General features: G+C 54.0%; 124 protein-coding genes, 3 tRNA genes and 1 riboswitch (2 of these 128 only partly in view). Of the genes, 94 read left to right on the top strand and 33 right to left on the bottom strand.

The genetic code is table 11. From position 1 onward, the window contains the following. The 9 genes from ALIPUT_RS05730 to ALIPUT_RS05690 all read right to left on the bottom strand — a co-directional run. Positions 1–393, bottom strand: partial view of an ATPase gene (locus tag ALIPUT_RS05730; protein ID WP_004328819.1) — the 5' portion only. It extends 57 nt beyond the left edge of the window; 393 of the gene's 450 nt are visible here — the first part of the coding sequence; the start codon lies at positions 391–393; the stop codon falls past the left edge of the window. Positions 394–437: 44 nt separating this feature from the next. After that, positions 438–2,255, bottom strand: a complete 1,818-nt coding sequence (locus ALIPUT_RS05725) for a V-type ATP synthase subunit I (protein WP_004328818.1) — start codon at positions 2,253–2,255, stop codon at positions 438–440. Beyond that, positions 2,252–2,860, bottom strand: coding sequence for a V-type ATP synthase subunit D (locus ALIPUT_RS05720; RefSeq protein ID WP_004328817.1), 609 nt, complete (start codon positions 2,858–2,860; stop codon positions 2,252–2,254). The genes ALIPUT_RS05725 and ALIPUT_RS05720 overlap by 4 nt, the downstream gene beginning before the upstream one ends. Positions 2,861–2,880: 20 nt before the next feature. Beyond that, a complete protein-coding gene (locus ALIPUT_RS05715; RefSeq protein WP_004328816.1) occupies positions 2,881–4,206 on the bottom strand; it encodes a V-type ATP synthase subunit B in 1,326 nt (441 codons plus the stop codon). Positions 4,207–4,214: 8 nt separating this feature from the next. Beyond that, on the bottom strand, positions 4,215–5,972 hold the full coding sequence (locus ALIPUT_RS05710; protein ID WP_004328815.1) for a V-type ATP synthase subunit A: 1,758 nt from the start codon (positions 5,970–5,972) through the stop codon (positions 4,215–4,217). An 8-nt stretch (positions 5,973–5,980) separates the two neighbouring features. Then, a complete protein-coding gene (locus ALIPUT_RS05705; protein WP_004328814.1) occupies positions 5,981–6,823 on the bottom strand; it encodes a DUF2764 family protein in 843 nt (280 codons plus the stop codon). A gap of 10 nt (positions 6,824–6,833) precedes the next feature. After that, positions 6,834–7,448 carry a hypothetical protein gene (locus ALIPUT_RS05700; protein ID WP_004328813.1) on the bottom strand — a complete coding sequence of 205 codons (615 nt, stop codon included), beginning with the start codon at positions 7,446–7,448 and terminating at the stop codon, positions 6,834–6,836. A 408-nt stretch (positions 7,449–7,856) separates the two neighbouring features. Beyond that, on the bottom strand, positions 7,857–8,495 hold the full coding sequence (locus ALIPUT_RS05695) for a hypothetical protein (protein ID WP_004328811.1): 639 nt from the start codon (positions 8,493–8,495) through the stop codon (positions 7,857–7,859). 84 nt (positions 8,496–8,579) lie between these two features. Then, the gene (locus ALIPUT_RS05690; RefSeq protein WP_004328810.1) at positions 8,580–10,025 is read right to left on the bottom strand and encodes a DUF4301 family protein; all 1,446 of its coding nucleotides are present in this window, start codon (positions 10,023–10,025) and stop codon (positions 8,580–8,582) included. A gap of 412 nt (positions 10,026–10,437) precedes the next feature. On the opposite strand from ALIPUT_RS05690, the gene murB reads away from it, so the two are divergent. The 13 genes from murB to ALIPUT_RS05620 all read left to right on the top strand — a co-directional run bounded on the left by murB (position 10,438) and on the right by ALIPUT_RS05620 (position 23,833). Continuing rightward, the gene (murB, locus tag ALIPUT_RS05680) at positions 10,438–11,448 is read left to right on the top strand and encodes a UDP-N-acetylmuramate dehydrogenase (RefSeq protein ID WP_004328808.1); all 1,011 of its coding nucleotides are present in this window, start codon (positions 10,438–10,440) and stop codon (positions 11,446–11,448) included. Positions 11,449–11,467: 19 nt separating this feature from the next. Then, on the top strand, positions 11,468–12,814 hold the full coding sequence (gene tilS, locus ALIPUT_RS05675) for a tRNA lysidine(34) synthetase TilS (protein WP_004328807.1): 1,347 nt from the start codon (positions 11,468–11,470) through the stop codon (positions 12,812–12,814). Positions 12,815–12,817: 3 nt separating this feature from the next. After that, entirely contained in the window at positions 12,818–13,888 is a 1,071-nt protein-coding gene (holA, locus tag ALIPUT_RS05670) for a DNA polymerase III subunit delta (RefSeq protein ID WP_004328806.1), read from the top strand. Then, positions 13,888–14,694, top strand: a complete 807-nt coding sequence (locus tag ALIPUT_RS05665; protein WP_004328805.1) for an aminotransferase class IV — start codon at positions 13,888–13,890, stop codon at positions 14,692–14,694. The genes holA and ALIPUT_RS05665 overlap by 1 nt, the downstream gene beginning before the upstream one ends. Positions 14,695–14,909: 215 nt before the next feature. Further along, positions 14,910–15,383: a pantetheine-phosphate adenylyltransferase gene (gene coaD / locus ALIPUT_RS05660; protein ID WP_004328804.1), complete on the top strand. Its 474-nt coding sequence runs from the start codon at positions 14,910–14,912 to the stop codon at positions 15,381–15,383. A gap of 13 nt (positions 15,384–15,396) precedes the next feature. Further along, the gene (lpxD, locus tag ALIPUT_RS05655) at positions 15,397–16,434 is read left to right on the top strand and encodes a UDP-3-O-(3-hydroxymyristoyl)glucosamine N-acyltransferase (protein WP_004328803.1); all 1,038 of its coding nucleotides are present in this window, start codon (positions 15,397–15,399) and stop codon (positions 16,432–16,434) included. Between the two features lie 39 nt (positions 16,435–16,473). Then, a complete protein-coding gene (ruvC, locus tag ALIPUT_RS05650) occupies positions 16,474–17,109 on the top strand; it encodes a crossover junction endodeoxyribonuclease RuvC (RefSeq protein WP_004328802.1) in 636 nt (211 codons plus the stop codon). A gap of 24 nt (positions 17,110–17,133) precedes the next feature. Then, on the top strand, positions 17,134–18,183 hold the full coding sequence (locus ALIPUT_RS05645; protein WP_004328799.1) for a TlpA disulfide reductase family protein: 1,050 nt from the start codon (positions 17,134–17,136) through the stop codon (positions 18,181–18,183). A gap of 313 nt (positions 18,184–18,496) precedes the next feature. Beyond that, positions 18,497–18,570: transfer RNA gene (locus ALIPUT_RS05640), tRNA-Arg, on the top strand. Between the two features lie 116 nt (positions 18,571–18,686). After that, positions 18,687–19,919 carry a site-specific integrase gene (locus ALIPUT_RS05635; protein ID WP_004328796.1) on the top strand — a complete coding sequence of 411 codons (1,233 nt, stop codon included), beginning with the start codon at positions 18,687–18,689 and terminating at the stop codon, positions 19,917–19,919. Between the two features lie 172 nt (positions 19,920–20,091). Next, positions 20,092–21,009: a hypothetical protein gene (locus ALIPUT_RS05630; RefSeq protein ID WP_004328795.1), complete on the top strand. Its 918-nt coding sequence runs from the start codon at positions 20,092–20,094 to the stop codon at positions 21,007–21,009. 397 nt (positions 21,010–21,406) lie between these two features. Beyond that, positions 21,407–21,997, top strand: coding sequence for a hypothetical protein (locus ALIPUT_RS05625; RefSeq protein ID WP_229089941.1), 591 nt, complete (start codon positions 21,407–21,409; stop codon positions 21,995–21,997). Positions 21,998–22,069: 72 nt separating this feature from the next. Next, on the top strand, positions 22,070–23,833 hold the full coding sequence (locus tag ALIPUT_RS05620) for a hypothetical protein (RefSeq protein WP_004328793.1): 1,764 nt from the start codon (positions 22,070–22,072) through the stop codon (positions 23,831–23,833). A gap of 75 nt (positions 23,834–23,908) precedes the next feature. Here the strand turns inward: ALIPUT_RS05620 and ALIPUT_RS05615 are convergent, their stop codons facing one another. After that, complete coding sequence (locus ALIPUT_RS05615; RefSeq protein WP_004328792.1) at positions 23,909–24,841, bottom strand: Fic family protein; 933 nt, start codon at positions 24,839–24,841, stop codon at positions 23,909–23,911. Positions 24,842–25,306: 465 nt separating this feature from the next. Here ALIPUT_RS05615 and ALIPUT_RS05610 point away from each other — a divergent pair, with 465 nt between their 5' ends. From ALIPUT_RS05610 to ALIPUT_RS05590, 5 genes are all read left to right on the top strand, one after another. Beyond that, on the top strand, positions 25,307–25,708 hold the full coding sequence (locus ALIPUT_RS05610; RefSeq protein ID WP_004328790.1) for a DUF6908 domain-containing protein: 402 nt from the start codon (positions 25,307–25,309) through the stop codon (positions 25,706–25,708). Next, positions 25,690–25,968, top strand: coding sequence for a hypothetical protein (locus ALIPUT_RS05605; protein WP_004328789.1), 279 nt, complete (start codon positions 25,690–25,692; stop codon positions 25,966–25,968). Before ALIPUT_RS05610 ends, ALIPUT_RS05605 begins: the two co-directional genes overlap by 19 nt. A 420-nt stretch (positions 25,969–26,388) precedes the next feature. Beyond that, complete coding sequence (locus ALIPUT_RS05600) at positions 26,389–27,078, top strand: PEGA domain-containing protein (RefSeq protein WP_004328788.1); 690 nt, start codon at positions 26,389–26,391, stop codon at positions 27,076–27,078. A gap of 38 nt (positions 27,079–27,116) precedes the next feature. Continuing rightward, on the top strand, positions 27,117–27,731 hold the full coding sequence (locus tag ALIPUT_RS05595; RefSeq protein WP_004328787.1) for a hypothetical protein: 615 nt from the start codon (positions 27,117–27,119) through the stop codon (positions 27,729–27,731). Positions 27,732–28,776: 1,045 nt separating this feature from the next. After that, a tRNA-Arg gene (locus tag ALIPUT_RS05590) sits at positions 28,777–28,850 on the top strand. Here ALIPUT_RS05590 and ALIPUT_RS13015 read toward each other — a convergent pair. Continuing rightward, positions 28,816–29,199, bottom strand: a complete 384-nt coding sequence (locus ALIPUT_RS13015) for a hypothetical protein (protein ID WP_004328785.1) — start codon at positions 29,197–29,199, stop codon at positions 28,816–28,818. The genes ALIPUT_RS05590 and ALIPUT_RS13015 overlap by 35 nt on opposite strands. A gap of 390 nt (positions 29,200–29,589) precedes the next feature. Here ALIPUT_RS13015 and ALIPUT_RS05575 point away from each other — a divergent pair, with 390 nt between their 5' ends. From ALIPUT_RS05575 to ALIPUT_RS05520, 11 genes are all read left to right on the top strand, one after another. Beyond that, a complete protein-coding gene (locus tag ALIPUT_RS05575) occupies positions 29,590–31,740 on the top strand; it encodes a fibronectin type III domain-containing protein (protein WP_004328783.1) in 2,151 nt (716 codons plus the stop codon). Positions 31,741–31,914: 174 nt separating this feature from the next. Further along, positions 31,915–33,564 carry a hypothetical protein gene (locus ALIPUT_RS05570; RefSeq protein WP_004328782.1) on the top strand — a complete coding sequence of 550 codons (1,650 nt, stop codon included), beginning with the start codon at positions 31,915–31,917 and terminating at the stop codon, positions 33,562–33,564. Positions 33,565–34,070: 506 nt separating this feature from the next. Beyond that, positions 34,071–35,669, top strand: a complete 1,599-nt coding sequence (locus ALIPUT_RS05560) for a thiamine pyrophosphate-dependent enzyme (protein WP_040293246.1) — start codon at positions 34,071–34,073, stop codon at positions 35,667–35,669. A 7-nt stretch (positions 35,670–35,676) separates the two neighbouring features. Then, positions 35,677–36,261, top strand: coding sequence for an indolepyruvate oxidoreductase subunit beta (locus tag ALIPUT_RS05555; RefSeq protein WP_004328780.1), 585 nt, complete (start codon positions 35,677–35,679; stop codon positions 36,259–36,261). Beyond that, positions 36,261–37,577 carry a pyridoxal phosphate-dependent aminotransferase gene (locus ALIPUT_RS05550; protein WP_004328779.1) on the top strand — a complete coding sequence of 439 codons (1,317 nt, stop codon included), beginning with the start codon at positions 36,261–36,263 and terminating at the stop codon, positions 37,575–37,577. Before ALIPUT_RS05555 ends, ALIPUT_RS05550 begins: the two co-directional genes overlap by 1 nt. A gap of 242 nt (positions 37,578–37,819) precedes the next feature. After that, complete coding sequence (locus tag ALIPUT_RS05545) at positions 37,820–39,112, top strand: acetyl-CoA hydrolase/transferase family protein (protein ID WP_040293499.1); 1,293 nt, start codon at positions 37,820–37,822, stop codon at positions 39,110–39,112. A 502-nt stretch (positions 39,113–39,614) separates the two neighbouring features. Continuing rightward, positions 39,615–40,292, top strand: a complete 678-nt coding sequence (locus ALIPUT_RS05540) for an ABC transporter ATP-binding protein (RefSeq protein ID WP_004328776.1) — start codon at positions 39,615–39,617, stop codon at positions 40,290–40,292. Beyond that, a complete protein-coding gene (locus ALIPUT_RS05535) occupies positions 40,289–41,548 on the top strand; it encodes an ABC transporter permease (protein WP_004328775.1) in 1,260 nt (419 codons plus the stop codon). The genes ALIPUT_RS05540 and ALIPUT_RS05535 overlap by 4 nt, the downstream gene beginning before the upstream one ends. A 430-nt stretch (positions 41,549–41,978) precedes the next feature. Further along, positions 41,979–43,241 carry an ABC transporter permease gene (locus ALIPUT_RS05530; protein ID WP_004328774.1) on the top strand — a complete coding sequence of 421 codons (1,263 nt, stop codon included), beginning with the start codon at positions 41,979–41,981 and terminating at the stop codon, positions 43,239–43,241. 39 nt (positions 43,242–43,280) lie between these two features. After that, a complete protein-coding gene (locus ALIPUT_RS05525; RefSeq protein ID WP_004328773.1) occupies positions 43,281–44,387 on the top strand; it encodes an efflux RND transporter periplasmic adaptor subunit in 1,107 nt (368 codons plus the stop codon). Between the two features lie 12 nt (positions 44,388–44,399). Continuing rightward, complete coding sequence (locus ALIPUT_RS05520) at positions 44,400–45,755, top strand: TolC family protein (protein ID WP_004328772.1); 1,356 nt, start codon at positions 44,400–44,402, stop codon at positions 45,753–45,755. 185 nt (positions 45,756–45,940) lie between these two features. Here the strand turns inward: ALIPUT_RS05520 and ALIPUT_RS05515 are convergent, their stop codons facing one another. Both ALIPUT_RS05515 and ALIPUT_RS05510 read right to left on the bottom strand, forming a co-directional pair. Next, positions 45,941–47,740 (bottom strand): PKD-like domain-containing protein, encoded by a 1,800-nt coding sequence (locus tag ALIPUT_RS05515; protein ID WP_004328771.1) that lies wholly within the window; start codon positions 47,738–47,740, stop codon positions 45,941–45,943. 179 nt (positions 47,741–47,919) lie between these two features. Continuing rightward, positions 47,920–48,717, bottom strand: a complete 798-nt coding sequence (locus ALIPUT_RS05510; RefSeq protein WP_004328770.1) for a DUF4465 domain-containing protein — start codon at positions 48,715–48,717, stop codon at positions 47,920–47,922. A gap of 170 nt (positions 48,718–48,887) precedes the next feature. Then, positions 48,888–49,099: riboswitch (cobalamin riboswitch) on the bottom strand. A 200-nt stretch (positions 49,100–49,299) separates the two neighbouring features. On the opposite strand from ALIPUT_RS05510, the gene ALIPUT_RS05505 reads away from it, so the two are divergent. Together ALIPUT_RS05505 and ALIPUT_RS05500 are read left to right on the top strand one after the other, a co-directional pair. Continuing rightward, the gene (locus tag ALIPUT_RS05505; RefSeq protein ID WP_022460009.1) at positions 49,300–49,569 is read left to right on the top strand and encodes a hypothetical protein; all 270 of its coding nucleotides are present in this window, start codon (positions 49,300–49,302) and stop codon (positions 49,567–49,569) included. A 140-nt stretch (positions 49,570–49,709) separates the two neighbouring features. Next, positions 49,710–51,371 carry a putative transporter gene (locus tag ALIPUT_RS05500; RefSeq protein ID WP_040293243.1) on the top strand — a complete coding sequence of 554 codons (1,662 nt, stop codon included), beginning with the start codon at positions 49,710–49,712 and terminating at the stop codon, positions 51,369–51,371. Between the two features lie 61 nt (positions 51,372–51,432). Here ALIPUT_RS05500 and ALIPUT_RS05495 read toward each other — a convergent pair whose 3' ends face one another. The 6 genes from ALIPUT_RS05495 to ALIPUT_RS12110 form a co-directional block, all read right to left on the bottom strand. Further along, positions 51,433–51,954 (bottom strand): NUDIX hydrolase, encoded by a 522-nt coding sequence (locus tag ALIPUT_RS05495; RefSeq protein ID WP_004328767.1) that lies wholly within the window; start codon positions 51,952–51,954, stop codon positions 51,433–51,435. Then, a complete protein-coding gene (gene araJ / locus ALIPUT_RS05490; protein ID WP_040293240.1) occupies positions 51,938–53,125 on the bottom strand; it encodes an MFS transporter AraJ in 1,188 nt (395 codons plus the stop codon). The genes ALIPUT_RS05495 and araJ overlap by 17 nt, the downstream gene beginning before the upstream one ends. A gap of 286 nt (positions 53,126–53,411) precedes the next feature. After that, entirely contained in the window at positions 53,412–56,123 is a 2,712-nt protein-coding gene (locus ALIPUT_RS05485) for an OstA-like protein (protein WP_004328764.1), read from the bottom strand. A gap of 10 nt (positions 56,124–56,133) precedes the next feature. Continuing rightward, positions 56,134–57,543, bottom strand: coding sequence for a peptidylprolyl isomerase (locus ALIPUT_RS05480; protein WP_004328763.1), 1,410 nt, complete (start codon positions 57,541–57,543; stop codon positions 56,134–56,136). Beyond that, positions 57,543–58,424, bottom strand: coding sequence for a hypothetical protein (locus ALIPUT_RS05475; protein ID WP_004328762.1), 882 nt, complete (start codon positions 58,422–58,424; stop codon positions 57,543–57,545). Before ALIPUT_RS05475 ends, ALIPUT_RS05480 begins: the two co-directional genes overlap by 1 nt. Positions 58,425–58,707: 283 nt before the next feature. Continuing rightward, positions 58,708–59,646 carry a CPBP family intramembrane glutamic endopeptidase gene (locus ALIPUT_RS12110; protein WP_004328760.1) on the bottom strand — a complete coding sequence of 313 codons (939 nt, stop codon included), beginning with the start codon at positions 59,644–59,646 and terminating at the stop codon, positions 58,708–58,710. 133 nt (positions 59,647–59,779) lie between these two features. Between ALIPUT_RS12110 and ALIPUT_RS05465 the strand changes: the two genes are divergently transcribed. From ALIPUT_RS05465 to ALIPUT_RS05440, 6 genes are all read left to right on the top strand, one after another. Next, complete coding sequence (locus ALIPUT_RS05465) at positions 59,780–60,559, top strand: ParA family protein (RefSeq protein WP_022460001.1); 780 nt, start codon at positions 59,780–59,782, stop codon at positions 60,557–60,559. A 4-nt stretch (positions 60,560–60,563) separates the two neighbouring features. Continuing rightward, positions 60,564–61,460 (top strand): ParB/RepB/Spo0J family partition protein, encoded by an 897-nt coding sequence (locus ALIPUT_RS05460; protein ID WP_004328758.1) that lies wholly within the window; start codon positions 60,564–60,566, stop codon positions 61,458–61,460. After that, positions 61,461–62,705 (top strand): DUF5683 domain-containing protein, encoded by a 1,245-nt coding sequence (locus ALIPUT_RS05455; RefSeq protein WP_004328757.1) that lies wholly within the window; start codon positions 61,461–61,463, stop codon positions 62,703–62,705. It begins immediately after the preceding gene. Positions 62,706–62,712: 7 nt separating this feature from the next. Next, positions 62,713–64,107 carry a lytic transglycosylase domain-containing protein gene (locus ALIPUT_RS05450; protein ID WP_004328756.1) on the top strand — a complete coding sequence of 465 codons (1,395 nt, stop codon included), beginning with the start codon at positions 62,713–62,715 and terminating at the stop codon, positions 64,105–64,107. Between the two features lie 10 nt (positions 64,108–64,117). After that, complete coding sequence (gene mnmE, locus ALIPUT_RS05445; RefSeq protein ID WP_004328755.1) at positions 64,118–65,503, top strand: tRNA uridine-5-carboxymethylaminomethyl(34) synthesis GTPase MnmE; 1,386 nt, start codon at positions 64,118–64,120, stop codon at positions 65,501–65,503. Between the two features lie 217 nt (positions 65,504–65,720). Next, complete coding sequence (locus ALIPUT_RS05440; RefSeq protein ID WP_004328754.1) at positions 65,721–66,860, top strand: site-specific integrase; 1,140 nt, start codon at positions 65,721–65,723, stop codon at positions 66,858–66,860. Positions 66,861–66,891: 31 nt separating this feature from the next. Here ALIPUT_RS05440 and ALIPUT_RS05435 read toward each other — a convergent pair whose 3' ends face one another. Genes ALIPUT_RS05435 through ALIPUT_RS05425 form a run of 3 tightly spaced genes read right to left on the bottom strand, consistent with a single transcriptional unit; the run spans position 66,892 to position 68,341 of the window. Next, a complete protein-coding gene (locus ALIPUT_RS05435) occupies positions 66,892–67,161 on the bottom strand; it encodes a hypothetical protein (RefSeq protein ID WP_004328753.1) in 270 nt (89 codons plus the stop codon). Further along, complete coding sequence (dinD, locus tag ALIPUT_RS05430) at positions 67,158–67,988, bottom strand: DNA damage-inducible protein D (protein ID WP_004328752.1); 831 nt, start codon at positions 67,986–67,988, stop codon at positions 67,158–67,160. Before dinD ends, ALIPUT_RS05435 begins: the two co-directional genes overlap by 4 nt. An 11-nt stretch (positions 67,989–67,999) precedes the next feature. After that, positions 68,000–68,341 (bottom strand): hypothetical protein, encoded by a 342-nt coding sequence (locus ALIPUT_RS05425; RefSeq protein WP_004328751.1) that lies wholly within the window; start codon positions 68,339–68,341, stop codon positions 68,000–68,002. A gap of 218 nt (positions 68,342–68,559) precedes the next feature. Between ALIPUT_RS05425 and ALIPUT_RS05420 the strand changes: the two genes are divergently transcribed. The 41 genes from ALIPUT_RS05420 to ALIPUT_RS05230 all read left to right on the top strand — a co-directional run bounded on the left by ALIPUT_RS05420 (position 68,560) and on the right by ALIPUT_RS05230 (position 95,683). Continuing rightward, positions 68,560–68,805, top strand: coding sequence for a hypothetical protein (locus ALIPUT_RS05420; RefSeq protein ID WP_004328749.1), 246 nt, complete (start codon positions 68,560–68,562; stop codon positions 68,803–68,805). Then, positions 68,802–69,050 carry a hypothetical protein gene (locus ALIPUT_RS05415; RefSeq protein WP_004328748.1) on the top strand — a complete coding sequence of 83 codons (249 nt, stop codon included), beginning with the start codon at positions 68,802–68,804 and terminating at the stop codon, positions 69,048–69,050. Before ALIPUT_RS05420 ends, ALIPUT_RS05415 begins: the two co-directional genes overlap by 4 nt. Then, on the top strand, positions 69,041–69,313 hold the full coding sequence (locus tag ALIPUT_RS05410) for a helix-turn-helix domain-containing protein (protein WP_004328747.1): 273 nt from the start codon (positions 69,041–69,043) through the stop codon (positions 69,311–69,313). The genes ALIPUT_RS05415 and ALIPUT_RS05410 overlap by 10 nt, the downstream gene beginning before the upstream one ends. Positions 69,314–69,320: 7 nt before the next feature. Beyond that, positions 69,321–69,560 carry a helix-turn-helix domain-containing protein gene (locus ALIPUT_RS05405; protein WP_004328746.1) on the top strand — a complete coding sequence of 80 codons (240 nt, stop codon included), beginning with the start codon at positions 69,321–69,323 and terminating at the stop codon, positions 69,558–69,560. Positions 69,561–69,578: 18 nt separating this feature from the next. After that, complete coding sequence (locus ALIPUT_RS05400) at positions 69,579–71,564, top strand: AAA family ATPase (RefSeq protein ID WP_004328745.1); 1,986 nt, start codon at positions 69,579–69,581, stop codon at positions 71,562–71,564. A gap of 29 nt (positions 71,565–71,593) precedes the next feature. After that, the gene (locus ALIPUT_RS05395) at positions 71,594–71,878 is read left to right on the top strand and encodes a hypothetical protein (protein WP_004328744.1); all 285 of its coding nucleotides are present in this window, start codon (positions 71,594–71,596) and stop codon (positions 71,876–71,878) included. 8 nt (positions 71,879–71,886) lie between these two features. Beyond that, complete coding sequence (locus ALIPUT_RS05390; protein ID WP_261794178.1) at positions 71,887–72,828, top strand: recombinase RecT; 942 nt, start codon at positions 71,887–71,889, stop codon at positions 72,826–72,828. Positions 72,829–72,845: 17 nt separating this feature from the next. Next, positions 72,846–73,583 (top strand): MBL fold metallo-hydrolase, encoded by a 738-nt coding sequence (locus ALIPUT_RS05385; protein ID WP_004328741.1) that lies wholly within the window; start codon positions 72,846–72,848, stop codon positions 73,581–73,583. A gap of 390 nt (positions 73,584–73,973) precedes the next feature. Further along, complete coding sequence (locus ALIPUT_RS05380) at positions 73,974–74,756, top strand: SWIB-MDM2 domain-containing protein (RefSeq protein ID WP_004328738.1); 783 nt, start codon at positions 73,974–73,976, stop codon at positions 74,754–74,756. Next, complete coding sequence (locus ALIPUT_RS12105; RefSeq protein WP_004328737.1) at positions 74,757–75,512, top strand: hypothetical protein; 756 nt, start codon at positions 74,757–74,759, stop codon at positions 75,510–75,512. Between the two features lie 7 nt (positions 75,513–75,519). Further along, a complete protein-coding gene (locus ALIPUT_RS05370) occupies positions 75,520–76,095 on the top strand; it encodes a P-loop NTPase family protein (protein WP_004328736.1) in 576 nt (191 codons plus the stop codon). A 110-nt stretch (positions 76,096–76,205) separates the two neighbouring features. After that, complete coding sequence (locus ALIPUT_RS12100; RefSeq protein ID WP_004328735.1) at positions 76,206–76,556, top strand: hypothetical protein; 351 nt, start codon at positions 76,206–76,208, stop codon at positions 76,554–76,556. Positions 76,557–76,758: 202 nt separating this feature from the next. Further along, the gene (locus ALIPUT_RS05360) at positions 76,759–77,046 is read left to right on the top strand and encodes a hypothetical protein (RefSeq protein ID WP_004328734.1); all 288 of its coding nucleotides are present in this window, start codon (positions 76,759–76,761) and stop codon (positions 77,044–77,046) included. Between the two features lie 22 nt (positions 77,047–77,068). Continuing rightward, positions 77,069–77,317 carry a hypothetical protein gene (locus tag ALIPUT_RS05355; protein WP_004328733.1) on the top strand — a complete coding sequence of 83 codons (249 nt, stop codon included), beginning with the start codon at positions 77,069–77,071 and terminating at the stop codon, positions 77,315–77,317. Positions 77,318–77,319: 2 nt separating this feature from the next. After that, positions 77,320–77,580 carry a hypothetical protein gene (locus tag ALIPUT_RS05350; protein ID WP_004328732.1) on the top strand — a complete coding sequence of 87 codons (261 nt, stop codon included), beginning with the start codon at positions 77,320–77,322 and terminating at the stop codon, positions 77,578–77,580. Positions 77,581–77,586: 6 nt separating this feature from the next. Continuing rightward, the gene (locus ALIPUT_RS05345) at positions 77,587–79,074 is read left to right on the top strand and encodes a DNA cytosine methyltransferase (protein WP_004328731.1); all 1,488 of its coding nucleotides are present in this window, start codon (positions 77,587–77,589) and stop codon (positions 79,072–79,074) included. 4 nt (positions 79,075–79,078) lie between these two features. Beyond that, positions 79,079–79,276 (top strand): hypothetical protein, encoded by a 198-nt coding sequence (locus ALIPUT_RS05340; protein WP_004328730.1) that lies wholly within the window; start codon positions 79,079–79,081, stop codon positions 79,274–79,276. Between the two features lie 245 nt (positions 79,277–79,521). Beyond that, complete coding sequence (locus ALIPUT_RS12770) at positions 79,522–79,731, top strand: hypothetical protein (protein ID WP_147554521.1); 210 nt, start codon at positions 79,522–79,524, stop codon at positions 79,729–79,731. A 4-nt stretch (positions 79,732–79,735) separates the two neighbouring features. Next, the gene (locus ALIPUT_RS12765; protein ID WP_004328728.1) at positions 79,736–79,897 is read left to right on the top strand and encodes a hypothetical protein; all 162 of its coding nucleotides are present in this window, start codon (positions 79,736–79,738) and stop codon (positions 79,895–79,897) included. 3 nt (positions 79,898–79,900) lie between these two features. Next, positions 79,901–80,176, top strand: a complete 276-nt coding sequence (locus tag ALIPUT_RS05330) for a hypothetical protein (protein ID WP_004328727.1) — start codon at positions 79,901–79,903, stop codon at positions 80,174–80,176. Then, on the top strand, positions 80,173–80,484 hold the full coding sequence (locus ALIPUT_RS05325; protein ID WP_004328726.1) for a hypothetical protein: 312 nt from the start codon (positions 80,173–80,175) through the stop codon (positions 80,482–80,484). Before ALIPUT_RS05330 ends, ALIPUT_RS05325 begins: the two co-directional genes overlap by 4 nt. 4 nt (positions 80,485–80,488) lie before the next feature. Then, positions 80,489–81,340: a hypothetical protein gene (locus tag ALIPUT_RS05320; RefSeq protein ID WP_004328725.1), complete on the top strand. Its 852-nt coding sequence runs from the start codon at positions 80,489–80,491 to the stop codon at positions 81,338–81,340. Beyond that, positions 81,337–82,125: a DNA-methyltransferase gene (locus ALIPUT_RS05315; RefSeq protein WP_004328724.1), complete on the top strand. Its 789-nt coding sequence runs from the start codon at positions 81,337–81,339 to the stop codon at positions 82,123–82,125. Before ALIPUT_RS05320 ends, ALIPUT_RS05315 begins: the two co-directional genes overlap by 4 nt. Then, positions 82,122–82,610 carry a class I SAM-dependent methyltransferase gene (locus tag ALIPUT_RS05310; RefSeq protein WP_004328723.1) on the top strand — a complete coding sequence of 163 codons (489 nt, stop codon included), beginning with the start codon at positions 82,122–82,124 and terminating at the stop codon, positions 82,608–82,610. The genes ALIPUT_RS05315 and ALIPUT_RS05310 overlap by 4 nt, the downstream gene beginning before the upstream one ends. Further along, on the top strand, positions 82,594–82,770 hold the full coding sequence (locus tag ALIPUT_RS12760) for a hypothetical protein (RefSeq protein ID WP_004328722.1): 177 nt from the start codon (positions 82,594–82,596) through the stop codon (positions 82,768–82,770). Before ALIPUT_RS05310 ends, ALIPUT_RS12760 begins: the two co-directional genes overlap by 17 nt. Before the next feature lie 19 nt (positions 82,771–82,789). Continuing rightward, positions 82,790–83,074, top strand: coding sequence for a hypothetical protein (locus tag ALIPUT_RS05305; protein WP_004328721.1), 285 nt, complete (start codon positions 82,790–82,792; stop codon positions 83,072–83,074). A gap of 18 nt (positions 83,075–83,092) precedes the next feature. Continuing rightward, entirely contained in the window at positions 83,093–83,518 is a 426-nt protein-coding gene (locus ALIPUT_RS05300; RefSeq protein ID WP_004328720.1) for a DUF4494 domain-containing protein, read from the top strand. After that, entirely contained in the window at positions 83,515–83,727 is a 213-nt protein-coding gene (locus ALIPUT_RS05295) for a hypothetical protein (RefSeq protein WP_004328719.1), read from the top strand. Before ALIPUT_RS05300 ends, ALIPUT_RS05295 begins: the two co-directional genes overlap by 4 nt. 242 nt (positions 83,728–83,969) lie before the next feature. Next, positions 83,970–84,641, top strand: coding sequence for a hypothetical protein (locus ALIPUT_RS05290; protein WP_227088820.1), 672 nt, complete (start codon positions 83,970–83,972; stop codon positions 84,639–84,641). Position 84,642: 1 nt separating this feature from the next. After that, entirely contained in the window at positions 84,643–84,990 is a 348-nt protein-coding gene (locus ALIPUT_RS05285; RefSeq protein WP_004328717.1) for a VRR-NUC domain-containing protein, read from the top strand. Positions 84,991–85,071: 81 nt separating this feature from the next. Then, the gene (locus ALIPUT_RS12095) at positions 85,072–85,686 is read left to right on the top strand and encodes a ParB N-terminal domain-containing protein (protein ID WP_004328716.1); all 615 of its coding nucleotides are present in this window, start codon (positions 85,072–85,074) and stop codon (positions 85,684–85,686) included. Between the two features lie 227 nt (positions 85,687–85,913). Continuing rightward, positions 85,914–86,747 carry a hypothetical protein gene (locus tag ALIPUT_RS12410; RefSeq protein ID WP_130064498.1) on the top strand — a complete coding sequence of 278 codons (834 nt, stop codon included), beginning with the start codon at positions 85,914–85,916 and terminating at the stop codon, positions 86,745–86,747. A gap of 31 nt (positions 86,748–86,778) precedes the next feature. Beyond that, positions 86,779–87,435, top strand: coding sequence for a 7-cyano-7-deazaguanine synthase QueC (gene queC, locus ALIPUT_RS05270; RefSeq protein ID WP_004328714.1), 657 nt, complete (start codon positions 86,779–86,781; stop codon positions 87,433–87,435). After that, the gene (locus tag ALIPUT_RS05265) at positions 87,422–88,081 is read left to right on the top strand and encodes a queuosine precursor transporter (RefSeq protein WP_004328713.1); all 660 of its coding nucleotides are present in this window, start codon (positions 87,422–87,424) and stop codon (positions 88,079–88,081) included. Before queC ends, ALIPUT_RS05265 begins: the two co-directional genes overlap by 14 nt. Before the next feature lie 2 nt (positions 88,082–88,083). Continuing rightward, positions 88,084–88,443 carry a 6-pyruvoyl trahydropterin synthase family protein gene (locus ALIPUT_RS05260; protein WP_040293230.1) on the top strand — a complete coding sequence of 120 codons (360 nt, stop codon included), beginning with the start codon at positions 88,084–88,086 and terminating at the stop codon, positions 88,441–88,443. Beyond that, the gene (locus tag ALIPUT_RS05255; protein ID WP_004328711.1) at positions 88,440–89,024 is read left to right on the top strand and encodes a 7-carboxy-7-deazaguanine synthase QueE; all 585 of its coding nucleotides are present in this window, start codon (positions 88,440–88,442) and stop codon (positions 89,022–89,024) included. Before ALIPUT_RS05260 ends, ALIPUT_RS05255 begins: the two co-directional genes overlap by 4 nt. Next, a complete protein-coding gene (folE, locus tag ALIPUT_RS05250; RefSeq protein ID WP_004328710.1) occupies positions 88,979–89,569 on the top strand; it encodes a GTP cyclohydrolase I in 591 nt (196 codons plus the stop codon). The genes ALIPUT_RS05255 and folE overlap by 46 nt, the downstream gene beginning before the upstream one ends. After that, positions 89,562–90,074, top strand: coding sequence for a hypothetical protein (locus ALIPUT_RS05245; protein WP_004328709.1), 513 nt, complete (start codon positions 89,562–89,564; stop codon positions 90,072–90,074). The genes folE and ALIPUT_RS05245 overlap by 8 nt, the downstream gene beginning before the upstream one ends. Continuing rightward, entirely contained in the window at positions 90,074–91,555 is a 1,482-nt protein-coding gene (terL, locus tag ALIPUT_RS05240) for a phage terminase large subunit (RefSeq protein WP_004328708.1), read from the top strand. The genes ALIPUT_RS05245 and terL overlap by 1 nt, the downstream gene beginning before the upstream one ends. 17 nt (positions 91,556–91,572) lie before the next feature. After that, the gene (locus tag ALIPUT_RS05235; RefSeq protein ID WP_004328707.1) at positions 91,573–93,090 is read left to right on the top strand and encodes a phage portal protein; all 1,518 of its coding nucleotides are present in this window, start codon (positions 91,573–91,575) and stop codon (positions 93,088–93,090) included. Between the two features lie 7 nt (positions 93,091–93,097). Continuing rightward, positions 93,098–95,683 (top strand): hypothetical protein, encoded by a 2,586-nt coding sequence (locus tag ALIPUT_RS05230; protein WP_004328703.1) that lies wholly within the window; start codon positions 93,098–93,100, stop codon positions 95,681–95,683. Positions 95,684–95,708: 25 nt separating this feature from the next. Here the strand turns inward: ALIPUT_RS05230 and ALIPUT_RS05225 are convergent, their stop codons facing one another. The 11 genes from ALIPUT_RS05225 to ALIPUT_RS05170 form a co-directional block, all read right to left on the bottom strand. Further along, positions 95,709–96,047: a hypothetical protein gene (locus ALIPUT_RS05225; protein WP_004328702.1), complete on the bottom strand. Its 339-nt coding sequence runs from the start codon at positions 96,045–96,047 to the stop codon at positions 95,709–95,711. After that, the gene (locus ALIPUT_RS05220) at positions 96,044–96,814 is read right to left on the bottom strand and encodes an ADP-ribosylglycohydrolase family protein (protein ID WP_004328701.1); all 771 of its coding nucleotides are present in this window, start codon (positions 96,812–96,814) and stop codon (positions 96,044–96,046) included. Before ALIPUT_RS05220 ends, ALIPUT_RS05225 begins: the two co-directional genes overlap by 4 nt. Before the next feature lies 1 nt (position 96,815). Next, positions 96,816–97,034, bottom strand: a complete 219-nt coding sequence (locus ALIPUT_RS05215; RefSeq protein ID WP_004328700.1) for a hypothetical protein — start codon at positions 97,032–97,034, stop codon at positions 96,816–96,818. After that, positions 97,027–97,275, bottom strand: coding sequence for a hypothetical protein (locus ALIPUT_RS05210; protein WP_040293474.1), 249 nt, complete (start codon positions 97,273–97,275; stop codon positions 97,027–97,029). Before ALIPUT_RS05210 ends, ALIPUT_RS05215 begins: the two co-directional genes overlap by 8 nt. 600 nt (positions 97,276–97,875) lie before the next feature. Further along, on the bottom strand, positions 97,876–98,772 hold the full coding sequence (locus tag ALIPUT_RS05195; RefSeq protein WP_004328695.1) for a hypothetical protein: 897 nt from the start codon (positions 98,770–98,772) through the stop codon (positions 97,876–97,878). Positions 98,773–98,790: 18 nt separating this feature from the next. Beyond that, the gene (locus ALIPUT_RS05190; protein ID WP_004328694.1) at positions 98,791–99,273 is read right to left on the bottom strand and encodes a DUF7659 family protein; all 483 of its coding nucleotides are present in this window, start codon (positions 99,271–99,273) and stop codon (positions 98,791–98,793) included. A gap of 17 nt (positions 99,274–99,290) precedes the next feature. Then, a complete protein-coding gene (locus ALIPUT_RS13010) occupies positions 99,291–99,467 on the bottom strand; it encodes a hypothetical protein (protein WP_004328693.1) in 177 nt (58 codons plus the stop codon). Between the two features lie 4 nt (positions 99,468–99,471). Continuing rightward, entirely contained in the window at positions 99,472–99,681 is a 210-nt protein-coding gene (locus ALIPUT_RS05185; protein WP_004328692.1) for a DUF3873 family protein, read from the bottom strand. 28 nt (positions 99,682–99,709) lie between these two features. Continuing rightward, the gene (locus ALIPUT_RS05180) at positions 99,710–99,928 is read right to left on the bottom strand and encodes a hypothetical protein (protein ID WP_004328691.1); all 219 of its coding nucleotides are present in this window, start codon (positions 99,926–99,928) and stop codon (positions 99,710–99,712) included. A gap of 8 nt (positions 99,929–99,936) precedes the next feature. Beyond that, entirely contained in the window at positions 99,937–100,155 is a 219-nt protein-coding gene (locus tag ALIPUT_RS05175) for a hypothetical protein (RefSeq protein ID WP_004328690.1), read from the bottom strand. 2 nt (positions 100,156–100,157) lie between these two features. Then, a complete protein-coding gene (locus tag ALIPUT_RS05170) occupies positions 100,158–100,526 on the bottom strand; it encodes a hypothetical protein (RefSeq protein WP_004328689.1) in 369 nt (122 codons plus the stop codon). 251 nt (positions 100,527–100,777) lie between these two features. On the opposite strand from ALIPUT_RS05170, the gene ALIPUT_RS05165 reads away from it, so the two are divergent. The 16 genes from ALIPUT_RS05165 to ALIPUT_RS05085 all read left to right on the top strand — a co-directional run. Beyond that, positions 100,778–101,368, top strand: coding sequence for a hypothetical protein (locus ALIPUT_RS05165; protein WP_004328688.1), 591 nt, complete (start codon positions 100,778–100,780; stop codon positions 101,366–101,368). Positions 101,369–101,407: 39 nt separating this feature from the next. Further along, the gene (locus tag ALIPUT_RS05160; protein WP_004328687.1) at positions 101,408–102,040 is read left to right on the top strand and encodes a hypothetical protein; all 633 of its coding nucleotides are present in this window, start codon (positions 101,408–101,410) and stop codon (positions 102,038–102,040) included. A 5-nt stretch (positions 102,041–102,045) separates the two neighbouring features. Next, complete coding sequence (locus ALIPUT_RS05155; RefSeq protein WP_004328686.1) at positions 102,046–103,152, top strand: major capsid protein; 1,107 nt, start codon at positions 102,046–102,048, stop codon at positions 103,150–103,152. Positions 103,153–103,154: 2 nt separating this feature from the next. Further along, positions 103,155–103,490, top strand: coding sequence for a hypothetical protein (locus ALIPUT_RS05150; RefSeq protein WP_004328685.1), 336 nt, complete (start codon positions 103,155–103,157; stop codon positions 103,488–103,490). Position 103,491: 1 nt separating this feature from the next. Further along, positions 103,492–103,803, top strand: coding sequence for a hypothetical protein (locus ALIPUT_RS05145; RefSeq protein WP_004328684.1), 312 nt, complete (start codon positions 103,492–103,494; stop codon positions 103,801–103,803). A 1-nt stretch (position 103,804) separates the two neighbouring features. Continuing rightward, on the top strand, positions 103,805–104,293 hold the full coding sequence (locus ALIPUT_RS05140; protein WP_004328683.1) for a hypothetical protein: 489 nt from the start codon (positions 103,805–103,807) through the stop codon (positions 104,291–104,293). A 4-nt stretch (positions 104,294–104,297) separates the two neighbouring features. Continuing rightward, a complete protein-coding gene (locus tag ALIPUT_RS05135) occupies positions 104,298–104,705 on the top strand; it encodes a hypothetical protein (protein ID WP_004328682.1) in 408 nt (135 codons plus the stop codon). A 4-nt stretch (positions 104,706–104,709) separates the two neighbouring features. Continuing rightward, the gene (locus ALIPUT_RS05130) at positions 104,710–105,237 is read left to right on the top strand and encodes a hypothetical protein (RefSeq protein WP_004328681.1); all 528 of its coding nucleotides are present in this window, start codon (positions 104,710–104,712) and stop codon (positions 105,235–105,237) included. 61 nt (positions 105,238–105,298) lie between these two features. After that, positions 105,299–105,383: transfer RNA gene (locus ALIPUT_RS05125), tRNA-Ser, on the top strand. A 16-nt stretch (positions 105,384–105,399) separates the two neighbouring features. Beyond that, positions 105,400–105,918: a hypothetical protein gene (locus ALIPUT_RS05120; RefSeq protein WP_040293228.1), complete on the top strand. Its 519-nt coding sequence runs from the start codon at positions 105,400–105,402 to the stop codon at positions 105,916–105,918. Between the two features lie 229 nt (positions 105,919–106,147). Then, entirely contained in the window at positions 106,148–110,482 is a 4,335-nt protein-coding gene (locus ALIPUT_RS05110) for a hypothetical protein (RefSeq protein ID WP_004328679.1), read from the top strand. Then, a complete protein-coding gene (locus tag ALIPUT_RS05105; protein ID WP_004328678.1) occupies positions 110,483–110,971 on the top strand; it encodes a hypothetical protein in 489 nt (162 codons plus the stop codon). Further along, the gene (locus ALIPUT_RS05100; protein ID WP_004328677.1) at positions 110,965–111,939 is read left to right on the top strand and encodes a hypothetical protein; all 975 of its coding nucleotides are present in this window, start codon (positions 110,965–110,967) and stop codon (positions 111,937–111,939) included. The genes ALIPUT_RS05105 and ALIPUT_RS05100 overlap by 7 nt, the downstream gene beginning before the upstream one ends. A gap of 12 nt (positions 111,940–111,951) precedes the next feature. Beyond that, complete coding sequence (locus tag ALIPUT_RS05095) at positions 111,952–112,614, top strand: hypothetical protein (RefSeq protein ID WP_004328676.1); 663 nt, start codon at positions 111,952–111,954, stop codon at positions 112,612–112,614. A 15-nt stretch (positions 112,615–112,629) separates the two neighbouring features. Further along, positions 112,630–112,947: a hypothetical protein gene (locus tag ALIPUT_RS05090; RefSeq protein WP_004328675.1), complete on the top strand. Its 318-nt coding sequence runs from the start codon at positions 112,630–112,632 to the stop codon at positions 112,945–112,947. A gap of 151 nt (positions 112,948–113,098) precedes the next feature. Further along, positions 113,099–113,964, top strand: partial view of a hypothetical protein gene (locus ALIPUT_RS05085; RefSeq protein WP_004328674.1) — the 5' portion only. The gene runs 562 nt beyond the window's last position; 866 of the gene's 1,428 nt are visible here — the first part of the coding sequence; its start codon is at positions 113,099–113,101; the stop codon falls past the right edge of the window.

The raw sequence follows: 113,964 nt of genomic DNA, 5'->3' as shown, positions 1-113,964 counted from the left end.
CTCCGGGAAAGCGGCGAGGATCAGGGTTTTGGTACCCACGTCATGACCGTTACCTACGGCAGCGATACCGTTGGCGCAAAGCTGGCCCTGACGATACGACGAGAAAAAGTTCACCAGGCCGACCAAGATACCCAAACCGAAGATAGCGGCCGCCTGCAGCATCGTAACCGAATCGGTCAGGTAATTCATGATAAGGAAGAGCGAGGCAAAGCCGTAAAGACCCTGCGAAGCGGGCAGACCCGACAGGATGATGTAGTTACCGAAGGCATTCGGGTTCTTCTTCATCGCACCGACTGCGGCATTGCCCGCGATAGTAGTACCATAGCAACTGCCTACGGCCGCCAGAGTAAACATGATGGCCATACCGAGATAGCCCAACGTAATAGGTTCCATAAATCGAATTTTGTTTTAGTTGTTAATATTGATTATCATTTAGTTTATTCGTTTTTCAACGGGGTGAAGACGCGCGTTGCGGCCTCGAACCCGGCGTTCTTGTAGAACTCCACGAACGTCAGACGCAGCGGATGCACCACCGACGAGAGAACGCACATGAAGAGGTTGATGCCGTGTCCCAGCAGCAGGATCAGCAACATCACGAGCTGCTTCACGACCGGAATATCGGGACTCATACCAACGGCCAACTGGTTGAAGACCATCGCCAGAATACCACCCGAAAGGCCGATGGCGAACAGACGGATGTACGACAGCAGATCGCCCACCAGCCCCGACACATTATTATAGGTATTCCAGATACCGAGTCCGAAGTTCACGAAGATATTCTTGCCCGGCGTATTGAAGAAGAACATCAGCACCAGGCCGATGCCCAGGATCACCAGATAAGCGACCGAATGGAACGTGAAGCCCACGCTTTCGGGCAGCAGGAACGCAACGGCACTATCGACCAGCACGATGATCCAGCCGATCAGTCCCAGCGCATAGCGCAGGCCGAAGCTGCGGGCCGTGACATAAGCGTTGATCATCATGGCGAAAAGCACCTGCACGGCACCCAGTCCGATCGAAAGCGGGAAGAGGATGTCCGGTGTCAACAGATGATCGCGCAGGCTGCCCAGCCACTCCCATTCGGAGAGCTGCAATCCGAAGAACGAGCCCGACATCAGGCCGAAGACCATGCCCGAGAATCCGCACAGCATCGTCAGCATACCGATCTCCTTCATGGCCGAACTCCCCTTCTTGCGACCCAGCATCACTGCGGCCAAACCGCCCAGCATGATGACCAGTCCATAACCGCCCTCGGCCATACAGAAGCCGAAGAAGATCATATAGAAAGGAGCGAAGAAGCGTGTCAAATCGATCGTGCCGTATTTAGGCAGCGCATACATCGCGCCGATCACCTCGAACAGATGGGCGAAGGGACGGTTGCGCAGCTTCACCGGGGTATTGTCCTCGGGGGTCGGCGTACTCTTCAGGAAAATCAGATTGGGGTATTCGGCCAGCAGAGCATCCACCTTCGCGGAATCGGTCTCCTCGGCCCATCCCTCCAGAATAACCAGCGTACCGTCGGCTTCAGGCTGCGCAGTATTCTTCACGCGAATCTCTTCCAGCTTCCGCTTGAGCTCGATCCCATGCCGGCGGATCGCCTCCACCGAAAGAGCCGCACGGGAAAATTCCCGATCCAGCTCCGCGAGCTTCCTGCGGGCCTCGGCGATCTGCGCTTCGGTCTGACGGCAGTCCATCGTCGGCGCCTTGACCTCCTGCGCATCGAGCACCACCTCCTCGCCCGGCCGGGTCACGACCACGAAGTAATCAAAGGTTTCACCCTCGTGCACCAGAGCGATCGTATAACGCTCCGACCACGCTTCGATATCCTTCTCGTAAGCCGCACGGCTGGTGAAGAAATAGCGTAGCACCACGCCCCTGTCCGCTAACTTGCGAAGCGTATCGACCGAAAAATCGCCCCAGGGACGCAGCTCGTCGGCGGTTTTCTGCAAGCGTGCGATCTCCGAACGGAGCGCCGCTGCCTGCTGCGTAGCGGCCGTATAGCGATCGAAAGCCTCGCCGCCGTCGGCGATGGGCTGCTCGTCCCGAACGAAACGTTCGTCTTCGAGAAACCGCGTCAGGGCATCGACCGCCTTGTGATGGTTGTCGATCGAAAGCAGCAACTGACGGTCTTCGTCCGAAGGCTCCCACCCCGTAGTGGTAATATCGACCAGCCCCAGGCCGCGCAGCTTCTCGATGAAGTCGCTGCTCTGACCCGCATAGAGTACCAGGTCGTATTTCGACATTCTCGCTATCATAACATCGCGCCCTCCCCGGCTTGCTGTTGTTTGGTTTTCACGATCTTCTGGGCCGACTTGGAGAGGTTCTCCTCATCCTCCATGAAGCGTTTGATTTTGCGTATGGCATCCTCGTACCCGGGTATCTGCACCTTTTCGTAGAGGTTTACCTTTTGAGTAGTCTTGCGGCGTGCGAAATCCAGCAACTCCATCTTGCGGTTGAACACCTCGAATTCGATACCCAGACGCGCGAGGCGCTTGAGAATATCGACTCCGTCGGCGAACCACACGGGAGCCGAGAAGAGGTCGTAGTCCTTCTCCTCGAAACGGATGTCCTGCAACACCGGCGTACGCACGCCCGCGATCTTCTGCTCCGCAAGATCGACGTCGGCGATGCGCAGCAGGTCCGCATCGAACTCACCCCACAGGGAAACCATGTAGTCGTACTGCGCCGTGAGCGCGTCCAACTGCCGCTGGAAATCCTGTGCGGTGTCCTTCGCCTTCTTCACTTCGGAACGCAGGGCCGACTCCTTACTCTTGATCGTAGGGAGCGCCTTCTGCCGCATTTTCAGCTGTTTTCCGAGTTCGCCCAGCGAGGTCTTGTTATATTGGAATTTTATAGCCATTCTGTTTGAGTTGAATTGCTCTACTCGGTTTTAGGCCAGTATTTCTCCACCAGTTCGCTCTTGATGGCCACCTCTTCCTTCGAGAAGTATTTGGCGAAGAGCTCCCACGCCGTGTCGAGCATCTGCGTAATTTCGATATTGACGTCGATCGCCAGCAGTTTCTCCGAATAGTCGTAAGCGAACTTGAGCGCACGCTCGTCGTAGTCCGAAAGGTCGAAGCCGTTCTCCAGTTTGGTCTTGGCATTGGCCGCATCGGCGTAGAGACGCACGGCAGCGTTCATCACCTGCGGATGATCCTCGCGGGTCTTCTTGCCGATCACCAACTGTTTCAGACGCGACAGCGAACGGAACGGATCGACGATAACCTTACCCGTGTCCGAATCGTTGCGCAGGAACAACTGACCCTCGGTGATGTAACCCGTATTGTCGGGGATGGCGTGCGTGATGTCGCCGCCCGAAAGGGTCGTCACCGCGATAATGGTGATCGAGCCGCCGTTGGGCAACTGCACGGCCTTCTCATAGATCTTCGCCAGATCGGAGTAGAGCGAACCGGGCATCGAGTCCTTCGAAGGAATCTGATCCATACGGTTCGATACGATGGCCAGCGCATCGGCGTAAAGGGTCATGTCCGTCAGCAGCACCAGCACCTTTTCACCCTTATCGACGGCGAAATATTCGGCGGCGGTCAAGGCCATGTCCGGCACGAGCAGACGCTCCACCGGGGGATTCTCCGTGGTATTGACGAACGAAACGATGCGATCGAGCGCACCGGCGTTTTCGAACACCTGCTTGAAGTAGAGGAAGTCGTCGTTCGAGAGACCCATGCCGCCCAGGATGATCTTGTCGGCCTTGGCACGCAGGGCCACATTGGCCATCACGGCGTTATAGGGCTGATCCGGGTCGGCGAAGAAGGGAATCTTCTGGCCCGTCACGATCGTATTATTGAGGTCGATGCCGGCGATACCCGTGGCGATCAGCTCCGACGGCTGGATGCGGCGGAACGGATTCACCGTCGGACCGCCGATTTCGCGGGCTTCGCCCTCGATCTGCTCGCCGCCCTCGATGGGTTCGCCGTAGGCGTTGAAGAAACGGCCCGCCAGGTTGTCCGAAACGCGCAGCTTCGGGGGTTCGCCGTGGAAAATTACCTCCGAATCGGTGGTAATACCCTCCGTGCCCGCGAAAACCTGCAAAGTCACCTGGTCGCCCATAATCTTCACCACCTGGGCCAACTTGCCGCCTACGGTGGCCAGCTCGTCATTACCCACGCCTTCGGCACGCAGCGTCACGGTCGCCTTGGTAATGTTTTCAATCTTGGTATATATCTTCTGAAATGCTCGTGTTGTCATACCGCGCCTTATTTGGATTCTTTTTCACTCACTGTTTTCTCGATCTGACGGCGGTAGTCCTCGAATTTCTCCGATTTCCACTCCGAATAGTTCATCTGACGGAAGAGGTTGATCAGGCCCTTGAAGAACGAAGCGCACTCCTCGAATCCGGCGAACGCGAACTCCCGGTCGCAGATGTCGAGCACCATCTCGTACATCATCTTCTGGCGTTCGATCGGGCAGTTGGCGTCGATCTCGTCGAAAGCATCCTGCTGCAGGATCACGAAGTCGATCAGCTCCGATTTCCAGAATCGTTCGTGGTACTCCACCGGCACGCCGTCGTCGCCCAGGATGTTGATCTGGTCGTTGGCCTCCTTGCCGCGCTGCACGAGCGTCTTGCCCGCATAGACCTTCTCCACCCAGCCCTTTTCGATACGGCCGTCGAGGTACTCCTCGATTTCGGGATATTCGAGGTATTTCGAGTAGGACTCCAGCGGGTCGATAGCCGGGTAACGCTTCGAGTCGGCGCGGCCCTGCGAAAGGGCGTAGAAACAGCGGGCTGCCTTCTTCGTCGATTCGGTCACCGGCTCCTTGAGGTTACCGCCCGCAGGCGACACCGTACCCAGGAAGGTCACCGAACCCGTCTTACCGTTGTTGAGTTTCACCAGGCCGGCCCGCGCATAGAAGTTCGAAATAATCGCCGAAAGATCGACCGGGAAGGCGTCCTGACCCGGAAGCTCCTCCAGACGGTTGGACATCTCGCGCAGCGCCTGCGCCCAGCGCGAAGTCGAGTCGGCCATAACGAGCACCTTGAGGCCCATCGAACGGTAGTACTCGCCGATGGTCATACCCGTATAAACGGACGCCTCACGCGCCGCGACGGGCATGTTCGAAGTATTGCAGATGATGATGGTACGTTCCATGAGCTTGTGGCCCGTGCGGGGATCGACCAGCTCGGGGAACTCTTTGAAAATCTCGACCACCTCGTTGGCACGCTCGCCGCAGGCCACGATGATAATTACGTCGGCATCGGCCTGCTTCGAAATCGCATGCTGGAGCACCGTCTTGCCCGCACCGAAAGGTCCGGGGATGAAGCCCGTACCGCCCTCGGCCAGCGGGTTGAAAGTGTCGATGGCCCGCACGCCCGTCTCCATGACGCGCGAGGGACGCGGCTTCTCCCGGTAACAGCGCACGGCCTGCTTCACAGGCCACCGCTGCACCATCGTAATATCGTGATCCCGGCCGTCGGCATCGGTGATGACGGCAATCGTGTCCGTAACCTTGTACTCTCCGGCGGGCACGACGCTCTTGACCGTATAGGTTCCCTCCATCGTGAAGGGTACCATGATCTTGTGCTCGACCCACTCCTCCTTGACCTGCCCCAGCCACGACGCGGCCGAAACCTTGTCGCCGGGCTTGGCCAGCGGCTTGAACTCCCACTTCTTCTCGAAGTCGATAGGGTCGGTGATCGAACCGCGCGCGATGAACAGACCGTCCATCTTCTCCAGGTCGTTCTGCAGACCGTCGTAGTTGCGCGAAAGAAGACCGGGAGCGAGCGTCGCTTCCAGCATGTGACCCTCGAATTCGACCTTTTCGCCGATCTTCAGTCCGCGGGTCGAGTCGAAAACCTGCACGTAGGCATTGTCGCCCACGACCTTGATGACCTCGGCCATCATCTTGGTATCCCCGCAGTAAACGTGACAGATTTCGTTCTGGCCGACAGGGCCGTCCGCCTTCACGATCACGATGTTCGAGATGATACCGTTTACTCGTCCTGTTGTTTTCATTATCTGTTTTATTGTTTATTGATCAAATCCTTGCCGTCCAGACTGGTCATCAGGCGATGCAGCATTTCGCGCCCCTGCTTGTCGTCCAAACGGGTCCAGCGCGCCACGATGTTCACCTTCACCAGGTAAGCCAGCAGCGCGTTGATGTCGAAATAATCGAAAGTGGAAAGCTCCTCGGCCTGGTTCCAGCGGATCGCGTCGATCTTGCGCTCCTTCTCCACCAGGTTGGTTTCGTCGTTCACGGCGGCGATCACCGCCTCCAGGTAGGGAACGTCGCCCCGCAAGCCGAAATCGGCGGCCGACGAGCGTTTGAGCTGCTGCGAAGTTTCATCCCCGCCCACGACAGACTGCTCGGCCGAACGTCCCGTAACGCGGGCTACGACGGCGGCAGAGATGTTGCGCAGGTTGCGGTCGAAATCGGCCCACTGGCGCAGGAAACGGCTCTTGGAGTGGGCGCACTCGTCGTAGTAGGCCGAGAAAAGAGCGTTCTCGAACGATCGGTCGGTGTCGATCCCGTCCTCGTTGTCGGCATCTTCATCGACGATGGCCGAATAGGAACGGACCACGGTCGCCATACGCGCCGGAAGCCGGTCGGGGTTCTTGGTCTGCTCCTCGATCTCTTCCCGCGAGAGGTTGCCCAGCGGGTTGTGCGCCGCGCGTCCCTTGCGGAAATTAACCAGGTTCTCGCAGTCGTAGTAACCGTAAAGCAGACGCACGCAACGTGCATCGCGGGCGGAAACCCCTTCGAGAATCTCCTCGATGATCGCCCGGGCATTGAAGCCCTTGGTATCGGCATCGAGCGAATACTCCCGCAATCCGGCTACCAAACAGTAGTAATTCTTGTCGAACATGGCGCCCGGCTTAAGCGTTATACAGCATTTTATAGACCTTGTCGCGCAGGTACTCCTTCAACAGAGCGTCGAAATCCTGGTCCGAAAACGAAATGTAGTAGCCGCCGTCTTTGGCACCCACCTTGAATCCCGTCCTGACCTCCTTCGAATAACCCACCTCGACGCCTGCGGCCAGCAGCTCCTTCGCAGCGGCTTCGAACGTCGCTTCGAACGCCTTCTGTTCCGCCTCCGGCAGCAGGGCCTTCAACTGGTTCTTCGACGAATCGGCGCCGCTCCAGTTCTTGGCGACGGTAAGCAGCATCTGCTTTACGAATTCGGGATCGAGCGTCGCGGCTTTCACGGCGGGAGCGGTGCTCTTGGCGATAATCATGGAGCTGATCTCGGCTTTGATCTTCGAGAGGGCCTGCTTGCCCGCGAGCGAAATTTCGGTCATCGCGTTCTTCTCCACGTCCTGTGCTTTGGTATTGGCTTCGGCGAGGATCTTCGCAGCCTGCGCCTCGGCCTCCTTCACGATCTTGGCCGCATTGGTCTTCGCTTCGGCCACCAGACGTTCCGCCTCGGCACGGCCTTTCTCCAGTCCCTCGTCGTAGAGCTTCTGGGTTAACTGTTGAAGTTTGTTTTCCATAAGAATTTATGTTTATTATATTTGAATTTCTTATTCGTCACTCCATGACCTCGCGTCACGGATTCCGGGATGCAGCCCGGCCCCGCACCGACCCCGCCGACCGAAACGCACGGCATACAGCACCGCTTTCCCCGCCGGCAAATCCGACCGCAGGCATTCGATCCGGGATCACCGGAATCTTTCTCTTCCTCACCTCCATCCGAGACTCGATCGCAAGCGATCTCTCCCCGACTCCGACCGGAAACATCGGAACTGTTCCCGAAATCACACTCCTCCGAATTAGTTCCTACAAATATATAAAATCCATTTTAACCCACGCATATTCGGCGCATTTTTTTTCGGATCGAACCATAAAATATTGTCTTTGAGTTTCGATTTCAACAATCGATCAATCACATTAGTTTTTATCTAATTAGAAAAATCAATAGCATATGGTTCTCCTGATATTTTTTTAAGCACTTTATATATCCACGGATCTTTGTAGTCGCTTGTAAAAATTTCTATTTCTTTCGATGGCAATACAAGCTGTCCATTGTAATATACTTTTACATCGGGAAGGATTTTTAGCATATCAAAAGTGTAATCGTGTTTTGGAGGAAATAATTTTTCCCAACGATATAACGCACCAAACATGCCGATATTGGTAATACAAATAGTATTTGATCGACATGGTAGAATTTCAAGCTCATTTTTATTCCATCCACTCAACCACCCGACACGATTATTTAGATATGTAGCATAATTCGAAGAATCCGGGAGATTGATACGAACTGTGTCCGCACTATTATTACGAACATTTACTTCGTAATTAATCTCGATATCCGAATGTTCGAATTCGGCGTAAAATCGTTTATCGGCCAAGGATAGGGTTATGGACCGAATACTTACGGTATCGCTGTCCTTTGCAAAATCTTCGAAAGAATCGATTACTAAATGGGTTACATTTTGTGTTTGGTAACGATCATCTGAGCAAGCCGCTAATCCGAATAGCAGAAAAATAACACTGAAAATGTTATTCAATTTGTTTTTTATATTTTTCGATTGCATTTTTTCAATCGTTTGGGACAACCAACGTCTTCATCTCGAAAAAAGCTCCCTCCGAATGAAAATCCGAAGGGAGCAATGGCTTATTCAAAATTCATCGCCCTGATGTTCGGGACGCAGCAGATCGGTGACTACCTTTACGGGCGAAAAAGTCGTGATGGGGACTTCGACGAAGACCGTATTCCACCGGGCCATGGCACCGTTCCAAAGACCGGGCAGTTCCTGCGCGAGCAGCTCGCGGCCCCCGTCCGACTTGCGGGAGATAAAACCCGTAGCGGGATCGACGAACTCCCGCAGATCGAAACGACCGCCTTTCGAGGTGCGGAAGCTGCAAACCAGATCCACCGGATTGAAATGAGTCGCCGAGCGCATCAACTCCCGCTTTTCGGGAGCGATCTGGTTCGATTCGGCGATCTGGAGCGTCTCCAGCCCGTCGGCCCCAGCCACCCAGAAGGGGCCGCCGCCCGGCTCGCCTTCGTTGCGCACCATGCCGCACACCCGGATCGGGCGGTCGAGCACCTGCCTCAAAAGAGCCGTGCCGTAGTCCTTGGGCAGTTTCACGCAGAGTTCATTCTCGATGAACGCGGCGATAGGCTCCAATTCGGCACCCGGCACTTCGAGGGCCATGAGGTATTCGAAAATCCGCTCCTGCAATGCGAGCAATACTCCGGCCAGCGCTTTTTTATAAAGCACCGTATCGCTCCGCCGGGCATCGGTAGTAACATTGTCGATATTTTTAACGAAGACTATGTCCGCATCGATCTTTCCGAGGTTCCCGATCAGCGCCCCGTGTCCCGCAGGACGGAAGAGCAGCCGCCCGTCGGCACGTCGGAAAGGCGTACAGTCGGGATTCACGGCCAGCGTGTCGGTCGAAGGGTCCTGCACGGAGAAGGAGATGCGATACTTGACCCCGAAACGGGATTCGTAACCCGGTATCTTTTCGGCCAGCAACGCTTCGAAACGGGTCAGATGCTCGGGCGAGACGGTAAAGTGAATCTTCACCTCGCCCCCGGCGGCGGCGTACTGCGCCCCTTCGACCAGATGCTCTTCGACGGCTTTGCGCACCTCGTCCCCATAGCGGTGGAACGACACCAGTCCCTTCGGGGTTTCCCCGTAACGGAGCCCTTCGGCGACGATATTTTCGACCGTCCGCAGCTCGTCGGCATCGTCACCGATGATCGTCCGCAGCTCGGGCCAGAAGGCGAAGCGGCGGCGGTTGGCCAGCAACTCCCCGACCACAGCCGTACGGCGCCCCTCGCGAACGAACTCGAACAAATCCTTGAACATACGGGTCGCGGCGCCCGAAGCGGGCACGAATTTCACCACCCGCAAAGACTCCTTCGCACGGTCGTAACGGGCCGCCGCCTGCTCGATCCCGGCAGCATCCAGCACCCGAATACCGTCGCCGCACGAAGCGGCCCGCGTCACGGGAAGAAAGGGAAAACCTTCCCGAAAATTTTTCAACTGGGTTTCGAGAGCCGCCGGCGTCAGGCCGTGCTCCTCCATTTGCACAAAATCCTCTTTCGTAAACATATCGGAAACCGTTTATCAGTCACATTCATTCTCTTTCAGCAAGATCGGCGCCACATCGACCGACGCCCGACGAAGCGGGCGATAAAAAACAGCGACTCCGCCCGTTTTTCTCTTCACGCACACGGCGCCCTGCCCGCCTGTTACAAAAAGCTCCCTTCTCACTCGCATAGATCGAAACCGTCGAACGGTCGTTCTCCCTGCCCGACACAACGTCCCGCACCACTCGACCGAAAACGGCGAACTGCGGGCCCCGTTCTCTCCGCCGGGCAAAAAGTCGTCCTCTCCTGCCTCGCTTATCGGAAACATCGAACTGCATTCTCTGTTTTCTCCGTCCGGCAGAGCGAGTGAAGTCGTTCTGCCCTCGCTTGTCGAAAACATTCAAATTAACGAAATAATTCCTAACTTTGCAAATATGATACGAGAATTTAACAATCCCGAACTCGCCCCGCGCAACAGTTTTCACGTGGCGCAGCGGGCGGCACGCCTCATCGAGTTCGACCGGACGGAAGATTTGCAGGAACTCTTCGAGAAAGGAATGCCTGATCCGTGGTACGTCCTCGGAGGAGGCAACAACGTCCTCTTCACGCAAGACTATCCCGGTACGCTGCTGACCCCTGTGGCACAGGGTATCCGCATCGTGGACGAACAGCCGGACTGCGTGACGGTCGAAGCCGACGCGGGCGTCGAGTGGGACGACCTGGTCGAATGGGCCGTACAGCACGAACTGTGGGGATTGGAAAACCTCTCGCTCATCCCCGGCAAAGTCGGGGCCGCTCCGGTTCAGAATATCGGGGCTTACGGCTGCGAGGCCAAGGATGCGATCCGAAGCGTCGAGATGTTCTGCACGGAGACCTTCAACACGCTCGTCCTGAACAGAGAACACTGCGCGTTCGGGTACCGGGACAGCGTCTTCAAACGCTCCCTGCGGGGACGTGTAATCATCACCTCGGTCCGCTTTGCGTTGAGCCGCACGCCCCGGCCCCGACTCGAATACGGGGATTTGGCCGCAGCGGTCGAAGCGCGGGGAGGCATCACGCTGCGCAACATCCGCGAGGCCGTCTGTGCGATCCGCCGGGCCAAGCTGCCCGACCCTGCGGTGACGGGCAACGCCGGGAGCTTCTTCAAGAATCCGGTCGTCGGCCGCGAGGAGGCCGAACGCTTGTCGGCACTTTATCCCGATATGCCGCACTATCCGGCAGCCGACCCTTCGCAAGTCAAGCTGGCCGCAGGCTGGCTGATCGACCGCGCCGGACTGAAAGGCCACAGCGAAGGACGCGTGGGGATCCACCCCCGGCAGGCGCTGGTGATTATCAACCTCGGAGGCGCTACGGGTACGGAGATCGTCGCTTTCGCCCGCAAAGTGCAGGAACAGGTAAAGAAACGCTTCGGCGTGGAGATCGAACCCGAAGTCAATATATTATAAAACCGACAAGGCACTGCCTATGAACCTACTGGACAATTTCCAACGCTACATCCGCCGCAACGAGCTGGCAGCTCCGGAGGATTTCATCCTGCTGACCGTTTCGGGCGGCGTGGACTCGATGGTCATGCTCTCGCTCTTCGTGCGAAGCGGCTATCGCGTCGGCGTGGCCCACTGCAATTTCCAGTTGCGGGGCGTGGAGAGCGAAGAGGACGAGGAACTCGTACGCCGCGAGGCGGAGAAGTACGGCGTGCCCTGGTACAACAAACGCTTCGACACCAAAGGCGAGATGGAGCGCACGGGCGAATCGATGGAAATGGCCGCACGGCGGCTGCGCTACGCCTGGTTCGACGAATTGAGCCGCGAGCACGGTTACACGGTGGTAGCCATCGCCCACCACATCGACGACTCGATCGAAACCTTCTTCATCAACCTGTTGCGCGGCACCGGCCTGCGGGGTCTGACGGGGATCACCACCCATGCCGGGAAGCTGATCCGCCCGCTGATGTTCGCTTCGCGCAAGGACATCCTCGAATACGCCGTAGCACAACACATTCCCTACCGGGAAGATTCGTCGAACCGCTCGACCAAATACCTGCGCAACAAGATCCGCCTGGGACTCGTACCCCGCATCAAGGAGATCAGCCCCAAGTTCACCGACCTGATGCGTCAGAACATCGGCCGTCTGACCGACGCGCAGCTCTTCATCAACCACGGCATCCAGCGCATCCGCGAAGAGGTCATCACCACCGAAAACGGGATCGACACGATCCACATCGACCGTATCGACCGGGCTTTCCCGCTGAATTTCGTAATCTTCGAACTGCTCAACTCGACCTATTCGTTCAAAGGCGACGTGTCGGACGCCCTGGTCAGGGCGCTGGAACAGAACTCCGGCACGGGCAAGCGGTTCTACTCCAAATCCCACGTGGCGTACATCGACCGGGGACGGATTATGGTAACCCCGATCCCGGCGGACGACCCCTGCCAGGTGCAGGTCGAGGCGGGCGCCCCGCGCTGCTACTGCGGCAACTCGGTGCTCTACTTCGAGCTGCGCGACATCGACGATATCCAGGGCTTCGGCGTACCCGAACACATCGCCCAGGTGGATGCCGACAAACTCAAATACCCGCTCACGGTGCGCCGCTGGCAGGAGGGGGACTGGTTCATTCCCTACGGCATGTCCGGCCGCAAGAAGGTCAGCGACTACCTGATCGACCATAAAGTCCCGCTGCCGGAGAAGGCACGGCAGTTCGTACTGCTTTCCGGGGATGAGATCGTCTGGCTCGTCGGGCGGCGCATCGACGACCGCTACCGGCTCACGGCCGAGACCGAAAACGTGCTGCGCATCACCAAAGAGATCATTTAAGCCATGGCGAAAAGCGGCGTAAAATTCAAAGATACGATGGCGGCCTACGACCGTCTCCGAGGCGAAATCGCGGGACGGAAGTTCGCGCCCGTCTATCTGCTCATGGGCGAAGAGGCCTTCTTCATCGACGCTCTCTGCGACCTGCTGGCCTCGACGATCCTCCAGGAGTCCGAACGGGCTTTCAACCAGCTGACCGTCTATGGGCGGGACTCCGACGCGGGACAAGTGGTGAACCTCTGCCGGCAGATGCCGATGATGGGTTCGTACCAGGTGGTGATTCTCAAGGAGGCGCAGCAACTGCGCGGTCTCGACAAACTCTCGCTATACACTTCGAAACCCTCGCCCACGACGATCCTGATCGTCTGCCACAAGGAGAAGAACGTGGACAAGCGTTCGCAGCTCTACAAAAGCATCGCCCAGCACGGTGCGGTGCTCGAATCGGTCCGGCCGCGCGACTACGAGATCGGCCCCTGGCTCGCGCAGTTCGTCGCCTCGAAAGGCTGCACGATCGACGCGAAAGCCCAGGCGATGCTGACCGACCACCTGGGCACCGACCTCGCCAAAATCTCCAACGAACTGGGCAAGCTGCTGCTCTCGCTACCGGAAGGAACGAAGAAAATCACCGACGCACACATCGAACAGAACATCGGCATCTCGAAGGATTTCAATAACTTCGAACTCTGCAAGGCCGTCACGGGACAGAACCTCGAACAGGCCCTGCGCATCGCCGACCATTTCGCCCGCAACCCCAAAGACAACCCCCTGCTGGTAACGATTCTGGCCCTTTTCAATCAGTTCCGCGAAATTTTCCGCATCAACTACCTGCGGTGGCTCAGCCGCCACAAGGGAGTTCCGTTTCCCTCGGACACGGAACTCATAGGCATCCTGCGAATGAACAACGCCTACGCTCTGGGCGAACTGAAGCAGACCTCGGCACGGTGGGACAACCGCCGAGTGTTCCGCATCCTGGGGCTGCTGCGCGAATACGACGCCAAATCGAAGGGCATGAACGCGGGCGGCGCCCCGGACGGGGAGCTGCTCCGCGAGCTGCTTCTCAAAATCTTCCTCCAATAATGGAACGCATCCTGCTGCGCAACGGTATCCCGGAGCCGATGCCCCGCATCGAAGGCACATACCTCTATCAGACGCTTCATGTCCGGGGACGCCGCCCCCTCTGGCTCGACCGCCACACGGAACTGCTGGCTCGCAATATACAAGAGCTTTTCGGGCTGCGCTGGGCCCCCGACCTTCGCCGACTGGAGGCACAGATCGCCACTCTGCTCGACGCCAACCGTCACCCCGTCGCAGGCTCTTCGTTCGTACGCATGGCCTTCACACCGGCGGGCGACCTGCTGCTGATCCCCGGAGCAGTATCCCTCTACGACGGGTATACCCTGCGGTCGCTGCGGCCCGCTGCGGCTGTCGTGAACTACGGCGTTCCCTACCCCGAATACCCCACCTCGGCACGCGAGGCAGCCTGCATGCTGGCTTTGCAGGCAGCGGTGACGGCGGACAACCGGGCGGCGGAAGCGGACATTGAACGGGCGGCAGTCCGGACAGGCGTACAAGCGGTGATCCGCTGCGACGGCGAGGGATTCGTGCACGTATGCGACGAAGCGCCCCTGTTCGCCGTGAAAGGGAAAAAAGTCTATACTCCGCCCGCCCCGCCGAGTGTCGAACGGGAATTGGCGTACCGGGCCGTCGAAGCCGCCCGCCTGCCTCTGCTGGAGCTGGAGATCGGCCGGGAGCAACTCGCCCGTTTCGACGAAATTTTCTATGTCGATCACCGGGGCCTCACCTCGCTATCGGCCTGCGAAGGGCAACTCTACGCCGCAATCATCACCGAACGTATCGCCCGCGTCCTGAACAAATTATACTAACGCATCCTGCCCGATACAAACCGGACAGGTTTCCTTTGTCCCACCCTATTTGCAATACCTTTACAAAAGATCGGAATACACTCGGCATAAAAAACAGTTCGCTCGTTTCATTCTGCACTCATTTTCATTACTTTTGCAGAAAGTCGGATACATTCGGCGACACCCCCGGATCCATTTGTTGGATTCTGTATTCATTTTCATTACCTTTGCTCCCAATGTCACACACCATCGCCATTTTTCCGGGATCGTTCGATCCCTTTACCCGGGGCCATCAGGCACTCGTGGACGATGCCCTGCGAATCTTCGACAAGGTCGTCATCGGCATCGGCAACAATGTTTCCAAGGCAGGACTGCTGCGCATCGAAGCCCGCAAACAACTCATCGAAGACCTCTATGCGGACAACCCCCGGGTCGAAGTGAGAATCTATACCGGTCTGACGGGCGACTTCGCCCGCGACCAGCATGCCTCGGCCATCATCCGCGGCGTGCGCAACACCACCGATTTCGAATACGAACGGACGATGGAGGCGACCAACCACCGCCTGCATCCCGACATCATCACCGTGATGCTCTTCACCCCGGCTCCCGTAGCCGACATCGCCTCGAGCACCGTACGCGAAGTACTGGCTTTCGGCCGCACGGTCGATGAATTCATGCCCGAAGGAATAGACATAAAAAAATACCTCTGATTACTATATTGCTATGATGGAATTTACCGCAGAAATGATCGCCGGTTTTCTCGGCGGCCAAGTCGCAGGCGACAAAGAGGCCAAGGTGCACACCGTCTCCTCGATCGAAGAGGGCGAACCCGGCGCCCTGACCTACCTGACCAACCCCAAATACGAAAAACACCTTTACAAAACCCGTGCGTCGATCGTATTGGTGAACAAGGATTTCACCCCTTCGGAACCCGTGACCGCCACCTTGATTAAAGTCGAAGACACCGGCGCCGCAGTGCTCAAACTGCTGCAAATGTATCAGGCCGCAAAACCCCGCAAACAGGGCATCAGCGAGCGGGCTTCGATCTCGGAGCGGGCGACACTGGGCGAAGATTGTTACGTGGGCGATTTCGCCGTTATCGAGGCGGGAGCCCGCATCGGCGCCGACTGCCAAATCTATCCCCAGGTCTATATCGGTGACGGCGTGACCGTCGGCGACGGAACGATCCTCTACCCGGGTGTCAAGATTTACGAGGGGTGCGTGATCGGCAGCCGCTGCATCCTGCATGCGGGTGCGGTGATCGGCGCCGACGGCTTCGGCTTCATTCCCAATGCCGCAGGCGGCTTCGACAAGATTCCGCAACTGGGCAACGTCGTCGTCGAAGACGACGTGGAAATCGGCGCCAACACCTGCATCGACCGGGCCAAGACCGACTCGACGATCATCCGCCGGGGCGTGAAACTCGACAACCTGATCCAGATCGGCCACAACGTGCAAATCGGCGAGAATACCGTTTCCTCGGCCCAGACAGGCATCGCAGGCACTTCGAAGGTGGGGCACAACTGTTTCCTCGCGGGACAGGTCGGCATCGCGGACCACGTGACCATCGGCGACAGGGTCTGCATCGGCTCCAAAAGCGGTCTCGACAAAGACGTACCTGACGGAGAAGTACGTTTCGGCTATCCGGCGCTGCCCGGCATGCAATATCACCGCGCATCGGCCATCTTCAAGAACCTGCCCGACCTGGCACGCCGCGTGAGTCAGGCGGAAAAGGAGATCGCGGCCCTCAAGGAGAAGTAACGTCCCTGCACCGTGTCCGACCCGACGACATACCGCATCATGGGCATCGACCCCGGCACCAACTACATGGGGTACGGGGTGCTGGAGGTTTGCGGACGGGAGGTCCGATCGGTCGTGCTGGGCGACATCGACCTGCACAGGATGAACGATCCTTACGAAAAGCTGCGCTACATTTTCGAGCGGGTCGGTGCCCTCGTGGACGAATACCGCCCCCGCGAGGTGGCCCTCGAATCGCCCTTCTTCGGCGAGAACGTGCAGTCGATGCTCAAGCTGGGCCGGGCGCAAGGCGTGGCGATGGCTGCGGCGTTGAGCCGCGGACTGCAGGTATTCGAATACGCCCCCACACGCATCAAACAGTGTATCACGGGCCGAGGCTCGGCCCCCAAGGAGCAGGTCGCGGCTCTCGTCAGCAGCATGCTCACGATCGAACGTCCGCCCCGGCGACTGGACGCTACGGACGGTATGGCCGTCGCCCTGTGCCACCATTTCATGAGTTCGAACCCATTGAACGGCGCCCTCGGCGAAGATCGGTTCAAAGGACTCGGCGGAGGCCGCAAGGCTGCCTCGGCAAAGGGCAGTTCGAGCTGGGAACGGTTTTTGAAGGATAATCCCCAGCGCGAAATCCGGCAAACGCCGCGAACACCCCAAAAGACGAATCACAAACCGACCAAATAATCATTTTAATCCTTTCTCAGCACTATGAAAAAAGCGTTAATAGGTCTTCTTGCCGCAGGCACCCTCGTGGGATGCGGAGGCAATACCTACACCATCACCGGCAAACTGGACCCGGGAATCACGGACTCCGTATTCCTGATGCAAGGCAATCCCGAAAATCCGACCATCGCATCGGCAGCCGTCGCTGCGGACGGTACGTTCAAAATCAAAGGCACGATCGACCAGCCGGACCTGGCCATCCTTACCAACCGGCACCGCCAGGGCATCGGATTCATCTTCCTCGAACCGGGAAAAATCGACGTTAAAACTGCGGATCTGGGCCAATTCCAAGTCGGCGGCACCCGCTCGAACGAGATTTTCCAGCCGATAAACGACTCTTTGGGCATGCTTCAGGGACAATTCCTGGTGGCCATGCAAGAAAACGACATGGAGAAATTCGATTCGCTGAACCAGGTAGCCAACGGCATCATGCGCCGCGCTTTGGACAACAACTCCGACAACCTGGTCGGCGTTTACTTCTTCGGAAACCTCTATAACGAAATGGAACCGCAAGAAGCCCGCGAAATCCTGAATAAATTCCCCGAACAGATGCAGAAAACCCAGATCCTGACCGCCATCGCCAAATCGATCGCCGCCCAGGAAAATACCGAAATCGGCAAGCCCTATCTGGAAATCGCGCTGCCCGACTCCCTGGGCGAAACCGTTTCGGTGACACCCCTCATCGGCCCCGGCAAATGGGTGCTGATCGACTTCTGGGCAACCTGGTGCAGTCCCTGCCGCGGCGAATTGCCCTATCTGAAGGAGGCGTTCAAGGAGTTCGGCCCCAAAGGATTCAACATTTACGGCGTATCGCTCGACAACGATGCCGAGAGTTGGAAAGAATTCCTTGTAAAAGAGGAGATGACGTGGCCCAACGTAATCGCCGTCACCGACGGCAAGAGCGCCCCGATCGTCGAAGAGTACGGAATCCGCAGCATCCCGACCAACTTCCTGATCTCGCCCGAAGGCAAGATCGTCGCCAAAGACCTGCGAGGCGAAGGAATCAAGGAGAAGCTCGCCGAACTGGTCAAATAAGCGCATCCGGCAAAATCATCGAATTACCCCTGCGGATTTCAGCCCGCAGGGGTAATTTTTGTATGACAAATCTCCGGTCCCCATAGCCAGTCGGACACGACAAATGCCCTCTTTTCCCGGCAACGATATTTCCACCGACAAACTCCCGGAAAAGAATCCGAACAAAGCACAGATTACCTCAAATCAAACATTATCAATGTATTATATTCAAAATTACCCCTCTTACCAAGATATAAAATAAAAAGACTGGTAAATTTTACGACAAATTATTTGCATAAGAGCAATTTTCACACTACATTTGCATTCGCAATTCGGCGCCGTAGCTTAATTGAATAGAGCATCTGACTACGGATCAGAAGGTTACAGGTTTGAGTCCTGTCGGCGTCACTCTCAAAATCAACCACTTACAGCGATGTAGGTGGTTTTTTCGTGTCTTGTTTTGAGCCCGTTCTCCGTCGGTTTACGCAGTTTGTGTAAACCAATGTGTAAACCGAATTTTCCCGATGAACACAACAATCGAGGCGGTACTCTACACATCCAAAACATTATCCAACGGTCAGCATCCCATTATGTTACGGCTGACGAAGAACCGAAAACGGAAGTACATCAGTCTGCACATTTCCCTCGCTCTGCAATACTGGGATGCAGAAAAGTGTAAACCGCGCCGTAACTGTCCCGACAAAGAGCGCATCGAAGCCCTTATCCAACAGAAAACGCAGGAACTCCAAAGTCAGGTCATGGATTTCAAAACCAGCGATAAGGAGTACACGTTGAACACGCTTGTCGAAAAGGCATCCCGCAAGGTCGTGCGCCAAACCGTCGGCGAATATCTGAACGGCTACATCGACCGCCTGCTGGCCGAGAAACGTGTAGGCAACGCCAAGACCTTTCAGGAACTCCGCACCTCGCTGACGAAATTCTGCCGTTCGCTGGACTTTTATTTTATAGACATCGACGCCGAGTGGCTGAAACGATACGAACAATGGCTGCGGGTGGAACGGCATTATTCCGACAACTCCATCGGCATCCGTTTCCGTTCGTTGCGGGTACTCTACAACAGCGCAATCACCGACGGCCTAATCAAGAAAACGGACTACCCTTTCGACACGTTCAAAGTGAGCCGATTCAAGGAAGCCACGGCCAAACGGTCGCTGACAAAAGAGGATATTCGGCGGATTATGGATTGCGAGGTACGGACGCTGACCAAGTACCCCAAACCGTTCCTGCAACTGGCAAAAGACTTGTTCCTGTTCAGCTATTTATCATGCGGCATCAATCTGACCGACATTCTGCACATCCGCTATGCCGACATCGTGGACGGGCGGCTGGTTTTCAACCGACAGAAAACGGGTAAACTCCTGTCGTTCCAACTCCAACCCGCCGCCCTCGACATCCTCGACAAGTACCGCCAACCGAACGCACATCCGCAGGACTATGTTTTCCCTGTTTTAAGGCGTTCTGTTCACATTACGGCACAACAGCAGTACGGACGGGTGCAACGGACGAACAAGCGGATAAATCGCTATCTGAAACTAATCGGCGAGCATCTGCACCTGCCTATCACGCTCACGACATACGTTGCGCGGCACTCGTTCGCAACTGTTCTGAAAAGGTCGGGAGTTTCGACATCCATCATTTCGGAATCGCTGGGGCACAGTTCGGAAAAGATTACGCAAATCTACCTCGATTCATTCGAGAACTCGCAGATAGATGCGGCCATGCAAAACTTATTGTGAGGTGGTGACAAGGTTTGAAAAAAGGTCTATCTTATAGCCCCCAAAACTAAATTTATCACTACCTTTTAAGGGATTATCCGCTTGCATCGGGTAGTCCCTTTTCTTTTTTCTGCGGTCGTCGGTTGCGGCAGAAAGCGGAATTTTGTAAATTCGTCTTTATAAAGATACTCCTATGCAAGAAGAACAAACCTTTTACCCCGTAACAACCGAATATTTCACCGCTTGCCTGCCCTTACTGGAAAAATATTTCGGCATCACGGCAGGTTATTTCAACAAAGAACTTTCAAATGCCAAATGTCTGATACCTCACCGAGAGGGTAATATCGTAAAGTACAGCATTAAAGAGGATTGCAATCTGGTTTTGCCGTTTCGACACCTCGAATGCCATGATTTGTTGTCGCTTATCAACTCTTACGGGACAATTACCCCGATAATAGAGGAAGCCCTATTGCTGGTGGCCTACTGCATCCGCGAACAGCAGATCGACGAAAACGAATACAATGACCTTGTTCAGTTTCATACTTGGGACATATACCAAAGCGAATGGGCGCACCTATTGCTTTTTATGGAGCAAATGGAGGCACGGACACTTAAAAGCAACAAACAGACCGCCATCACAATTCGCACCAATAATGGGGAAGCGGAACAGATTTCTATTCCAAACAGCAATAACTGGTTATTCCGTCTGATTAAAAAGGAACTTGCAAGCTATTTTCCCGAAGTACAGACAGCCGAGGAAGCACGGCAGGATATTCAACGGCGCAAACCGTCTGCGGGGCGAGAAAAGAAGAATGCCATCTATTCGGCAGTTGCATACGGCATTTACCGAATGCTCCATGAAGAAAACGCAATCCCCAGCCAGCCCAATATGCCGAACGAATTATGCCAACTCATTCACGACTATACACGCGTCACGGGTTGTTATCCCAATAATAAAGGAGAGAGCGGCAAATACGACCCGAAAGTAATCCGCGCCGACCTTGCCGCCTATCTGAAACGAGCGGCTATGAACCAAGCACCACGATTCAGACCGATACCATTGCAAAGACAGGTTATCATGCAGGATTTTGATTTTCCGCTATTGGACTGATCGGACTATATAACCATACCATTTAAGGGAGCCGTTTATCGCGGTTCCCTTTCTTTTTTCTGCCAAAAATCTGCCAGTGTCATGACACCTGCCATTTTGTCATAACGGACAGATTTACAATATTTTCCCTGATATATTTTGCAATATTTTCGACAGCAAAGGTAATGAATAGGTCAGTTTTCGCTGGCTATTATTTATATTTCGCCAAGGCACCAAAGGTCGGATTTATGCAGGTTCAATAGCCAGAATCCGCGAATAAAGCGTACGGTTATTCGAGTGATTCGGGGAGTAGCCGACAGCCCGAAAGAGGCGGCAACAAAACTTAATAAAAAAGATAACGATTATGAAAACGCTTGCAAACATCAACGACAATATTAACATCAAATTTAATAAAACTATGACTACAATTTCAGAAAATGCGGAATCGCAGCAGGTAGCTGGGAACCGCGCAGAGGAGATGATGGCCTCGGCAATCGCACACGAGGCAAAGATGGCGGAAATCAAAGCCGCCGAGGAGCAGGAGGAGAAAATGAATCTTCGCATTATCAAAATCAAACCCGCAGGGAATGCCAAAATGTTCCGCACGCTGGCGAAAGCGATTGCGGCAGGGGCTACCACCCTGATCGTGACCACCCGTGTAGACGTGGCTGGATGCGGCTACGTGTGGTTCGGAATCCGTAAGGGTTACACCGAGTTGGACGGGAAGCTGTTGCTCAATGCCCAAATCTGGAACTACCTGATGGCGTTCCTGATGGGTAAGGAGTTGCCCGAAGTAACGGAGTTTGAACCCGACCGTGAAATCTGCTGTCAGTCCGAGTGGCTGGCAGAGGTGGCCGCCGAGGTGGAGAAACTGACCCCGATCACCTCCGAGGAGTACAATGAGAGCGAGGAGGGAATCGGCTACCTCGCCAAAAAGTACCACTTTCCCAACGGCAAAGTCGTGATGCCTGCCGAAGCGATGGAGGACATCACCGAACTGCTGAACTAAACTGCTGAACGAGGGGAGCGGGTTTCACCGCTCGCTCCCCAAGTTTTTTTTAACTATAAATCAAATTATTAGATGAAGATTGAATATATCACAATAGATGCAGGCCAGCGGTTCGACGCCGTAATGCCCGAAATACCTACCAATTCGATCATCAACAAGACCGTCACGGGATGCGGTGCGACCTATGCCGAAATCAATGCGCCCCGACACTCCGTCATCATCGAGCCGAATGTTCCCGTTATCGAGGGCAAGATGAAAAAGCACCCGCAGATACTCGGCGTGTTCGAGGGCGTAACGACCGAGGACATCATCGACTTTCTGAACACGAACTACAACGACGGCTATCTGAAAATCATGACCACGCCCGAAAGTTTCCCCAAAGTCCGCTCGGCGATGGTGCAGACGCATACGGATATGCACGGTGAATGGTTCATGCTGTTCGACGAGTGCGAACGCACGATACAGGATGCAGGCTACCGCGGCTCTATCACGCTCCCGATGGATGATTTTTTCCGATGCAAGCAAAAGGCGATGGTTTCTGCGACGCCGATCATTCCGTCCGATCCCCGTTTCGAGCAGCAGGGCTTTACGATGAAGATACTCCGCCCGACCTATGACCACAAGCCGAAAATGTTGCTCATACATACGAACAACACCGTCGGCTGGGTGCGTACCCTTATGGGACAGGTAAAAGGCAAAGGGCATCCGCTCTGCATCTTTCTGAACTCGACCGATACGATCCACTGCATGATCTGCACCTATAAGATCGAAAAACGGTGCAAGGTCTTTTGCAGTTACGAGAGTGTGAAGAAACTCCGCAAGCGGGATTTTTCGCGGGCTTACTCCTCGCTCGAAGAACTGGATGAAATCAACTTTTTCACGAGCCGTTTCTTTTCGGCGGTGGACATCGAACTGCCGACAACAGCCTGCGTGCTGATCGTAACCGACCTTTCGTTTGCGACGCACACCGTCATCGACCCCACGACCGAAGCCGTGCAGATCGTCGGACGCTTCCGCAACGGCGTGGAGGATGCCGCGCATATTTTCAGCACCAATAAGGAGATGCCCTGCAAATCGCGGGAGGAAATCGCCATGAGGTTGGAGGAGTGCGAGGCGGTTTACAAACAAGTCCTGCAAATCGAAGCGTCGGGGGCGGGTTGCGATACCCGTGCGCAGGCGTTGGAGGGAATGGACTACAAACGGTTCATGAACGCCGACGGAACGCGCAACTGGTTCATGTGGGACAACGCCTACGACGACGAGCGGATCAAGCGGCACTACACCGACGCCGAACTGGTGCGGGAGGAGTACGCGAAAGCATTTCACACGGATTGCGCCGAACATATCTATCCGTTGTCGGACTGCGACCGACTGCAACGCATAAATCCCCGACTGAAAATGAAAGAGCTGTTCCGCGAAATCGTGCGGCAGTTGGAGATACTGGAACAAAACCGAACGTGGAATGAATACTACTTTCTGCGCGAGGAGATTCAAAGCCAAGTGCCGATAATGGTGGATGCCTACTACGCCCTCGGAGCGGCAGAGATCGAACGGCACAACTACAACATGAACGCAATCGGCAAACAGATACAGGAAAACGAAAGCCAACAACTGCTGACCTCGGAAAAAGTCTGCGGGGAGGTGTACGCCCAACTGAAAACGGGCGACAAGCTACCCGTGTGCGTCGTCAACCGTTTTATGAACGACCTGATTATGCGGCTCGGCATCCCCTACCGCAAAAAAGTGACGGCAAAGATGATCGGAATCTATTTCGAGTACAGGGAGGTGCGCACCAACAAACAACGGTTCATCGAATTGGGAAAGCGGATCATATAGCCCGTAACGGGTGAAAACAGGTCGGTGACAAACTTTTGAAAAGGGTCTATAAAAGTACCTTTTTCGGAATTCCTGTCACCCGATCACCCACTCCCCGCGGCGTGTAGACCCCACCCGTTTGAGCCTGCCCGACTTGGTGAGTTTCTGCAAATGATATTTCACGCCGTCGGGTGAGATTCCGACAACCTCGGCCAACTCCGCCCGTGTAATGCTGGGATTGCGGGCGATGGCTTCCAAAATAATTTCTTGGGTAGTTTTTCGGGTAGTTTCTTGGGTAGTGAGCGTTTCGGCGATTACCCCCAAAACAAACTCGACGAAAGGCGTGCAACCCGCTTTACCGCCGCTTACGGCAATCGCCTTATAATACTCCTTTTGATACTTATATACAATGTTTTCGATCGGCAGGTTTTTGAAGATAGGCCGCCACCTGCTCAAAATCAATGTCTGCCACAATCGCCCCGTGCGACCATTACCGTCCGCGAACGGATGGATAAACTCGAATTCATAATGAAAGACGCAACTTGCGATCAACGGGTGTTCATCCGTGGTGCGCAGCCACTCGAACAGATCGTTTACGAGAAACGGCACACGTTCGGCATCGGGCGCATAATGGATAACCGTTTTTCCCGACACCACACCCGCACCGCCTTTGCGGAAACAACCGATTTCGTCGATCAATCCCGCTTCCATCGTGGCATGCGCCTTTAACAGATCATCGACTTTACAGGGATCGAGCGTGTCGAGCAATTCATACGCTTTAAGGGCGTTGCGCACCTCCTGCACCTCGTTAATAGGAGCAACGACGGGTTTTCCCTCCAATACCGCCGTGACCTGCTCCGTCGAAAGCGTGTTGCCCTCAATAGCCAGCGTCCCGTGAATCGTTTTGATTCGATTGACACGATGCAGACGCAAATTTTCGTGCGCATAATAGCTGCCGATTGCTTCGCTGATTTGTGCAACCAAATTCGTGATCTTCGGCGTAATGGTGTAAGGCGGTTTATAGGACATGATACACTTGCTTTTCGGCAAAGATAACGATTCTTTCTTTTATAGGGTAGTTTTGGGTAAATCTATTTATCATCCATTCCCCATATCGTGCGATTTATACCGAAATTGTCCCGCAACAAAAAGGTGACAAACTTTGTGAAAGGGTCTATAAAATATCCTTTTCTGAAAAGGTTGTCACTTGCAGACAAACAAACCGAGATACCCCGACCGAGCGGACAATCCCTATTTTTCACCCCTCCCCCTTTTCGGATGGAAAATCGAATTTTTTACTTACCATTTAATAGGATTCCACATAAAACAGACCGCTCCCTATTTATGCCCGAAACCATATAACAGCATAGAATTATTTGCATTATATAGAATCGGAAAGCTATTCTTACATGGAGATATGCCGCCTTTTTAGTTGGTTATGAATGGAGTTATCTTTTTACAAGTAATGGGGAATAACTCTAAACTTTACAAACCATGAAAACATTAAATGAAAGGGCGACAGAGATTCTGCAAACCTTGTTGGCCGTGCGGGCTAAAAAACTGAAAATCAAAAATGCAAGCCAGACAATCCATGTGAAACTGACTGACTGCATCGGAAAGTACAACCTTATTTCGCTGACACAGCACATCGAAATAAATGGCGTTCTTTTCCGTGACCCCGAAGTGATTTTTGCTTTTAACACCATTAAACGGCAGTTTATCCCTTACCACTACATCAACGATTTTTTTGAAATCGAGAAATGTTGCGCCACACCGACGGTAGAGGGATTAATACCTCGCAACGAAATAGACCAACACAATTTAACATGTTTCGTAAACCGTTGGCTGTTGCAACTAACCTCAAAACTGGAAATCCAATGGATGCACAACGAATAGTACAGAATTGTGTTTTGAAGAATCAAAGCACGGTTATCGAGGAAATGATACGGGCAAACCTTATTTCCGAAGAATATCTTTATCCGTTCGTGGATGATGTTATGGAATGGTGGCTGATTGATTCTTGGCTGGCCGAACGACTGAAAGAGCAGGGCGAGGTTATCATCGAGGAATACGGTTGCTACTGGTGGGGCAGACAATCCAGCGGGCAGGCGATTTACATGGACGGCGTAATACAAGAAATTTGCGGGATGGATTAACCCAACTTACAACTAACAAAGTTTCGATTCCATACTCCCTGCTATTGGATAGAAACTTTGTTTTTCAGAAATTTGCACAATTAAATACGGCAACAGCACCCGAAAGGGCAAGATGTTTTGCAATTTCCGCCGAATATGCTACTTTTGCAGTAACATATTGAATACACGGAAAGTGTAGCTTGTTCTCAACTTGCGAACGTAGGAAATTCGAAAAGGTAGAGAGAATGGCTAACATCTTGCCGCGTCATATCCACAAGTGGATATAGGCGTGGTGTTGTTGCTTATTTATCTACCACGGTTTCCTACGACCTGCAAGTTTGAATAAGTTTTCAGCACCACGCTTTCTGTTTTTATATGAACCACTATCGAGGTGCGGATAGTAAGATTTGAAACAACTTGTTCAACTTAAATAATCTTACTATGAAAAAAATCTTATTGTTATGCTGTACTCTGTTTGCCGCAACCATTTGTCTGGCAGCAAAAGAAGTGAAAATTACGGTTATTCCATCTGATGCCAAAATCTATATTGACGGGAATTATGCCGCAGATGGAATTACGACGGCTACACTTAAAAAGAAAGACGGCTTTATTGTCGTTAAGTTCGAACGAGAGGGATATGTAACTCTCGAAACAAAAATCTTTACAACGGACAAGCGTAAAGCCGTTTCTTACACGATGCGTCGTGATGCATTCTTTGATGTTTCTGTCGCATCGGGACTTGTCAACAAATATTTCTCAGTAAAAATATCGAAAGACCTTTACACGGTTGATGAAAGCGGAAAACGCAATACCGAACTTGCATGGAAAATGATTCATCAAGTGATTCTCAACTATTTTGATGAAATTCAGACAACGGATATGGCATCGGGGTTTATTCAAACCCCTTGGCTCTATAAGTCATTTCCCGAAGCGGATAAACAAATTCGCACTCGTGTTTCCGTCAAAGAAAGCAATCTTGGTGGCGATCTGACTTTCCAAATAAAAATATCTTCCGAAGTTGCCCCTCTAATTGCATCACAAAGGGATGAATCATTCCAAGAAATTGACCGCATTGTCAAAGATCTTGAACCAATGATTAGTGAATTTCAAGCCCGCTTGGGTAAATTGTAATAATTCTCTTTTTTATTAATTTCAAACAACTTAAACTTATGAAAAAACTTTTAGTTGCGCTTTTTGCGCTGGGAACGCTGACTGCTAATGCACAAACGTTCAAAGACACGTTCGATTCCAACTCGATGGGATGGACCGAAATTTCAGGTAAGGACGGGGAAGCCGTTATTAAAGAAGGTGTCATGCACCTTGAAGGCAAAAAAAGCGGTGGGCTTTCCCTGCTTGGAGGTGTAAAGGACGCTTCTGAAATCATGACGCATTGTTTTACTAACATTGATGTTCAAAAAAACTTTGAAATTAAATGCAAAGCAAATGTTAAAAAAATCAATGAGAACAACATGGTCGGCATCGTTCTGGACTATTTGGATGATAGAAATTTCATGTTGTTTGCAATTGATGATAAGCAAGCATATTTTCTCCAATATAGAGATGGCGATTTGGTTGGTGCGGCAAAAAACTTACTGAAGGTCACGAAAAAGAAAGATACTCGATTTGATTTTTCCATTAAAAGCACTTATAAGAAATTGGAGTTTTTTGTAAACGGGATGCTCGCCCTTGAATTGCGTTACCGTGATTTGATTTCCAATGGTGTAGGCTTCTATACTTATGGTGCACAGGTGGCAGATTTCGATGATTTGGAGTTGATTCAGTAAGGTTTCAAGATTATTAAGGACAAACTTGGACAAAGCGGTTTATTTCATGCCATTTGTCCAAGTTTATCTTTTCTTTCCGAGTGACAGACTTTGTGAAAAGGTTAATCTATAAGACCCTTTTGCAGAGTTTGTCACTTTCTTATTTTGTTCATTCCGCTAATAATCTTATCTTTATAAAGATAAATAACAATTAAATTTTAGCTAAAATGAACAGATACAAACAACCGAAAACAGAATGAAAGACCGACGCATGAGAGGATAAACAAGCTATTTGCAAGTTGGTCGAATGGAGCAAGACAGAGGGAATAGGCTTAATTGCCATAAAGCCCCAAAATGAGATTTATCCCGAAATATTTTACTTTGTTTTCTCGCCCGAAACAGCGGACATAAATAAACCCGTCGAAATCGCACTTGTAAAGAACAAACAATGAATAATCGGGTGGAAAAGCGACCTTGAAGAGATAAACGATATAATAGGAATAATAATCGCCAACGAGATGAAGATGGAGGGCATGAGCGAAACGGTAAATTTATTCGACTGCCTTGTCAGAGCGAACACTATATTATTTCATTACACCACGCCCGACGGACGGGACGAGATGGTGAAATTCCCGTTAGCGGGATTCTGCGAAAACTATCTGATGCAATTTGCAAAGTAGCGGCAGGAACCGTACGGTAGTATGGAACAGACGCACGTATTAGAGGTAAAGAATATTACTCCACAAAAAATGGAGTTATATATACTATATATCTTAAAAGGTTAAGGGCAGGCCGAAAAAATGTGGTTTTCCTTTGACAACGACAAGTGACAGACTAAAAACGAGGGGCTATATAATTGCCCTTTCAACAGAGTTTGTCACTTTTTCTATTTATCAAATAATCAATTAATTCACCTATTGTTTAACCAGCATTGAATTTGCCCTATTGTGTAAACCAACGTGTAAACCGCGCCGAGCAACAGCACGAAAAAGAGAAATTAATCGACAAAATTCACTACCGTAACTATCTGTTAATCAACATTGCCCTACATTTGCATTCGCAATTCGGCGCCGTAGCTTAATTGAATAGAGCATCTGACTACGGATCAGAAGGTTACAGGTTTGAGTCCTGTCGGCGTCACAAAATAATGCAGCGACCTGTTTTTCGACAGGTCGCTTTTTGTTTTCGGCTGCACGACCATAGCGCAGTTGCCGATTCTCTCTTTCTCCGCCTTGTACTCCCGCCGACTTACACCCGGGAAAATTTCCGTCCTCCCATAAAATCCATACGGAATCCGTCCGTACCGACGCCCGATCATAGCAACAACTTTGAGATTCCCGTCAGCGAAAAGCACCTGAAAACGAATCGCCAAAACATCCAAATTCTTCCCAAAAGAAGCACGAAGCCCCTCTCCAACGGCAACTCGACAATGTGCCCCCTCACCCTTCCTGCCATTTATTTTATGCAATCCAAGGTACTTACTCAACAAGCACAATGCGATTCCGGGTTCAATCGATCTAAATACACAATCCCGAAAAAAATCGAACTCGCCTTCTTTTCGAATTTATAAAATTTTACGAATAGACCACAGATTTTACAATTCAAATATTAAAATATACAATTTAACAAATCGGTAAAATTTGCAAAATCAATTCTTTTTATTATATTTGTAATAGTGCGCTCCTCTTTTACTAACTTAAAAATCATGTTATGTTGAATTTCGCCCAACTGAAGTTTCTCCTAACTGGATTAACTTTACTCACCGTACTCGCTGCGTGCAGCGATGACAACACTTCGACGGAAGCTCCTCCTGCAACCATCGAAATCGCAGAGCTCTCCCCGGAAGCAGACAACGTTTCTTTTCGATTAATTCCGACCAATGCTATCTCGATGGCTTACAAGATCGAGATCGAGGGGGGGGGATGACGCCGATTTCGTTTCGATAGAAAGCTCCGAAGAAAAAACGGTCGAAATAACCGACCTGACCCCCGAAACCTCTTATAAGCTGACGGCGATCGCCTATAACGCCGACCAGCGCCCTTCGAATCCGGCCACCGCAACATTCACGACCCCCGAAAAACCGACCACGCCGGATCCCGACAAGGCAACCATCTCCATCGAAGAGGTGAAAGCCACCTATAATTCGGTAACCTTTACCCTGAAAACCGCCAATGCAGCCCGCTTCGGCTACAAGGTCGATGTTCCCGACGGAACGGCCGAACTTACGTTCGTAAACGGCTCCGAAGGCGGCACCTATACAACCGACAACCTGGAGGCGGCGACCGACTATCAAATCACCGCCGTCGCATATGACGAAAACGGGCAGGCCGCCGATCCCGTCACCCACGCATTCAAAACCGAAGCCCTTCCGACCGGCCCCGCCGTCGTTTCGATCGAAGAGGTCGCTACGACCCACAGTTCGATCCGCTTCACCCTGAAACTCGACAATGCGGTCCGGATCGCCTACAAGGTCGATGTCCCCGACGGAACAGCCGAAATGACCGTCGTCGAAAAGCCACAGCAATCGACCTTCCTGGTCGGCAGCCTCCAGGCGGAAACCGACTACGTATTGACAGTCGTAGCCTATAACGGCAAAGACGAACCGTCCGAACCCGCCACGCATTCGTTCACGACCCCCGCCTATACCGCATTCGCACGGATCGACGCCGTGGCGACCGCACACGGAATCTATCTCAAGGCCGACGTGGACACCGGCAAATTCCCGCTCTATTTCCTGAAAATTTTCGACCCGGACCTTACGGAATCCAGCGCCGATTTCGAAGAGCATTTCAAGGTCGATTCCCGGGAGCAGTTCATCCATTACCTCGAAGTCGCCTCACTGACAGCGGGCCTCAAAACCGCCTCGTTCGAAGAGTGGAACAAAACCCTGCTTTCGACCCGGTCGCAGCAAGTCCTTCTCTACGCCGCTCCCGTTGTCCGGCAAGGGGTCGATGTCGTCTGTGAAGACTACGGCGAAATCATCGAAATTCCGCTGACGATCCCCGCCCGCGACGAACTCGGAGCAGGACAGGCCGCTGTCACGCTGGGCGAACCGCAGGTTGCGGGCAAAGAGTTGGAGATCGCCCTGACAAAACAGGACGGCGTCGTTTCCTACTATGCCGGCTATGCGACCAAGTCCGACGTCGAAGCCGCAGGCACCCCGGAACAATTCGTCCAGGCCGGACTGGATGCGAAGACCTATGACTACGACATCACGGCCGACTTCCAAGGCACCTGGAAAACAGACCGGCTTTCGCCGGGCAGCGAATATTACTTCTTCTCGTTCGCATACGATGCCGAAGGCAAGTTGGGTCCCCTGCAATACAAGGAGTTCCACACGGAAGCCGCAGGCACCGACTACGATACGTCGCTCACGGTCGATATTGCCCTGAAGACCGCATCGTTCACCTCAGCGACTTTCTCCGTCAAACGGAACGGCTTCGAAAAAGCTTATTACAACTTCATCACCAAAGCCGATTTCGACCGCAAATACGGCGGCAATGCGGATACATACGTTCAACGAGAGTTGATCGGCAAAGAGAGTGGTTATCCGATAACGCTATACAGCGACAACGACATCAACGGATCCCGTTTGGCATACGATACGCAATACGTACTGATCGCCCTGCCCGAAGCCGACAACGAAGACAGATACGGCGTTCCGACGGTGGTCGAGTTCGAAACCCTCGGCTACGAAGCTACCGGCTCTGCGACGGCGACCATCGCGGTAAATTCGATCACGGACAATTACGGCGTATCTTTCTATGCCTCGGTAACCGTAACCCCCGGAGCCGATTGCGCAGGTTACTATTACGCAATGATCGAAAAAACAGCCTACGATGCAGCAGCCAATCTCGGTGAAACGATCTGCAAACAAAACGGCGTAAAATACCGTGCCGCCACCGAAGACACGACGTTCTCCACCGACTACTATTTCGCAGAAAGCTATCTGGTCCTCATCCCGGTCGATAACAACGGGAAAATGTCGGCTCCGGTCACTTCGGAATTATTGACCACGAGCGCCAAATAAAAAGCAATCAAATAAACAAACACGCAGAACTCCCAACCTGTCCGAAACCTCGCTGCACGGGGTCCCCGTGACGAAGGGAGAGCCGGTTGGAACACGTCGCTTTCAGCGGCAAAGGCACAACCGGAACATCGAGCACATAAATTATCAAAAAAACAACCCTAAAATAATCCGACTATGAAATCTTTGAGTAAAGCAACCTTCCATTTACTGTGTTGCATCCTGCTATTGGGAACTTTCCAGAGTTGTAAAGACGACGAAACGACGCCCCCGCCTCCCGGAGAAAGCGCCACGCTCACCATTTCCGACGTCAAGGCCGAAGCCAATACCGTAACTTTCACCATCACGCCGAAAAATGTAGATGTTTATACCTATACGATCAAATCCGCGACGGTAACGCCTCAAGCGACCGTTCAGGATCCGGCCGAAACCAAAACCTTCACATACAACAGTCTGCTTCCGTCGAGCGACTATACGATCGTGGCAACAGGTTTTACACAAGGCGGTCTGGAACTCACTTCTACCGAATACAAATTCCGAACGCTCGACACGCAGGATCCCGGACTCGAAGTACCTTCCGGAGAGGAGCCGTTCATCGAATACGGCGACCAGCGGATCGCCGCCAAATCGGTCTTCTTCTACAAGGAAACCGATCGGCTCTGGTTCTTCATCTCCCCGCTCGAAGGATACGACAACTACCAGGACATGCTCTATGGCAACGGCGGAAAAAACGATTACATATCCCTCAGCTTCACGCCGAACCAGCTAAATAAATCGATCAACATGAAGAGTGCGTCCGAACGGTATTCGCTGCTCAACTCCATGTCGTTCCAACACCCCATCGCATCGGATATTTCGATGGTGACCATCGACTACCATTCATTAATCACCGACGGCGGCTTCATCGTCACCCGCGACGGGGACAAGATCGAAGGATATGCCGAAATGACCTCGGCCGCAACCGGCAAGAAACTCCGCATCTACGGTACCTGCACCTACGACCAGCAGGACGCCGAGCGGACCAGCTTCATCAGCCTCAACGACCTGAAAACTCCGCTCGGAAGCGCCTATTACCAACCGCTCGAAGAGGAAACGATTTCCGAAATCCATCTCTCGCCGGCCAGCCCCGTCATGGGAGCGCTGATCGACCAGGTGGATGAATACTACGTTCGAATCCGCTTCGACAACGCCCTGGCGACGGCTAAAACTCCGATCGACATCACCCGGATCGACAAGCTGTTCGAACTCGAAATCGTCGATCCTGCCCAACAAAAGTCGGTTACCGTCACCAATACGGACCTTCAAGGCGCGACGGGCACCATCACCCTCTACAAATACGCCCTGCAAGACAACTACCGAATCTCGTTCGATCTGCAGGTTCATGATATGCACCTCGAAGGGTATGCGGACGGGGCGTTCGAACTATACTCCTACTACTCCGGCAACAGTTATACGGTCGGAACGAACGACCCGGTCGAACTCCAATCCGCCGTCATCGACCGCCGCAGCGACGATTACTACACGATCTATCTGGCACCCCAGGCCGGTCTGACCGATTTGGAGCAAATCCGGCAGGCGGAGGGCGTAGTAACCATCAAAGCCGCACCGCAGGCACTGGACGGTCTGCTCGTTTCCTTTGCCAACGAAAAGGATGCCGGACGAATACTGTCCATCGCATATGCAGGCAAAACCTACGACAACCAGGGTGACAACACCAAGAGTACCATCCACGGAGCCACCGCAAAGCAAAAGATCGCGCTGGCCTTCTATGAAGCGACCAACGAAATGAACGGTTATTATTGCGGACCGTTCGTCGATGTGCAATAAACAACCCCGGCAACCGAAGGTCCGATCGCATCTCAAACCCACGATTCGACCGGCAACCGGTTCTCCCGGAATCTTCATCAAGCCCCCTTTTCGAAGGGGGCTTTTTTCCCACGCTTCATCCGGCGAAAGCAAAAAACAGAGCTCGGACCTTTTACTTCCGAATCGTCATCAATTTTGCCGTATTACCGAAAATCCGGAATAAAAACCACCGTCACAGTAGATATTTCAAAAAAAAACGCTAAATTTGTCAGAAACCTAAGTTGCTTCCTTAAGCCGAGCGCAATGAAACCTTCGTTTCGATTGCCGAGGCGAAAAATAGTCGAAAGAAAATCAACGCTTTCGATAAACCGAGCGCAGAATCGGAGGTGTTCGAACTCTGCCAAAGCGGAAAACAACGGCGTAAAAACGAACTGTTTCGTAGAGCCGAGGATATAACCACCAAGCCCGTTCGGTTATACGAGGCGGGAAACGGAACTCAAAACAGCAATGAACCTAAAACAGACACCATGATAAAGAAAGAATTATTACTCGGCGACGAGGCTATCGCATGGGGAGCCCTCAACGCCGGTCTTTCGGGCGTGTACGCTTACCCCGGAACCCCCTCTACGGAGATCACGGAATTTATCCAGATGCACCCCCTAACGCGCGAGCGCGGCATCCACTGCAACTGGTCGGCCAACGAAAAGACCGCACTGGAAGCGGCCCTCGGCATGTCGTTCGTCGGCAAGCGGGCCCTGGTCTGCATGAAGCACGTGGGCATGAACGTCTGCGCCGACGCTTTCGTCAATTCAGCCATGACGGGTGCCAACGGCGGCCTGGTGGTCGTAGCGGCGGACGATCCCTCGATGCACTCCTCGCAGAACGAACAGGACTCCCGCTTCTACGCCAAATTCGCCATGATTCCCTGCTTCGAACCCGCATCGCAACAGGAAGCCTACGAGATGATCGGCGAGGCGTTCGACTTCTCGGAGAAATACCAGATTCCGGTGCTGATGCGCGTGACGACCCGCATGGCCCACTCGCGTGCCGTGGTCGAAATCGGCGAACCCCGCCAGCAAAACACGCTCCACTACCCCGAGCGGCCCCGCCAGTGGATCCTCATGCCGGGCAACTCGCGCGTACGTTACAAAACCCTCATCGAGGAGAACAAACTCTTCGAGCAGGAGGCCGAACATTCGCGCCACAACCGCTACATCGACGGACCGGACAAATCCATGGGCATCATCGCCTGCGGTCTGGCCTACAACTATATTATGGAGAACTTCCCGGAAGGCTGCCCCTTCCCCGTGCTGAAGATCTCGCAATATCCGCTGCCGACGGCACTCGTACAGCGCATGGCTTCGGAGTGCCGTTCGCTGCTGATCGTCGAAGAGGGACAACCTCTGGTGGAGGAGATGATCCGCGGTCTGCTGGGTACTCCGATTCCGGTCAAAGGACGTTTGAGCGGCGAGCTGCCCCGCACGGGCGAACTCACGCCCGACAACGTACGCGGCGCCCTCGGTCTGCCCCGCCGCGAGAGCGAGGCGGCCAGCCAGCTCACCATGCCCCGGCCCCCGGCCCTTTGCCAGGGCTGCGGCCACCGCGACGTATATACGGCACTGAACGACGTGCTGCGCGAGCACTACCCCGACCACAAGGTATTCAGCGACATCGGCTGCTATACGCTCGGTTCGCTGCCCCCGTTCCGGGCGATCGACACCTGCGTGGAGATGGGCGCTTCGGTCACGATGGCCAAGGGCGCTGCCGACGGCGGACAGTTCCCTTCGGTAGCCGTAATCGGCGACTCGACCTTCACCCACTCGGGCATGACCGCCCTGCTGGATGCCGTGAATGAAAAGAGCAACATCACCGTCGTAATCTCGGACAACCTCACTACCGGCATGACCGGCGGCCAGGATTCGGCCGGCACGGGACGCCTCGAGCAGATCTGCGCCGGACTGGGCGTGGAGCCCGAACACATCCGCGTCGTGGTACCCCTGCCCAAGAACATGGAGGAGATCCGCCGCACGATCCGCGAAGAGATCGAATACAAAGGGGTTTCGGTCATCATCCCGCGCCGCGAGTGCATCCAGACCGCCAAACGCCACAACGCAAAAAAACAGTAGTACGACCATGAAACGGGACATCATACTTTCCGGCGTGGGAGGACAAGGCATCCTCTCGATCGCCACCGTCATCGGAGCCGCTGCCCTCAAGGAGGGACTCCACATCAAACAGGCAGAAGTACATGGCATGAGCCAGCGCGGAGGCGACGTACAGTCGAACCTGCGCATCAGTTCGGACGAGATCCTCTCCGACCTGATCCCCCAAGGCGCGGCCGATATCATCATCTCGCTCGAACCGATGGAGGCGCTGCGCTACGTACCCTACCTGAATCCGGAGGGCTGGGTGATCGCCAACACTACGCCGTTCGTAAACATCGACAACTACCCCGAACCGGAGGCCGTATTGGCTGAACTCGGGAAGCGCAAACATGCGATCCTGATCGATGTCGATGCCATCGCCAAGGAGCAATCCTCGCCCCGTGCGGCCAACATCGTGCTGCTGGGCGCCGCCGCTCCTTTCCTGGGGCTCGACGCCGACAAGTTCGAGGCGGGCATCCGCAGCATCTTCGCCCGCAAAGGCGAGCAGATCGTCGAAATGAACCTCAAGGCGTTCCGCGCCGGATACGAATACGCACAAAAACACCGCAAGTAATGGCAGCTCTCATTCCGCAGAAGATGTTCGACGAGCAGCTCGCCGCCATGGACATCGAAAACTTCGCACAGGCCACGATCCGTCAGGTCGGAGCCGTCGGCGGCGCCCTCGAGAAGAACTCGGGCACCGAATTCCTGCACCTCGAAATGGGCGTTCCGGGCCTTCCGCCGGAGACTGTCGGCGTCGAAGCCGAACAGCAGGCCCTCGCCCAGGGACACGCTTCGATCTACCCCAGCATCACGGGCATCGCCCCGCTCAAGAGCGAGGCTTCGCGCTTCGTCAAGGCGTTCCTCGACATCGACGTCGCCCCCGAGGGATGCATCCCGACCGTCGGCTCGATGCAGGGCGGCTTCTGCCTGTTCCAGATCAGCTCGCAGTGCGACCCCAAGAAAGACACCATTCTGTTCATCGACCCGGGCTTCCCGGTGCAGCGCCAGCAGGTGCGCATCCTGGGCATCAAGCACGAATCGTTCGACATCTACGACTTCCGCGCCGAGAAACTCGGTCCCAAGCTGGAGAGCTATCTCAAGCAGGGCAACGTCGCGGCGATCATCTACTCGAACCCCAACAACCCGGCGTGGATCTGCCTCACAGAGAGCGAACTGCGCACCATCGGCGAGTTGGCAAACAAGTACGACACGATCGTTCTCGAAGACTTGGCCTACATGGGCATGGACTTCCGCAAGGAGCTGGGACATCCTTTCCAGGCTCCGTTCCAGGCCACCGCAGCCCGCTATACGGATAACTACGTGCTGATGATTTCCGGCTCGAAGATCTTCAGCTACGCCGGCCAGCGCATCGCCATCGCAGCGATCTCGGACAAACTGCGCAACCGCTTCTATCCGGCTCTCAAGGAGCGTTACGGCATCGGCCGTTTCGCCGAATCCTACGCCCTGACATTCCTCTACGCCGCATCGTCAGGCGCAAGTCACTCGGCTCAATACGCTTTGGCGGCCATGTTCAAAGCGGCGGCGGACGGCAAGCTGGACTTCGTGGGGCACACCCGCGAATACGCACACCGCGCTCACCGCGTCAAGGAACTCTTCGAGCGTCACGGTTTCCACATCGTCTATGACAAAGACCAGGACGAACACGTGAGCGACGGATTCTTCTTCACGGTAGGCTACGGTTCGATGCCGAGTTCCGACCTGGTGGCCGCACTGCTGCGCTACGGTATCTGCGCGATCTCGCTCACCTCGACGGGCAGCCTCCAGAACGGCGTGCGCGTCTGCGTGTCGCAGATGAACCGCGAGGAGCAGTACGACCTGCTCGACCGGCGCCTCCGCGACTTCGCGCAGGACTACGCCCGGAAATAAATCCGGCATTGCAGCTCCGGGTCGCTGTGAAATCGTCCCGGAGTTGCACTCCGGAGAAAAGAATCCGGCACGGACATCCGGGAACGACCATTCGCACCCAACGAAGAGAAGGAGCCGAATAAATTCGGCTCCTTCAAATAACCAACAAAAAAGACAAAACCTACCGTCTCCGGCCGACGACGGGACCGAATTTTCCTTTCACCGACCGACTGCCGGAAACGACTTAGAAAAACAGACCCATGATCAACTACACCACTGCCGCTGAAGCTGCGAAGCTCATCAAATCCAACGACAGCGTTTATATTCAGGGAAGCGTTTCGATCCCGGAAGTGCTCGTGAAAGCGATGGCCGACCGGGGACACGAACTTCGGGGAGTGAAGGTCTATTCAGCCTTCGCCATCGGACGGGAGGAAGCGCCCTACTGCAAGCCCGAATACAAAGACAGTTTCCTCGTATATAGCCTCTTCGTGTCGAACTCCGTGCGCAACTGGATCGCTCAGGGGTACGGACAGGCCATCCCGGCTTTTCTGGGCGAGATCCCGGGGCTTTTCCGCAAGGGGATCATCCCGATCGACGTAGCGCTGCTGAACTGTTCGCGCCCCAATGCGGACGGCTATTGCAGCTTCGGCACCTCGGCCGACCTCGCGGTTTCGGCCGCCGAATGTGCGAAGGTCGTTATCGCCCAGATCAACCCCCACGTGCCGTTCTCCTACGGCGATGCGCTGATCCACGTCTCGAAACTCACGGCCGCCGTCGAAGTCGATGAACCTCTGGTGGAGCTTCCGACCGCCCAGCCCAACGAAATCGACCGCAAGATCGGCGGCTACATCGCCGAGCTGATTCCCGACGGTGCGACCCTCCAGATCGGCGTGGGCGGCATCCCCAACGCCGTACTCGCGGCCCTGGGCGATCATAAACACCTGGGACTCCACACCGAAGCACTCACCGACGGGGTAGTACCCCTGATTCGGAGCGGCGTGATCGACAACTCGCAGAAAAAAGTGCTTCCGGGCAAAAACCTCGCGTCGCTGGCTCTCGGCTCGAAGCGGCTTTACGAATACATGGACTACAACGAAGACCTGATCATGAAGGACGTGGCATGGACGAACGACCCGTTCCGCATCCGCGAGAATCCGAAGGTCATGGCCATCAATTCGGCGCTGGAGGTCGATCTGACGGGCCAGATCTGCGCCGACTCGATCGGCACGATGATCTACTCGAGCGTAGGCGGACAACACGACTTCATGTACGGCGGCGCCCTCTCCGAAGGCGGTAAAACCTTCATCGCGCTCCCCTCGACCACCTCGAAGGGACACTCCAAGATCAAGGCCCTGCTGACGCCCGGCGCCGGCGTGGTGACCACCCGTTTCCAGACACAATACGTCGTCACGGAGTACGGTGCGGCCTACCTGCTGGGCAAAGGACTCGCCGAGCGTGCCCGCGCCCTGATCGACATTGCGCACCCCTCGGCCCGCGAAGAGTTGGAAAAAGCCGCCTGCGAACGCTTCGGCTATTCGTTCCTGCGGCTCAAATAGGCTCCTCGACTCCATGTGCAGGAATCGTTCGCGGACGCCTGTCCGCTCTGCGCGGAAGTGATTTTCTCGCAAGATCCATATATTATAAGGTATATCAAAAAACAGGACTCCTGCCGAAACCGGAATAACCGTGTATGCGGAATAACTAAAGACCGTCCCGCCTCCTTTTTCAGAGGATGGGACGGTCTTTTTTCCACACAAAATCCCCCTCTCGACCGATCTATCGGGGGGGGGGTAAAATTTTATTGATTTTCGATAAATTTTTCTTGTTTTTCACAAATATACTTTCTATCTTTATCGTAACAAACGATAAGAACGGACGCAGTGCCTGCAAGCGTTTCCAAAAGTCGAGGAATTACATAACGCCGGCACAGGAAACACCCCGCAGAACCCTTCGGTTTCGACCGGCAGGAACACTTCACGGATCAACAGGAAATACGCCGAAACAAAAACAGCGAACAAAATCAACGACCATAAAAAAACGGGATCACTCCCTCTCGATATGATTGTACTCGAAAACATCAACAAGACCTACCACAACGGCGCTCCGCTGCATGTACTCAAGGGTATCGACCTCGAAATCGAAAAGGGCGAGCTGGTTTCGATCATGGGGGCCTCGGGATCGGGCAAATCGACCCTGCTGAACATCCTCGGGATCCTGGACGACTACGACACGGGCGAATATTTCCTGAACGGGCGCCTGATCAAGCACCTGAGCGAGACGCAGGCCGCTGCCGCCCGCAACAACATGATCGGCTATATTTTCCAGTCGTTCAACCTGATAAACTACAAGAACGCGGTCGAAAACGTCGCCCTTCCCCTCTACTACCAGGGCGTTTCGCGCCGCAAACGCAATGCCGAAGCCCTCGAATACCTCGACCGACTGGGGCTCCGCGACTGGGCCCACCACATGCCCAACGAAATGTCGGGCGGCCAGAAACAGCGCGTGGCCATCGCCCGGGCATTGATCAACAAGCCCCAGATCATCCTCGCCGACGAACCTACGGGCGCCCTGGACAGCAAAACCTCGCAGGAGGTAATGGACCTGCTGCGGCAGGTAAACGGGACGGGCATGACCATCATCTGCGTAACCCATGAACAGTCGATCGCCGACCAGACGGACAAGATCATCCACCTGAAGGACGGCGTGATCGGTTCGATCCAAAACCTCCGGCCATGAGAGAGTTGCTGTTGGAAATCTGGGCGTCGATCCGCCGCAACAAGCTGCGCACGTTCCTCACGGGCTTCTCGGTCGCATGGGGCATCTTCATGCTGGTCATCCTGCTCGGCTCGGGCAACGGACTGAAAAACGGCACGCTCTCCAATTTCGGATCGATGGCCGTCAATTCGGTCATCATCAACGGCGGCTGGACCTCGCAACCCTACAAGGGCTACGACAAGTGGCGGCGCATCAACATCACCAACCGCGACCTGGAGATCCTGCGCACCGAATTTCCCGAAGTAGATAAGGTTTCCGCCCGCGTACAAGGACCAGGACAATACAACCTCTCCCACGGACGCGACTTTCTGAACAATGCGGCCGTAGTCGGCAGCGACCCGGAATACCGCGAAATCATGAATGTCAGGGTGCTCGACGGACGCTTCCTGAACGATACCGACCTTCGGGAGCGGCGCAAGGTGATCGTCGTGGATAAAAACGTGCGGGATGTCCTGTTTCACGGTCAAAGTCCCGTCGGACAGCACCTCCTGGTCAACGGAACATCGTACAGCATCATCGGTGTTTTCGAGATGGACCAGTTCGGCTCCTACACATTCACCTTCATCCCGCTGACGACCGCCCAACTGCTCTTCAACCACAGCGATCCGAGCGTAGGACAGACCTATCTTTCGGTGAAAGACATCGACACCGATCAGAAGATGGCCGAATTCGAACAACGGCTCCGCAATCGTCTGGCTGCCGAACATACCTTCGCGCCCGACGACGAAAGCGCCGTCTGGATCTACAACCGCATGGAAGGTTACAAGAACATGATGCTCGTCTTCGGCGGCATCAACCTCTTCATCTGGATCATCGGTCTGGGGACGCTGCTCGCAGGCATCGTGGGCGTGAGCAACATCATGCTGGTAACGGTGCAGGAGCGCACCTTCGAATTCGGCATTCGCAAGGCTCTCGGAGCCAAACCCTCGTCGATCATCCGGCTGATCCTGACCGAATCGGTGATGATTACCGCCGCATTCGGCTATATCGGGATGGTGCTCGGCGTATTCGCCATGGAAGGAGTGAACAAGCTCATGACACAAACTCCGCCCGGTGAGGAGAACACGTTCAACATCTTCGTCAATCCGACGTTGAACCTCTCGGTAGCGGTAAGCGCGACGATCGTTCTGGTGCTGGCCGGACTTATCGCAGGTTACATCCCCTCCCGCCGGGCCGCCCGACTGAAGACCGTCGATGCCCTTCGACACAACAAATAACCGACACGAAAACCGCAGCGGCCGGGACAAAAGATAAAAGGAGCCGCAACAACTGGAAGCGAGAAACGGAAGAAAACGCAACGGCCGGGGACGACAAGCCGGGAAAAAGATAAGGAAACGCCCGCAACGCCGGTAAGGAACCACCCCGGCGTCAGAAGGACGACCAAAGTTCCCTCCCGAGGAGGGGATTCAGGGAAGGATAAAATTGGAACACGCGGCTCTGCCGCGAAACTACAACCAAAAGGAACGAAAAGAGCAACGAAAAACCGGGAACAAGACAAGGAGGCAGCCGAACTCCGAAGGACGGCCAAAGTCCCCTCCCGAGGAAGGGATTTAGAGGTAGGTAAAATCAATACGCGCGTTGTCGCGCAACTACGACCGACAGAAAAGAAGATACGAAAAAGATAACAGCAAGATAAGGAACCAGACTATGACAGGATTTTTCGATACGGATCGCTGGAACGAAATCTGGCAGACGATCTCCCGCAACCGCAGGCGCAGCATCATGACGGCGCTGGGTGTCTTCTGGGGTATCTTCATGCTGATCGTCCTGCTGGGTGCCGGCACGGGGCTGGGCCGCATGTTCCGTGCCCAACTGGGCGGTACGGCCACCAACGCCATTTTCATCATGTCCGACCGCACCTCCGTCCCATACGAAGGTATGCCTACGGGCCGTAGCTGGGAACTGGACTGGGACGACCTGGAAGCGCTCCGGAAACTGCCCCGCATCGAATACATCTCGGCCATTTGCTGGGGCAACCAACGCAACATGAGCCACCAAGACCACAAAGGCGAATTCGGACTGATGGGCTACTCGCCCGACATGCAGCAGATCGCCCCCCAACAGATTCTCATGGGGCGCTACCTGAACGAAGTCGATGAACTGCGCCAGCGCAAAGTCTGCGTAATCGGGCTTCAGGTCTGGCGCGACCTCTTCCCCGGCGGAGAAGATCCCACAGGCAAAACGATCCAGATCGGCAGTTCCTACTTCACGGTCGTCGGCGTTACCAAACCCCTGGGCGGTATGATGGCCTTCAGCGACCCGGAGCGGACCGTCGTCATCCCGGCGCTGCTCGTACAGCAAATGTACGGACTGGGACGGACGATCGACATGCTGGCACTCACCGGATATGCGGACGAACCGACCCAAGAGGTGATCCAGGACTGCCGGCAAAGCATCGCCGCACGGCACCTGATCGCTCCCGACGACAAGAAGGCGATCTATTTTCAGGATACCTCCGAGGTCTTCGGCAAGATCATGGGGCTCTTCCGAGGCATCTCCCTGCTTACGTGGATCGTAGGTCTGGGCACGCTGCTCGCGGGCATCGTGGGCATCAGCAACATCATGCTGGTGCTGGTACGCGAACGCACGCAGGAGATCGGCATCCGCCGCGCCATCGGCGCTTCGCCCCTGACGATCCTTTCGCAAATCCTCTCCGAGAGCTTCATCCTCACTTTTATCGCGGGCATCTTCGGTTTCGGTGCGGGCGTAGGCGTTCTCTCCATCGCCGACAGTTTCTACGCGCGGGCCGCCCAGATGGACCAACACCTGCCCGATATTTCATGGCAGATCTCCTTCGGTATGGGAATGCTCGCGCTGGGGATCCTCGTCCTGGGCAGCCTGCTGGCAGGCATCATCCCTGCGACCCGGGCACTGCGGATCAAAGCCGTAGACGCGATCCGCGAAGAATAAACCCCGAAACTCGCAACAAACGCAAAAAACCGACATAATATGAAAAAGTTTCTGAAGATTTTCCTGGGCATCCTGTTCCTCGCGCTGCTCGTCGGCACGTTCGTCTTCCTCTGGAACAAAACCCGCCCCGTGAAGGTGGTTTACACCCTCGCAACCCCCGTGCATGACACGATCCGTCAGTACGTCATCGCCTCGGGCAAGGTCGAACCCCGCGACGAGGTGCTCATCAAGCCCCAGATCTCGGGTATCATTTCCGAGGTGCTCTGCAAGGCCGGCGACCGTGTAAAACAGGGCGACGTCATCGCTACGGTGAAGGTCATTCCCGAAATGGGAACCCTCAATGCCGCCGAATCCCGCGTGACGGTGGCCCGGCTCTCGCTCGACCAGACCCGCAAGGAGTTCGAACGCACCGAAGCCCTCTATGCCAAAGGCGTGGTATCGCAGGAGGAGTTCGAGAAGGGGCAGACCACCCTGCGCCAGGCCGAAGAGGAGTTCCAGAATGCCGAAGACAACCTGGAAATCGTCAAAACCGGTATTACCAACCGATACAAAGATTTAAGCAACACCCAGATACGCTCCACCATCACGGGTATGATCCTCGACGTACCGATCAAGGTCGGCAACTCGGTGATCCAGGCCAATACCTTCAACGACGGCACCACGATCGCCACGGTCGCCGACATGGGCGACATGCTCTTCCGGGGCAATGTCGATGAAACCGACATCGGCCGCCTGCACGCCGGCATGCCCGTCGTGCTGACCATCGGTGCCATGCAGGGTACCGTCCTCCAAGCCACGCTGGAGTACATTTCGCCCAAAGCCGCCGATGTGAACGGGATCATCATGTTCGAGGTGAAGGCCGCCGCCAAGATCCCGGAATCGGTCTTCGTCCGTGCAGGTTACAGCGCCAATGCCAGCATCGTGACCGACAGCCGCGAAGGTGTTCTCACACTGCCCGAAAGCACCATCCAGTTCGAAGAGGGCAAGCCCTGCGTCTATATCCTCACCAGTCCTGAGGAGAGCCCCGAACAAACCTTCGAGAAACGGGACGTAACGCTCGGTCTGTCGGACGGCGTGAACATCGAAATCGTATCCGGCGTCACCGAAACGGACAAAGTCCGCAACCTCCAACAACAGTCCATCTAAATCCCTGCCACCATGAAATTCGGAACTCTTTTCATCGCACTGCTGCTCGCGGGCAGCACGGCGCAGGCCCAAATTCCGACTCCGACATCCGAAGCAGGCCCTTGGAGCCTGGATGACTGCATCCGATACGCCCACGAACATAACATACAGATCCAGCAACAGGCGCTGCAAGTCGAACAGCGCTCCGTCGAACTCAACACCTCGCGCCACAGCCGCCTGCCCGACCTCGGTGCCAACCTCGGTACGAACTTCAGCTTCGGACGAAGCCTCATCAGCAACAACACCTACGCCGACAACAACCAGGTGTCGGGTTCGCTCGGTGTTTCGGCCTCGCTGCCGGTCTTCATGGGCGGACGCATCAACCACGAAATCGCAGCGGGCAAGCTGAGCCTGAAAGCCGCGGCCCAGGACCTGGACCGGATTCGTGAAGACGTATCGGTCAATATTATGTCGTATTACCTCGACGTGCTGGTCGCAAAGGAGTTGGTTGACGTCGCAGAGCAAGCGCTCGCCTTGAGCACACAACAGGTGGAACGCAGCCGGGAACAGGTACGAACGGGCAAAGTCGCCGAGTCGGTGCTTTACGAAAACGAAGCCCTGCTGGCGGCCGACGAATACAAACTAACCCAAAGCCGCAACGACCTCTCACTCTCCCTGCTGGCCCTGAGCCAGGCCCTGAACCGGACGAGTGCCGAAGGATTCGACATAGTCGCCCCGACTTTCGACAGCCTCACCGTGGAGTCGATGCGTCACCTGCGTAACCCGGCCGAAGTGCTCTCCTACGCCCTGGACAACCGTCCCCGCATACAGGCCGAGCGCTTCCGCCTCGAGCAGGCTCTCCGGGCGGTGCGGATGTCCCGTGCGGCTTACTACCCCCAGATCACGCTGACAGGAGGATACGGCACCAACGTCTATCACTCGTTCGCTACGGGTGCGGTAAATCCCGCTTTCGGACGCCAGTTCCGCAACAACAGCACCGAATACGTAGGGGTGGCGATCAACATCCCCATCTTCAACCGCATGGCGACCCGCAACAGCGTGCGAACGGCCAAACTGGGCGTACGGAGCCAGCAGCTCGTCCTGACCGAAGCCGAGCAGACCCTGCAAAAAGAGATCGAAACGGCCTACTACCAGGCCGATGCCGCCCTGTTGAAATACCGTTCGGCGGAAAAAGCGCTCAATTCCGCACAGGTCGCCTTCAGGTACGAAGCCGAGAAATACGCTGCGGGCCGCTCGACGACCTTCGACTACAACGACGCCAAGACCCGCATGCAGAAGGCCGAATCCGACCAGATCCAGGCCAAATACGAATTCATATTCCGCACCAAGATCCTCGATTTCTACGCGGGTTTCCCCCTGACGCTTTAAGCGCGGTAAACGGAACCCGAAGACTCCGACCGCAAGCAGTACAAGAGAGAAGCTCCCGGAAACGCAAATCGTTTCCGGGAGCTTCTCTTGTCGATGTAGATTCTCTCTCTGCAGATGTTTCCGGGCAACTCTTCTCCTGTCCCAAGCGGAAAAGAGAGGCAATCCGGCGGATTCGTTCCGCAGCCTTACTCCGCGATCGAAAGATCGGCGAAGGAGAAAACTTCGGTCGAAACCTCGCCCAGCGGACCGCTCTTGGCATTGACCCCCACCTGTACTTTGACGAAGTCGATGTACTTCAGTTCGACAGGCGTTCCGTCGGGCTGCATGGCATTGGCGATTCGGAATCCGTTGCTCTGTCCCTTTCCGTCCATTGCATCGCCGCCCGCAAGACAGTCGCTTCCGTAATTGTCGGCATAACCCCACTCGTAAGGGCGGTTGATCCAAAACCCTCTGTCATCGACCATATTCCGAGATTCGAGCAGCGTACCGCGCAACGTATAAGTATCGGCGGCCCAAGCCGGATAATAGAAATCCTGGTCGTGAAACTCACCCCTGTATTCGACCGTGCCGCTGCGACCTTCCGAATCGGTCCACTGCACGTCCATCCCCCTTCCGGCAGGGCGGTAATAAGTCACGGCATAACCGGAAACAGTCCCTTCCTTACCCGTTTCGCTGCCCCGCAACTCGTACCACTCGTCATCGGGCTCACCGTTGCCGTTCACGTCCTGCATGACCCACACCACGCCCGGCTCCGAGCTGGTGTCGAATGCATTCCCCTCAATGGAAAAATCATAGCCGCTTTCCATTCGGGCGATACTGTGGTCGAACCCGACGATCAGATAACCGCCGAATCCCCCGAGCGAAACATAACTCCGCGCCTCCAGCCTCCCGGCTGCATAAGCCACGGCATCTTCATGGGTACGCTCGTTGCCCGTATATCCGGCTTCGGTCTTTTCGCCGACCAACTGCCAGGGAGCGGGCAGAAATTCGTAAACCGCATGCTGGAAACGACTGCTCGCCACACTCGCCGGGCGTCGGCGCTGCTCCTCGTCCGCAAAGGCATGAACGACGATCTCGGCAGACAGCGTAGCAACCCCTCGGACGATGTTTCGCGTAAGACGCTCGGAAGCATCGCCGCCTTCGGTCACATCGACCCGAACGGTATAGTCGCCCGGCCCGTCGGGTGTAAACTTAAACACGGCACCCGTTTCGGCTACGACCGGTTCCCCATCAACCGACCAGACGAACTGCGGATCGACGATATAAGCCAGCGACGGCGCAAGATAGACCGCACGGCCGACGAACGTGCTCCGATCGGTCGTTTTGCAGTAATGAGAGAGCTTTTCGAAGCGGACCTCCGAAGGCATCTTCTCCACGACCTCCACGACAAATTCCTTGAAGGAGGTTCCGTCGTCGTTCGATGCCTCGATACGGATCGGGTAGCTCCCCACCGCCTCTTCCCGGAAGGTATAGCTCATCTGCGTAGAAACGACCTCGCCGGCACAGAGCCATCGGCAGCGGAAGTCCTCCTGGTCCGAATGCTGAATATCGGGAGTGAAGGTATATTCGACACCCGGCAGAACCTTGAGCCCCTCGGCAGGCAGTGCAAGCGAAATGACGGGCGGAGTAAGCTCCAGCACATCCACCCGCAGCTCCGCTTCGGCTTTTCCGGCAGCCGTTTCGACACGGAACGTGATATACACTTCCCCCAGTTCGGTAAAGACGGCCGTATAGGTCGGTTCGGAACCTGCCAGCTTGCCATCGACGATCCATGAGTAAGTAGCTCCCTCGGCATACTCCACCGTCGGAGCGATGGTCAGCTCCCGGCCCATCTTGACGGTATAAACCCCCGACTCGCTGTCGAGCGTAATGACGGGAGCATGATCCCGGTCGTCCAAAATCACTTCGTCCTTGTTGCAGGCGGTCGTCAGCAGCGCCGCAAACACCGCCCAAAACGGGAAATATCTTTTCGAAAAAAACCACATAGCACGTTACATATATTCGCGTTTACGGCACGCGGCAGAGCGGAAACCCGCCCTGCCGACGCACACAAAAACGATTTATCTTCAAAAGTCGTCGCCTCCGCCCGGTGCAGTCCGTCACGGACTTTTCCGCAAGTCGGAAACGATCGCCGAAATCGGTCCGGAAACTCTCCGGAAAAACATTACAGCTCGATCGTAATGTCATCCAGAGCATAATAGGCCGGCATCGAGAAGCCATAGCCGTTATCGGGGCCGCCCGTCATATTGAAACGAACCTTCGCCACCTTGCCCAGCGAAGAGAGGTCCCATTTGGTCCACTCCTTAATCAGCTTGTCCTTCGATGCGAAAGTCATCGTCACGGTGCCGGTCTCCTTACCTGCGGCATCGTAGCCCGTAGCATGAATCAGTACATCCTGGCCCTCTTCAAGCGCAGGTGCGAGAGCATTGCCCTTGGCTGCCACACTCAGGAAATAACAGGTCGAATTGATATAGCAGCTCTGGATCGTACGCGCCACACCATCGGCGAAAGCGAAAATAGGACGGCTGTCGCCATAGTCGGGATGCGCCTCGTCGTAGTTACCGTAACCGATAAGGAAATTATCCGATCCGTCGTGGCCGCCGCCCGTAGTAGCATCCTCGTTCCGGGCATTGTATAGGTAAAGGTCAAGCTCGTAGGTGTTGAACTTCTCGATATCCTTGGAGTTGTAGGACGATACCATAAACGGGTATCCCCAACCTTCGGGACAGGGCGAAGTCAGCTGCGTGGTCTGATCGGTCCAGGTGTACGCCTTATCTTCGTAAACTACGGACATCGCCTTACCGCCGTTATAGTTCGCCACCACCAGCGGCGACCAGTCGTCGCCCTCGAAAGTGATCGTATAGGTCTGGGGTCCTTCGTCCGGCCCGTCGTCGTCCTTCGAACATCCGACGAAAGTTACCGCAGCCGCAGCCAGCAAAGCCAAAAATACTCTTTTTTTCATAATCTTTTATTATTTAATAAATTGTATGTTTCCTCCTGTACGAAAGATCGCCGCAAAGCATACGCTTCGGGGACTCATGGCAACACCGGGTCCGGAAAAATCGACTGAATGGGGAAATCGAGCAAACAGAGCAACCGACATTCGTGATTCCATCCCGTGACCCGCAGGTGTAAAATCTTCGTGCAAAGGCAGGTCTTCTGACTCATCCCGTCCGTCGCGCCTTCCCGGCTTCATGGCCAGTGGCAAAAGAGAGCGATCGAACTATTCCCCGAAAGGAAACAGGACTTACAGCAGCGAGCACTGTTCCGGATTCGCACCGGATTCCCTATTACTCCGCACGCTTCGAAAAAACATACGGATACCTTTTGCGGGTGCAAATATACGAATAATATTTAATTCGAAAACTCAAAAAAACACGACGACCTCTTGACTTCGCCTTTTCGTCAGCGTATATTTGCAGACGCGCCCTTCCCGTTTCCCGAAACGGGCGCCCATCCTTTCTCTATTTTTTCGATTTCCGCCTGTCGCCGGACTCTTCCGGACGGCAATGACACTGTTTCATCCGACTAAAAAACACACGACATGCCCCGAGGACGCAACAAAGCCCTGATCGCCCGACGCGACGAAATGCTCTGCCACCGCTATCACTACTGGACCGAAACGCAGCGTCTGCGCTTCGACGACACCCTGAAAATCCTCTCCGAAGAGGAATTCTTTCTCTCCGAGGAGCGCATCCTGACCATCCTCCGCGCCAACGGCGACACGCTCCGCGAACTCGCCGGCCGGCCTACTCCGAAAATGCGAAGAGAGCGCTTCCCGACAAGGCGCCATACACCCTCTCCCCGGAAATGATCCGACGGATACGCCCGTCCCTGGCAATAAGGATATTCGGCCCGTTCATTCCTGCGATCCGGCAAAAAGAGGCATCCGCACATCTCCATTCGGAAAAAACAGCTATTTTTGCAGCCGGAACAATCCCGGAACGAAACAAAATGGACTGGTTTACGGATCTTTTTACCCAACATTCGGCCATTCAAGCCGTCGTCGTGCTCTCGCTGATCTCGGTGTTCGGCATGATGCTGGGCAAAGTGCGTTTTTTCGGAATTTCGCTCGGCGTGACGTTCGTTTTCTTCATCGGCATCGCAGCGGGCCATTTCGGACTCTCGGTCGATCCTTCGATGCTGGCTTTCGCCGAAAGTTTCGGGCTCGTACTCTTCGTCTATGCATTGGGATTGCAGGTCGGCCCCGGTTTCTTCAGTTCGCTCCGCTCGGGCGGCATCCGGCTGGTTTCGCTCGCCACGCTCATCGTCCTGACAGGTTCGGCACTGGCCGTAGGGCTCGGCTATGCGACCCGTGTTCCCATGAGCGACATGGCAGGCATCCTGTGCGGCGCCACGACCAACACCCCGGCGCTCGGTGCGGCACAACAGATGCTCTCGCAGATGCAGTTGGACAGCAACAACGCCACGCTGGGCTGTGCATTGACCTACCCGCTGGGTGTCGTAGGCGTGATTCTGGGCATCATCGCCGTACGCAAACTCTTCGCCCGGCCCTCGGACATTCCGCAACCGGACGCCGAACATAAAAAGAATATCTTCATCGTCGAATTCAAGATTTCCAACCCCGGCGTCGTCGGTAAAAGCATCCGCGACGTCGCGGCATACAGCCACCACCATTTCGTCATCTCCCGCCTTTGGCGTGCCGGGCAGGTTTCGATTCCGACTTCGGACTCGACCCTCGAATCGGGTGATCTGGTACTGGTAATCACCTCGCCGGACGACGTGCAGGCACTGGAACTCCTCTTCGGCGAGCGGGTACAGAAAGACTGGAATACGCACGACATCGACTGGAACGCATTGGACAGCCAGCTCATCTCCCGGTCGATCATCGTCACCCGCCCCGAAATCAACGGCCGCAAACTCAGCTCGCTGCGTCTGCGAAACCTGTACGGCATCAACATCAGCCGGGTGCATCGTTCGGGCGTACAACTGCTCGCCACGCCCGATCTCACGCTGCAACTGGGCGACAGCCTGACGGTAGTGGGTGAAGCGCAGGCGATCGAAGGCGTCGAAAAAATCCTCGGCAATGCCGTCAAACAGCTCGACGAACCCAACCTGATTCCGGTTTTCATCGGTTTGCTCCTGGGCCTGCTGCTGGGAAGCATCCCTTTCGCGGTACCGGGTATCAGTCTCCCTGTCAAACTGGGACTCGCAGGCGGCCCGATCATCCTCGGCATCCTGATCGGGACCTTCGGCCCCCGCATCCACATCGTCACCTACACCACGTTGAGCGCCAACCTGATGCTCCGGGCATTGGGACTGTCGCTCTATCTGGCCTGCCTGGGGCTCGAAGCGGGCGCCCATTTCGTCGAAACGATCATGCGCCCCGAAGGAATGCTCTGGATCGGACTGGGATTCCTCCTCACGTTCGTCCCCATCGTTATCGTAGCCGCCCTGTCGCTGCGGTTCTTCAAACTCGATTTCGGACAGGTAGCCGGCATCATGTGCGGCAGCATGGCCAACCCGATGGCGCTGAACTATGCCAACGACTCGATCCCCGGCGATCATCCGGCCGTGGCGTACGCGACGGTCTATCCCGTATGCATGTTCCTGCGGGTCATCATCATTCAGATTCTGATCATGTGCTTTATTTAGCGGTCGCCGGACGGCAGACCGCCCTGCGTTCCGAAGAGGCGCAGCGAACGGAACCGGGGACTCAACGCCCGACATCCGGCAGCTCCGCCACACGGCGGATCTCGCCTTCGAAATTGGGGGTAAAGATCCCGCCGCCCACTCCTTCGGCGATCTCGCGCAGTGTCCAGAAGCGACCTCCGTCCAACTCGCCGCTCGGTACGACAGGCCCATCGTACACCGTCTTATAGACATAGACCAACTCCCGTTCGCGTTCCGACTCGAACAGGTAGGTCAGCACGTGCTGCGGCTCGAAATCCGTCACGCCGACCTCCTCGCGCACCTCGCGCCGCAGGGCAACGAGAGGCTCTTCCCCCCAATCCACATGGCCGCCTACGGCCGTATCCCACCGTCCGGGCTGGATATCCTTCCACGCCGGACGTTTTTGCAGGTAAAGCTCCCCACGGGAGTTGAACAGATGGAGGTGCACCACCGGATGCAACAGCATCGACCCGCCGTGGCACTCGCCCCGCGTGGCCCGGCCGACGACACGTCCGGCAGCATCGACCACCGGGAACAGCTCTTCCCGATTATCCGCGCATTTCATTTTCCGACAATATTCTATGAGTTTTATTCCGACCGTAAAGACTGCAATAGACGGAGAACATGACGAAGCCCAGCAGGGCCATCGCCGCACCGGGCAGGGCGGCATATTGAGGCCCCAGGCCGAAACTGATCGGCAGACCGCCGAAGTAGGCACCCAAAGCGTTACCGAGGTTGAACGCGATCTGGATCGACGCGGCGCCGAGCATCTCCCCGCCCGGCGCATTCTCCAAAATAAGCAGTTGCTGGGGCGATGAAACCCCGAAGAGCGAAGCCGTCGTCAGGAACATCAGCGGAATCACGAGCCAGTCGATCCGAGCCGCGAAGAAGATCCCTACGAGCAACAGACAGATCATCCCCTGAATAAAGCGGGCGACCCGTTCGGGAGAGAAGCGGTCCGACAGATGCCCGCCCGCGAGATTACCCACCAGCATTCCCAGCCCCGCGACCATCATCACGGCTGTCATCGCCTGCCCGGGGATGCCCGCCACACGCGTCATGGTCGGAGTCACGTAGCTGTACCAGCAGAAAACACCTCCATTGGCCAGCAGCGTAGCCAACAGAATCAGCCAGGGAGCCCGCGAACCGAGGAACCGGAATTGCCCCTTCAATCCCGTATCGGGCAGCGCCGGCAGGGCAGGCACCCAGCGGGCGATCAGCAGCAGAGCCATAATTCCCCACAGCCCGACCATCCCGAAAGCCAGCCGCCACGAAAGATAGCTGCCCAAATAGGTACCCAACGGCACACAGAACAGGTTGGCGACAGTCATCCCGAGGATCATGATAGACACGGCCTGGGTTTTGTGTCCCGGATCGGCCACCCGCTCCGCAACGATCGAACCTACGCCGAAGAAAGCCCCGTGAGGCAGGCCCGACACGAACCGCATCGCCAAGAGCATCCAAAAGTCGGGCGCCAGCGAAGCGCAGACGTTACCCAGGACAATAAGAGCGGCAAGAGCGAGCAGAATCCCCTTCAACGCCCGCTTACGTGCGATGAGCACCGTCGCGGGAGCCCCGACGCAAACCCCGATGGCATAGGCCGAAATCAGGTCCCCGGCCCGGGGGATGGAAACGCCTAAATCCCTCGCCACATCGGGCAGAATCCCCATCATGACGAACTCGGCCATACCGAGAGCCAACGTGCCGAAAGCCAGGGCGATCAAACTCTTTTTCATAAATCGACTCTTTTTACCGACGGCTCCGCACTCCGGAGTACGGAATCTCTTTCGCAACTTTCGCATTCTTCGGACCGCTCCGCAGCTCGACAATACGGCGCGTCCGAAGCACGGTCTTTTGATTCGGAGAACAAAAATAGCGCATATCTTCCCCTCTTCCGCCTAAAACGAAAGAATTTCTCACCGACCTGACAAACCGGCCCTCCCGGATTCTCCCTAACGGGATGAATCCGGGAGGGCCGATTATATCCTATCCGAAAGCCCAAAGAGAGCCGTATGACTGAGATCAATACCCCAGCCAGTGAAGCCACTCGAGCGCTTCGGGCGTCAGCTTGTCATCGCGGTCCACCCAGGTTCCGGACTCGATGAGCAACTTTTTATACTCCTCGATACGGCGCGTGATCGGAAAATCGGGTCGCGGCAGCGCACTCTTCTCCGCACGCTCCGAAGGGCGAATCGTCCGGTCGAAAACCTCCCGAAGCGCCGGGCGCCGGTGTCCCTCCCACTTGAAATCTTCGAGAAAAAGAGCCTGCGTCTCCGGAATCTTATCCATCGGGAAAATCGAATAGACCGGCTGATTGCGGTAGGTAATGCCTTCGACCGTATTGTTGTCGATATAGTAGGTAGCCGCACCGCTTTGGATGGACATCAACCCCACCGGTTCGGGCGAATCGTCCTCCTGCATATAATAGATGGTCTGCACGTTACCGTCCACGTCGTTGCGATAGATCTTGTTATTGCGGAAATAGGCAGTAATCAGCTTGCCCGTCACCTGGTTGTAAGTCATCGTGTCGATCTCGCTCGACATAACCGGACGGCCGACGAATTCCGCTTTCTGGAGTTTGGAGTTTTCGGTATAGATCTTCATCACGTCCGAAGTGATCTGGTTGTCCTGATTCCAAAGCACGGGATCGATATAGAGCAGGATCATCGAGTCCGTGGAAACGGCCACCAGGGAATCGCAGACCGCCTGGAAGTCGTTGCGGAAGATCTTTACCCGGCGATACCCCTTGACCAACCGGTAGAGGGAATCTCCAGCAGGTGCAGCGATCGAATCCCCCCGCAAAGAGTCCGCTGCCGCAACCCCGGCCTTGAGCGAATCGAGCTGCATGGAATCGCGTCCCAGCGAATCCGCAGCAAGAGAGTCCCGGAACAAAGAATCCAACGCGGCAAAAGCCCTGGCCTCCCGCAGGGAGTCGGCGACCAGCGAATCGAGAGCCGACGCCGGAAGCTTGCCTTTCAGGATCGCCTTCCCGGTTTTGGCACGCCGCTTGGCCCAGATTTTCTCCATACGTTCGGCGCGGCGCTCCAGGTTCTTTCTGCGCAATGCCTCCTCCTTCTGTTTCGCAGCGTCGAGCTTGGCAGTAGCCCGAGCCTGACGTGCTTTGGCGATCTGCGCCAGCTTCTCCTTGCGGGCCGCTGCCGCCTGCGCCTTTTTCACGGACGCTATGCTGTCGGCCTGTGCCCGCAATTGAGCTTTCAAGCTGTCGGCCTGGGCTTTCCGCTCCCGCTTGGAAAGAATATGCACGGAAGAATCCGCAGGAAGCGATTTTGGACCGGCCTGCGCAAGGCTGTCGGAAAAAAGCGTATCCACCGCAGAAACGGCGGCCACGGAATCGGCAGGGGTCATTCCGCCCCCCACCCGATCAAGGCTGTCGGAAAGAAGCGTATCTATTGCTGGGGCGGCATCCAGAGAATCGCCCCCCGTTCCTCCTTTTTCAGCCGGAACAGCCGCTATGGGTTCTGCAGCGGAACCAGAACCGGCATCCGCAGTTTCGGACGAGGTTTCGACGGCTCCGGCCGCAGCCTGCGGAGCAGCGGCATCCGCCTGCGATCCATCCTGCGAGGCTTTTGGATCCGCAGCACTCGGTTTCGCAGCCAGTGAATCCACAGACGATCCCCCCTTAGAGCCGGCCAGAGAATCTGCCGCCTTTGCCTTCACCTTCGCCAACGAATCGGCACGTGCCTGCTCGCTCTTCGAGATCGTATAAAGAAACATCGAATCGGCACACATATAGAGCGAATCGCTCTGACTCGTATCGTAGCTGACCACCGAAGGTCGCTGCGTGAGCAGAGCATTGCCCGGCTCCTTCCAATATTCGCCGTAATCGCCGAAAGCGAGCACTTTGTGCTCGGCGTCGTCGATCTGGATATTCCGGAACAAAAGAGCATGCCCGGACTCCCGGTAATAGTCGAGGCTGTCGCTCCACAGCTCCTGCTTTTCGGTCATCACATACCCGTTGCGAGTCAGCACGTAAAGCTCGCGCGGCTTTTCGTAACGTCCCCGGTCGGCATAAATGTAATCGCCGCCTTCGTTCCAGATGTTGGTTCGCTCGAAGAAATGAGCCTGGTCGGTATCCGTATCGTACACCACCGAATCGCCCTTGAGTTCGTACTTGTCGTTGCGCATCTCGACACGATCCACACAGATAATCTGGTGCGTATCGGCATAATAGTAGCCCCGGTCGGATTCGAGGTGATTCTCGCGGTTGGTCAGCATACCGCCTCCGCTGAAAGTACCAATATTGTCCAGCGTATTGAACCGGAAATCATAAGTATAGAGCGTCGCATCCCCATCGACGACCTTCACCAGCGGAGCATAGACCCGCGCCTCGTTGATCTCACCGTTGTAGTCGGCCCGGTCGCCGTAAATGTATGTCTCTTTTTTATTGATCAGTACGTTGCCGAAGCACTCGATGCGCTTGTCGTTGTAGCGGATCGCGCTGTCGCAGGTAATGACCGCCCCGTTGTGCTGGGCCGCGAAATGCCCTACGAGCACTGTCGCGGTCGTATCGCCGTAAGGAATGGGATATCCCCGGTCGGCGACGAAATCGACCACCTTGTTCGACTCGGGGTCCTGGGCCGGAGCACCCGGAGCCGACGGGGTCTGAACACCCGCAACGGGAACGGCCAGCGGCCTGTTCCCCGCGAGGATCACACCTCCGGCGACACCTGCGACCAGCAGTGCGCACACTATTTTTCGCAATCCCTTCGGCATCGGACGATCTCTATTTTACCCAGTTCTTATTTTCGAACTCTCCGTCCCGAAATTCGGGATCGATATAAATGTACATGCCCTCGATCTTCTTGTCGAGCCACTCCTTGAACACTTTCTCGCGTTTGGCGTTCAGCGCCAGCTGTTCGACGCGAATATAGTCCTCGTCGAGCGAAACCTTGTGCGGAGGGATCACCTTCACGAGCTTGACGATCTTGCTGAGCTGGTTGCCCATCCAGTCTTCGGTCTGATAGGCGTCGGAAATTTCGCCCTCCTTAAGATTGCGCAGGGCATTGTAGTCGTCGAGGCTCTTGCCACCGGCCCGGCCGAAATCTTCTTTCATGAAGCGTGTTTCGGTATAACTTGCTTCCCACCTTTGAGTAAGTTCCAGCAAATCGTGGTTGGTCACCACGCCGCCGTTCATCTTCGAATTATCGTCGTCGGAAAACTTCCGGGCCGCCTCCTCGAAAGTAATCGAATCCTTACGGATCAGGTTTGCGATACTGTCCAGCATACGGGCCGGAGCCGCCAGCTCCTCGAGCGTATAGGAGGGTCGCAACACGATATGACGCGCATGGTACATACGCCCCTTCTGGTCGATCAACTGAATCAGGTGATAACCGTATTGCGTTTCGACGACCTCGGAAACCTGTCCCGGCTTCAGATCGGCCAATGCGTCCGCAAACTGCCGCACGAACCCGTCCAAAGGCTGGGGGTCCAGTTCGCCGCCACTGATGGCCGAACCGTCCATCGAATACATGCGGGCCATGATGTCGAAACGGGTCTGCCCCTTGATGATGCGCTCGCGCATATCCAGCAACCGCTCCTTGGTGCGCTGCTTGGCCTCCTTGATCGACGCCGGGAAACGGGTGATCTGGGCATAAACGTACTGTTCGGGGATAGTCGGCAGACTGTCCGGATCGGTCTTCTTGTAGTAACGCTCCACCTCGCCGGGAATCACCTTGATTTTCCCTACTACGGAACTCTGCATAGCCTGGGCGTATGCCTGCTCCTCGTAACGCTGACGCAGCATTTCGCGCACGTTGAAGATCGGCATATGCTGTTTGGTTTCGAGCGCGGCGATAGAACCCGCATCGTCGATGAGCGCCTGCAAATGGGCTTCCACCCGCTGTGCGATGCCCGAATAGCTGACATCCACCGAATCGATGAGCGCCTGATTGAACAGCAGCTTCTGCATCAGCAGTTGTTCGAGCGCTTCGTCGTGGGGATCGCGGTCCGAAGTGTAACCCTGCTGGCGGCGCTGTTCCACCAGCTCGCCCGCATATTCGTCCACCTCCGACCAGAGGATCGACGATCCGCCGACGACGGCCACCACGCGGTCCAGCATCACCTGCCGCTTCTGGGCGGCCCCTGCAAAAATCGCCAGCACCAACGCTGCGCAAAACAGAATCTTCTTGCTCATCAGTTCTCTATTTTTTCTTCTTCATGGATCTTCACTCTCCCCTCCTCGACCGCTTTTCGGTAAACCTCCTCGTCGTAGGCCCGAATGATCTCGTTCTGCCGCTGGTTGTAGAGGATGCGGCGCACGATCGCCTCGCTGCGCTCCAGCGGTTCGGGATCGCCCGGACGAAGCACGTCGCTTATTTCGAAATAGTAGCGCGAATGACCGTCGCTCATCTCCTGTACGGCCCGCGAGGAGAGCAGGGCGTCGTAACTCTGGTTGCGCAATGTGGGCAGATAGCCCAGAAACTCGGAGAAGGTCACCCACGAAGAGGAGAAATCGTTCAGTACGAAATTGTTCTTGGTACAGATGTCGGCGAACTCTTGCTGCCGGGATGAGCCGGGCTGCGTCATCAACTTGCGCAGCTTCGGCGCCTGCCGGTTGTTGGCGTCGAAGCGAACGATCCGCCCCTTGACCAGGGTTTGATTGACCTTGAAATCCGACGCGTGTTCACGGTGATAGGCAGCAATCTGATCGGCGGTAACGAGCGTATCGATGCGCTCCTCGATCAGATGCTGGTCGAACTTACGGATCAACAACGCCTGGCGGTACTCCTCGACCAGCGAATCGATGTCCTGCTCGGCATCGGAGAAAAGTTCTTCGGCCTCGTGCAATTTAAGCTGTTTGTGCACCCACTTTTCGACATAACGGTTTACGAAAGCCACGCTGTCCTCGCCGACCACTCCCTTCGGAATCGCAGCCTTAACCTCTCGCGCGTACAATTTTCTACCGGCAGCCTCGGCCAACACGACCCGACCTCCGCCCCAATAGCGGGGCACTTCCTGGCACCCTACCGCAAGTACGAGCAGCAGAACAGCTCCTATTTTGGCACAAAAACTCATAACTACAAGGGACAAAGATAATGAAAGCCGAGAGCCTAACCAAATTTATTTGAGTTAAGCCGAGGCGCATCCTATCGTCTAAAAAAGATACTTTTTACCCGAACCTAACGTACCGTGCATCCCGAATATTACATTACGCCCTAATTTATCGTATCGAAAAAACCGGATGCTCCGGTGCAGATAATCCGGGGAAAACCGGCACAGACAATACTTCTGCATGATACCCGCCGACGATCCCGCTCCTGCGGTACGCCGCAAAATAGCCCCCGACCGTCACAACAGGTTACCGGATCGTATTTTTATCCAACTTTTTCACCCGGGCCAGCAAACGGTAGATCATATAGCCCGATGCGGCGAAAAGCACGAGCGCAACGACGTAAACGATCGTATAAAGTGTATCGCTGCCGATAACCGAACGTATCGTGGCCCCGTCCAGTCCGACCATAATCAACAGGAAAGCCGCGCCGTTGTTCATGGCATGGAGCAGAACGACCGAAAAGATCGAATTGGTCTCGATGTAGATGAAACCCAGGATCAGGCCCATCACGAAAGCATTGACCGCCAGCGCCGGATGTCCGTGCAACACGGCGAAGAACGCCGACGAGAGGAACAAAGCCGCTACGACGCCGTACTTGGCCCGCACCGACTCGAGAATGATGCCCCGACAGAGGAACTCTTCCAACAGAGGAGCCATAACCACCAGCGTAATGATCGCCCAGAAGCCCCGGCCGTAAACTGCGGACGAAGGCATCGGAAGCAGCTCCACCACCGGTTCGATGACGATACCGGCAGCCAGCATCATCACCAGTCCCCAAAGCAGCAGAACCGGATTGAGGCCCCGCGCCGAAAAGCGCAGCGTCTTGCGCGTTCCGTGCCGCAAGCGGCGATAGAACAGCGTGAAAAGAATCATCAGTCCCATCGTCACCAGGTAGGTGAAAGCCGTAAAACGCGCCAGAGCGTCCTGTTGTTCGGGCGTCGGAGCGACGTTGCCGCGCAACAAGTCCCAGTCCGGAAAATCGAACCCGGCGAGACGGGCGGCAAGCAGTCCGACGAATTGCAGCAAATACCAGATTCCTACCAGAGCCAACAGGTCGATAAGGGTCGGAAATCGGTATTTATGAGCCGGTTGCGGCGTTTGTCCCCGATCGGATGTTCCGGGAGTATCCCCAACAGGAGCTTGCGGACGGACATCGGACGGAGTCGTGGAATCGGTATGTGCCATAGCTTCTATGTTTTATCTTCGGTATAAAGACCTGTTTTACGCTTCGAAGATAGGCATTTTTCAGGTATCGTTATGGTTTTTCCCGATAAAATTCGTATTTTTGGCCGATTATAACCCGTTAAAATCAGCAAACATGGCAAAGGTCATCGCATTGGCCAATCAGAAAGGCGGCGTGGGCAAGACGACCACGGCCATCAACCTCTCGGCGTCGCTCGCGCTGCTGGGCAAGAAAGTTCTCCTGCTGGACGCCGATCCGCAGGCCAACGCCACGTCGGGACTGGGCTTCGATATCAACCTGGAGGGCATTTACGAGTGCATCACCGGAGCGAAGACGGCGGCCGACGTAATCCTCCAAAGCCCGGACGTAAAGAACCTCTGGCTGCTCCCCTCGTCGATCGACCTGGTGGCCGCCGACACCGAGCTACCGAAGATGGAGAACGGACACCACGTGATCCGCCGCATCGTGGAGAGCGTGCGCGACCGTTACGACTATATCCTGATCGACTGCTCCCCCTCGCTGGGCTATACGACGGTGAATATCCTTACGGCCGCAGACACGGTGCTGATTCCCGTACAGTGCGAATACCTCGCGCTCGAAGGGCTCTCGAAGCTGCTCAACACCATCCGCATCGTCAAGAACGGACTGAACCCGGCGCTCGAAATCGAAGGCTTCGTGCTGACGATGTACATGCGCAACCGCCTCAACAACCAGGTGGTGAACGAAGTTCGCAACCACTTCGGAGAGCTGGCCTTCGACACAATAATTCAACGCAATATCCGTTTAGGAGAAGCCCCCTCGCACGGAAAACCCGTCATCTTGTACGATGCTTCCGCCGTCGGGTCGGCTAATTACCTCACGTTGGCCAAGGAGCTCCTGAAACGCAACCGCAAAAGCAATCAAAAAGCAAAATAGCATTATGAAACAGAAGGGATTAGGACGCGGTCTGGACGCCATTTTCGGGAGCGAACACCTGGATGCCAGGCTCAAACCGATGACCGAAATGGCGGAGATCTCCGTTTCGGCGATCTTCCCCAACCCCACGCAGCCGCGCACGGAGTTCGATGAAGAGGCGCTCGAAGAGCTGGCCGACTCGATCCGCACGCTGGGCGTAATCCAACCCATCACGGTCAAACGCACCGACGACGGACGCTACCTGATTATCAGCGGCGAACGCCGCTGGCGGGCCGCCCGCAAAGCCGGACTGGAGTCCCTGCCCGCCTATATCCGCGAAGTGGACGACGAGAACCTGCATGCTATGGCCCTGGTGGAGAACATCCAGCGCGAAGACCTCAACGCCATCGAAATCGCCCTGGGAATGCAGCGGCTGATCGACGAATGCAACCTCACGCAAGAGGCGCTCTCGGAAAAGGTCGGCAAAAAACGCTCGACGGTGTCGAACTACATGCGCCTTTTGAAACTGCCCAACGAAGTACAACTCGCCCTCAAGGAGGGGCTTATCTCGATGGGACACGCCAAAGCGATCGCCGGAGCTCCCGAAGAGTTGCAACTGCGCCTGCTCAAAAAGTGCATCCGCAAGGGACTCTCCGTGCGCCAGATCGAGGAACTGGTCCGCGCACTGACCGACCCTGCGGCAAAACCCGCAGCTCCGGCCGAAGACGAGGAGTATCCCGAATCGTATGCGCGGCTGGTGGAGCAGCTCGAAAAATTCTTCTCGCAGGAGATCAGCATCAAACGCTCGAAAAACGGCGGCGGTCGCATCGTGATCGACTTCTCGGACGACCGGGACATCGACCGCTTCATCGAAAAATTCGAGAAAAGAGGCGCTTCCGCCGAAATCCGCAACAATAAATAGATGAAACACACCCGGGGATATATCCGTCTGTTGGTGCTTTTCGCCTTTCTCGCATTGTGCGGAGCAGGCGAAGCATCGGCCCAAGTTCCGTTGGACCGTTACCGTAGCGCGAAAACTTTCGTGCGCAGCGGTCTGATGCCCAAACCGGACAGCCTGGCCAAAAACCATCTTACGGACTCTCTGCTACTGATGCGGGTGGACTCTCTGCTTCAGGACAGTACCCTGCGCGATTCGCTGCTGCGTTCGGGCATCGATTCGCTGCGGCTCCGGGATTCGCTGGCTGCGAGACTGCACCCGCAATTCGTCCCCGACTCGGCCCTGCTTCTGAAAACCGACTCCCTGCCCGCAGCACTCGGAGCGCCCGACTCGCTCGCAGGCCGAAAAGACCTCCGCCCCCGGCGCGATACCATCTCGCTGTCGGGCGTAAGTTGGATCTCGCTGGTAGCGCCCGGTTTCGGACAGATCTACAACAAGCAATATTGGAAGCTGCCGATCCTCTACGGAACGGTAGGTGCGGGACTGACCCTCTTCTTCCACGAAAACAACACCTACAAACCTCTCAAACGACAATACAACGCCCTGCTGGAAAACGGTACGGCCCGCACGGAGGAGTTGGACGACGTACAGTCCCGTATGATCCGCAGCAATACGCGCAGGCAGATCTATCTCGGGCTTACGGTCGCCTCCTACCTTTACTTCCTGGGCGATGCGGCGGTCAACTACCGCTACGACGCCTCCCCCGTAAAGAAAGCCACGACACTGGCCACGATCTTCCCCGGTGCCGGACAAGTCTATAACAAAAGTTACTGGAAACTGCCTTTCGTCGTAGGCGGACTGGCAACCACGATCTATACCATCGACTGGAACAATCGCGGCTACAAGCGTTTCAAGAAAGCCTACTCCGATCGTAGCGCCTACGACAAAGCCCTGGAAGAGCACCAGAAAGACCCGGAGCACCATCCCGACCCGCCTGTAGCCAAGGGCGAATTCGGTACTAAGTACTCAGCGGAATTTCTCAAAAACCTCAAGGACAATTACCGCCGCAACCGCGACTTATGTATCATCATCACTGCCGGACTTTACGTGCTGCAAATCATCGACGCCCATGTGGACGCTCATCTGAAAAGTTACGACATTTCGGACGATTTAAGCGTAGAGTTCACGCCGGCGGTGAATTACGTCTATTCCCCGACCGTCGGCGGACACCGCCCGACTTTCGGATTCAACTTCAACCTGAATTTCTGATTCCATCATGAGAAAGATCCTCGCCTGCACCCTCTTTCTTTCGATCCTCCTCGGCTGCGCGACCGCAACCGCCCAGAGCCGCAAAGAGCGCCGTGCCAAGAGAAAAGCCAAGACCGAAAAGCAGGCTTCGAAATCGACCCATACTCCCGTTTCGGTCAAACCGGAGAAAACAGTGACAGAAAAAACGACCGTACAGCAAACGGAGCCTTACTGTCCGGAACTGAATCGCAATCTCACCCCGGCCCAGATCGACTCGCTCGTGGCTCTCTGGCGGGAAAAGCAGACTCTGCAATCCTACGATACGTTTTTCAACGACTACATCGACATCGACAGCCTCGCTTCCTCGAGTGACACGACCCCCGATTCAGTCTATGCCAACCGCCTGCGGGCACTCGTATCACCGGTGCAACTCCCCTTCAATCCGATCGTCAAAAACTACATCCGCCGTTACGTCGATACCCGTTACGGGACAATCAACCGGGTGTTGAGCCTCTCACGCTACTATTTCCCGCTGATCGAGGAAGAGCTCATCAAGGCCGACCTGCCCGTCGAGCTGCGTGCCCTGCCGATCATCGAATCGGCTCTCTCGACCACGGCCACCTCTCCGATGGGTGCTGTCGGACTGTGGCAATTCATGCCCGCGACAGGCAAAAGTTACGGACTGGAGATCAATTCGTTCGTCGATGAACGTCGGGACCCGGTGCAAGCGACCCGCGCCGCCTGCCGTTATCTGAAGGACCTTTACAGCATCTACCACGACTGGACACTCGCCATCGCCGCCTACAACTGCGGCCCGGGCAACGTAAACAAAGCCCTGGCCCGCGCCGGCGGAGGGACGACCTTCTGGGACATCTACGAATACCTGCCCCGCGAAACTCGCGGGTATGTACCGGCCTTCGTCGGAGCCTCCTATGCCTATGCCTACCACCAGCAGCACGGTATCCAGAGCGAAAACCCGCCCATGCCGCTGGCGACCGATACGATCCGCGTCACCCGCCTGCTCCACCTGGGACAAGTAGCCTCGACACTCGACATTCCCATCGAAACTTTGCGGACACTCAATCCGCAATACAAAATGGACATCATCCCGGCTACGATCAAAAGCTACACGCTGGTACTCCCCCAGCACTACCTCTGCCAGTACATCGCCAGCGAAGAGGAGATTCACCGGAAGGACTCCACCTATCTGAAAGAGTACATCAATCCGGCCAACATCGAAAAGAAGAAACTCGCGGACGCCACCCCCGCATACACCACCTACACGGTCAAGCGAGGCGATACGCTGGGTGCGATCGCCCGCCGTTACAGAACCACTACGGCACAAATCATGAAGCTGAACAAGCTGAAAAACGCCAACAAGCTGCGGGAAGGCCAACGGCTCAGGATCCCGATCCGCCGATAATCTTCGTCCGATGAACACATCGACCGATACCATCGTCGCTCCCGCCACCGCTTCGGGCGGAGCCATCGCCGTCATCCGATTGAGCGGTCCCGAAGCCATCGCCTGCTGCGACCGCATCTTTCGGGGGCGCAAACCGCTGGCCGAAGCCGCCGGGCACACCCTGCACTACGGCGAAGTCATAGACGGGGACAGAACGATCGACGACGTAGTCGCGGCCATCTATCGTGCACCGCACTCCTACACGGGCGAAGATGCCGTCGAGCTATCGTGTCACGGATCGCCCTACATCGTCTCCGAAATCATCGCACTCCTGCTTCGCTCCGGCGCTCGTATGGCGCAACCGGGCGAATTTACCATTCGGGCCTTCCTCGCAGGCCGGATGGACCTCGCGCAGGCCGAAGCCGTCGCCGATCTGATCGCCTCCGATTCCCGGGCTTCGCACGCCATGGCCTCGACCCAGATGCGGGGCGGATATTCGGCGGCACTGGGTGCGTTGCGCGACGAACTGCTGCAACTGGCCTCGCTCCTCGAACTCGAACTCGACTTTTCGGAAGAAGACGTTCAATTCGCCGACCGTGCACGCCTGCGGGAGATGATGCACCGCATCGAAAGCGAAATCACCCGCCTGACGGACTCGTTCAGACTCGGCAACACCATCAAAAAAGGGGTGGCTGTCGCTATTGTCGGAGAACCCAACGTCGGCAAAAGCACCCTTCTGAACCGTCTGCTGGGCGAAGAGCGGGCCCTGGTATCCGACATCGCAGGCACCACACGCGACACGATCGAAGAGACGCTCAATATTGACGGCGTTCTGTTCCGCTTCATCGACACCGCCGGGCTGCACGATACCGCCGACCGCCTGGAACAGATGGGCATCGACCGCACGCAGGAGATGATCCGCCGCGCACAAATCGTACTTCAGGTCGTCGATGCGACCTGCCCGATACCTCCCGCCATACAGATTACGTCCGAACAGACTCGCTTGCTCATCGTCAATAAATGCGACAGCCCGGATGCACGTATCACCGAATCGAAGGTATCCTCCGGCTGCGGGATCGAATATAGAGTATCGTCGGCAAACCCCGACACTCTTTTCATCTCGGCAAAAACCGGCGAAGGAATCGAACGGCTCCTTGCCAGACTCCGCGCGACTTTCGACACCGGAAGCATCTACGACGGCGATCCCGTCATCTCGAACAGCCGCCATCTGGAGGCCCTGCGCCAAGCCCTCGACGCCCTGCACCGAGCCCTCACGGCCCTCGATGACGATCGTTCGGCCGACCTCTTAAGCGAAGACATCCGCCAGGTCATCCACCACCTGGGCACCATCACAGGCGAAATCACCAACGACGATATTCTCAGCCAAATATTCTCGAAATTCTGCATCGGAAAATAGGTCGTCATTTTTCCAATTAACCAAAACGCCATTTCGCCAGCACATCATCGGCATATAAACAGCAATAACAAAGCTATTTACAGTTTTATCTGCCAAACAAAATTTTCTCATCTCTTTGCTGTACGGATGCAAATAATTTGTTACTTTTGTGTTGCTATTCTGTTACTCGGCCAAAATGAGTAACAGAAGTAACAAAAATCATTCAACGCAAAAGGATATGGCGGAGATCAAAGAACCGATCCGGATCAGGCGCAAGAAGCTGACGAACGGGAACGTCAGCCTCTACCTCGACATCTACCTGAACGGAAAGCGGGAATACGAATTTCTGAAACTGTACCTCATTCCCGAAAAGACAAAAGCCGACAGGGAGGCGAACCGGCAAACCCTCCAACTCGCCAACTCGATCAAGGCACGGCGCATCGTCGAGGTGCAGAACGGCGAGCATGGCTTCAAGTCGGCATACGCCTCCGACACCCTCTTCTTCGACTACTACCGTGCGATGTGCGCCCGGCGGCTCGGAGCGGAGAGTACCGGAAATTGGGGGAATTGGAAATCATGCCTGAAACACCTCCAAAAATACGAGCCGAACGAGCGGATCAGGTTCTCGCAGATCACGCAGGAATGGGTGCAGGGATTTCGGGACTATTTAGAGAAAGATGCGTGCGCGTGGAGCTGCGACGAGCGGGATCGCATCAAGGATCATCCGCTGTCTCGCAATTCACGGGTCAGCTACTTCAATAAACTGCGGGCCTGCCTGAATCAAGCATACGAGGATCGCATCATACCTATCAACCCCATGAGGGGCGTCGAGGGTTTCAAGGCCGAAGAGGGAACACGCATGTACCTGACCATCGAAGAGGTGCAGCGGCTCGCTCAAACAGAATGCGAATATCCGGCCATCAAGCGGGCGTTCCTGTTCTCCTGCCTGACGGGACTGCGCCGCTCCGACGTGATCCGTCTGACATGGGGCGATGTGCATCAGCAGGGAGAGTTCACTCGGATTATCTTCAAACAGAAGAAGACCAGCGGACAGGAATATCTCGACATCCCGCCGCAGGCCGCCGAACTCATGGGCGAGCGCGGCAAGGACGCCGAGCATATCTTCCCCAACATCCACTCTCCGAGTTGCACCAACGAAACGATCAAAAGGTGGGTATTGCGGGCCGGAATCCATAAGGATATAACCTTCCATTGCGGCCGCCACACGTTCGCGGTGATGATGCTCGACCTCGGAACCGATATTTATACGGTCAGCAAGCTACTCGGACATCGGGAGCTATCGACCACGCAGATTTACGCAAAGGTGCTCGACAAGAACAAGCAGGCAGCGGTCGCCAAGATACCCGACATATTCTAACGAAGAAAGGCATCGGTTTCGATGCCTTTTTCTATTGCTGGAACATCATGCCCCGTCCGGTCAGGAGCCATGTCGCGGATATGCCGCAATCCCGAACCAGCGGAACGAGCCATCCGACCTCGAAATAGCCACGATTGCGGTCTTTACGCTGCGTATAGAAATGAGGCGGAGCTATCGAATTATCCCGGCAATATTCGGCGATACTCTTTATCAGCCGATTCTGTACGGCAATGTCGAACGCCGTGAAAAACCGCTCCATAATAGCCAACGTATTGTCGCTGTAAACCCGTCTGCGGCTCATTTCTTCTTCCCCTTGATTAGCGTCTTTTCCTCCGATTTAAGCCGTCGTTCGACTTTCTTCACATCTTCGCCCGCAGGGAGCTGTTCGGGGACGATACCCCGGCTCAAAAGCATATTGCGGACGGCGACGTTGTTATCGACATGCTCCTTTTCTATCGCCATCTGTCCGTGCAAATTCTTCTGCTCGGCATTTACAGAGGTCATTTCGGCGGCAAAATCTTTCGCTTTGATACCGATCGTCGGCAGAAAGTCGGCCAGCGGACGGGAATCGGGTGCACCGAGTTTGCGCTTTACCAATGCTGTATCAAGATGGAACAAAGCCCTATCCCCTTTCGACCGGATAATCGCAAAACCCCGGCTATCGACGCCGCGCTCATACAGGACGCCTGACAGTCGTTTTTCGGTTTCTGCCAGCTTCGCGCGAGCCTGCACCCGTTCGTAATCGAGGATTCTCTGCTGCACCAACTCCGCTCTACGGGTCTGCACAGCGAAATAGTTTTGTGCAAATGCGATCTGCGGCTTGCGGGGATCGCCGTTCTGCGCAATCAGGTAGCAGGCATAGCGGGTCAGCATATAATCATCAATCTCGCGCTGCGCACCTTTGGCAAGTTCGATCATTTTCCCGACGCGGGGAAAATGATCCTCGACATGCTCTCCTGCGTTTACACACGCATCCCGCGCCTTTTCGATTACATTGTAGAATTTTTCCCACTTCGAATAGCCGAGAAGCCCGCAAAGTTCTCGCGCACTCCAACATTCGATCCCCTCATACTCATTGGCGATAGATTCGAACTGCTCGAACAACTCCTTTATCTCTTCTGTTTTCATATATCCGACCTCTATTTATTATTCTTTTCTATAATCCCGATGAGCCGATCCATCTGCTCGTCCTTTTTTTCGAGCAGGGCGATGAATTTCTCCGACAGCGCATTGATCTGATTCGAATCACCCGATACCGCGATACCGTGATCCGTCGCTACCGTATTCCCGCTACCCTCATAGAAATAACAAACACTTTTGTTGGTAACACGGGCAATATCCTCGATCAACCCACTTTTGACATCCTCGGATTTCAGGGCACTATGCAGACGTTGATCCCCATTATGTCCGAGCATCCGCGCAACATCCGCAATTGTGATGCCCTCCGAGCGAAGTATGTCCTTTATCTTCTGTCCTGTCATATATGTTTGTATATCACAATGTTATTCTTATTCAAACGCAAATCCCAATCTATGCCAAATATTTTTCTTTGCAGAAAACAAAGAAATATGTTGGTTATCCAAACAAAAGTATTTATCTTTGCCCTTGCAATACGGGAAGATATTGACGCATCAATAAAATCCGTCGGGTGCAAATATATAAAAATAGTACCTAACAAGTGAATAATTATCGACGAAATATGAGCAGAACAGAGAAAAAATCATTTTTCGACCTCTATGCGGAGCAGAAAAAGAAGCCGACGCCCGCGCAGAATTTCATCGCCGAGATCGCTGCGCTCACGCATCGTTCCGAGAATACGGTCAAGATGTGGCTCTGCGGTCGGCAAGTCCCCGACGAGCTGACGCAGAGTATCATAGCCCGTCGCTACAACCTGAATATAAACGGCCTCTTCCCAAAATCGGAGGTGCAATCCAATGAAATATGAAAGCTCTGCTGAATTGGCGATACTACGTTCTGATGGTCGTCGGTATGATCGCCGTTATCGGGACATTCTCCGTCCCCATAGACGACCAACCGCTCGGAGCATGGCTGCTCGCCCTGATAATCCCGAAGATCATCGGATTCGGGGCTTGGTATCTCATCTTTCGGATGTGCGACTATTGGGACGCTCGCGGGCTGATTCCCGAAATGTCGAAAACGATGCAGGAGGAGGACGACACATGGGAGTAGAGGAAAGATTGGAACGTATCGAGCGGCTTCTACTTCTCGGTTCGAAAGAGGTGCTCAATACCTCGGAGATCGCCCTGTTGCTCGGCATATCCGAAAGCCGCGTGCGGCATTTGACGAGTGCAAAGAAGATTCCGCACTACAAGCAGGGCAACAAAATCTATTTCAGGAAAAAGGAGATCGAAGCATGGCAGCTTCAATCCCGCGTCCCGACCGACGATGAAATCCGCAGCAGGGGCACGACCTACGCCGTAACGCATAAATAGCAGAGATATGAACGACAACCCTAATATTCAGGAATCCGAAAGCCAATGCAAGCGCATACTCGCCTACTTGCTGAACGGCAGCCGGATCACGAGCCTCGAAGCATTGCGGCTCTTCGGGTGCATGAGGCTCGCATCGCGCATCAGCGACCTGCGGAAAAGCCATCCCGAAATCAAATTCAAAGCGACGAGGGTTGAGACGACGACGGGGAAAAGGGTCGCTCAATATTACATCGAGAGTATTCAGTAAACATTCAATTCAACGCAAATGAAAACGGTAATCATTAAAGAAATCAGGCTCCTCAATTTCAAGGGACTGCGTAATCTGACGGTCGAGTTCGACCCCGCGCTCACGGAGATTTACGGGCGCAACGGCATCGGCAAAACTTCGATCTTCGACGGGTTCACATGGCTCCTGTTCGGCAAGAACAGCGAGGACAGAAAACAGTTCGGCATCAAGACCTACGACGAGGCCGGAAACATCATCCCGAAACTCCCGCACGAGGTATCGGCCGTCCTGCTGGTCGATGGCGAGGTCGTAACCCTCTGCCGTCGGTTCAATGAAAAATGGACGAAGAAACGCGGCTCGGCGGTCGAGGAGTTCGTCGGACATGAAGAGGAACGCCTCTACAACAACGTACCCTGCTCGGTCAAGGAGTGGAACGAGAAGATCGCCGCCATCTGTCCCGAACAGGTATTCAAGTTCATCACCAATCCCCTCTACTTCACATCGCAGTCGGTAGATACGCAGCGGTCGATGCTCTTCCGTATGGCCGGAGGTATCACCGACGAGGAGATAGCCGCCGGAAATGCCGATTTTGCGGCCCTCCTTGCCTCGCTCACGGGTAAGACGATGGAGGAATACAAGAAAGAGATCGCCGCGAAAAAACGCCGTCTGAAAACCGAAATCGAGGCCATCCCCGAACGTATCGACGAACGCCGCCGCGATGTGCCGGAGGCGGAGGATTGGGCGGCCCTCGAAGAAGAACTCCGCCAAAAACAAGAGGCACTCGCAAAGGTCGAGGAACAGATTAACGACGCATCGAAAGCCTATGCCGCCGCGAATGAGGAACGGCTTGCAACGGTGCGCAAAATCAGCGACCTGAAAAACGAACGGCTGGCCCTCGAACTCAAAATCAAGGACGAAGTACAGGCCCTCTACCGTTCCGACAAGGCCAAGCAGCGGGCCGCTGCCGAGGATTTGGAGCGGGCGAAGCGCGACAAAGCCGCCGCCGAGCGCGACCTCGCCAATGCCCGCCGAGAGGTAGAGGTATGCACCGATCGCCGCGCCGAGCTTATCAAGCAATGGCAATCAATCAATGCCCGCAAGCTCGTATTCGATGAGAACGAGTTTATTTGCCCGACCTGCAAGCGCCGTTTCGAGATCGAGGAGATCGAGAGCCGCCAGCAGGAGATTACCGAGAACTTCAATCGCCGGAATGCCGCCGACCTCGAAGAGAACAATCGTCGCGGCAAGGAGAACAAACTCCGCATGGAGGAGGTGAATCAATATATCAGCGAAATCGAGGAAAAGATCGCCGAGCAGGTATCTATCATCTCCGAAATCGAAATGAGCGGCATCCTCACGGCAAAACTCATCGAACCCGACGCCACCCCGACCATCGCGGCCAACACCGAGTATATAGCACTCGGAGAACAGATCGCAGAACTCGAAAAGGAAGTTTCGCAGCCCATAGCCGCCACAGAGGATGATTTTTTACGCGAGGGACGCGATTCTCTTACCGTCGGAATCGACGCGCTCAAATCGCGGCTGATGAAGCGCGAACAGATCGAGAAGAATAACCAGCGCATCGCCGAACTCGAAAAGTCTCTCCGGATGCAGTCGGAAGAACTCGCGCAGTTGGAGGGTATCGAGTTCACGATGGCAGCTTTCTCGAAAGCCCGCACGGAGGCCATCGAAAGCAAGATCAACGGGCTGTTCGACTTCGTGAAGTTCCGCCTCTTCGAGACACAGATCAACGGAGGTGAAGTGGAAACGTGCGAAGCAATGGTGAACGGCGTGCCGTTCTCCGATGCCAATACCGCAGGGCAATTCAACGCGGGTATCGACATCATCAACGCGATATGCCGTTTCGAGGGCATTTCCGCCCCGATTTTCGCCGATGGTTCGGAAAGCGTCAATACCCTGCATCCGACACAATCGCAGGTTATCCGCCTGTTCGTATCGCTCGACGACAAGCTCGTCATCAAGCACAACGGAAATCCGGCTCAACCGAAGAGCCTTTTCGACTAATAATCATTCACTTAAAATTCAACGCAATTATGAAAACCGAAGAACAGAAAAGCGCATTTATCCTCCGCGTGGAGGAGATGGTAAAAGAGATCGAAACGCTGATGCAGGAGGGGGGGGGCAATGAGAGGTCTTGCATCCTCCTCGTAAACGAGAAGCCGCAAGACAGCGACATGACGGCCCAATGTATAGCGATCATGGGAAGCGGCAAAAGGCTAATCGAAAGCATGGCCGCATTCATCGAACGGCCCAACATGGCAGAAGTCGTGTCTCTCAGTGCAAAACTCGCCGCTCTTAAAAAACTCGCAGAAAATTAACATTCAAAATCAACCTTACAATGAATCAAGCAATCGCAAAGCAGGATCGCCCCGTCGATCTGCTCAAAGCAACAATCAATGCTCCGTCAATACAGGAGCAGTTCAAGAACGCCCTCGGCGAGCACAAGGATACGTTCGTCGCATCGCTCATCGACCTCTATACGGGCGACAAATCCTTGCAGACCTGCAAGCCCTCGGCAATCATCATCGAAGCACTCCGCGCGGCAACCCTCCGCCTACCTCTGAACAAGGCCCTCGGTTTCGCCTACATCGTGGTTTACAACAACTCGGTAAAAGTAACCAACGAGCAGACCGGACGCGAGGAATGGATCAAAGTTCCGACGCCGACGTTCATCCCCGGCTACAAGGGCTATATCCAGCTCGCCATGCGAACGGGGCAGTACCGGACGATCAATGCCGATGTAGTCTATGAGGGCGAAGTCCGCAAGGTGAACAAGCTCACGGGAGAGATCGCTTTCGACGGCGAAAAGACCTCCGACAAGATCATCGGCTACTTCTGCTATTTCGAGCTGCTCAACGGCTTTTCCAAGACGCTCTATGTAACCGTCGAGGATATGGCCGCCTACGCCAAGCGGTATTCTCCCTCCGTGAAGAAAGAAACGACCGTCGCGCAGCTCATCGCCAAAGCCAACGACGGCATCATCGGCAAGAAAGTCGGATGGGAGGGCAACTTCAACGACATGGCTCTGAAAACGGTGATTCGCCGCCTGCTGTCGAAATACGGCTATCTCTCCGTCGAGATGCAGAACGCGATGGCTCACGATGTCGAGGATGAGGCCATGTCGAACCGCAACGACACGCTCGATAATGCCGCAGCGCAGACGGTCGATCTCTCGGCAACGGAATACGAGGAGGTCGATACGGAAACGGGGGAAGTCAAGGAAACCGGATCGGAGCAGGCCGCACCCGCTCCTGCACCTGAATACTGATCTGACGGCACGAGAGTATGATCTTGAAATGTTTGGGGAGTTCATCACGGGGCAACTGCTACATCCTCGAAGCGGCCGATGAAACTTTGATCGTCGAGGCGGGAATACCGATGCGCGACATCAAAAAGGGTCTCGGCTGGCAGCTCGGCAAGGTGGTAGGATGCCTCGTATCTCACCGACACGAAGATCATGCAAGGTCGTTGAACGACTTTCTCACCTGCGGCATCCGCGTACTGGCTCTCGCCGATGTATTCGACGCCGCCAATCCGAGAAATCGCGTATTCTGCAAGATAATCGAACCGATGCACGGCTACAAAGTGGGAGGCTTCAAGGTCTTCGTACTGCCGGTCGTCCACGATGTGCCGTGCGTCGGGTTCGTCATCGAGCATCAGGAGATGGGACGCCTGCTTTTCATCACCGATACGATGATGCTGGAATACCGGCTGCCGAACCTGAATCACATCATGATCGAGGCGAACTACTCCGATGCAATCTTGCAGCGCAATATCGACAGTGGGCGGATGCCTCCCGCCATGCGGGGACGGCTGCTGGGTTCGCACATGGAATTGCAGACGACGAAAGAGATTTTGCGGACGACCGACCTATCGGCGGCAAATGAGGTGATTTTACTGCATCTCTCCGACGGCAACAGCAATGCCAAAGGATTCGCCGAAGAAGTTCGGCAAATCGCCGGAAAACCGGCATATATCGCCCGTGCAGGATTGGAGGTCAATCTCGATAAAATGCCCTACTGATATGCGACCCGTGCCGAACGATATAGTTTCAACGCTGATCCGCTACCTGCCGCAGATACTCGAAAACGTGCAGATAGACAGCGGAAATACGCGGCTCATCAATGCCGTAAGACTGACAAAAAGGATTATTCCACGATTAAAGAAAATTGAGAATGAAAAAAATACCAAACCCTAACGGAAACAAATTCGTCTTGCCAAAGGGATATACTGACCTCGGATGGCAACTCGATTTTAATGCTTCCGAACTAAAAAAATGTAGGGAAGCCGGGCATATCCGGCGGAAGTTCGATAATTCCAAATACCTGTATCGGTGTAACGATGTGGTATATATCTGCGATCAATGCAAGAATGTACACCATGTCGATATGAGTGATTAAAAAATCGAATGCAATGCTGATAGTAAAGCAGGACAAGACCCGCAAGGAGGAAGAGGGACAGATATTCGTCGAACTCACGATTTACCGTGATGTCAGGAATATCGCAGACTGCAACCGCCTCGGATATTGGTGCGACAAAGCGCATCTGTCGCACTTCATCATGGAATGCGCGAAATGTTTTACGCAAGACGAATTAAAAAACATACTGAAAATGAACGGAAACAATATTTACATCGAGAAAAACAACCTGCTCGATGCCTACAAGAAAGGCAATGCCGATAACAAGAAGATGCTCGAAAATCTCTTCGGCAAGGAGATGTTCCGCCCGAAAAACATCATGGAGCGCATCAAGACCTTTGATGACGCATTCAAGGAACTCGGCGAGCACCATCCGCTCGTAAAAGAATACCACAAACGGCATCTGTTCCTCGAAGACGATTCGGATATTAGCTCCGATCTCGTAGCCTACCTCAAACTCCGCATCATTATCGCCGCTCTCAACGAGGGTTGGACACCGCAGTTCACCGAGGACGAATACCGCTACTTCCCGTGGTTTTGGCTCTACACCAAGGAGGAGATCGCCAAGATGGACAAGGAGGAGCGCAAGAAAGTTGTCCTGTTCGGCGGTCATGCGGATGACGGCTCGTCTGCCGGTTTTGCGTATGCGTATTCGCGTAACGCGCCCTCGAGTACGCATGCGGCTGTCGGGTCTCGCCTTTGCTTCAAATCGTCCGCGCTGGCGAAATACGCAGGTGAACAATTCGCTGAAATCTACTTTGCTTTCGTGGGGAAATAGATGATGGGAGGATGGATAAAAATATATCAAACCATTCGGGAGCATTGGATATGGAATGATCCGCGAAAATTGAAGTGGTGGATCGACCTGCTGATGCTCGCCGAATGGAGAGATAGCAAACGCCTTGTTGGATCAGACCTCGTAACCATCAAACGGGGGCAATTGATCGCATCCGTCCACTATCTCCGCGAGCGGTGGGCATACAAAGATGACAACGGGGTGCAGCGCAAGCCGTCCGAGCATACCATCCTCAAATTTCTATCTCTCCTCGAAGCAGATCAGATGATAAGCCGCGCGAAACACCCTGCCACCCGTGCAACGATGATTACGATAGTTAATTACGATGATTACCAGCAGAATAGCACAGCAGGATGCAACGAGGGCAGCAACGACCCCTGCAACGACGGGTGCAACGATCCCTGCACAGAAGATAAGAATAATAAGAATATAAAAGACAATAGAGAGGGGAAAAGTGGAAAAAGCGAAAAACGCTTTTCCCCGCCCTCTATCGAGGAGGTTGATTCTTATATCAGGGAAAAGGGGTACACGGTGGATGCCGAGCGATTCGTGAACTTCTACGAGAGCAAGGGATGGTATGTCGGCAAAAACAAGATGAAAAACTGGCGTGCGGCGGTGGCAACATGGCAAAAAGAAGACAACAAACGAAATGGGATCAATCAACAAAGATCATGTGATAAACGTCGAGGGACTGAGGCGACAGCTACTCGCCCGGAAGACTACGAGGGGAAATTTTAAGTGGTCGGTGAGCTTGAAGCAGGCAGCGGACATTCTGCTGGCAGCATATCAGGCGGAAGTCGAATACCGCCACCGCAGGTTCATCGAGGACAAGGCGACCAAAACCAACATCGAACGGCTGGCCGCATTCCTGATCCGCGACGATGCCAAGTTCGGGGTAATGCTCTGCGGCGTACCCGGCAATGGTAAAACAACTCTCCTGTATGCCTTTCAGTCGGCGGTGAATTGGCTCAACGACATAGGGCATTTCGAGGGCAAACGGGCCGGTATTCGGATCGTCGATGCAAAGGAGGTAGTTATGCTCGCAAAGGATTTCGAGGCATTCCGTAACCTACGCAATATGCCGATGATCGCCATTGAGGACATGGGGCGCGAACCGATAGAGGTTCTCGACTATGGGAACATCCTCAATCCGGTTGTCGATATGCTCGAATATCGCTACAACATGCAGCTCTTCACGTTCATCACGACCAATCTCACGAAATCGCAAATCCGCGAGAAGTACGGCAACCGCATCGCAGACCGATTCAACGAGATGCTCGAAGTCATCATTTTCAAGAATGAGACCTATCGGGACAAATGAAATTAAGGCGATTTGCCGCGAGTTTCAGGTAACGGCGATAAGATGGTCGGATAATCCGAAATAATGCGGCATATCGCAGAAAACAGAGCAAAGACACAAAATTCAACGCAATGGGGACAGAAGTAAAATTAAAACGGGAGGCAATCGAGCGACGCATCGCCGAATTGGAGGGCAAGATGCCCGACATCCAAGCCTCCAAAGAGGGAGCCGAAGCGCGGGCAACGATCCGCAGGCTGAAAGCGCGGCTCAAAACCTATCCGCAAGAGCCGAAAAAGCGGATTTACAAAGTCAAGGCCCGATTCATTTTCGACGGCGTTTTCGAGATTCGCGCCCACACTCGCAAAGAGGCCGTGCAGATGGCAAAAATCGGATGCGGGATGAACATCGGAGAAATCCACACCTGCTACGGGACTGACGTAGATTGGGAATTTGATTGCAAACCGGATAAAATCGTGAAATAACCGATACCATGACACAAGACGAATTTGACGCACTACGATTTTGCGCAGGCATGATCGCAGAATACAGAGGAAGCTGGTATAAAGTCATATCATGCAACTTTCCCGAACGCTTATTTGCCTTATGCGATGACAGCGGAATTGATGCAGACGACCCGATGTGGGTGCGTTGCGAAAATGTTTCACAAGTAAGATATAGTTAATCATGATTCACATAGGAGCTATCAGGAAAATATTTCGCGGCTGGCGCATCCTCATCTGCGCATGGGTGGACGACAATAGCCCGCTGAAATCGCAGTTTTTCATGCTCTTTCGCGGCGATAACGGGAAAGAGTACATCAGGATCGGAAAGGGGTACGACCCCAAGACAGACACCTACCCACGCATGGTCGTTACGCGCTGGTCGATCATCCGGTATGTCGGGGAACGCCATTGGGAGAAATCCTTTGTGTGGTTCGGCCTCGGTAAATTCATGGACGGCAGGGATATGTAATAATCAATAATTCAACGCAACTATGAAAGAGAATAAAATCAGTATCGAAATCACCGCTGACGGTTGGAAAACCGATGTAACGATCAACGGCAAAACCTATTCCGAACGGCATATCGGACATTATGGCAGCTCGGAGTGCGTCGAGGGGAACTTTGAAGAAGATGATGAAATCCCCGAATCAATCTACGATGCGCTCAACGACTTTTTCTGCTTCGGCTGCCAACAGGCATTGGCGCAGTTTGAAATTGAAGAGGGAATCGAGGAGGAATAGTCATGGAGATCAAACCAAAATTTCAGTTCGTCGAGGGTAGTTTCGATACCCAACGGGTAAAACTACTCTGCATACCGGATGATAATCACGGACGGGTCGATCTCTGCATCAAAGACCCCGACTGCGGATGGAATATCCCTATCGGCCAAATAAAGCTATTCAGCCGCGATTTGTACCGCGACTTCAAAGAAACACTACCCGACGCTACGAAACTCGGAGAAGAGATCGCACGTCGATGGAATGAATGCGAAACCAAAAAATAAGGCGATATGAAACTGCTATACATCGACTTATTCTGCGGAGCTGGCGGAACCTCTACCGGCGTTGAGAACGCTCGCCATGATGGACGGCAATGTGCAAAGGTCATCGGGTGCGTAAACCATGATGCAAATGCGATTGCCTCTCATGCCGCTAATCATCCCGACGCGCTGCACTTCACGGAGGATATTCGCACGCTGGAACTCTCGCCGCTGACAGCTCATATCGCCGAAATGCGGCGGCAATATCCCGATGCGTTCGTCGTCTTGTGGGCCAGTCTCGAATGTACGAATTTCAGCAAGGCCAAAGGCGGCCAGCCCCGCGATGCCGACAGCCGGACGCTGGCCGAGCATCTCTTCCGATACATCGAGGCTATCAACCCCGACTACATTCAGATCGAGAACGTCGAGGAGTTCATGTCATGGGGCGACCTCGACGAGAACGGCAAGCCGATCAGTAAAGATGCAGGACGGCTGTATCAGCAATGGGTGTCGAATGTCTGCGGCTACGGTTATCGGTTCGCGCATCGGATTCTAAACTCGGCCGATTACGGGGCATACACCACTCGTCGCCGATTCTTCGGCATCTTCGCCAAAGAGAGCCTCCCGATAGTGTTCCCCGAACCGACGCACAGCAAGGACGGCGCAACGGGATTATTCGGTCGGACGCAACGCTGGAAGCCCGTGCGCGAGGTGCTGGACTTTTCCGATGAGGGCGAAAGTATTTTCGGGCGCAAGAAACCGCTCGTCGATGCGACCCTCGAACGCATCTACGCGGGTCTCATCAAGTTTGTTGCAGGCGGCAAAGAGGCATTCTTGGTGAAATGGAACTCGATGAGTCAAACCGGGAAATACCACGCACCGAGCATCGACGAACCTTGCCCGACCGTTGCAACGCAGAATAGGCTCGGCATTGCGCAGGTTAATTTCCTTTCCAAGCATTACGGAGGCAGTCCGGAGGGCAAATGCGTTTCGGTCGAAGAGCCTGCGGGGACAATAACGACATGGGATCATCACTCGTTCATCACGGCATATTACGGGAACGGGCATAACCACTCCATCGACGCACCCGCGCCGACGCTGACCACAAGGGATAGGCTCGCGTTCGTGGATATGCAGTACGGGAACGGAGCGCCCTGCGACATCGAAAGCCCTGCACCGACGGTTACAACCAATCCGAAACTCCAGCTCGTAACCTGCCGAATGGAGCAGCAAGAAAGCACAACCACAATAACCTCTGACGACAGTCCGGCGATGGCAAAAATCAAGCGATTCATGGCGTTGTACGGCATCGTCGATATAAAGATGCGGATGCTCCGCATTCCCGAATTGAAACGGATCATGGGCTTTCCCCCCGATTACGTTCTCGTCGGGACACAGGCCGATCAAAAGAAATTCATCGGTAACGCGGTCGAGGTCAATATGGCGCGGGTTCTCTGCGAGGCCCTTTGTGCCCGATTAATTGAGGGCGATTGGCGTCCGATACAAATAGCAGCATAATACTATGGCAAAGAGAATTATAACCGCAATCCTTAATCACGACATGGACTTCCTGATTCATTTTCAGAGAAACGTGATTAAAAACTGCTCCGTAGAGGGGATTGATCCTCGTATGCTTTCGGCAATGCGGGATATTCTACACATCCTCGAAGCGGTAAAAGAAATCGGAATTTTAACAGAACTACCCAACAAAGAAAGCTAATAACCATGATTGAACCTCAAATCTTATACGGCGTTACATGCGACCGTTGCGGGGAGACCCTCATCAATAGCAATGACAATAGTGCTTGGTATGACCGCAGCACAGCGGAAGAAGAAGCATCCGAGGAGGATTGGCACTCGGTAAGCAGTCATCATTATTGCCCGAACTGCTATCGGGAAGATGACGACGGTAATCGAACTATTAAAGCACCATTTCCCTACTATGTGCAGAAAATCAACCGATTCATGAATCGTATAGCGAAATCCTACCCATGCCGCATTGTCGAGGAAGACGATCATTTCGCTCTTCATGGAAACACACAGGATGGCAAGCAGCTCGCTCCATGCGACGAAGAATGGGTACGATCCTACGCCGCCGACAAACTCCTCGGTATTCAGATGATCGACAAAGGATGCGCGAATGCCGAATATATCATCCGATTACGCAAAGAATAGAACCATGAAAATCAACAGACAAATAAACGAATGTCATTGCTACAACTGCCGAAAATACGAAGAATGCCAAACCAAAGGCGTATTCGACGATGATCCGGGCTTCGACTTCTGCGTGAACTATGAGGATGTGAGCTATCCCGATGACGATAACGATGAAAACGATTGAGCCATGAAAAGCGAAAAAGCAAAGGAATACATTACACATGCCACGTGTACGGCACAAGAGTATGCTGAAAGATTCGGAGGGCGCGAGTTGGTCGTGTCAAGATGGGATGTGTCTACCGCTATCGAACTTGCCGAGCAGGATGCCGAGATGCGAATGCGTGAGAAAGCGATTAAAGCGTATTGCAGCGAATGTGCATGCTATGAAACGGGGGCCTGCGCATTAGACCCCGACAAATGTGCGACAAAACTACTTTTTGTCCAAAACATGACCGAGGAATGAAAAGTCAGAAAGCAAAAGAATTTATAGACGGGTGCATGGCTCATCTCACAGTAGAGATGAGCGACCACGCCAAATGGCAGCTCCGGGCGGCAATGACCCATGCGGCCGAACTCGCCGAGCAAGAAATGGAGGGATTCTACACCTGCTGGATCGACCCGAAAGACTTCATGCCCGAAGCGAATAAGAATGTCCTCGTAAAATGTTCCAGCGGGGAGATTCAGACCGATTTCTATGCGCCTGAATTGGGCGGATTCTTCATCGAACACTCAACCCACGCCAAAGTCACCGGCTGGCGCGAAATGATGTAGCGATATGGGAATGCGAGGGACACGGGGAGGAACCCCGACCAAACCGAAACACACCGAGGAGAGCATCCAGCAGGCGTTGTATTGGAATCATCCAATTCTGACAAAACCCGCTTTCGAGATGGTCGGCTTCATCTTCTATGCGTGGGAATCCGATTATTTGGCAATCTCCAAAGCCGGATACGTGTACGAGTGCGAGATCAAGATCAGCCACTCGGATTTCCTGAATGAGGCAATCCATAAGCAGAATAAGATGCGCATCTTACAAGGGTTATCCGCCTCGGATGGAACAATTGACGATCGACGACCGAACTACTTTTGGTATGTCTGTCCGGAAGGGATCATCTCCGAGGCTGAATGCCCGAAGTTCGCAGGGCTGATGTATATCACCGATTCGGGCACATTCCGCTGCATCAAGTCCGCTCCATGCCTCCACAAGGCCAAGTACGACACGCAGGCCGATTTGCTCCGGCGGGATATGCGGGATAAGTTCTACTATGCAATGTGGAATTGGATTCGCCGCTATTGGCGCAACATCGGCAAGGCGAAAGATATTGCCCCGCAGACCGCTGCCGCATACGAGCGGGCATTGGATAAGCAAGTCGAAGAGGTTGCCGACCTGAAATATCGGCTTTCTTCTCTGACGCAATGGCGCGACATTCAGGCCGACCCGAAATGGGGATTTGCCACCGATGACGCCATAGATGAGATATTTCGCAATCTGCCGCGTCTTGTCAGGGACAAACGGGATGGGAGCATCGAACTCATCGACTACGATAATGCCGCCGAATGGCGCGGCGATTTAGAGCGCAAACCGAGCCTCTACCAATGGCTACCAATTAACGGAAATACACTATGAAAGACATAGAATTATTCAACGATCATTTTCAAAATTTCAAGGCATACGGCATCCCCAAAGCGCAGCTTATCATCGCCGATGTGCCGTATAACCTCGGTGCGAATGCCTATGCCAGCAATCCGGCATGGTATGTTGATGGCGACAATAAGAACGGCGAGAGCGCACTCGCAGGCAAGCAGTTTTTCGACACCGACAAGGATTTCCGGCCTGCGGAGTTCATGCACTTTTGTAGTCAAATGCTTCGTAAGGACAAGCCTATCAAAGAGGAGAAATCCGAGGGGGGGGGAAGATCGAAAGGAGGCGCGGCCTGTATGATCCTTTTCTGTCCTTTCGAGCAGATGCACTATTATATCGAACTCGGACAACGATATGGACTGAAACGCTACATCCCGCTCGTATTCCGCAAGGATTTCTCCGCGCAGGTACTCAAAGCCAACATGAAAGTCGTCGGCAACTGCGAATACGGATTGATTCTCTACCGCGACCGCCTACCGAAATTCAACAATGACGGGAGGATGATATTCAACTGCTTCGATTGGGTACGCGATACAGATACGCCGAAGATCCACCCGACGCAGAAACCCGTTCCCCTGCTGGAACGCCTGATCGAGATATTCACCGACAAAGGGGATGTAGTCATCGACCCGTGCGCAGGAAGCGGAACAACCCTGCTCGCGGCTGCCAATATGGGCCGAAAAGCATACGGATTCGAGATCAAAAAGGATTTCTGTGCCGAGGCAAGAGTAAAGGTATTACCAAGAATTTCAAAATCGCTATTCGTATGAAAAAGATTTTGGATGCTTGCTGCGGCAGTCGGATGTGCTGGTTCGACAAAGACAACCCCGATACGGTCTTCATGGACTGCCGCAGCGAGGAACATACCCTTTGCGATGGGCGCAGATTGGAGATCAGGCCCGATGTCGTCGGGGACTTCCGCAAGATGCCGTTTCCCGATAATTCGTTCTATCTCGTCCTGTTCGATCCTCCGCATCTGAATAACCTCGGCGAATCGTCATGGCTGGCGAAAAAATACGGTCGCCTCCTCCCCTCATGGGAGGATGACATCCGGCAAGGATTCGAAGAATGTATGCGTGTTCTCAAACCGAACGGAACGCTCATCTTCAAATGGAATGAGCAGCAGATACCCACCGCGCGGATCATCGAGATCATCGGACAAAAGCCCCTATTCGGGCATACGTCCGGCAAAGGCGGCAAAACGATATGGATGTGTTTCTTAAAAAACGAGAAATCGAATGAAACGCACCTATGAGATTCAGGTCTGCATCCCGTCCGGATGTCGGCTGGTTGGATGCAAGACTGACGGAGATATTGCCGTCGTAATCTTTGAAGATGTCAGCGGCCCCGAAATCCGGCAAATCGGATTCATCCGAGAGCCTACGGGAGAAATTGAAGATGAAGATAATGAATAACTCACAAAACGAATAAAACATGACGAGACCCTGCAAATGCGGCGAATGCGCCTTTTTCAAGAATGAAGATGCAAACGGCTACGGACATTGCATCATCACTCTGAATCAATACCGATGCGACGACCTCTGCAAATTCAAAGAGGATCATATGTCGGCCGTGGAAACCCTACGAGCACTACATCATTACCAAAAATGGAGGCGCGGCGGGAACGGGAGGCCGCCGCATCCCTTTGTCGTCGGTCAGACGATAGACAATGCGATCCGCGCTTTGCGCCGCATAACCAAAGACACCCCGAAATTCTAACTCAAAACATCTATCATCATGTGGTTTACAACAAAAGTTCGTTATGAAAAGACGAGAGAGAACGGTTCTCTGAAAACCATCACAGAGCCGTATTTGGTCGATGCCCTCTCATTCACGGAGGCAGAGGCCCGCATCACCAACGAGATGATGCCCTATACATCGGGAGCATTCTCGGTGTCAGCCGTCAAGCGCAGCAACATCTCGGAAATCTTTTGGGATGAAGACGGCGATCACTTCTATAAAGCCAAAATCAACCTCATCACGCTCGACGAGAATACGGGCGCAGAGCGCAAAAAAGCGATCTATATCCTCGTGCAGGCATTCGACCTGAATCAGGCCGCCAAGAACCTCGCCGAGGGCATGAAAGGCACGGTATCGGATTACGAGGTTGCCTCCATCGTCAAGACCCCGATTGTCGATGCCTATAAAATCTCCGAGAAATGAACGCGCGGCAATTCTTCGACAAAGTAGCCCTCATGCGGAAGCTGCAAAAGGAGTATTTCCGCACTCGGTCGAAAACAGCGCTCAATCAGAGCAAGGCGGTCGAGCGGGAAGTCGATGCCGAGATCGCGCGGGTGCATGACGCGCTCGGCACTCCGGCGACCAAGCAACCCGAACAACGAAATATATTCGAGGAGGACGCATCATGGTAGGGCTGGCAGAGGTATTCATGGATTTGGAGCGGGTCATAAATTCCTTGATCTCATGGGAATATCAACGCCCACGATGCGGATGGGGTTATATCGAAACCCGCCGTCCCTGCAAAGGTTATCCGAAGAGGTCGTTTTGGCAGCGAATACGCTCGAATCCGATGCGACGCAATTACCATTAAGGCCGACAGTAGATAATGTAAAATACCCGCATTTCCGCGCGAAATAGCAATAAGTTTTGAATCATGGAAACAACCTACAATAAAGACATAGCTCATTGCAGCGGCTATTGCTGCCTGTTGAGCGACCAATGCCGGAGGTATCATCTCTTCCGCGCATGGGAGCGGCGTAAATTGCCGCCCGCTCCGTTTATTATGGCATGCTTCGATATGGATACCGAAACATGCCCGAATTTCCTCCATTTGGAACAAACGACACCACGAAAAATGGAAAAGAAGAAAATCGTCATCACCTTGTCGCGGGTGTTCCCGACGACGCATAGCCGGAAAGGCCAGCCGACTGGCTTCAAGGAAAAGCTCGCATCAGGCTGTAAGTTGCATACCATCCGAGGCAATTTCGACCAATGGAACGCCATCGCGGAGAAGATGCAACGGGGCGGCTATTGCCTCTCGATCCGCCAATGGTCGGGACGTCCGTACAACTCGCCGCAGGTAGAGATTGCCAGCCTCGACCAGCCTATCGGCATTCAGCGGATAGAGCTGCATTATCATAGCGAAAACGATACGATCACGGCCCGCATCGACGGTCGAGAATGGATCGACGCGGACTGCTATGAAATCGCCAAAAACGACGGACTGAATACAACCGACTTCAAAGAGTGGTTCTTCGGCCGACACCCGAAAGGGGATAAAGTTTTTCACGGCGTCATCATCCATTTCACGGATTTTCGGTATTGATATGAGGCATCAGGAAAGCATCATCCAGCAGACCTGCGTCCGTTGGTTCCGAATGAAATACCCGCAGCTTGCCTTGCTCCTCTTCGCCGTCCCGAACGGCGGGGCACGGCTTCGATCCGAGGCGGCGATCATGAAAGCGGAGGGAACGATGAAAGGCGTCGCCGACCTCCTGCTCCTGTTCCCGGCAAAGCGGTTTCACGGCTTATGTATTGAGATGAAGACCCCGACGGGCCGACAACAGCCATCGCAAAAGGCATGGCAGGAGCGGGCGGAATGGGCCGGATACAAGTATGTCATCTGCCGCTCTTTTGACGAGTTCATGGCCGAAATCGACGCTTATTTGAAGTAAACTTTATTTTTTTGCCTTAATAGCTACCTATTAGGTACTATTTTTATACCTTTGTGGTATCTATCTTAAAAATGAACAGTTATGAGTAAAGAGAACAAGCCTCTGAAAGCCATCGACGCCGATTTCGTCTCGCTGGAATTGGATCGGTTGGAGCTGAACGAGGGTCAGCTCGACGGCCTCCCCGCGAATCCCCGCGAGATATTGGAGACGAAGCTCGACCTCCTGAAAAAGGATATTCAGGCATACCCCGAACTGATGAAATACCGTATGCTGCTGGTATATCCGCTCGACAACGGCAAGTATATCATCATCGGCGGCAATATGCGCTATCGAGCCATGCTCGACCTCGGCTACAAGGATGCCCCGTGCGTCATCATCCCGAAAGAAACATCCATCGAAAAGCTGAAAGCCTACACGATTCTCGATAACTCCGGCTTCGGTCGGTGGGAGTGGTCGATGCTGGCGAACGAATGGGACGCCGATGCTTTGGCCGCATGGGGCCTCGATCTGCCGATGAATGAAAGCGAGATCGACGTAGATAGCTTTTTCGACAAGCTTGACAAGGAGGCCGAGAAAGACAAGGGCGAGAAGATCACCGTCTCGATTCCCGATGAGTATGCCGACCAAAAGGAGGAGATCAAATCCCGTATCGAGGCAACGCTCATGGGCGAGTTCGAGGGCATCAAGATCAAGTGATGAAAATCCATCTCGCAGGCAACAATCCCTATCCGGGCATAATCCTGATCCGCTTGTATGAGAGCTGGATCGGCGAGCGTCTCGGCAAATTCGGGGGGGGGTATTTAACGACCTGTATTTCAGAGTATTTGAATAGAATACCTCTTAAAGAGATTAACAAGGATGCTATGAGGATATTTCTTGCCGGAGGAATTTCAGGCAACCTCCGCGAATTTTGGCAAAAGGTTATGAAAGTTTACTGTGCATCGCCCAACAGCCGCAAAGAAGTCATCGAAGCGATGAACAGCTTTCTCGCGGGCGACAAGGACAAAATAATGCGGGAATCCATCTACGGAGCGGACTTCTTCGTCGGGGACGGGGATAGCACCCTATCAGGTATCAATGTCCTCGAAAGCTACTACTACCTGCGGAAGAACGAGGATTTCATGCCTCTCGTCAGGCATTTCGGGTCATTCCTGCTCGATAGCGGGGCTTATACGTTCATGGCCGGTTCCCACAAGGGCGGCTGTGATTGGGATGCCTATGTATCGGAGTATGCCGACTTCATCAACCGCTTCGACGTAAAACTCTTTTTCGAGTTGGATATTGACAGCGTCGTCGGGCTGGCGGAGGTCGAGCGGTTGCGGCACAAGCTCGAAAGGATGACGGGCAAGAAGCCCATCCCCGTATGGCACAAGAACCGAGGCAAGGAATATTTCGTCAAGATGTGCGAGGAATACCCCTATGTCGCCATCGGAGGCATTGTAACGAAAGAAATTCCCCGCAAAGTCTATGAGACGGCGTTTCCGTGGTTCATCAACACCGCCCACAAGCACAAGGCGAAGATTCACGGGCTGGGATATACCACCGTCGCCAACCTGCAAAAGTATCGGTTCGATTCGGTCGATAGCACCGCATGGCTCTACGGCAATCGCGGCGGCTACATCTGCAAGTTCAACCCGCGCACCGGATTGATGGAGCAGATGAGCAAAGAGGGATGCAGGCTCAAATCGAGAGAGGGCGCGGTAAACAACTTCAACGAGTGGGTCAAGTTCAGCCGATACGCCGAAAAATTCCTGTAATTCCGATTCTTACTTAAAAAGCAACAAGGATATGAAAGATTCTGTCATCATCGTATCGGGAGGCATGGATAGCATCACCCTCCTGCATGAAAAGGTCGAGGAAATCGCATTGGCCGTAACGTTCGACTATGGGAGCAACCACAATAAGCGCGAGGCCGAGTGCGCCGCGCGGCATTGCCAGCAGCTCGGCATCGAACACATCATCATCCCGCTTGCATTCATCGGTCAGTATTTCAAATCCTCGCTTTTGGAGGGCGCGGACGCCGTGCCGGAGGGACACTACGAGGCCGAAAACATGAAATCGACCGTCGTGCCGTTCCGCAATGGCATCATGCTTTCTGTGGCCTGCGGGCTTGCCGAAAGCAGAAAGTTGAGCAAGGTACTCATCGCCAATCACGGCGGCGACCATGCGATCTATCCCGATTGCCGCGCGGGATTCGTGCATTCCATGTCGGAGGCCATGCGGCACGGCACCTACATCGGGGTACAGATCGACGCGCCCTATACAGGCATCAGGAAATCCGACATCGCCCGCATCGGCAAACGGCTCGGTCTCGACTACTCCACGACCTACTCCTGCTACAAGGGCGGCGAAAAGCATTGCGGCAAGTGCGGGACATGCGTCGAGCGCAAGGAAGCCCTCCGAGACGCCGAAATCGAAGATACGACGGAGTATGAAACGGAGTAACGCCAATCTCATCACGCTGAATGTCGTATTCGTAGTATGCCTGATCGTGGCGAACGTCGTCACGAGCAAGGTTCTCGATACCGGCATCCATATCGGCGGGGTTCCGATTCTCATTCCGGGCGCGGCTCTGACCTACGCCATGACTTTCCTATGTACGGATGTCATCGGCGAGATATGGGGCAAGAAAGAGGCAAACAAGGCCGTCATCAGGGGTTTTGCCGCCCAACTTGTCGCCCTCGTCCTGATTATCCTGACGATGTATCTCCCCGCCTATGACGAGGAAATGCAACGGGCCTACCGGATGCTGCTCGGTCAGACGCCGGTATTCGTATTCGGGTCGCTGGTCGCCTATCTATGCTCCCAAAGCTGGGATGTATGGATATTCCACAAGATACGAGATCGGTTCAGCGGCAATCCCAAACGGCGGTGGATATGGAACAACGCATCGACCCTGACCTCACAGATCATCGACACGGCGATTTACATCTCAATCGCATTCGGCATCGGTCTCGGATGGTTCATGCAGGAGGGCGGCATGATGCTCGTCCTCGGCATGGTCATCGGGCAATACCTGCTCAAAGCGGGGTTGGCTCTATGCGACACGCCGTTTTTCTACCTCTTAACTCGCAAATATCAAGAAGTATAGCAATGTATTACGTTTCAAAAAGAATGGAGATCGCGGGAAGCCATCGGCTGACCCTCTCCTACAAAAGCCAATGCCAGCAGTTACACGGCCATAATTGGGTCGTAACGGTGTTCTGCAAGGCAAAAAAACTGAATGCCGACGGAATGGTCTGCGATTTCAAGCGGATCAAGGACAAGATTCACGGCTACCTCGATCACGGTAACTTCAACAAGCTGCTGCCGTTCAATCCGACGGCCGAGAACATTGCCCGATGGATCGTCGAGCAGATTCCCGAATGCTACAAGGCGACGGTGCAGGAAAGCGAGGGCAACGTCGCAATCTATGTCTCGGACACCAGCAAAGACGAGGAGGGCGCACTATGAGAGTAAACGAAATTTTCTACTCGATTCAAGGCGAGGGCCGCTATACCGGCACTCCGGCGATCTTTATTCGCCTTGCTGGATGCAATCTCCGATGCGATTTCTGCGATACGGAGCATCAGCCCTACCAAGACCTCACCGAAGAGGAGATCATGCGGCAAATCGCCGATTTTCCGACCTCGCACGTCGTGATTACAGGAGGAGAACCGATGTTGCAGATCACGCAATCGCTGATCCATCGACTACGCAACGGAGCGGGCAAGTTCGTACAGGTGGAAACCAACGGCACGATCCCGATCAAATGCTATCTCCCCGTCGATTGGATCACCTGCTCGCCGAAATTCGACTTTTGCCCTCATGCCGAGCTGCGGCTCCAACGCATCGACGAGCTGAAAGTCGTATATCAAGGTCAGGATATGACGGCATACGACGGCATCGAGGCCAAAGAGTACTACTTGCAGCCCTGCGATTTCAAGGACGAGGCACGGAACGCGGAAAACCTCGCGGCAACTATCAACTACATCAAATCACACCCGAAATGGAAGCTATCACTCCAAACGCAGAAGATATTATCGGTGCGCTGAAAACGCTCATCCGCGCCATCGGCGAAGACCCCGACCGCGAGGGCCTGATCGGTACTCCCGACCGCATTATGCGGATGTGGAAAGAGATATTCCGAGGCTACGATCCGGCGCAGAAGCCGAAGATCACCACATTCGCCAATGAGGAGGGCATGTCGGATATTGTATTCGACTGCGGCGACTACTATTCGATGTGCGAGCATCATATCCTGCCGTTCTTCGGCCGGTATTACTTCGCCTACATTCCCAGCCCGAAAGGACGCATCCTCGGCATCAGCAAAGTCGCCCGCGTGGTCGGCTATTGCGCCGCCCGCTTGCAGTTGCAGGAGCGGCTGGCGCGGGACATCGTGCAGATGCTTTCCGAGGCCCTGAACAACGAGGCTCTCGGCTTCGCTATCGTGATGAAAGGGCAACACCTGTGCAAGACGATGCGAGGAGTGCGGAATGACGGCAAGATGTCCGTAGCGCATTTTACGGGCGTCTTCAACCTAAACTCCGACCTACGCAAGGAATTTTACAAACTCATAGACCTGAACAGCAATGGCTAAATACAATGCGGTCAAAATCGAGGAGTGCGAGGCATGGGTAGCCGCTCATGGCCTGATCGACTACGGCGGGGCGAAACTGAAAGAGTTTGTCCGCGAGATGGGGATCGACGAAAAGACCTACCGCCTGTGGATGAAAGGCAAGCCGCAGTTCAAAGAGGCCATCGAGCGGGCAAAGGAGGTTTTCAAGCAGAACCTCACCCATGATCTCGCCATCTCGCTATCCAAAGCCGCCAAAGGGTATGAGCATGAGGAAACCGAGCAGGAGTTCCGCGTCGGAGCGGACGGACAGCCGACCCCGTTCAAGATGAAGAGGAAGAAAATCCATGTGCAGCCGAATATCGGGGCCGCTATTTTCCTCCTGACGAACCTTGACCCCGAACACTATCAGAACAGGCAGCGCAACGATGTAACGCTCAAAAAGGACGACGAAAAACCGATGACACTCGATGAGATCAATGCAGAAATCGCACGACTTGAAAAGTTTGAGGATAAGGCGGATAAATAATGAGATCATCTACAATCGAGGTACGCGAACAGTTGATGAGGTTGAAGCGCGAGAAATTGAAACTCGAAGCTCCGACCTCCTTTTCGCGTTTCCTCGGTTATAGTAATCCGAAATACGAGTTAGAGTGGTTCCATAAGCTCATCGCGGATCATTGCCAAATGCTGTTGGAGGGCAAGATCAAAAACCTGATGGTTTTCATGCCCCCGCAGCACGGAAAGTCGGAAATCATCTCCCGCAATTTCCCCGCATGGGCACTCGGACAAAACCCCGACCTGAAAATCGTCGGATGCTCCTACTCCTCCGACCTCGCGCAGCAGTTTTCGCGCTCGATTCAGCGAACGATAGACAGCAAGGAGTATCAGGCGATATTCCCCGAAACCTATCTCAACGGCTCGAATATCCGCACGGATTCGCGGGGTTATTTGAGGAATGTCGATCTCTTCGAGATGGTAGGACATCGAGGATTTTACAAGGCGGTCGGCGTAGGAGGTTCTTTGACAGGTACACCCGTCGATATTGCGATCATCGACGACCCGGTGAAAGATGCGAACGAGGCAAATTCCATCACTTACCGACAGAGGGTGTGGGATTGGTATAACACCGTCCTTTCGACCCGTCTGCACAATAATTCGCGGCAGCTCTTCATCATGACGCGATGGCATGAGGACGACCTCGCCGGACGCATCCTCAAAGCCGAGCCGCAGGAGTGGACGGTACTCGCCATCCCTGCGATCTGCGAACAGGAATACGACAGCGGATTGAGCGAACGGCATATCGGCGACGCATTGTGGCCGTCGCGCCACTCCATCGAGAAGTTGCAGAAGCAGAAAGCCCGTGCCCCGCGCGAGTTCAATGCCCTGTATCAGCAGCACCCGACCATCGAGGGCGGCAATATCGTGAAAAGGGATTGGTTCCGCACGATCTCGCTGGCAGAGTTCCGGTCGCTGCGGTTCAACGAGCCGATACACTTCTACCTCGATACGGCCTATAACAAGAAGAAAAAGGGCCAAGATAACGACCCCAGCGGCGTACTGGCAGCCTGCCGTATCAGGAATTACATCTATCTGATCGACGCGCAGAAAGTGTATAAGGAGATGCCCGACCTATTGCGGTTTCTGCCTCAATACATCGCGGCGCATGACGGCAATTCCGAGAGCAAGCTCCATGTCGAGCCGAAAGCCAACGGCGAGAGCGTGGTACAGATGCTTCAAGAAATTTCGCCCCTCAATGTCAAGCGGACACCCACGCCGACCGATGACAAGGAGGTACGATTGCGGGCCGTTTCGCCGCGTGTGGAGTGCGGGCGGGTGTTCATCGTCGAGGGATCATGGAACGACGATTTTCTCGATGAAGTATGCGGATTTCCGAGTCAGCCGCACGACGAGTTCGTCGATATTCTCGGATATGCGATCAACGACCTGTATGACGAGGATGATGATATAGATTACGACATATTGAGCAAGTCGAGTTTAGGGATGTAAACCAAAAATTTAAGGATATGATGCTATTTGATTTGTTTCGCAATTATCTCAATGCTCTTGTAGGACGAAATCAGGAGTTTGAGAAGCTGTTGGCCGCCAAAGATATTTCGGCGGTCAAGGAGCGCATGGACAACCGTATGGATATGGCGATTGCCGCGCTCAAAGAGTATGAAGTAACCTCCCATGAAATCATGAAGCGGGAGGACAAGATCATTACCGACAAAAAGGGGAATTTCATCCGGCTCGAACCGGTATGGAAGCTGCCGATACCTTATCAGGTTTACATCAATGAAATCGCACTCGTATTCCTCTACGGCCGTCCGGTGAAATGGACGCAGCAATCCACAGGGACAGATCGGGCGTTCCAAAAATTTCAGGATGTTATCGAGCGCACTCACTTCAACAGCAAACTCCGCCAATGCAAACGCATCGCCGGATCGGAGACCGAAAGCGCGATGCTGTTCCGTGTTTTCCGCGATGCGAACGATGCGCCGGACGTTCAGATTCGAGTGCTTGCCAAAAGCAAGGGTGATGAGATTTACACGCGATGGGATCAGTACGAAAACCTGATCTCCATAGCTTGGGGCTACTATGTGCGGGAACAGGAAAACAGCCTCGTCTATCACTTCGACATCTATACCCCGAATATCATCTACCGATGCACGCGGAAGAGCATCGGATGGGAGGTCGTCGAGGAGGTGAATTTCATCGGCAAGATTCCGCTCATCCTCTTCCAGCAGGACAAGGAATGGAATGGCGTCGAAACGCTCATCCATCGTGAGGAGCTGATCGGCTCACGCACCGCTGATACAAACGACTATTTCGCCGATCCTATCGCCATCATGGCCGCCGACCTTATCAAGAACCTGCCGGAGAAGAAAGAGGCGGCGAAACTGCTCGTGACGAACGATTCCGAGGGCGTGGATAAGGCAGCGAAGTACCTGACATGGGATAGTGCGCCGGAAAGCAAGAAACAGGAAATCGAATGGTTGCAGAATCATATCCTTTCCAAGTCGTTCACCCCGAATATTTCGCTCGACACGCTAAAATCGTTGAGCAATCTATCGGGAAAGGCCCTGCGGACGGTGATGTTGCTTGCCGACATCAAGGCGGCCAAGCACAAGGAAACCCACGACGAGCTGTTATCCCGCACCTCTTCGCTCATCACGGCCATCATCGGCAACGTCCTCGATGTGCATCTGAAAACCGAGTGCGAGAATCTGAAAATCGGGCATGAGTTCCAAGAGCCGTTCGGGGACGACATCGCGGAAGCCCTCGAAAATATCATCAAGAGCCTCGACGGTGGCATCATGGCGACCGAAACCGGCGTAGAACTGAACCCGCTCGTCAAGGACAAGAAGCTCGAAATGGAGCGTCTGAAAGCCGAAGAGGAGGAGCGGGCGCAAAAGCAGCAACAGATATTCGGTGACATCGAGGGTGCAGGCCCGCAATCCGCATCGGACGGCGACGACCCCGACGATGATGAAAACGGAGATGAAGATGACCCGAAGAAAAAGCAGCAACAGAAGAAGTAGGTAGCAGATGGCAAAAAAAGCATATTCTCCCGACCCGAAAGCGGAAACCATCAAGCGCATTCAGCGCACAGAGGCTTACGCCGAGAAAGTGAGGCAGCTATTCGCCGCAACGGTGAATGAAATCCTCGCTCTCAATAAATCCGTGCCGACGCTGGACGAGGGGGTCATGTACTCTTTCGACGGGGATAATATGCGAATCCAAAAGAAAGTCGAGGCATTGCTCCGGCAACTGCATTCGACGACTACGACAGCTATCAAAAAGGGGATCACGCTCGAATGGGAAAAGGCCAACGACGCATGCGATAAACTCATTTCCTCATGTTTTGGGAAAGAGGTATTATCCAGTCCGGAGTTCAGCGCATGGAACAACCGCAATATGGCGGCGATGAATGCTTTCGCCAACCGAACGGAGAACGGCCTCAATCTCTCAAAACGGATATGGCAGTCGGTTCAGCAGCTCCGCGATGAAATGGAGATCGCCATGACCGTCGCCATCGGCGAGGGAGATTCGGCGCAATCCATATCCCGCAAAGTCCGGCAATACCTGAACGACCCCGACCTGATGTTCCGCCGTTTCCGCTTCAAGAAAGGCGAAGACGAGCAGGGCAAGCCTATCTACGGGCGGAAGTGGAAAAAGCGCATCAAGGACGAGAAAACGGGCAAATACCGATGGATCGACTACGACCGTAGCGACTACAAAACCGGATCGGGCGTTTACAAATCCTCGGCCAAGAATGCCATGCGCGTTGCGAGGTCAGAGACAAACATCGCCTACCGCCGCGCCGACAATGAGCGGTGGCAGCAGATGGATTTCGTCCTCGGTCAGCGCATCCAGCTATCGAAGAACCACCCCCGACCGGATATTTGCGATAAACTTCAAGGCGACTACCCAAAGGATTTCGTATTCGACGGATGGCATGCCCAATGTTTCTGCTTTGCAACGCCTATTTTGATGGACGAGGAGGAGATGGCGAAAGTTACGGCGGCATTCCTCAAAGGCGAGAAATACACCCCGCGAGGCAAGCAGATCACCGAATATCCGGCAAATTTCAAGCATTGGGTGCGAGACAATAAGGAGAATATCCTTGCATCCCGCAGTAGAGGCACGGAACCCTACTTTATTCGCAATAACTCTGCGGCGATTGATGAGATACTCAATCCGAAACCGAAAGAGCTTACAATCGCAGAAAAGGCGGCATTACGCCATGAGGCCCGAACGCCCGAACAGGAAGCGGCAATCCGTAATGCGTGGGCCGAACGGCAGAAGAAGCACCAGCAAATCAAGACGACGGCAAACAACATCGCCAAAATCGCCGGGGATTATGGCGAGGTCGATTATTCCGCCCTGCAAAAGTACATCGACGCAGGCGATCTATCGGCCATGCAGACCGAGACCAAGAAAGTCGCGCAGGCCATCCTCGCCGCCAAGAAAGCGGAGCAGGCTCTCGCCGACATTATCCCCAATGTTCACTCGTGGCATCAGCAATTCACGATGGCAGAACTGCAAGGGGTATATGATGCCGTCAAATCGAAGATCGAGGGTTGGTCGGGTCTATCCCTCGAACAGCAGGCGAAAAAGCTGCATTTCGAGGCTTATGACTTCCTCGGCGGCAATATGAAAGGTGTTCAACAGAAGTATGCGACATGGAAGGTATCGCAGGAGGCGTACATCAAAAAATTGGATGCAGTCAATTACAAGATAGCGATCAAGCAGGCAACCGAAGAACTCGACGCCGTTAAACAATGGTCGGCAGAACATCCGAAGAGCCTCAATGTTGCAAAACTCCTCTCCGATGCAGAGCAGGCAGTCAATAGCAATGCCGAATTGTCGATTATCAAGTCCAAAACCTCACTCGCCGTCGCAGAATATCAAAAACGATTGGCGGAACAGGCTCGGCGCGATGCGAAGAAAGGTGCAACGATGAAAGCCTCTACCCTGCCGAGTATCAGCAAGGAGGAAATAGATAGGCTTCTCGCCTTGTACGAATCAGAAATGGTCGATGATGCAGATAACCGGCTGCGTCAATACACGGAGCGGATTTGGGCGACGCTGACAAAGGAGGAGCGGATCATATTGACGAAATATACGCAGACTTACAGCTATCTAAATGAGCCTCTGCGCGGTATATCGTATTATGGAGCGCGTGCCCGCGAAGAGTTCGAGCACGATCTGCCGATATTGACGAGAGCGATTGAAAAATTCGCCATGCCTCAAAATACGGTCGTAAGACGAGGCGTAAGCAATTTCACGATTGATTCTCTCGGATACGACCTCGGAAACCTGAAAAAAGGCGATGTTTTTGTCGATAAAGGATTCCTATCTACCGCCGTGCATCGGCATAAAGGTTTCTCCGAATCGTACAACTTGGTTATCGTAGTCCCCAAAGGGGCCAAAGGCGTATATGCGGAGCCTTTTTCCCACTACACGGATTATCACAAATTCGATTATGACGATGGCGTGATATGGGACGGAAAATCTGTCGAAAAGATCAACTCCGAAATGGAATGGATCGGGCAACGAGGCTGTCAATTCAAAGTCCTCAAAAAACAAGGAAAGACGATCTATTTGCAGATGATCGGACAGTTGCAATGATAAAGGGAGCGTTTATTGCGCTCCCTTAACCGTAATACTGCTTATAAAATTTCTTGAACGGTTCGACGCAATCTGCCAACGAGGACATATTGCCTTGTGCATACCGATTGAAAAGGAGCGATTTCAAAGTAATCGGCACTCCATCGGCATTCTCAAAATCCGATAACCCGACCGCGACATATTCATCGAGATTTCGACTTTCAGAGACATTCGCATCGCCTCTTGCGATGACCGCCATAGTATCGTGAATCCATGCCCGCTCGTACATCCAAAGCATTGCCTTGTTTTGTTCCTTGCCCTCGTATGGGTTCTTCCGCTCGCCTTTATAATAGCGGCAATATTGCAATAAATCAGATTCTTTCATCGGTAGGTTGCATTAAATTTCCGAATGACGTTCTGCATATCTTCCGGCAAATAGCTCATCGCGGTCTGAATCATAGCAGGATCAACCACGAAATAAGCCTCGGCAAGCGATCCGACGATGGCTCCGAGCGTATCGCTGTCGCCGCCGTAGAGAATGGCCTTGCGGATTGCATCTTCGAAAGACCGGCTCTCTTTTACAATATGAAAGGCCAGCGGCACGCATCCCTGACATGTCTCGTCAAACTTGCCGCGAGGCGGGAGATGCCTTTCCCAATCCTCGCCGTAATACTGACACATCACGCTTTCGCATATCTCCATCGTATTATCCCAAAATTGATTTTTTAGATAATAGATCACAAGAGCCGTTACCATCGCTCCGATAATTCCCTCCGTATGGTCGTGCGAAATTTTCGCGGTTTCGATAGCCTGCCGAATAACATCCCGCTCCGAGCGAAAAGCCCACGCAACAGGGCTTACACGCATCGCTGCGCCATTGCCGAAGCTGTTATACGGCTGGGGGTCGGGAGAAGTAATCCAACGAGCAAAAGAACCGCCGTATGCCCCCATCGGATTAGGATATTTTCTACACCAACGCAAAATACTCGATTTGTAGTCCTCCCCTTTGAGTATCGCATCGGCTACCGCCACCGTGCAGATCGTGTCGTCGGTAAAATCGCATTGTTTGGTGAATAATGCAAAGTTTCCGCCTTTCGCATTATTGAACTCGAATCGAGAGCCTACTATGTCGCCAATTATCGCACCTATCATATCAAAAATTTTTAGAATCTATCACTTCGTCTATGTCCAGCACCCCGTCGGCATCCTCTTTCATCGAGTGTAGGTAGATATAGCCATACCGATAAAATGAAACTTTTTCCAGCTTTTCACGATACATAGCCTCCGCTTTCGCCCTATCGACAAAATACAGATGCGTAATGAGATCGTATGAATCCGCAACATAGGTCAGCCGATATACCATGCTATCCATCGCACTCCGATTTTAATGACCGTCCTCTCGTCTTGCGCTGGATTTGCCCGATGCGGATGAGGACTTTCTTGTTCTCGTATTCGCTTCTGCCCCTCGTCGCATTCGTGAGGGACTTGTATGTGATGCCGACCGCCCCGATAGGAACGGTATCGTAGATCGCTTTCAGGGAACCGAAGTAGAAGTCGGTTTCGCCGTTGTACGGCTCCTTGAACTGCAAATGCACTATCTTCTTTGCTTCCATAATCCAATACTTGTGCAAATTTACCGCTTTTCCGGCGTTCTGCCACGCTTTCGCGCAAGAATCGATCAATCTACCGACCCGACCGCAGATATTCGAAAATTGGCGGCATTTTCATTTTTCTTTTTTCGCGGAACTTTTTTCTTTTTCAAAGGATGAATTTACGAGGGTCTTGCCCGATGGTTGATCCTATAATTTTGCATCGAAAAAACTTCCCCTCTATCTTTTTAATATATCTATATATTCTTATCTTCTGTGCAGGGATCGTTGCACCCGTCGTTGCAGGGGTCGTTGCTGTACCCATTGCACCCCGTCGATATATAAGACCGATATTCAGGACAATACCCGCATCAAACATCGTTGCACCCTATTTGTGGATAAAATACTCTATCGCCGAATGCACGAGGATAAAATGCGTGGCGGTCTGCCTGCATTGATCCGCCCACGGATTGTATAGGTTCAAAGCCAACGCACGATACAACTCCGGAATTTCGCTTTTGACGCGCGATACCAGCATCCTATAACTGACCCTCCTTGCACCTTTCATAAGGGCCTCCCATTTTGAAGACGGGAGACCCTCGCACGTTGCATCGAGATACATGGCTAAATTCCGAATTGCTCCGACAAGAACCCGACCATCGCCCTGTTCTGCGGCAAAAGGGCCGGAATATCCATCGTATCGGCTTTATACAACTCCGTTGCGCCGTTGTATAAATCCCATACCGTGACCTTGCCGTTCTGATAGTAGCGATACATCATATCCTCGGTAAGCCGCGAGATTTGCGACTGATTGAGCGGATAGGTGCGGTTCTCCCTGATTTCTGCGATATGAGTATCGCATTTAACGCGGAGGGCGGTCAGCATCCCGATCAACGTAAACATCTGCTGCGCGTCGATAGGGATTTGCTTCATCCGCTCGATCTTCTCCCGCTCGGTAACGACGATTCGGCGGGCATCGACGATCCATGACTTCACGATGTCGAGGATTTCGGGAATCGTTACGCCATTGCCCCGTCCCTGTCCTTTCTCCGAATAGGTCGAGATATATTGATCCGCGCAGAGCATACATTGGTTGTGGCAGATCATCACCATATTGCCGAATCCGACCTGTATTCCTTTCTGATGAAATGCGACGGCAAGATTGGTCGTATGATCTGCATCATCGAAATTCGTGATGCGAATGTTGGCGAATACCCGACGGAGGATATGCGCTTCGACGGCCCGCTCTCCGTATTGGGCCTCTACCTGCGGCAAGAGGACGACACCCGGAGTATTGCGGTCTTTATTCTGCGCTGCAAAGAGGTCGTAAACCTCGACATCATAATTCTGCGCGTTGCACATGCCGATAATCTGATTCAGCAAATCATAGTGGTAAATGCCCCGTAGCGGCTTGCCGTAGATGTCGTTCTCCTTGTGGGTTCGCGCCAGTTGATCGAGGGAGAGGGTCTGCACCTTTGCTTTCTCGAAGTCGAAAAATTTGTTGTTCAATGTCGTTTCCATAATGCGTTGAATTTTAATTTATAATCGTTCAATAGTCTTTGCTACTTCCTCACCCCAATACCCGACGATAAGGTCATAGGCTTCTTTATCACCATCCCATGCGATCATGCACTCGTGGTTATTGTATTCGTAGAAATAAACCTCCTGCGGATCGCATTCTTTCGGGATAGCCGCCCGGCTATCGTCGTAGAACTTGAAGAATGCCGCAAGTCCGTCCTTTGTACCGAAAGCTCCCGTGTCCTTATCTTGGCATATTTTATCGCCGTCTTTGATGTGTCCGAGTTCTACCAAATGCTTGTATCCCTCGGCGAACTGTTCTCTGCTAAAAGCGAAGAAAACCCCGCATTTATCAGCATCGGGATGCTCGTTCTTGATCGCCTTGTAGCGGTCGATAGTTTGGGCGTTCAGCATTACAACACCCCCGTCGTAATTACCCCAATCCCGATAGTATCGGAGTTCGCCCCGCGTGGTCTTGACCGTCTTAATATCTTTCTCTTCCATATCTGTTGCGTTGATTATTATTCGTCGATTCTGTCCTCCATGAGCGTAAAGCAGGATTTCGGAGGACGCCGTTTGAATTTTCCCCATGCCTTGCGCCGGGCCTCGGCCGCCGTTTTGGCTTTGACCGTATAGGACTGCGACCACGTCATATCGACCGTAACCTCGTAGGTTCTTGCCGTCTTTTTCGTTGCCATGATCCTACTGCTTTTGAGAGAGCCATAAATCCCGCTTTGCGCGGCAGCTATCGAGGGATACCCCGACGCAGGAGAAAAGCTCGCCGCTCTCCGTGCGGTAGTCGTATTGCCATCTTTTGACCGTTTTCCGGCCGATTTTGGCCGTGAAACTTGTGTAGTTCTCTCGCCCCGGCTGGCAGACGGAACACCCGTTTACGTTGATTGAATTTGCCATTGTTGAGTTGAATTTTTAAGGTTTGCGATTATTGCTCGGCCTCGAAATCATCGACGATCTCGAATGCGTCGGTTTTGAGGGCCGTGTCCGGTTCCCCGTCGAACTCGTTGTTGTTCTTCGTGCAGAGCCTCATATTCTGATGCGAATAGTCCAAACTTATATCCACGACATACGTCCCTTTCTGCGTTTGGAATACCTCCCGATCCCATGAATCGAATCCTACATGCTTGATTTTGATCTTTTCCATACTTGCGATTATTTGAGATTATTTTTCAACCAAACCCTATCGACCTCCCACAAGGGCAGGCCCTTGATGATTTTCCGACGGATCACCTCTTTCATGCCAATCAAATCGGCCGCTTTGATATGGAGGGTAATGTCGCCGAATTTCTGCGCTCTTTCGAGGAGGAAGTCCGCCATTTGGGACTTCCATTCATGCAGGCTTTCCGCCTTGGCCTGTCTTGCTTTATCCATGATTATGCGTTGATTAGGTTCATTATCTGTTCGAGCTTTCTTTCGAGAGCGTATCGCTTTTCGCACTCTTCCGCATATTTCTTGTAAAACTCATCGTGCTTGGCCTTTTCCGCGTAATACTTATCCTGATAGGACGTTGCGAGTTCTACCTGCCGATCATAGCTCTCTTTTTGCACTCTGATCTTTTTCTTCAATTCGGCGATTTCGATCACCATTGACCGGGAAAGATCGAGATGCCCTTTCTTGGTGGCGAATGGTTTGCAGAACTCGTCCTTGTCCTTATCCGAGGACATATACACCCCGTTCCATACCTCAAAAATTCCGTCCGATACATTCAAGCCAACTCTTTCGGTAAACTCTTCTCGTGTCATAGCCTATTATAAATTTTGGTCGTTATTTATTACTTATTAAGTATCTGTTTGATGATGCAAATATATAGCCAACTATTATAGTAAGCAACTTTTTTCGCAGAAAAAATGCGCTCAAAATCAGCCAAAAACGTGTATTTACGGATAACTATATCATAACCACACAGATAATTTTTGTTGAAATTTTAGATACCTAATAGATATTTTTCATTACCTTTGTCCGTAACGATACGTTTTAACAATTTTTTTCGACTATGAAAAAGAAATTTCGCAAGCTCTTATCCGAAAAATGCAAGGATATGGGACTGACTGACAAGGCACTCGACGACCTCGTAGAGATCGGGGCGGAGGGTCTTGCCGACGATGCCTCGGACGAAGACATCGCCGCGAAAGTGGATTCGCTCGTGCCCTATGCAAAGGCAATGCAGGGGGAGATCACGAGGAAGACGCAACGTCCGAAACCGCAATCAAAGAAACCGCAATCCAACGACGAGGGCGAAGATGAGGGCGGAAACGATGATGAGGCCCCCGAATGGTTCAAGCCTTTCCAAAAGAAGTTGACCGATCTCGAAACCGAGAACGCCGCTCTCAAAGCGGAAAAGGCAAAAACTACGCGACAGGCCGAAATCTCGGCAAAGGCTAAAAAGCTCGGAATTCCCGACTACCTGATGAAGCGAGTCTCATTCGCAGAAGATGCAGACCTCGATAAGGAGTTGGCGGATTACAAGCAGGAGTTAGTCACCAACAACCTCATGCCCAAGGAGCAGGCGCATGAAACGGGAAGTAGCAAGGAGGCTATGGAAGCTGCCGCCAAAGCTTGGGCCGAAAGTCTTCCCAACAAGTAACAGCTCCGTATCATTCACCCCTTAAAATTGATTGCAACAATGGCTATTGATTTCAAGAAAACGCAGCTATCGGGCCACACGCCCGAAATTTGGCGCGGCGAGTGCAAGATTCTGCCGGGCGGCTTCAAGCCGGTGCAGAACTTCCCCGTCGGAACGGTGTTGCATCGGGGAACTCCTATCCATGTCGATTTCGAGGCGATGAGTGCCGCCGTTTGCAAGACCGCCAAGGTTCTCGCAGGAGGCACGACCACCGCGCCCCGCATCGCCAAAGGTCATTACTTCGTCGCAGGCGACGTGGTGATGAAACTCGGAGTAACCGACAAATCCCCGATCATCAAGTCCATCGACACGGCCAATGCCGAGTACGATGTTCTTACGTTCGCATCCGCCATCGCAGGGCTGGCCGAGGGCGACATCCTCGTTGAAGCATCGGCAGCAGCGGCCGCCGAGGGCGACAATGAAGCCGTCCCCGCCGCACCTCTCTACACGCCGAACATGGTTGTCGGCGCGGTCAAGGAGTTCACCGGAAAGGGCCTCCCGACGATTGATGCCGCATACGAGGCGGTAGTCCTCTATCCGAGCCTGAACTTCCCGCTGCTGGAAGACTGGCTCATCAATCCCGGCAAGGTCTGCCTCAAAGCAAACCCGAACATTCTGTTCATTAAACAGTAACGATCATGCCCGAAATTCTTTATAGTTCAATCTTTGGCGCATTGACGCAGCACGTACAGGCTCGCTTCGATGCCGCCTCGAAACTACACAAGCAGCTTTTCGACAACGTAATCTTCGAGCGTTTCCTCGACTGGGACACCCCGACTATCGGCCTCGACTTCGAGGAGATCATCGGTCAGTACAACATCACGGTAGCCGCACCGACCATCGGCGACCAGTCGAAAGAGGCTATCCTCGGTACTGAGGGACTGGAAACCGTGAAAGAGCGCATCCTCAATCATGCCGTAACGCTGCCGATGACGATTCAGGACTATCGTAAGGTTCTGCAAATCCTCGACAGCAAGTCGCTCCCCGACAAGGCAAAGACGGAGCAGCTCATCAAACTGATGTGGGGCAGTTCGACGACGGTCGTAAGTTCCGTTCTCGCAAAGCTCGACATCCTGTTCCTGCGCCCGCTCTCGAACGAGGGTATCGTCGAACTCGACGACAACATCAACCCCGAAGGTGGCGTGCGCGGCACGATCAACTTCAACCAGCCCGCCGAGAATATCGCGTCGTCCAAAACCCCGTGGACGGATGCCAATCTCGACACGGTGGACTGCTTCGAGGACGTGCAGGGCATCATCGACGCCGCACAGGACAAAACCGTATTCGGCAAAATCCTCTGCGCTCCGTCGCGCATCTCCTACATGTGCCGCAGCAAGAAGATCAAGCAGATGATCTGGGGAACCGACAAATCTGCGAAGATCGTGCAACTGAAAGACCTGAACGCCTATATGCAGGAGAACAGCTACCCTGTTTTCGAGCCTATCCGCCGTCAGGTTCGCATTCAGAAAGGCAAACTCCGCGTCCCCTATACGCCGTGGAACGAGAAGAACATGGTTTTCATTCCCGACGGCAAGCTCGGCATCGTCAAAAACGCATGGGCGAACAACGAGCTGAAACAGGAGGCCGGAGTAGCGTACTCCAACTACGGGCGTATCCGCGTCTCGCAATGGGGCGTGGGCGAAACGCAGGGTAGCAACGGCGTTGAGTTCACCAAGGCCGAATCGCTCTCGTTGCCCGTAATTACGGAAATGAACGGCATCTACACCCTCAAAACGCAGCAGTAGCCGTGGATAACCTTACCGCAACGAGGAGTTTGTGCAATGCGATAGCAAACACATTCTATCCTGATAACGCGACCATCGAATTTGCGCTCTTCAACGAGGGCATCGACGCAAAGGCCGAGGCGACCCCGAAAGACCCTATGATCTTTCGGGTTGCCGCCCGCCTTGTCATCGGATATGTCGAAAACAGCCGCTCCGAGAACGGCGTATCGACCTCCGTAATGAGCGAGGAAGCCCTCAAACAGAGCCTTTCGATTTGGTGCGGCTATTATGGTCTCAATGCGGATGAGGTTCTTTCCGACTATATGCGCGTGATCGAGGACGGCACGCATCTATGGTGATATGAGATACAACGGCACATTGCGCTACGAGATACTCACCGAGGGCGGTATCGACGAATGGGGCGAGCCTATCAAGGCACAATCCGCATGGAGCGAGGCTATCCCCTGCTCCATCAAGACCAACAGCGATAACCGCAAAGGGCGTTACGAAGACGGCGAATTTCGGCAGGCTTCGTTTACGATCCTTGTTGAGTGCATCCCTTTCCCCTACAATCGGGTGAAACTCGAAAGGATGGGCGAAAATCTCGGCGAATACCGCGTGATGAACGCCGAACCTCTCACCACCGTAGGCAGAACTCAAATCGTGGTGTGATATGGCGAAAGTCGCTACCTCGCACGGCAAATACAAGGGCGTCATCGTCAGCAAAACGGACATGCGCAAGCTGAAAGCCGGATTGCAGGCCAAGATGAAAGACATCGTCGCCTTGCTCGTGAAGCAACTCTCTTTCATCGGGGAGGAGTGCATACGAATCGCCCGCGAGAGTGGCAGCTACAACGATATTACCGGCAATTTGAGGTCATCAATAGGCTATGTGGTGCTTGTGGACGGGAAGCCCGTCGTGACGGGAGCCTCGAAGCAATACAGCGGCAAGGATGGCAACGGCGAAGCCGGCCCGCCCGCCGCCGAAGCATTGCTCCAAAGTCTGCAAGCGAAATTTCCGTGGGGCGTGGTTCTGATCGTCTGCGCAGGCATGAAATACGCCGCGTATGTCGAAGCAGTCCACCACAAGGACGTTCTCACCTCCGCCGAGTTGAAAGCCGAATCGCTTGCCAAGAAATTACTCAACGGTCTAATCGAATAGCGAGATGATAAAAACGGAGATGCAGATTGAGCGGGATTTCTATTCTTTCGTCAAGAATAGCGACCTCGGAAAGGCCATCAAAGGAAAGGTTTACCGACCCGAAATGCGCCCTGCCAATGCCACGACGGAGGATTTGATCGTCAAGTTCCTCGCAGGACTTGATGAACAGGTACAAACGGGCGTGGTGATCTTCAATCTCTATGTCCCCGATATACCTCATGCCGACGGCCGGATGGTTCCCGACAAGAACCGCATCGGCAAGTTGGAGGAGCTGCTTCTCGCATTCGTAGAAACCGCAGGTGGTACGGAATACTGGCTCGAAACCGATACGACACCGACGACGATGCGCAACGAGGAAATAGAGCAGCATTTCATATACGCAAGAATCAAGTTTAACCGCATAACAGAATAGGATTATGGCAAAGAAAATCATCATGTCGTGGTCGAAGTGCAAAATCGAAGTCGGCAAGACCGGCGACGACGAGGCGATGGCCGCCACTCTGACCGATGTAGGGACGATCAACGACAAATCGACGACGCTTGCCACCGAGGACGGCGAAACGCTGACCGCAACGGCAACGGGCGGGATCGTGGTTGCCGAAGAGGAGGGCGAGCCGGTCGTTACCCTGACGACCCGCGTCAAGGAGATGGACTTCGACAAGGAAAAGATGTTCAACGGGGCAGAGGTCTCGGAGGACGGCGACGAGCTGACCGTCAAGACCAACGTCGTATCGGACGACTTTTCCGTGAAGCTCACGCCCAAGAATATCGGTGCTATCGGCATCAAGATTCGTCGGTCGCATGTTTCGTTCCGACCGGGCAGCTCCGAGGAGGAAGGATCGTATGTCGATCTCACGTTCAAGGTGCTCGCCTGCTCCGACGGGGAGCTTTACAAGAAGTTCCGCGTCAAGGCCGCAGACTGGGCCGCGCAAGCAGGGGCATAACATCGCAAGATGCTGACAAGCGGAAAGACGCCCTTTGCGGTTGGAGGAGAAACCGCAATCCGGAGGGTTGGCAGAGTGGCTGAATGCACCTCACCGCTAACGAGGCAAGCCGTCAGGCTTCGGAGGTTCGAATCCTCCACCCTCCGCAATTTTATTCAGAATATGGAACAGACTACTATCGAAAGCCGCGTCGCATCGGCCATACTCGAAAGAAATGTAGGGAATATCGAGATTGAGGGTGTCACCTACGAAATAGCGCCGCCGTCTATCGCAACGCTCATCGTCGTTTCGGAGTTCATCGCCTCCCTCCCGATTGTGGAGAAAGTGGAGAAAACCGAGATCGTAAATTCCGTACTGCATCATGCGCGGTTTTTCCGGCCTCTCGGCGACATCGCGGCGACGCTTATCCTCGGAGCGAAGAGCCTCACCGAGGAGCGCGTCGTCGTGCAGGAGAAACGCTATTTGTTCGGTCTCATCAAGCGCAAGAGCAAGAAGAAAATCAAGATCGACAAACGGGCGGAACTCGCCAAAGCCATTTTAGAGAACGTCCGTCCGACGGTTCTGTTCAACGTCGTCGTACAACGGCTTCAAGACATGGAGATCAGCAGTTTTTTCGCCATTACCACTTCCCTGTCAGAGGCGAATATCCTCAAACCGACAAAGGAAGTGGTAAAAGGCTGAACGACAGCATTTGGGCTACCGTTCTCGGAATCGCAAGAACGCTCGGAGTAACAGAGAAATACGCTTTATACGACATCAGTTATGTAAACGCGATCATGTATAGCCGTGCAATGCCGATGCCCGGCGACAAAGGCGAGAACGGCAACGCGCCGCTTTACGATGGCAGTAAAGACGCGAATAACCCTGAAAATTTCACGGATTTCACAGATGACGAGGAGATTGTAAGAATATGAAAAACGACGACGGCGCATTAAGTTTCGGCACGGCGATAGATATGTCCGGCTTCGATGCCGGCATCGAGCAGATCGAGGGGAAAGTCGCTGGATTGACCTCCAATGTTGAAGTTGAGACTTCCAAAATCTCTCAACTGCTCGCCAACGTCCCGACCTTGAATATCGAAGTCGTCACAAATGCGTCGCAATCCCTTTCCACCATCGACACCGCATACGCCGAACTCGACCGAGTGATTGACACCAACCGCTCGTCCGTATTGGCGTTGGAGGAGCAATATCGGCAGCTCGGCTCCGAAATCTCGAATCTCGGACGGCAGGCCGCAACTCCCGCTATTCAGGCCGAATACGATGCCCTCAAACAGCAGCAGACGGCGATCAAGGAGAATATAGCGTTACGCAAGAAAATCGTTACCGAGGCCGAGAAAGTCGGCGACGAACTCTATCAGACCGAACAGCGGTTGAAGAAAGAGGCCGCGGCCGCCGAAAAGAGTGCCAACAGCCAAGTATCGCTCCGCACCCGATTGAGGCAATTACGGGAAGAACTCGTAATGATGGAGGCATCGGGACAGCGCGGCACGGCACAGTATCGCGCCTTGCAGGAAGAGGCGGGAAAACTCACCGACGCATGGGCCGACGCCACGGCGCAGGCAACGATCCTCGCCCATGACCAGCGCGGTATGCAGGGTCTTATTTCGGGACTTTCAGGTGTCGCAGGGGCTTTCTCCGTAGCACAGGGCACGATGTCGCTTTTCGCGGGCGAGAATGAGGATTTGCAAAAGATCATGGTCAAGGTGCAATCCCTCATGGCTATTACCATCGGATTGCAGCAGATACAGCAAACCCTCAATAAAGATTCGGCATTCACCCTCGTTACCTTGAATGGTCTCAAAGAGTGGTGGAACAAGCTCACGGGACAGAGTGCCGTCGAGCAGGCCGCCGAAACCGCCGCGACCGAGATCAATACCGCAGCACAGGTAGCCAATGCAACGGCGACGGCCGCCGATACTGCGGCGCAGACGGCCAATAATACAGCTACCGCAGGAGGGACGGCCGCACAAGTGGCGAATACCGCATCGACAACGGCACAGACTGCCGCGACGACCGCCGGAACCGTCGCTACAAAAGCCATGTCCGTAGCAATGAAAGGTCTGCGGGCCGCGCTCATTTCTACCGGCATCGGAGCATTGGTCGTTCTTTTGGGGTCGCTCGTGAATTGGCTGATGAAAGCGTTTGAGGCGTCATCGAAAGCCGATAAGAAATTCGAGGAGCAGCAAGAAATCCTCAAAGCAGGCAACGAAGCCTACATCAAGGCTTCTATGGAGATCGAGAACTACAAAAACAAACTCGAAAGCTTCAAGGGGACAAAAGCGCAGGAGAAAGAAGTTGTCAAAGAGCTGAACTCCAAATACGGGGAGGCAATGGGTTACTATAAAACCCTTGCCGAATGGAAAACCGTCTTAAAGCAAAAGGGCGAGAAGTATTGCGAAATGCTCATGCTCGAAGCACAGGCGCAAGCTCTTTTGACAAAAACGACCGAAGCATATATCAAGCTCCAAGAGGTCAGAGCAAAGGCCGAAAACGGCGATTTCAACAAGTGGTGGCGTGGAAAGCGCGGAGATAATCGTGCAGCGCAAAAGGCCATAAATGAAGCGCAGGAAGAATACGAAAACTGGAAAAAACAATGGGGAGAGATACAGGAAAAAGCATCTCAGTTCAAAAAAGATAACGACCTCGATTTCCATATCGACCCGTCCAAAGACAAGTTCGACCCGAAAAAGGCGGCTCTCACGCAAAAGAAATCCATCGAGGAATGGAAGAAAGCGGTCAAGCAGTATATCAAGGATGCGCATAGCGAGATAGCCGACTATACGATTGAGGCGATGGCAGAGGGACAGTCCAAAGAACTCAATCAGATAGAACTCGATACCGTCCGCAAGCGTAATGCGTGGCGTCAGCAGTTGCGCCAACTCGCCAAGGTTAGGCAGGATGCCGAGAAGCAATATTACATGTCGCAGAAAGGCGCGACGGAGGTCAAATGGGCCAATTCCAAGCGCGGCAAGATGACTATCGACGATTACGTCAAGGAGTTACTCCAAGACCCTAAAATCGCCGAGGAGTTCAATCGCGTATTAACGGCCATCACAGAGCAGGGAGAGCGGGAAAAGGCCGAAATCCGCAGGAAATACACCGACGCGCTGATTGACGAATACGGCACGGTCGAGCAGAGGATCGAGAAACTCAATCGGGAGTGGGCGAAGAAACTATCCACTATGCCGACCGAATACCTGCACAACGCGATTAAGCAGATGAACGCCGAGTTTGCCGCATTGGAATCTGCGGATTTCAAAAAGTCGATCAACTGGGAGAGCGTATTCGGCGACCTCGGAAAACAGTCGTTATCGACCTTGCAATACAACCTCGACAAGATCAAGGCTTATTTCGCCTCGAACAAGGATTCGATGGGCGCAACCGAGATCAAGGACTATCAAGAAGCGATTACCAAGATGGAGGAGGAAATCGCCTCTCGAAACCCCTTTGTCGCCCTGCACAAGTCGATCAAGGACATAGGCAACGCCAAAACGGAGTTCGTCGCCGCATTGCAGGCATGGCACGACGCGCAGGATGGGATCACGACCGCGCAGCGGGAATACAACGAAGCTCTCGCCGTCGAGCAGGCCCTCCGCGAGCAGATTGATTTGGGTACTCTCACGGAGGACAGCGATAAGTACCGCGAAGCCGAAGAAAACCTGAAATTGGCGAAATTCCGCGTTGCCGAAGCGACGGAGCGCAACTCGCAGGCTGAACAGCGGGCATTATCCGCACGTAATAATATCACCGTTTCCTACAAGAATTTCGCAACGCAACTGCGGGCTGTCGGAGGCGTGATTTCCGGGATCGGCGGCCAAGCGCAGAACCTCGCGGCGATATTCTCCGATGATGTCGCAAATGGTATCGGCAAGGCCCTCGATACTATTGACGCGGTATTGGATGCCGCATCGACTGTCATGGATGCCATCGGAGATGTCGGCAAAGGCGTCGCCGAGGGCGTAGAAGCTACCGTTGATGCAACGGCACAGGGTGCAACGGCCGCAGCAGCAGCCGGAGCCGCCTCTATATCAACCATCGAGAAAGCATCGGTTATCCTCGCCGTTATTTCGGCGGCTTTGCAGGTCGCTACGGCCATCGCCAACCTCTTCAACGATGACGATTCCAAGCAGAAAGAAATCGAGAACCTGCAACGCCGCATCGACCAACTGCAATGGGAACTCGACAATGCCGATACCGTCCGCTTGCAGAATAATGTCGGGGATGCCGTGCAGAAATTGAGGGACATCTACGCCGAAACCACGCAGGAGGTATTGCGTCTGCATCTCACATCACAGCAGTACGGCAACTCATGGACACGGATGATCGCCCGGATGCGCTACGATAGCGAGGTATATGAGAAATCCATCGAGAAGATTGCCGATGCGTATGCAAAGGTAGCCTATACCGCCGATAAAGCCCTCGGAGGGAAGAGATACGACGAAAGCCGCAAGCAGCTCGAAAACCTTGCAGAGCAGCAGATACTCATTCAGAAACAGATCAATGAGGAGCAAAGCAAGAAAAAGACCGATCACGGCAAGATCGAGGAGTGGCAGCGACAGATTCAGGAGATCGCCGAAGAGATGGCTACCATCATCAACGAGATGCTGGAAGACATCATCGGCTATACCGCCGCCGACCTTGCCTCGGAACTCGGAGATGCTTTCTTCGAAGCGGCCAAGCAGGGAGAGGATGCGATGGAGGCATGGCGCAAAAAGGTCAATGATATTGTCGCCGATGTTCTGCAAAGGATGCTCGTACAGAAGTATTTGGAAGAGCGTATCGGAGGCATTTTCGACAGATACAAAAAAGAATGGTTCGGCAATGACGGCTCGTTCAAAGGCATCGACGCCGTGATCGGTTCGATGAATGGATTTGCCGGAGAACTCAATCAGGTCGGAGAAGAGTTCAACGCGATCTATCAAGGTCTGTCCGATAGCCTTAAAAATTATTTCACGGGAGATGCCGAGCGCGAGGGAATGAGCAAGGGGATCGCCACCGCGTCGCAGGATAGCGTCGATGAGAACAACGCCCGCCTGACGACCATTCAGGGGCATACCTATACCCTCGTACAAGGCATGAATGACCTGAATCGCACGAGCAATGCCGTCCTCGACAAACTGACGGGCATTGAGAAGAATACCTCCGAGGCCAACGACAAGCTCGATAGGGTCGATAAGAATATCAAGGACATCAAAAACACGGTTGATGATATTGACCGGAAAGGATTAAAACTCCGCAGCTAAATGAAAGAACTCATCAGACGAATACAGAGGGAATGGAGGGCGGCCAAAGATGCCGCCCAAGCCCAATGCGCCGATAGCGGGCAGTATGAAATGGCCGCAAAACTCGAAGCCTGCGACATGTTCAAAGGCGACGAGACATTGGAAGAGTTGATCGGGCTGATGTTCTCCCCGCGAGGGGTCGAATTTATGACGGCCTACAACTTCCCCAACATCGCCACATTCAGACGATTCAAGAAGTACCACCCGGAGCGATACGGGGTATATATCGACAGTGGCGAAATCTCGCTTTTGGAGGCTCGGAAAGTCTTTTTGATAGGAGATACCACCGCCGAGCTGAAATACCGCGAAACCGCCGGAAATCGGCTATTCCTAATGTGCGGAGCAAAAGCCTCCGTCGCGGCATCGGGATATGCGGTCGTCAAGGTCGAAAAGGATAAGGATTCCGAGGTGAGTTACATCGTTCAGGACAACGCGAAAATCCTATGGTAGGCAAGCTGTTCATAGACGGACTGGATGCGTTCAGCGAATACGGCATCTTCGTAGAGCAGTACGGGTACAAGGCACTCGTACAGATGCCGTCATTCAAAAAACTGAATAGCACCGAATGGCCCGAATATGACGGCGAGGAAACAGATCTCTCTAATCCGATCCTCGACAGCAAGACATTCTCGATACCGTTTTGCATCACCGATATTTTGAGCGCGAGCGATCTGTTCGAGGTGCTTTCCGATGGGGCATATCATATCTTCGACTTCGCCGAACTCGGCAAGTCCTACAAACTGCGGCTTCTGACCAATCCCGCATTGTCCGCCAAAATCCAGCTCGGAAAAATCACGCTGAATTTCGCCGATGACTTTCCGCCCGTCTATCCGACCGATGAGACGGACATCGAGAGCCTGAACGAGTACAATACGCTGCTGAATCAAGCTCCCTATGCAACAGCCCCGACGGGCTTCAAGCAAAACGGCTACGAGATGGATGATGTCGATTTTTCCCGCTTCGGGGTCTATGTCCTCGACGGCACGGATCGGAATATTCAGAAAGCCCCGAATGTCCGCGAGAATCTGAAAATTGATGTAACCAATCGGCCCGGAGTGGACTATGACGGAGAATCGGTTTTCTACAAGGCGAAAGACGTTGCGATGAAGCTCTTTATCTATGCCGATAGCATCGCTCAATTTTGGGAACGCTGGTATGCGCTTTTCACCGCCCTGCTGAAACCCGAATTACGCAAATTATACAACGACAACACTTTGGAGGAGTATAATTGCTACTACAAGAGCAATACGGTAACGCGATTCGATATTCGCCGCAACGGGCGGGTGTGGTGCGAGTTCACCGTAACCCTGACCTTTCCCGATTCGCGGCCCGACGGTAATTACTGCGTATTGGCGACCGAGGATAAGGATGTCGTGATAACCGAGCCGGAAGAGGGCCTCATCGTATTTAGAATTTAACTCTACAAGGATATGATAAAGAAGAAAATATCGGAACTCCCCGAATGCACCTCATTCAAAGGGCTGTGGACTATCGGCGTCGATATATTCAACAAGAGCGTCAAGGTGTCGCTCGAATATATCCAGTCGGTCGTCGAGGGGATGAAGTCGGCGACGAAAAATGCGACCGATGCCACCAGCGCGGCAAACTCCGCAGCGCAGACGGCCGATAATGCCGCGCAAAGGGCGCAGGCTGCTACGACCGCCGCCAATACCGCGACGACGAATGCCAATAATGCCACCGCCGCCGCGATTGAGGCGAAAGAGGATTGCGAGGAGGTGATCGCCGCCGCTGCGGAATTGGAGCCGCTGAACCTCGTACCTACGGCGATGACGGTAGAATACCCCTCGCGCCTGCTGGTCGGCAATATGGCGGAGAATTTCATCCGCGCGACGCTCGCTCCGGCAAGTGTTAAGCCGAATGTGCTGTTCCTCGGCGATGACAAAGCCGTATCGGTAACTCCCGACGGGCGTATCACGATCCTCGCCGCCGGGATTAGCATCATCCATGTCATCCCGACCTGTAACGTAGCCCTCTACAAGACGATTCAGATCAAAGTTTCGGAGCCTACGGTCAGATTGGTAACGCTCTCGTCGATCCGCCTCACGGCAAACGGTAATTTCAGGTTCAATTAAAAACAACATCAAGCTATGGCAAGACAAGGTTACATCAGCGAATTTATGAATGGCGGGCGCATCCTCTCGCATGGCAAGATCGAGAACCTCGCAGACGGTTTCAGCCTGCCGAATGACGCGCTGTTCTCGATCTACATCAGGCCCAAATACAGCAGCTCCACCGTGGACGCCGTATTGAGCGTGAAATGCTATCAGGACGACGAATTTTCCGACGCTCCGGTAGTGCTCAACGATTGGTCGCCGATGGCGATCAAGGCCATCGCACCGAATGCGGATTTTCTCAACACTCACGACCTCTATTGGGGAGCTGGGACTTACGTCGAAAAGGTATGATCGTCTCGGTTTTCATCTCCCTATCGCGGCGGCTGCGCCAATGGGCGACATCCCGTAGGCAAAAGAAAATGCGGCTGAATACCGCATCGTCGGTGATGTTCATCGCATCGAAAGGAAAAACGGTTTTCAAATTCTTAAACGACAAATAGCTATGACAGCAGAACAAGAAGCAATCCTCGAACAGATTATCGAGGCTTTTCAGAATGGCAAGCGATTGAGCGACTTGCCCGATGTATCGGGAACCAACCCGTTCAACCTCATTTGCGAGGTATTGGAGGACGGCGAGAGCAAAAAGGCCGCGCTCGCAACGCTCCTGCCTTACATGGAGGAGGAATGCAGCTACGGCATCGAGTTCGACACCGCTGTATCCTCGCCTGCCTGCACCCGTATCGGCAATCTCTCCCTGCACAAGAGCCTGCCGATCCACAACCGGATGAAAGGCTGCCTGCTCAACGACGACGGCGAGGTCGTGGAATATCTCAATCCGGCAAATTGGACGGGACAGACGCGCGACGGCTCGCGGGGTCAGGTCATGGTCGAACTTCCCATGCACTACCGCAAATTCGAGACTGACGGCACGAAGCGGCGGGTACGCATCAGCGAGTACCCTCTCCCCGGCTATCGTCTCGTCCCAGGGAATAGATACGTTTCGGCGTATCAGGCTACCATACAGCGCAGCACGACGACCCTCTGCTCGGTCGTGAATATGGATGCCGACTACCGAGGCGGCAACAACAATACGGCGTATGACGGAACCTATCGCACGTTCCTCGGACGCCCGGCGACGGGTATCTCCCGTACCAATTTCCGCAATTACGCCCGCAAACGCAAGTCCGGTTCGACGGAATGGAACTGCATGACCTACGACATCCAAAAAGAACTGTATTGGCTCTTCGCCATCGAATATGCCACGCTCAACTCGCAGGCGGCATTCAATGCGGAAAAGGACAGCAACGGTTATGCGCAGGGCGGCCTCGGAGCAGGTGTAACAAACATGTCCGATTGGGGCGGGTTCAA

Source organism: Alistipes putredinis DSM 17216 (assembly GCF_000154465.1).
GTDB lineage: Bacteria > Bacteroidota > Bacteroidia > Bacteroidales > Rikenellaceae > Alistipes > Alistipes putredinis.
The sequence above is the reverse complement of the archived record's forward strand: the minus strand, read 5'-3'. Positions and strand labels throughout refer to the sequence as shown.

Bases quoted from the DNA above. Each gene is read 5' to 3' on its own strand.
- ALIPUT_RS05725 (WP_004328818.1), bottom strand. From the start codon at position 2,255: ATGATAGCGAGAATGTCGAAATACGACCTGGTACTCTATGCGGGTCAG.
- ALIPUT_RS05720 (WP_004328817.1), bottom strand. From the start codon at position 2,860: ATGGCTATAAAATTCCAATATAACAAGACCTCGCTGGGCGAACTCGGA.
- ALIPUT_RS05715 (WP_004328816.1), bottom strand. From the start codon at position 4,206: ATGACAACACGAGCATTTCAGAAGATATATACCAAGATTGAAAACATT.
- ALIPUT_RS05710 (WP_004328815.1), bottom strand. From the start codon at position 5,972: ATGAAAACAACAGGACGAGTAAACGGTATCATCTCGAACATCGTGATC.
- ALIPUT_RS05705 (WP_004328814.1), bottom strand. From the start codon at position 6,823: ATGTTCGACAAGAATTACTACTGTTTGGTAGCCGGATTGCGGGAGTAT.
- ALIPUT_RS05700 (WP_004328813.1), bottom strand. From the start codon at position 7,448: ATGGAAAACAAACTTCAACAGTTAACCCAGAAGCTCTACGACGAGGGA.
- ALIPUT_RS05695 (WP_004328811.1), bottom strand. From the start codon at position 8,495: ATGCAATCGAAAAATATAAAAAACAAATTGAATAACATTTTCAGTGTT.
- ALIPUT_RS05690 (WP_004328810.1), bottom strand. From the start codon at position 10,025: ATGTTTACGAAAGAGGATTTTGTGCAAATGGAGGAGCACGGCCTGACG.
- murB (WP_004328808.1), top strand. From the start codon at position 10,438: ATGATACGAGAATTTAACAATCCCGAACTCGCCCCGCGCAACAGTTTT.
- tilS (WP_004328807.1), top strand. From the start codon at position 11,468: ATGAACCTACTGGACAATTTCCAACGCTACATCCGCCGCAACGAGCTG.
- holA (WP_004328806.1), top strand. From the start codon at position 12,818: ATGGCGAAAAGCGGCGTAAAATTCAAAGATACGATGGCGGCCTACGAC.
- ALIPUT_RS05665 (WP_004328805.1), top strand. From the start codon at position 13,888: ATGGAACGCATCCTGCTGCGCAACGGTATCCCGGAGCCGATGCCCCGC.
- coaD (WP_004328804.1), top strand. From the start codon at position 14,910: ATGTCACACACCATCGCCATTTTTCCGGGATCGTTCGATCCCTTTACC.
- lpxD (WP_004328803.1), top strand. From the start codon at position 15,397: ATGATGGAATTTACCGCAGAAATGATCGCCGGTTTTCTCGGCGGCCAA.
- ruvC (WP_004328802.1), top strand. From the start codon at position 16,474: ATGGGCATCGACCCCGGCACCAACTACATGGGGTACGGGGTGCTGGAG.
- ALIPUT_RS05645 (WP_004328799.1), top strand. From the start codon at position 17,134: ATGAAAAAAGCGTTAATAGGTCTTCTTGCCGCAGGCACCCTCGTGGGA.
- ALIPUT_RS05635 (WP_004328796.1), top strand. From the start codon at position 18,687: ATGAACACAACAATCGAGGCGGTACTCTACACATCCAAAACATTATCC.
- ALIPUT_RS05630 (WP_004328795.1), top strand. From the start codon at position 20,092: ATGCAAGAAGAACAAACCTTTTACCCCGTAACAACCGAATATTTCACC.
- ALIPUT_RS05625 (WP_229089941.1), top strand. From the start codon at position 21,407: ATGACTACAATTTCAGAAAATGCGGAATCGCAGCAGGTAGCTGGGAAC.
- ALIPUT_RS05620 (WP_004328793.1), top strand. From the start codon at position 22,070: ATGAAGATTGAATATATCACAATAGATGCAGGCCAGCGGTTCGACGCC.
- ALIPUT_RS05615 (WP_004328792.1), bottom strand. From the start codon at position 24,841: ATGTCCTATAAACCGCCTTACACCATTACGCCGAAGATCACGAATTTG.
- ALIPUT_RS05610 (WP_004328790.1), top strand. From the start codon at position 25,307: ATGAAAACATTAAATGAAAGGGCGACAGAGATTCTGCAAACCTTGTTG.
- ALIPUT_RS05605 (WP_004328789.1), top strand. From the start codon at position 25,690: ATGGATGCACAACGAATAGTACAGAATTGTGTTTTGAAGAATCAAAGC.
- ALIPUT_RS05600 (WP_004328788.1), top strand. From the start codon at position 26,389: ATGAAAAAAATCTTATTGTTATGCTGTACTCTGTTTGCCGCAACCATT.
- ALIPUT_RS05595 (WP_004328787.1), top strand. From the start codon at position 27,117: ATGAAAAAACTTTTAGTTGCGCTTTTTGCGCTGGGAACGCTGACTGCT.
- ALIPUT_RS05575 (WP_004328783.1), top strand. From the start codon at position 29,590: ATGCTATCTCGATGGCTTACAAGATCGAGATCGAGGGGGGGGGATGAC.
- ALIPUT_RS05570 (WP_004328782.1), top strand. From the start codon at position 31,915: ATGAAATCTTTGAGTAAAGCAACCTTCCATTTACTGTGTTGCATCCTG.
- ALIPUT_RS05560 (WP_040293246.1), top strand. From the start codon at position 34,071: ATGATAAAGAAAGAATTATTACTCGGCGACGAGGCTATCGCATGGGGA.
- ALIPUT_RS05555 (WP_004328780.1), top strand. From the start codon at position 35,677: ATGAAACGGGACATCATACTTTCCGGCGTGGGAGGACAAGGCATCCTC.
- ALIPUT_RS05550 (WP_004328779.1), top strand. From the start codon at position 36,261: ATGGCAGCTCTCATTCCGCAGAAGATGTTCGACGAGCAGCTCGCCGCC.
- ALIPUT_RS05540 (WP_004328776.1), top strand. From the start codon at position 39,615: ATGATTGTACTCGAAAACATCAACAAGACCTACCACAACGGCGCTCCG.
- ALIPUT_RS05535 (WP_004328775.1), top strand. From the start codon at position 40,289: ATGAGAGAGTTGCTGTTGGAAATCTGGGCGTCGATCCGCCGCAACAAG.
- ALIPUT_RS05530 (WP_004328774.1), top strand. From the start codon at position 41,979: ATGACAGGATTTTTCGATACGGATCGCTGGAACGAAATCTGGCAGACG.
- ALIPUT_RS05525 (WP_004328773.1), top strand. From the start codon at position 43,281: ATGAAAAAGTTTCTGAAGATTTTCCTGGGCATCCTGTTCCTCGCGCTG.
- ALIPUT_RS05520 (WP_004328772.1), top strand. From the start codon at position 44,400: ATGAAATTCGGAACTCTTTTCATCGCACTGCTGCTCGCGGGCAGCACG.
- ALIPUT_RS05515 (WP_004328771.1), bottom strand. From the start codon at position 47,740: ATGTGGTTTTTTTCGAAAAGATATTTCCCGTTTTGGGCGGTGTTTGCG.
- ALIPUT_RS05510 (WP_004328770.1), bottom strand. From the start codon at position 48,717: ATGAAAAAAAGAGTATTTTTGGCTTTGCTGGCTGCGGCTGCGGTAACT.
- ALIPUT_RS05505 (WP_022460009.1), top strand. From the start codon at position 49,300: ATGCCCCGAGGACGCAACAAAGCCCTGATCGCCCGACGCGACGAAATG.
- ALIPUT_RS05500 (WP_040293243.1), top strand. From the start codon at position 49,710: ATGGACTGGTTTACGGATCTTTTTACCCAACATTCGGCCATTCAAGCC.
- ALIPUT_RS05495 (WP_004328767.1), bottom strand. From the start codon at position 51,954: ATGAAATGCGCGGATAATCGGGAAGAGCTGTTCCCGGTGGTCGATGCT.
- araJ (WP_040293240.1), bottom strand. From the start codon at position 53,125: ATGAAAAAGAGTTTGATCGCCCTGGCTTTCGGCACGTTGGCTCTCGGT.
- ALIPUT_RS05485 (WP_004328764.1), bottom strand. From the start codon at position 56,123: ATGCCGAAGGGATTGCGAAAAATAGTGTGCGCACTGCTGGTCGCAGGT.
- ALIPUT_RS05480 (WP_004328763.1), bottom strand. From the start codon at position 57,543: ATGAGCAAGAAGATTCTGTTTTGCGCAGCGTTGGTGCTGGCGATTTTT.
- ALIPUT_RS05475 (WP_004328762.1), bottom strand. From the start codon at position 58,424: ATGAGTTTTTGTGCCAAAATAGGAGCTGTTCTGCTGCTCGTACTTGCG.
- ALIPUT_RS12110 (WP_004328760.1), bottom strand. From the start codon at position 59,646: ATGGCACATACCGATTCCACGACTCCGTCCGATGTCCGTCCGCAAGCT.
- ALIPUT_RS05465 (WP_022460001.1), top strand. From the start codon at position 59,780: ATGGCAAAGGTCATCGCATTGGCCAATCAGAAAGGCGGCGTGGGCAAG.
- ALIPUT_RS05460 (WP_004328758.1), top strand. From the start codon at position 60,564: ATGAAACAGAAGGGATTAGGACGCGGTCTGGACGCCATTTTCGGGAGC.
- ALIPUT_RS05455 (WP_004328757.1), top strand. From the start codon at position 61,461: ATGAAACACACCCGGGGATATATCCGTCTGTTGGTGCTTTTCGCCTTT.
- ALIPUT_RS05450 (WP_004328756.1), top strand. From the start codon at position 62,713: ATGAGAAAGATCCTCGCCTGCACCCTCTTTCTTTCGATCCTCCTCGGC.
- mnmE (WP_004328755.1), top strand. From the start codon at position 64,118: ATGAACACATCGACCGATACCATCGTCGCTCCCGCCACCGCTTCGGGC.
- ALIPUT_RS05440 (WP_004328754.1), top strand. From the start codon at position 65,721: ATGGCGGAGATCAAAGAACCGATCCGGATCAGGCGCAAGAAGCTGACG.
- ALIPUT_RS05435 (WP_004328753.1), bottom strand. From the start codon at position 67,161: ATGAGCCGCAGACGGGTTTACAGCGACAATACGTTGGCTATTATGGAG.
- dinD (WP_004328752.1), bottom strand. From the start codon at position 67,988: ATGAAAACAGAAGAGATAAAGGAGTTGTTCGAGCAGTTCGAATCTATC.
- ALIPUT_RS05425 (WP_004328751.1), bottom strand. From the start codon at position 68,341: ATGACAGGACAGAAGATAAAGGACATACTTCGCTCGGAGGGCATCACA.
- ALIPUT_RS05420 (WP_004328749.1), top strand. From the start codon at position 68,560: ATGAGCAGAACAGAGAAAAAATCATTTTTCGACCTCTATGCGGAGCAG.
- ALIPUT_RS05415 (WP_004328748.1), top strand. From the start codon at position 68,802: ATGAAAGCTCTGCTGAATTGGCGATACTACGTTCTGATGGTCGTCGGT.
- ALIPUT_RS05410 (WP_004328747.1), top strand. From the start codon at position 69,041: ATGGGAGTAGAGGAAAGATTGGAACGTATCGAGCGGCTTCTACTTCTC.
- ALIPUT_RS05405 (WP_004328746.1), top strand. From the start codon at position 69,321: ATGAACGACAACCCTAATATTCAGGAATCCGAAAGCCAATGCAAGCGC.
- ALIPUT_RS05400 (WP_004328745.1), top strand. From the start codon at position 69,579: ATGAAAACGGTAATCATTAAAGAAATCAGGCTCCTCAATTTCAAGGGA.
- ALIPUT_RS05395 (WP_004328744.1), top strand. From the start codon at position 71,594: ATGAAAACCGAAGAACAGAAAAGCGCATTTATCCTCCGCGTGGAGGAG.
- ALIPUT_RS05385 (WP_004328741.1), top strand. From the start codon at position 72,846: ATGATCTTGAAATGTTTGGGGAGTTCATCACGGGGCAACTGCTACATC.
- ALIPUT_RS05380 (WP_004328738.1), top strand. From the start codon at position 73,974: ATGCTGATAGTAAAGCAGGACAAGACCCGCAAGGAGGAAGAGGGACAG.
- ALIPUT_RS12105 (WP_004328737.1), top strand. From the start codon at position 74,757: ATGATGGGAGGATGGATAAAAATATATCAAACCATTCGGGAGCATTGG.
- ALIPUT_RS12100 (WP_004328735.1), top strand. From the start codon at position 76,206: ATGGGGACAGAAGTAAAATTAAAACGGGAGGCAATCGAGCGACGCATC.
- ALIPUT_RS05360 (WP_004328734.1), top strand. From the start codon at position 76,759: ATGATTCACATAGGAGCTATCAGGAAAATATTTCGCGGCTGGCGCATC.
- ALIPUT_RS05355 (WP_004328733.1), top strand. From the start codon at position 77,069: ATGAAAGAGAATAAAATCAGTATCGAAATCACCGCTGACGGTTGGAAA.
- ALIPUT_RS05350 (WP_004328732.1), top strand. From the start codon at position 77,320: ATGGAGATCAAACCAAAATTTCAGTTCGTCGAGGGTAGTTTCGATACC.
- ALIPUT_RS05345 (WP_004328731.1), top strand. From the start codon at position 77,587: ATGAAACTGCTATACATCGACTTATTCTGCGGAGCTGGCGGAACCTCT.
- ALIPUT_RS05340 (WP_004328730.1), top strand. From the start codon at position 79,079: ATGGCAAAGAGAATTATAACCGCAATCCTTAATCACGACATGGACTTC.
- ALIPUT_RS12770 (WP_147554521.1), top strand. From the start codon at position 79,522: ATGAATCGTATAGCGAAATCCTACCCATGCCGCATTGTCGAGGAAGAC.
- ALIPUT_RS12765 (WP_004328728.1), top strand. From the start codon at position 79,736: ATGAAAATCAACAGACAAATAAACGAATGTCATTGCTACAACTGCCGA.
- ALIPUT_RS05330 (WP_004328727.1), top strand. From the start codon at position 79,901: ATGAAAAGCGAAAAAGCAAAGGAATACATTACACATGCCACGTGTACG.
- ALIPUT_RS05325 (WP_004328726.1), top strand. From the start codon at position 80,173: ATGAAAAGTCAGAAAGCAAAAGAATTTATAGACGGGTGCATGGCTCAT.
- ALIPUT_RS05320 (WP_004328725.1), top strand. From the start codon at position 80,489: ATGGGAATGCGAGGGACACGGGGAGGAACCCCGACCAAACCGAAACAC.
- ALIPUT_RS05315 (WP_004328724.1), top strand. From the start codon at position 81,337: ATGAAAGACATAGAATTATTCAACGATCATTTTCAAAATTTCAAGGCA.
- ALIPUT_RS05310 (WP_004328723.1), top strand. From the start codon at position 82,122: ATGAAAAAGATTTTGGATGCTTGCTGCGGCAGTCGGATGTGCTGGTTC.
- ALIPUT_RS12760 (WP_004328722.1), top strand. From the start codon at position 82,594: ATGAAACGCACCTATGAGATTCAGGTCTGCATCCCGTCCGGATGTCGG.
- ALIPUT_RS05305 (WP_004328721.1), top strand. From the start codon at position 82,790: ATGACGAGACCCTGCAAATGCGGCGAATGCGCCTTTTTCAAGAATGAA.
- ALIPUT_RS05300 (WP_004328720.1), top strand. From the start codon at position 83,093: ATGTGGTTTACAACAAAAGTTCGTTATGAAAAGACGAGAGAGAACGGT.
- ALIPUT_RS05295 (WP_004328719.1), top strand. From the start codon at position 83,515: ATGAACGCGCGGCAATTCTTCGACAAAGTAGCCCTCATGCGGAAGCTG.
- ALIPUT_RS05290 (WP_227088820.1), top strand. From the start codon at position 83,970: ATGGAAACAACCTACAATAAAGACATAGCTCATTGCAGCGGCTATTGC.
- ALIPUT_RS05285 (WP_004328717.1), top strand. From the start codon at position 84,643: ATGAGGCATCAGGAAAGCATCATCCAGCAGACCTGCGTCCGTTGGTTC.
- ALIPUT_RS12095 (WP_004328716.1), top strand. From the start codon at position 85,072: ATGAGTAAAGAGAACAAGCCTCTGAAAGCCATCGACGCCGATTTCGTC.
- ALIPUT_RS12410 (WP_130064498.1), top strand. From the start codon at position 85,914: ATGAAAGTTTACTGTGCATCGCCCAACAGCCGCAAAGAAGTCATCGAA.
- queC (WP_004328714.1), top strand. From the start codon at position 86,779: ATGAAAGATTCTGTCATCATCGTATCGGGAGGCATGGATAGCATCACC.
- ALIPUT_RS05265 (WP_004328713.1), top strand. From the start codon at position 87,422: ATGAAACGGAGTAACGCCAATCTCATCACGCTGAATGTCGTATTCGTA.
- ALIPUT_RS05260 (WP_040293230.1), top strand. From the start codon at position 88,084: ATGTATTACGTTTCAAAAAGAATGGAGATCGCGGGAAGCCATCGGCTG.
- ALIPUT_RS05255 (WP_004328711.1), top strand. From the start codon at position 88,440: ATGAGAGTAAACGAAATTTTCTACTCGATTCAAGGCGAGGGCCGCTAT.
- folE (WP_004328710.1), top strand. From the start codon at position 88,979: ATGGAAGCTATCACTCCAAACGCAGAAGATATTATCGGTGCGCTGAAA.
- ALIPUT_RS05245 (WP_004328709.1), top strand. From the start codon at position 89,562: ATGGCTAAATACAATGCGGTCAAAATCGAGGAGTGCGAGGCATGGGTA.
- terL (WP_004328708.1), top strand. From the start codon at position 90,074: ATGAGATCATCTACAATCGAGGTACGCGAACAGTTGATGAGGTTGAAG.
- ALIPUT_RS05235 (WP_004328707.1), top strand. From the start codon at position 91,573: ATGATGCTATTTGATTTGTTTCGCAATTATCTCAATGCTCTTGTAGGA.
- ALIPUT_RS05230 (WP_004328703.1), top strand. From the start codon at position 93,098: ATGGCAAAAAAAGCATATTCTCCCGACCCGAAAGCGGAAACCATCAAG.
- ALIPUT_RS05225 (WP_004328702.1), bottom strand. From the start codon at position 96,047: ATGAAAGAATCTGATTTATTGCAATATTGCCGCTATTATAAAGGCGAG.
- ALIPUT_RS05220 (WP_004328701.1), bottom strand. From the start codon at position 96,814: ATGATAGGTGCGATAATTGGCGACATAGTAGGCTCTCGATTCGAGTTC.
- ALIPUT_RS05215 (WP_004328700.1), bottom strand. From the start codon at position 97,034: ATGGATAGCATGGTATATCGGCTGACCTATGTTGCGGATTCATACGAT.
- ALIPUT_RS05210 (WP_040293474.1), bottom strand. From the start codon at position 97,275: ATGGAAGCAAAGAAGATAGTGCATTTGCAGTTCAAGGAGCCGTACAAC.
- ALIPUT_RS05195 (WP_004328695.1), bottom strand. From the start codon at position 98,772: ATGGAAACGACATTGAACAACAAATTTTTCGACTTCGAGAAAGCAAAG.
- ALIPUT_RS05190 (WP_004328694.1), bottom strand. From the start codon at position 99,273: ATGGAAGAGAAAGATATTAAGACGGTCAAGACCACGCGGGGCGAACTC.
- ALIPUT_RS13010 (WP_004328693.1), bottom strand. From the start codon at position 99,467: ATGGCAACGAAAAAGACGGCAAGAACCTACGAGGTTACGGTCGATATG.
- ALIPUT_RS05185 (WP_004328692.1), bottom strand. From the start codon at position 99,681: ATGGCAAATTCAATCAACGTAAACGGGTGTTCCGTCTGCCAGCCGGGG.
- ALIPUT_RS05180 (WP_004328691.1), bottom strand. From the start codon at position 99,928: ATGGAAAAGATCAAAATCAAGCATGTAGGATTCGATTCATGGGATCGG.
- ALIPUT_RS05175 (WP_004328690.1), bottom strand. From the start codon at position 100,155: ATGGATAAAGCAAGACAGGCCAAGGCGGAAAGCCTGCATGAATGGAAG.
- ALIPUT_RS05170 (WP_004328689.1), bottom strand. From the start codon at position 100,526: ATGACACGAGAAGAGTTTACCGAAAGAGTTGGCTTGAATGTATCGGAC.
- ALIPUT_RS05165 (WP_004328688.1), top strand. From the start codon at position 100,778: ATGAAAAAGAAATTTCGCAAGCTCTTATCCGAAAAATGCAAGGATATG.
- ALIPUT_RS05160 (WP_004328687.1), top strand. From the start codon at position 101,408: ATGGCTATTGATTTCAAGAAAACGCAGCTATCGGGCCACACGCCCGAA.
- ALIPUT_RS05155 (WP_004328686.1), top strand. From the start codon at position 102,046: ATGCCCGAAATTCTTTATAGTTCAATCTTTGGCGCATTGACGCAGCAC.
- ALIPUT_RS05145 (WP_004328684.1), top strand. From the start codon at position 103,492: ATGAGATACAACGGCACATTGCGCTACGAGATACTCACCGAGGGCGGT.
- ALIPUT_RS05140 (WP_004328683.1), top strand. From the start codon at position 103,805: ATGGCGAAAGTCGCTACCTCGCACGGCAAATACAAGGGCGTCATCGTC.
- ALIPUT_RS05135 (WP_004328682.1), top strand. From the start codon at position 104,298: ATGATAAAAACGGAGATGCAGATTGAGCGGGATTTCTATTCTTTCGTC.
- ALIPUT_RS05130 (WP_004328681.1), top strand. From the start codon at position 104,710: ATGGCAAAGAAAATCATCATGTCGTGGTCGAAGTGCAAAATCGAAGTC.
- ALIPUT_RS05120 (WP_040293228.1), top strand. From the start codon at position 105,400: ATGGAACAGACTACTATCGAAAGCCGCGTCGCATCGGCCATACTCGAA.
- ALIPUT_RS05110 (WP_004328679.1), top strand. From the start codon at position 106,148: ATGAAAAACGACGACGGCGCATTAAGTTTCGGCACGGCGATAGATATG.
- ALIPUT_RS05105 (WP_004328678.1), top strand. From the start codon at position 110,483: ATGAAAGAACTCATCAGACGAATACAGAGGGAATGGAGGGCGGCCAAA.
- ALIPUT_RS05100 (WP_004328677.1), top strand. From the start codon at position 110,965: ATGGTAGGCAAGCTGTTCATAGACGGACTGGATGCGTTCAGCGAATAC.
- ALIPUT_RS05095 (WP_004328676.1), top strand. From the start codon at position 111,952: ATGATAAAGAAGAAAATATCGGAACTCCCCGAATGCACCTCATTCAAA.
- ALIPUT_RS05090 (WP_004328675.1), top strand. From the start codon at position 112,630: ATGGCAAGACAAGGTTACATCAGCGAATTTATGAATGGCGGGCGCATC.